This window comes from Pseudonocardia endophytica (genome assembly GCF_004339565.1).
GTDB lineage: Bacteria > Actinomycetota > Actinomycetes > Mycobacteriales > Pseudonocardiaceae > Pseudonocardia > Pseudonocardia endophytica.
In genome coordinates this window covers 2291267-2404554 of record NZ_SMFZ01000002.1, presented here as the reverse complement: position 1 = coordinate 2404554, position 113288 = coordinate 2291267, and the positions used below count along the sequence as shown (strand labels likewise).

Here is a 113288-nt window from a genome sequence, read left to right as displayed (position 1 = left end):
GCCGGGCGGCGCACCGGGAGCGGCGCAGGACGGCGCGCACCCGGGCGGCCAGCTCGACACCGCACCAGTGGCCCGCCACGTGGTCGTCGAGCCCGGCCTGCAGGCTGCGGATGCCGCCACAGGCACCGGTGCGCCGGCTCAGACCGATGATCGGGACGGTGCTCCTGCGGCGGATCCGGCGACAGCTCGCGAGCCCGCCGAGGGCGCGCGAGTCCAGATCGAACAGGACGGCGTCGGGCGTCGCGCGGAGCTCGTCGTGCAGCTCGTGGGCGACACGTACGTCGACGTCGTGACGTCGCAGGTCGCCGGCCAGCGGCGCCCATCTCCGTCCACGGGCGACGACCAGGTCCACGGTCACGCGGACGTCGACGGGTGTCCGCGGATCGGGCACCAGGGGACGGGCGGGCGCCGTGTTCGCGGCGTGTGGGCCGATCGGGAGAGGATCGGGCATCGGACGGCTCCTGGGCCGGGGACCGGTGGCGGACGACTGCGCCGCGCGGATCCGCCCCCGGGGTGACGTGCGGTCGGGTCAGGAGCGGACGCTGCGGCCGTGGCGACACTGGCTCGCCCAGCTACGGCAGAAGTCGACGTAGCGCCGGCGCCGGTGCAGAACGAGGGGCAGGGCGGGCACGGCGCCGTCGCACAGGACGCTCCGCAACGCTCTCCACCCCCTCGGCGCACGTCTCCCGGAACATCATGCCCGTCACCAGGGGATACGCACTCTCCGTTACACGAGGAAACCAGCCGGGTGCGCGCAGTGTCAACGATGTCACGCCCACCTCGGGCGTGGGTCACAGCAGCCCGGGGCAGGCGGGTCAGATCGGCGCGGGCAACCGGCCCAACGCGTCGTGCAGGGCCTCCTCCTCGTGGGCCAGGTGGGCGCGCAACAGCACGGTCAGCTCGTCGACGATCCCGATCAGCTCGGCGACCAGGCTCCTGGTGCCGTCCGGTGCGGACCGCGACAGCCGCACCAGCACGTCGTCGAGACGCCGGGCGACGGCGGCGACGGCTCGATGTTCGGCGTCCAACCGGTCGACCACGGGCCCGAGGTCGGGCTGGACGCCGAGCACGGCGGGGAACATCTCGACGTCCTCGCGGACGTGGTGGCGGGCGAGCACACCGCAGTAGGCCTCACAGAACGCGCCCAGGTCCCAGCGGTGCCCGGTGACGGCGAGCGCGTTGATCGTCGCGCGCGCCTCGCGCACGCCGACCTCTCCTGCCCCGACCTGCGCGGCCAGGGCGCGCAGCTGGTCCAGCTCCGTGCGCAGCCAGTCGTGGGCGCGGTGCAGGGACGCCCGGTACCGGAGCCCGAACTCGGTCTCCGGCCCGTCGGACGTCACCGGGCACGCCCCCTCTCCTGATCGGACATCGACTCCGGCGCCTCCGCACTCCAGCCCGTTGCAGTTTGCCGTGCACGGTGTAATGTACCCAATCGTGGCCAGCGCACTCCTCCGTGGCGTCGACGGGATCCCGACCGTCGTCGCGGTGTCGCCATCGCTGCTGACCGTGCGCCGCCACGTGGACCTCTGCCTCACCGACAGCGGGCTCTGTCACCGGCGGTGACACCTCGGCGCCCGAGCGGCGTCGCACAGTTCGCCACTGCGGCGACAACTCACGAGTCCGGCTCCATGTCCGGCTCGGCCTGCCACCGGGCCGTCGGCCCCTGTTCCCACCAGGAGCACCCCGTGACACCAGTTCGACGTCGCCACCTGCGTCGACGCCTCTTCCGACAGGCCGCCGCGACCGCGGTCCTCGGACTGCTCGTGGCCGGTTGCTCGTCGGAGGCATCCGTCGGGTCCGGCGATGCGGGCGGACCCCCGGAGCCGGGCGGGACGCTGACGATCGCGCTGCCGTCCGACCCGACCTGCCTGGACCCGCAGCAGACCGGTCAGCTCGCCTCCACCGAGATCTCCCGGTCACTGGTGGACACGCTCACCGACCAGGACCCGCGCACCGGCAAGATCGTCCCGTGGCTCGCGGAGTCGTTCACGGCCAGCCCGGACACGAAGTCGTTCTCGTTCGTACTGCGTGAGGGCGTCACCTTCAGCGACGGCACACCCGTCGACTCGGCCGCCGTGAAGGCAACGTTCGACAAGCTCGTCGGGCTCCCCAGCACCGGCGCACCCGCCTACCTCAAGGGCTACACCGGGACCACCGTCACCGACGCCCGGCACTTCACCGTCGGCTTCGGCAGCCCGAACGCGCAGTTCCTGCAGGCCACCTCGATCCCGGGTTTCGGCATCCTGTCACCGGCCACGGCGAACACGCCGCTGGCCGACCGGTGCCGCGGCCAGTACGTCGGCTCCGGCCCGTTCGTGCTCGACCACTACACACCCGACCAGGAGGTCGTGCTGCGCAAGCGGCCCGACTACAAGTGGCCGTCGCAGCTGTCGCCGAACACCGGCGCGGCGTACGTCGACGAGGCGAAGTTCCTGTTCGTGCCCGAGGCGGGCGCGCGGTCGGGGGCGCTGAGCTCGGGCCAGGTGCAGGTTGCCGAGCAGGTGCAGCCCACCGACCAGGACCAGTTCCGGCAGCCCGGTTTCCGCCTGCTCGACATCCCGACGCCCGGCGTCGTCCCTCCGCTCTCGCTCAACCACGTCGGGCCGCTGGCCGACGAGAAGGTGCGCAAGGCGCTCCTGATCGGGATCGACCGGCAGGAGCTCGTGAACACGGTCTTCGGCTCCACCGGGAAGCCCGCGACGAGCGTGCTGGCCGCCAGTACCCCGTACTACACCGACCAGAGCACGTACCTGCGCTATGACCCCGCGCAGGCCGGCGCGCTGCTCGATGCCGCGGGCTGGGTGCAGGGGCCGGACGGGATCCGGATCAAGGACGGCAAGCGGCTCACCCTGAACTGGCTGATCCCGGCGCCGACTCCCCCGGCGAACGAGCCGGTGCAGCAGCAGCTGCGCAAGATCGGCGTCGAGGTCCGGCTCAACCCGGTCGCCCCGCCCAAGTACGTCGAGCAGCAACAGAAGGGCCAGTTCGACCTGACCGCCGTCGCGGTCACCCGGGCCGATCCGGACATCCTGCGGAACCTGTTCTTCACGGGCGGTGCGAACCTGTGGCACCTCCCGCCGAGCCAGCTCGACGGCTTCCTGACCCAGCAGGCCGGCGCGAACAACGAGCAGGCTCGCCAGGAGGCGGTCACGAAGGCCGTGCAGTGGATCCTGGAGCACGCGGACACGGTGCCGCTCTACGAGACCACCCTGATCCACGCCGTGTCCGACGACGCCCACGACCTGCGGGCCGACGGGTCCACCCGGCTGGCGTTGCAGAGCGCCTGGGTGTCCGGATGAGTGTGGGGTTCGCGCTGGCGCGGGCGGGCCGGGCGTTGTTCGTCGTGTGGGCCGCGTTCACGCTGACCTTCGTCCTGCTGCGGCTACTCCCGGGCGATCCCGTCGCGCTGATGCTCAGCGGCCGCAACGGCTTCGACGCCGTACCGGCCGAGGAGGTGGCCCGGGTCAAGGCCGAGCTGGGCTTCGACCGCCCGCTTCCGGTGCAGTACCTCGAATCGTTGCTCAACGCCCTGCACGGCGACTTCGGGGTGTCCATCCAGACCGGCCGCCCGGTCTCGGAGATGATCGTCGCAGCCCTCCCGCCGACGCTGCAGATCGGGATCGCCGGCCTGCTGCTCGCGTTGCTCGGTGGCGCGGCGCTCGGGGTGGCGGCGAACCTCGTCCGCTCTCCCGCGCTCGGTCAGCTGCTGCGGTCGCTGCCGTCGTTGTCGATCTCCGTGCCGTCGTTCTGGCTCGGTCTGGTGCTGATCCAGGTCTTCGCGCTGCACTGGCGCCTGTTCCCGTCGCTCGGCGGGTCCGGGGTGGCCGGCGCGGTACTGCCGGCGATCACCCTCGCCGTCCCGGGCGCTGCGATGGTCGGCCAGGTCCTCGCGAAGAGCCTGCACGACACGTTGACCGAGGCACACACCGACACGGCCCGGGCGACCGGCGCCGGTCCGGTCCGGATCGTGCTCACCCGCGGCCTGCGCAACGCCGCGATCTCCTCGCTGACCGTCGCCGGTCTGCTGGTCGGCGGCATGATCGGCGGCGCCGTCGTCGTCGAGACCGTGTTCTCCCGACCCGGGATGGGCCGGATCACGCAGGCCGCCGTCGGGGCCCAGGACCTGCCGGTCGTGCAGGGCGTCGTGGTCGTGGCATCCGTGGCGTTCGTGCTGGTCAACCTGGCCGTCGATCTGCTCTACCCGGTGCTCGACCCGCGGATCCGGTCGACCGGCGTCCTGGTGGCGGCATGACGGCCCCCGACGTGCTCGAGCCGGTCCAGCGGGCGGAACGACGCCCGGTCCGGGTGCGGCCCGGCGTGGTGGTGTCGGTGCTGGTCCTGCTGGTCGTCGCGGGGTGGGCGGTGCTGCCGGACCTGTTCACCGGCGTGAGCCCGATCGACGGCAGCTCGACGACGAAGTTCCGGCCGCCGAGCTGGGCGCACCCGTTCGGCACCGACCAGATCGGCCGGGACCTGTTCGCCCGCGTCGTGCACGGGGCGGGGCCGTCACTGCAGGCCGCGCTGATCGCGATCACGCTCGCGCTCGGCCTGGGTGTCCTGTTCGGACTGCTGGCCGGCTTCCTCGGCGGCTGGGTGGAAGCCGTGATCATGCGGGTGGTCGAGGTCCTGCTGTCGATCCCGCCCGTGCTGCTGTCGCTGACGATCATCAGCGCGATCGGGTTCGGGACCGTCGAGGTCGCCGTCGCGGTCGGGCTGACCAGCGTCGCCGCGTTCACCCGGCTGATGCGCGGTGAGGTGCTCCGGATCCGGACGGCCGCCTACGTCGAAGCCGCGATCATGTGCGGGACCCGGTGGTGGTCGATCCTGCCCCGCTACGTGCTGCCGGCGTCGGTGGGCCCGGTGCTGGCGCTCGCCGCGCTCGACTTCGGCCTGGTGGTGCTCGCCGTGTCCTCGCTGAGCTTCCTCGGCTTCGGCCAGCCGCCGCCCGCACCGGAGTGGGGGTCGCTGGTGGCCGACGGGCGCAACTACCTCGCGACGGCGTGGTGGCTGACGGTCGTGCCCGGCGCCGTCGTGGCCGCCGTCGTTCTCGCGGCCAACCGGCTGTCCCGGCTGCTGGACGCGGACCGCAGGAGGGGCGCATGAGCACCGCCGACGCACTCGATCCCGCGGAGGCGGCATGAGCACCGCATCCGTGCTCCTGCGCATTCGTGACCTGCAGGTCGGCTACCGAACAGCCCGTGAGCGCGTGCGCGCGGTGACCGATGTGGACCTCGACGTCCCGGCGGGGCGGATCACCGCCGTCGTCGGGGAGTCCGGCTCGGGGAAGTCCACATTGGCCCAGTCGGTGATCGGGCTGCTGCCGGGCAGCGGGCGGGTCGAGTCCGGGCGGATCCTGCTCGACGGCGAGGACCTCACCACCCTCGATGACCGTGGTTGGCGCTCGGTTCGGGGCCGCCGCATCGGGCTGGTCCCGCAGGATCCGACGATCGCGCTCGACCCGGTCACGCCGGTCGGGCGCCAGGTCGCCGCCGTACTGCAGGTGCACGGTCTGGCCCGCGGCCGCGAGGCCCGCGAGCGCGCGGTCGAGCTGCTCGACGCCATCGGGCTACCGGAGCCGGCCCGGCGGGCCCGTCAGTACCCGCACCAGCTCTCCGGCGGCATGCGCCAGCGGGTGCTGATCACGATGGCCACCGCGGCCCGGCCCGGCCTGCTGGTCGCCGACGAACCCACGTCCGCACTGGACGCGACGGTCGCCCGGCGCATCCTCGACCTGCTCGACCACGTCGTCGCCGACACCGGCGCCGGGATCCTGCTGGTCACCCACGACCTCGGGGTCGTCGCGGACCGCGCCACGCACGTCGCGGTCATGAACGGCGGCCGCATCGTCGAGCAGGGGCCCACCGCCCGGGTGCTCGGCGACCCCGAGCACGCCTACACCCGCAGGCTCATCGCCGACGTCCCGACCGCGACCCGCAGGCGTCGCAGTCCGGAACCCCGGACGGAGGCGGGCGAACCCGCACGGCTGCGGGTGCGCGACCTGACCCGGACGTTCCCGGTCGGCGGCACGCTGCGCAGGCGACACCGCACCGTCGTCGACGGCGTCGCGTTCGACATCGCGGCCGGGCACACGCTCGGGCTGGTCGGCGAGTCCGGATCGGGGAAGACGACCACCGCCCGGATCGTGGTCGGCCTGGAGCGGGCGACGTCCGGGAGCGTGCACCTCGGCGACCGGGAGATCACCGGGGCCGACCGGACGACGCTGCGCGGGCTGCACCGCCGGATCCAGATGATCTACCAGAACCCGTACTCGTCGCTGAACCCGCGCTTCACCGTCTCCGAGCTGCTCACCGAGCCGATGCGCAACTTCGGCGTCGGCGACCGCGACTCGCGCCCGCGCGCGGTCCGCGACCTCCTCGACGCGGTCGCCCTGCCCGCGGGAACCGACCGGCGCCGGGCAGGTGAGCTCTCCGGCGGCCAACGCCAGCGCGTCGCGATCGCCCGCTCGCTGAGCGTGGAGCCCGAGGTCCTGGTCTGCGACGAGCCGGTCTCGGCGCTCGACGTCTCCGTGCAGACCCAGATCCTGGAGCTGCTGGTGGACCTGCAACGACAGCGCGGGCTGACCTACCTGTTCATCTCCCACGACCTGGCCGTCGTGCGGCAGGTCAGCGACCGGATCGCGGTCATGCGGGACGGCCGGATCGTGGAGGCCGACGACACCGAACAGATCTTCCTCGCCCCGCGGACGGACTACACGACGGAACTGCTCGCCGCCGTCCCGGGCCACGGCGCCCCGACCGTCACGGACCCGGACCACAGGGTCGCGCCGCCCACCGACACCGACAAGGAGCTCTCGTGGATCTCGGACTGATCACCTTCGGCAGCCTGCTCCCCGACGCGTACACCGGCGTCGCGGTCAGCCAGCACGCCCGTATCCGGGAGGTGGTCGAGGGGGCGCGGACCGCCGAGGAGCTCGGCTACTCCTGGTACACGATCGGTGAGCACCACTTCGGCGAGCGCGACACGATCCCGGCGCCAGCCCTCGTCCTCGCGGCCGCGGCCGAACACACGTCGACGATCCGGCTGGCGACGGGAACCACGCTCGTCGCGAACCGGGACGCCGTGCTGGTCGCCGAGGAGTACGCGCTGCTCGACCAGCTCAGCGGCGGGCGCCTGGAGCTGGTCGCGGGGGGCTCGTTCTTCCCCGAGCCGTACGCCGTGTTCGGCCAGGACCCGGACAGCCGGTCCGCCCGTAAGCGCGAGGGCGTGGACCTGCTGCTGCGGCTGTGGAACGAGGACCGGGTCGACTGGTCCGGCGAGTACCGCCCGCCCCTGGACGGGGTCCGGGTCGAGCCGCGGATCCACCAGGACCGGCCGCCGGTGTGGGTCAGCGGCGGGTCACGGCCCGACTCGATCCAGCTCGCCGTCGAGCACGGCTTGCCGATCGTGTTCGGGACGACCGCGGGCAACCCGCACGACTGGGCGGCGGCCACACGGTCCTACCGGGATCTGTGGGCCGAGCACCGCTCCGGTCCGGTGCCGCGGATCGGCGCCGCGAGCCACGCGTTCGTCGCCCGCACCTCGCAGGAGGCGCGGGAGCGGTGGGCGGAGTACTTCGGCAGCTACCTGTCCGCGCGCATCCCGCGCCACGAGCAGGACTTCGAGGGCCGGATCGGTCCGGACGGTCCGTCGCTGTGCGGCAGCCCGGCCGAGGTCCTCGACAAGCTCGGCCGCCTGCACGAGCTGTGGGGCCACGACCTGCACCTGCTCGCCGTCGACATCGGCGGCATCCCGCAGGCCGAGGTCACGGCCGCCGCCGAGCTGATAGCCGCCGAGGTCCTCCCGCACCTGCCGGCGTCGGCCCCGGTCGCGGCGGGCGCCCGTGCTTGACGACGACGTCCGCAAGCTGGCGCGTGCGGTCACGCTCGGCTCGCTGACCACGCTGATGCGCGACGGGACGCCGCAGGTCAGCCTCGTCTGGCCGCACGCCGACGACGAGCACGTCCTGATCGGGACCAGCACGACCCGCCAGAAGTACCGCAACGTGGTGGCCGACCCGCGCGCGACGATCCTGTTGATGGACCAGGTGAACCGGCGTCGCTACATCGAGGTCCGCGGCGAGGTCGTCGACGTCGAGCGGGGCGAGGCCGCGCTGTCGCTGGCCCACACCACGTTCTCCAAATGGACCGGCGACCCGACCCCGCGCCCGTCGGACGGCGAGCGGGTGCTGCTGCGCCTGCTCCCCCGGCACATCCACCGCAAGGAGTGACCGTGACCGAGCCCGACCAACGGCCGGACGTCGACCCGCGCGAACGACCCCGGCACACCGACGCCGAGGAGTGACCGTGACCGAACAGATCGAGCCGATCGTCGACCAGGCCTGGCTCGCCGAACGGCGCGACGACGTCCTCCTGGCCGACGTCCGGTGGTACCTGGACGGCCGCAGCGGGTACGACGCCTATCTCGCGGGCCACCTCCCCGGCGCCGTCTGGGTCGATCTCGACAGCGACCTGTCCGGTCCGCCGGCACCCGGGGAGGGCAACCATCCGCTGCTCGACCCCGCCACGTTCGCCGAGCGGCTCGGAGGTCTCGGAATCGGCGACGACACCACCGTCGTCGCCTACGACGACTCCGGCGGAGGCTACGCCGCCCGCCTGGTGTGGTTGCTGCGCAGGCTCGGCGGTCCGGCCGCGCTGCTCGACGGCGGGACCACCGCGTGGACCGGCCCGCTGGAGACCGGACCGGTCACGCCGACGCCCCGGCCCCGGACGGCCGTCGACTGGCCGGCCGAGCTGATCCGGTCGGCGGACGAGGTCGGTGCGGGCTCCGAGGTCCTGCTCGACGCCCGCGACCACGACCGGTTCACCGGTGCCGCCGCACCGGCTCCCGGGACGCGGCCCGGCCACGTCCCCGGTGCCCGCAGCGCGCCGTGGCGCGGCAACCTCGCCGACGACGGCCGGTTCGCCGACGACGCGACCCTGCGCGCCCGCTACGCCGCCCTCGGTGTCACCGAGGACACCGACGTCGTCGTGTACTGCGGCAGCGGCGTCACGGCCTGTCACGACCTGCTCGCCCTCGAACGGATCGGCGTCCGGGCGGCCGCGCTGTACCCGGGCTCGTGGTCCGCGTGGGGAGCCGATCCCGCGCGCGAGGCCGAACTCGGCGACGTCACTCCCACCGACACGAAGGGTGCACCGCGATGAGCACGATCCTCGGCCGCCGCCTCGGCTTCGGCTCCGGCGGCATCGTCGGACACCTCGGCACGCCGGAGGTCGTCGACCTCGCCCAGAGCGCCGACGAGCTGGGCTTCGACCTGTTCACCCTCAGCGACCACCTGCACTCCGAGCGGGAGTCGCTGGAACCGTGGACGGCGCTGAGCTGGATCGCCTCGCGGACACGGCGGATCGAGGTCGGTACGAACGTGCTGGGCCTGCCCTACCGCGACCCGCCGGTGCTCGCGAAGATGGCCGAGACCCTCGACCAGCTGTCCGGCGGACGACTCGTACTGGGGCTCGGAGCGGGAGGCTACGACCACGAGTTCTCCGCGTTCGGCCTCACCGTGCGCACCGCCGCCGAGAAGATCACCGCCCAGCACGAGGCCATCGACATCCTCCGTAGCCTCTGGACCCGCGAGACCACCACCTACGAGGGCGAGCAGTTCCGGACCAGCGAGGCACGGATCTCCCCGCGCGCGGCGCACCCGATCCCGATCTGGCTCGGCTCCTACGGTCCGCGTGCCCTGCGGCTGACCGGGGAACGCGCCGACGGGTGGCTGCCCTCGTTCGGACGGATCACGCTCGAGCAGGCCGTGCAGATGCGCGAGCAGGTCGTCGCGGCCGCCCGGAACGCCGGTCGCGACCCCGACGCGATCACGTGTGCCTGCAACATCGCGGTGCGGGTCGATCCGGAGGGCGAGCCCCGCCCGGGGTTGGTCACCGGGACGGTCGACTCGGTCGTCGAGCAGGTCCTCGAGGTGGTCGGTGCCGGGTTCACGTTCCTGCTGATCCACTCGTTGACCGTCGACGAGCAGGAGGTGCTGGCCCGTGACGTGTTCCCGCAGGTTCGGGCGCTCGCCGAGGAGCGGGGACTGGTCGGGGCCGGGTCCGGAGGGACCGGCTGATGGCCGGCCGGCTGGAGGGGAAGGTCGCGCTGGTCACCGGCATCGCCGGCGGTCAGGGACGCGCCGCCGCGCTGCTGTTCGCCGCCGAGGGCGCCACGGTGGTCGGCGCCGACCTCGACCCGGAGGGCGCCGGGGAGACCGTCCGGCTGGGCGCCGACGCCGGCGGTGGCCTGACCGGGGTGGCCCCGGTCGACCTGGCCGACCCGGACCGGTCGGCACGCTGGGTGGCCGACGCCGCGGAAGCGCACGGCCAGATCGACGTCCTGCTCAACAACGCGTCGGCGGCGCGGTTCGCGCCGATCACGGACCTGACGCTCGACGACTGGCACTTCACGCTGCGCAACGAGCTGGATCTCGTCTTTCTCGTCACCCGCGCCGCGTGGCCGCATCTCGTCGCGTCCGGCGGAGTCGTGATCAACACCGCGTCGGTGGCCGCCCACCGCGGCAACCGCACCGTCTCGATGCTGGCCCACGCCACCACCAAGGGCGGGCTGCTGGCGATGACCCGGCAGCTGGCCGTCGAAGGCGGGCCGCACGGCGTCCGTGCGGTCAGCATCAGTCCGGGCGTCGTCGAGACCCCGGCGACCGCCGATCTCCTCTCCCGTCCGGGTGTGCGCGACGCCCTCGTCGCGGAGCACCTCGTCCCGCGGATCGGGACCGCGCAGGACGTCGCGGAGCTGGCGCTGTTCGTCGCCTCGGACGCGGCGCGCCACCTGACCGGGACCGACATCGTCCTGGACGGCGGCGCGTCCAGTTACTGAGCGGCCGAGCCGGGACGGTGGGGGCCCGGTGCGGCAGAGGTCCACGTGGCGGCGCCGGGACCAGACGGCCCGCGACCGGGCGGCCGCACTCACCGGGACCACCCGGGACGTCGCGGGGGTCGGCGCGGTGGACACGCCAGAACTCGACCCGCCGCTCGATCCGGTCGTCGAGGCGACGGCCGATCCGCTGTCGGTGGCACCACGGCGCGGCCGGCGTACCGGTGCACGACCAGCACGCCGAGGCTGCAGACGAGGACGAGCCCGATCCCGGCGAGCGTCGACACGGCCGCGGTGGCGCCCGCGACCAGCAGCAGCCCCGTCGAGAGCATCGGCGTGGCGAAGCCCAGCGGCGCGAGCCGTGCCGCGCCGCCGCCGGACATCGCGCGGGTCCACAGCCCGTAGCCCGCCGCCATCGGACCGAGTCCGATGTAGACCGCGGCGGCGAGCCCGACGGGGCCGGGAGCGGGCGGGCCGGTGACCGCGACCACCGTCCCGGCGACGACGGCGCCCACCGTCGTCGCCGGTGCCAGCAGGTCCGCCGGCCGGATCGCGGAGCGAGCCGAGCCGAGCGTGTAGAAGGTCATGCACAGCGCGGACCCGAGCGCGGCGGCGTACCCGGCGACCGCGTCGTCGCCGACGACGCCTGCGTCGTGGCCGGGGCCGGCGAAGATCAGTGCGACGCCGGCGAAGCCGAGCACGGCCAGCCCGGCGCCGGCCAGCGACGGGGCGTCCCGGCGGGTCGCGGCGACCCACACGGCGGCCAGCAGCGGCCACCCGTAGGCGAGCACGTTCGCGGCCACGATCGGCGCGAGGGCGAACGCCACGTACTGCAGCACGATCGTCCCGGTGAGGCCGACCAGGCCCACGGCCACGACGCCGGGCCCCCGTCGCCCCGGCGCCGCCTGCGCGGTGCGCGCCCGCACACGGAGGACGCCGAACACGACGGCTGCGGTGCCGAACTGGACCAGCAGCAGCCACCCCACACTCATCCGCTCCAGGGCGTACCCCGCCGCGTACGCGTTGGTCGACCAGAGGACGACCGCGCCCAGGGCGGCCGTCACGCCGTGATCACATCTCATTCCGGTTCATGCTAGTTAGCTAAATAGCTAAATGACAAGATGGAGAGGTGGATGTCGTCGAGGTGGCCAAGGCACTGGCGTCGCGGACCCGGGTGGAGATCCTGGACTGGCTCAAGGACCCGGACACGCACTTCGTCTCCCGCCGGGACGGTGACCTCGGCCCGGCAGGCGTGTGCGCGTCGCTGATCGCCGAGAAGGCGGGCATCGCGGCACCGACGGCGTCGCGCCACCTCGAGGTCCTGCGTCGTGCCGGTCTGGTCGAGTCCGAGCGGATCACCGGCTGGAACTACCACCGGCGCAGCGCGGACGGTCTGCGCCGGGCCCACGAGCTGCTCGAACGGATCTGAGGCGGTCCGAGCGCCACACGCTGCGGGGCGCGAACCGCGGTCGTGCGGGCCCGACCGGGTGGGGTCACCATCGATCGCCGCGGGTCCACGCCGGTCGCCAGCCGATCCAGCGCGGCATCACCGCGACGGCCACCACACTGATCACCGCGGTCAGCGCGAGGTAGCCCGCGGCCCACCAGGGAGCGCCGCCACCGAACGCGAGCAGCGCGGTCAGGAACACCGGCGTCAGACCGGACGCCCAGATCCCGGAGCCCTGGAAGACCAGGGACATGCCGGTGTAGCGGACGTCGGTGTCGAACAGCTCGGCGAACAGCGTGGACTCCGCGCCGGTCATCAGCGAGTACCAGACGCCGAGCTGCAGCAGGATCACCGTGACGACCAGCCACGGGACGCCGGTCTGCACGGCCAGGAACGACGGCACCACGGTCAGCCCGAACCCGGCCGCCCCGACGCCGAACACCCGGCGCCGGCCGTGGCGGTCGGCCAGCACGCCCGCGACCGGGACGAGCACCGCCATCAGCAGCGCTCCCGCCGTGACGGCCAGCAGCACGACGACCTTGTCCACCTTCACCGTCGCGGTGGCGTAGGTGACCAGGAACACGCCCCAGGTGTTGAACGCCGCGCCCTCGGCCCAGCGGGCCAGCATCCCGGCGCCGACGCCGCGCCGGTGCGCGCGGGTGCGGAACACCTGCACGGCCGGCACCGCCGCCGTCGCACCGCTGTCGCGCAGCCGCCGGAACTCCGGGGTCTCCAGCACCCGCAGCCGCACCAGGAGCCCGACGGCGACGAGCACCACGCTGAGCACGAACGCGACCCGCCAGCCGACCGACAGGAACGTCTGCTCGTCGAGCACCTCGCCGAGCAGCGCGAACACCCCGGTACCGAGCGCCAGACCGAGCCCGAGCCCGATCTGCGGGACGCTGCCGTACGTCGCGCGACGGCCGGGTGGCGCGTTCTCCACGGCCAGCAGCACCGCGCCACCCCACTCCCCGCCGACGGCGATGCCCTGCAGGATTCGCAGCACCACCAGCAGGACCGGTGCGGCGATACCGATCGACGCGTAGGACGGGAGCAGGCCGATCAGCGCCGTCGCGACGCCCATCAGCACCATCGTCGCGACGAGGGTCCGCTTGCGCCCCAGCCGATCACCGATGTGCCCGAAGATCAGGCCACCGAGCGGCCGGGCGACGAACCCGACCGCGAACGTGCCGAAGGCCAGCAGCGAGCCGACCGTCTCGTTGCCGACCGGGAAGAAGAGCTTCGGGAACACCAGGCTCGCAGCCGTGGCGTAGAGGAAGAAGTCGTACCACTCGACCGTCGTGCCGACGAGGCTGGCGGCCAGGACCGTGCGCGGTCCGGCGCCCTGCTCACGACGGTCGGATACGGCCGCGGTCACCGGCCCGGCCGGACGGCCGCGAACGGGACCGAGCGCGGAGCGTCCTCGGCGAGACCACCTCCGGCCGGTGGTTCCCACAGCCCGCGCCGGCGCAGGATCGGCATCACGCCCTCGCCCATCCACCACGCCTCCTCGAGGTGCGGGTAGCCGGACAGGACGAACTCGTCGATGCCGATCTCGTGGTACTCGGCGATCCGGTCGGCGACCTCGGCGTGGCTGCCGACGAGCGCGGTGCCGGCCCCGCCGCGGACCAGCCCGACCCCGGCCCACAGGTTGGGCGCGATCTCCAGGCTCCGCGCGTCGCCGCCGTGGCGCCCGCCGTGCAGCTCCCGCATCCGCCGCTGCCCGACCGACTCGCTCTGCGCGAGCCCGGCCTGCACCTCGGCGATCGTGTCCTCGTCGAGCGCGGACAGCAGCGACTGCGCCTGCGCCCACGCCTCCTCGGCCGTGTCACGGGTGATCACGTGCAGCCGGATCCCGAACCGCACCGTGCGGCCCCGCTCGGCCGCCAACCTCCGGACCCAGGCGATCTTGTCCGCGACCTGCTCCGGTGGTTCGCCCCAGGTCAGGTACACGTCGGAGTGCTCGGCGGCGACCTCGCCCGCGATCGGTGACGACCCCCCGAAGTACACCGGCGGCACCGGGTCCGGCAGCCGGTCCAGGAACGCGCCCTCGACGTGCACGTGCTTGCCGTCCAGGTCGATCGTCTCGCCGCGCCACAACGCGCGGACCACCCGGAGGAACTCATCGGTGCGCTCGTAGCGACCGTCCTTGTCCAGGAAGTCGCCGTACGCGCGCTGCTCGAACGACTCGCCACCGGTGACGATGTTGAGCAGCAGCCGGCCGCCGGAGTGACGCTGGTAGGTCGCGGCCTGCTGGGCGGCCAGCGTCGGGGACAGCGCGCCGGGCCGGAACGCGACCAGGAACTTCAGCCGCTCGGTCCGTGCGATCAGCATGGCGGTGGTCAGCCAGGCGTCCTCGCACCACAGACCGGTCGGGGTCAGCACGGCCTCGAAGCCGACCTGCTCGGCGGCACGGGCGACCTGGGTCAGGTACTCGATCGACGCCGGGCGGATCGCCCCGGCCGAGCCGGTACCGACGCCGTGGCCTCCCCCGACGAGCTGACGGCCGTCGCCGTTGGTGGGCAGGAACCAGTGCAGGGTGAGCGCGGGCATGACGGGTCCTTCGGAGCGAGGGTGGGCAGTGGCGGCGTCAGGCCGGACAGCACGCCGAGCGCAGGCGGCCGAGGTCGACCCACCGGCGCCGGGTCAGCTCACTCGTTCCCATCGGTGTCGACACCAGCATCTACCGGTGCCGATGGCAACCCGGACCGCACGGCTGTGATCGAGGAGACCGGGACGGCTCCGCCGACCTCCCGAACGGCGGCGGTGGGCCGCCGTCGGCGACCTCACCACCCGGCCGTCGGAACCGGCGTCCCGACGTCGCGGGGGCGCAGCAGCCCGCGGTGGCGCAGAACCGGCACGACGCCGTCGACGAAGTCCTCTGCGCCGCCGGGGTTGTGCGAGAACTTGACCACGAACCCGTCGGCGGCGCCCGCGGCGTGCCACTCGCCCATGATCGTGGCGATCTCCTCGGGCGTCCCGGCGTGCTGGAGGTGTCCGCGGCTGCCCGCGACGTGCCGGGCGAGCGTGCGCAGCGACGTCGACGGGCCGAGCCGGGCGGCGATCGCCGCGAGCACCGGTGCGCGGCTGCGGATCCCGCCGAACGAGGGGTCGGCGAGGTCCGCGGGCAGCGGTGCGTCCAGTCCGGCCGCAGGAGGCTCGATCCCGAAGCCGCGCAGCAGGCCCGCCAGGTTCGGGTCGGTGAGCAGATCGTCCAGCCGCGTGCGCAGCCGACGTGCCTCGTCCACCGTGGACCCGAGGGTGACGAGGAACCCGGGCAGCAGCAGCGGCGGGGGACGTCCGTACGTCGCGGCTCTGCGGTGCAGGTCGTCGCGGAACGCCCGCCCGTCGGCGAGCGTCGGGGTCGCGGCGAACACGACGTCGGCGTGCCGGGCCGCGAACTCCCGGCCGCGGTCGGAGGCGCCCGCCTGCACGAGCAGCGGCCTCGGCACGTCGGGGTCCCAGCGTTCGCGGAAGTCCGCGACGACGGCGTCGGCGGCGTCGTAGCGCTCGTCGTGCGGCGGCAGCGCGTCGATCCCGAGTGCCCGCGCGGCCGTCGGGGACCCCGCGGTGACGACGTTCCATCCGGCCCGCCCACCGCTGACGCGCTGCAGTGCGGCGAACGTGTCGACGAGACGGTCGGCCGTCGAGAACACCGTCGACGCCGTCGCGACGAGCCGGACGTCCGGTACCGCCGCGGCGACGGCCCCGAGCAGCACGGTCGGCTCGAACGGCCAGCGGATGTGATGGCGCACAGCGGGATCGAAGCCCGGGAAGTCGGCGAAGAACACAGCGTCGAACCCGCCGCGTGCGGCGAGCCGGGCGCGCTCCACGTAGTAGCCGGCGTCGGCGATCCGCTCCGGCTGCGCGGTCGGCAGCCGCCACGCCGCCTCGTGGTCGCCGCTGTGGTGGAACTCTGCGAACAGGCGCAGCGTCACGCCGGCTCCACGACCGCCACGTCGACCACCGGCACGATGCCCTGCGGCCCGGCTGGCACGTCGAGCGCGGAGTCCGTCGCCCAGAACGCCCCGGCGATCCGGACCGGCAGCACCCGGCTGGTATCCACGTGCACACCGGCCGCCGTGTCGTTCACGACCGCGCCCGGCTGCCACGACCCGAGCAGCGCGCGGACGATCCGGACCGACTCGGCCCGCCGGCGCGGATCGGTGTCGTGCGGCGCCCACGACACCCGGCCGTCGCTGATCTTGTCCAGGGCGGCGAGCCTGCGCGCCACCGTGTACGGGTGCACGTCGGCCGTGTCCACCGGCACCACGAGCCGGATCCGCGTGGTGCGCATCGCGAGCGCCGCTGCGACGACGAACGGGTCCGGACGCGCGTCGAGCACGTGCGTGTCCGCGCCGCCGCATTCGAGGCCCGCGACGCGCTCGGCCAGCTCGTCGAACTCGCTCACGGGCGGTACTCCCCCACGTAGCGTCCGCCGTCGACGACGAACTCGGATCCGGTGGAGAACCGCGACGCCGGGCTCAGCAGGAACACGACGAGCTCGCTCACGTCGTGCGGCAGACCTGGTTCGCGCACGATCTGGTTCGGCAGCACCGGGGAGCCCAGCCCCTCGATGAACGACGTCGAGATCCGTCCGGGGTGGACGGAGTTGACCCGGATGCCGTGCGGGCCGAGGTCCAGCGCGGCCGCCTTCGTCAGCCCGCGGACGGCGAACTTGCTGCTCACGTACGCCGCATGGTCTCCGATCCCGATCAGGCCGGCGACCGACGAGATCGTCACGATGCTCCCGCCGCCTGCCGCCACCAGGCTCGGCGTGACGGCCTGGATGCCGAGCAACGTGCCCTCGACGTTCACGCGGTGCACCTGCCGGAACGCCTCCAGCCCGACGTCCGCCGTGCCGCCGTCGCCGAAGATCCCGGCGTTCGTGACCAGACCGGTGAACGGCCCGAACGCCTCCTCACCGGCCCGGACGGCGGCGGACCAGTCGTCCGGTTCGGTCACGTCGAGGTCGACCGCGAGCGCGGACGTACCGAGCTCCTTGGCGACGGCACGCACCCCCTCGCCGTCGACGTCGCCGACGACGACCCGGCCGCCCGCCGCGACGACGGCCGCGGCGTGCTCGGCACCCATCCCCCGCGCGGCGCCGGAGACGAGCACGATGCGTGCGGCCAGCGCGTCGTCGGCGAACACGCTCACGGGAACAGGCCCAGCACGGTCCTGCCGATCACGTCGCGGACGAAGTCGGAGTTCGGCGGGTGGAACGTGCCGGCCCGGACGTCGCGGTAGAGCCGCTCCAGCTCGCTGCGCTTGGCGATCGACCCCGCGCCGCCGATCTCCAGCGCGAGGTCGACGGCCTTCTGCGCCGCCCGGGTTCCGTTCTCCTTGGCCGCGAACAGCTTCACCAGCAGGCGGTCGCCGTGGTCGACGCCGTCGGTGAGCTCGCGGGTGAGCGTGTCCAGCTGCGCGACGACGCCCTCGAGCAGCAGCTCCGCCTCGGCGGCGTGGTACTGGACGAACGGCTTCTCCGCGACCGGCGCGCCTCCGCGGCTCACCGCCGTGCGCTTCCCCGCCGTCTCCAGCGCGACGTCCACCGCGCGGCGCGCGATGCCGTAGTAGACGTTGCCCAGCAGCGGCAGCACCCAGGCGAAGATCCCGGCCACGGCGGGCGACGGCGGCGTGCCGAGGTCCTGGACCTCGATCACCCGCTCGGCCGGGAGGAACACGTCGCGCAGCACGGTGTCGTGGCTCGCCGTGGCGCGCACACCCAGCGTGTCCCAGGTCTCGACGGTCTCGATGCCCTCGTCGGACCGGGCCAGGAAGCCGTGCACGAGCCGCGGGTGGTCCGGGTCGGAGTCGTCGCGGGCGTGGATGCCGATCCAGTCCCAGGCCGGGGCGAGCGAGGTGAAGATCTTGTGCCCGGTGATCCGGTAACCGCCATCGACCGGGACGGCGGCCGTGGTGGAGTCGTCGATCGCGGTGTCGTTGCCCGGCTCGCCGTGCCCGGCCGCGATCACCTTGCCCGCCGCGGCCTCCCGCAGCAGCCACTCCTGGCGGTGGTCGCCGGAGCGGTACCGGTCGGCGGCGTTCCCGACCCAGTAGAGGTGCATCGTCGTGGCCAGCGCCGTCGAGGGTGCCCAGTACGCGAGCGTGCGCTGGACGTGGGCGGTCTCGTCGAGCGTGAGGCCGAGCCCGCCGAGTTCCTCGGGCACCGGCCCGCGCAGGTGCCCGGCCTCGCGCAGCGCGTCGAGGTCCTCGGTGAAGAACAGGTTCTCGCGGTCGTAGTGCGGGGCGCGTGTGTGGACGGCCGCCAGCAGCGCGTCGTCCAGCGGGGTACGACGGGTGGCCGTGTCCGGCCCGGTCGTGAGTGTCATCGGATCCTGCTCAGTCGTTCGTGGACGGTGCACCGAACAGCTCGGCGTCCGGGAGGACCCCGAGCGCGATCGCGATCCGGTTGGTGGCGTTGATGATCGAGATGATCTGCACGGCCTCGTAGACGTCCTCGTCCGACAGTCCGGCGGCGCGCAGTTCGTCGATCCGGGCGTCGGAGACCTCACCGGGCGTGTGCGTGATCGTGACCGCCAGATCGGCGAGCAGCCGCTCCCGGTCGGAGAGCTCCTCGACCTCGCGGTGGTCGAGGCCGATCCGGTGGGCGAGGCGGTGGTCGCCGAGCACCTTTCCGAGACCGTCGACGTGCAGGGCGTGGCAGTAGCTGCACCGGTTCGCGACCGAGACGACGGTCGCGAGGATCTCCCGCTCGCGCAGCGTGAGCTGGGCCTTGCTGTCCGGCGAGCCCAGCAGCAGCGGGAACAGGTAGTCGTTGAGGCGGGTGAAGCCCGCGCCGCCGAGAGCGAACGCGGACAGCCAGTTCGGGACGTGCCCCTCGGCGGCCTCGGTCCGGTCGAAGAAGGTCGCGATCGCCGGGGACAGCTCCTCGCGGGCGGGGACGCGCAGGCGGGAGATGCGAGCGCCGGGCTTCGTCTCGAGTGTCGTCATGATCGTCTCCTGGTATGGGGGGTTGCTCAGCCGAAGAACTGGTCGTCCGGTGTGACCTGCAGGACGATCGAGAAGCGGTTGGCCGCGACGAACGCGGCCACGACCTGGATCGCCTCGTAGATCTGCTCGTCGTCGAGGCCGAGCTCGCGCAGGCCCTCGATGTCGGCGTCCGTCACGTCGGTCGGGTGCAGGGCCAGCCTGCTCGCGAACCCGGCGAGCGTGCGGTGCCGGGCGGAGAGCTCACGGACCTCGCGGTAGTCGATCGCGACGCGGGTGCCGATCCTCTTGTCGCCCAGCGCTTCACCGAGACTCCCGGCGTGGTTGAGACGGCAGTAGCTGCAGCCGTTCTCGGCGGACGTGACGGTCGCGAGGATCTCCCGGTCCACATAGGGCAGGAGGCCGCCGTTCGGGTCGAGCAGCGCGAGCAGGTAGGCGTTGAACCGGGCCGCGTGGGCGCCGCCGAGCGCGAACGCGCGGACCCAGTTCGGGGTGTAGCCCAGCTGCGCGGTCAGCGACGAGATCTGGTCGCGCAGGGCGGCCGGGAGCTCGTCGATCTCGGGGACGCGCAGGCGGGAGATGGTCGTCGAAGAAAGCACCTCGGCGGTCATCGGATTCCTTTCCGGCAGGGCGGAATCGACCGTCGTCGTACAGAGACGACAGCCATTTCACGGAAACAGGAAGAAGCGTTCGGTCACGCGTGGAGGACGCGCTCAGCCGCAGCTGAGAGCGCGTTTCAGGAGAGCAGGGATCGCAAGATCAACAACCTGCGGAAAAGATGCGGCAGAAATCGATGTGCAGGCGCGATGTGAGCACCGGTCGATTCGCCACGACGCCGACAGTAACCGAGTCGCGCGGCCGTAATCAAGGGACCGACGGTTCCCGGGACGGCGGGAGCAGTGCGCGCAGCCCGTCGGCCTCGATCACGGCCCGGGAGCGGGAGGGCTACCGGCCTTGTCGGTTTCGCCGCGATCACGTACTACTTCTGTTCGTGACGCACACCAGGCTGGTCCGACGGCTCACCGTCGACCTCTGCCGCCTGACCACCGTCACCTGTCCGGCGGCCTGATCGGCCCCGTCGGCGGGTCCGCGACGACGCCGCCCCGCCGGATCTCCTTCCCCCACCTCACCCGGGACGTTCCCGGGCGTCCGCGTGCGGTCGCCCGGCGACGCCCCCTGCTCCGCGCGCCCGCGCGCGTTCCCGAGAGGCCTCTCCATGACCGCACCCACCGACACGCCGCAGGCGGACGACGCGGCCCCCGCGGCGCCCGCGGACCGCCGTGTCCGCGGACCCGCACCACGATTCGATCTCCGCGCGACCGTCCTGCCGCTGGTCTCGTTGCTCGTGTTCCTGGTCGTCTGGCAGCTCGCCGCGGCCAGCGGGCTCTGGAACGAGACGTTCGTCCCCTACCCGTCCACGGTGTGGCGGGCGTTCCTCGAGGTGTCGACGACCCACGACGGCACCCGCGGCTACCAGGGTTTCCTGCTCTGGGAGCACCTCTACATGACGCTGCGGCGCGTCCTGGCCGGTGTGGTCGCCGGTGTGGTGGTCGGCGTCGTGATCGGCCTGCTGATGGGCACCGTCGGCTGGGTCCGCCGCGTGCTCGAGCCGTGGTTGACGTTCCTGCGGGCGCTGCCGCCGCTGGCCTACTTCTTCCTGCTGGTGATCTGGCTGGGCATCGACGAGGCCCCGAAGATCACGCTTCTGGCGCTGGCCGCGTTCCCGCCCGCCGCCGTCGCGACCACGGCCGCCGTCGCCGCCGCGCCGCTCGGTCTCGTCGAGGCGGCACGTGCGCTCGGCGCGTCGCGCGCCGAGGTGGTCCGGGACGTGATCGTCCCGTCCGCTCTGCCCGAGACGTTCACCGGCATCCGGCTGGCCGTCGGCATCGCGTACTCGTCCGTGGTCGCGGCCGAGCTGTTCAACGGCATCCCGGGTATCGGCGGGATGGTCAAGGACGCCAGCAACTACAACAACACGCCCGTCGTGCTGGTCGGCATCTTCGCCATCGGCATCTCCGGCCTGGTCATCGACGCCCTGTTGCGGGCCGTCGAACGTCGCACCGTCCCGTGGAGGGGAAGAGCATGAGGATCCGATCCAGACTCGCCGCCGCGCTGGGCGCGGGCGTCGCCGCGCTGGGTCTGCTGTCCGGCTGCGCGATCGGCCCGGCCGGTCAGGACGCCGACAAGCCGACCATCCGGCTCGCCTACCAGTCGTTCCCCAGCGGCGACCTCGTGGTCAAGCACAACCGCTGGCTCGAGGACGCGCTGCCGAACTACAACATCCAGTGGACGAAGTTCGACTCCGGCGCGGACATCAACACCGCATTCGTCGCCAACCAGATCGACTTCGGAGCGATCGGCTCCAGCCCGGTCGCCCGGGGACTGTCCGCGCCGCTGAACATCCCCTACCAGGTCGCGTTCGTGCTCGACGTCGCCGGCGACAACGAGGCACTCGTCGCCCGCAACGCCACCGGCGTCAAGGACGTCGCGGGGCTGCGCGGCAAGCGGATCGCGACCGCGTTCGCGTCCACGTCGCACTACAGTCTGCTGGCCGCGCTGAGCCAGGCCGGGCTGACGGCGAAGGACGTCCAGCTCGTCGACCTGCAGCCGCAGGCCTCGCTCGCCGCGTGGGAACGCGGCGACGTCGACGCCGTCTACACCTGGCTGCCCACGCTCGACCAGCTCCGCAAGTCCGGCACCCAGCTGATCGCCAGCCGCCAGCTGGCCACGGCCGGCAAGCCCACCCTCGATCTGGGCGTGGTGTCCCGCTCGTTCGCCGAGCAGCACCCGGACGTCGTCGACACCTGGCGCAAGGTCCAGGCCCGTGGGCTGGAGACGATCCGCACCGATCCGGCGGGCGCCGCGGACGCGGTGTCGAAGGAGATCGGTGCGACGCCGGAGGACGCCGCGAACCAGCTGAAGCAGGGCGTGTTCCTGACGCCCCAGCAGCTCGGCTCCGCGGAGTGGCTGGGCAGTGACGGCAAGCCCGGCAACCTCGCGAAGAACCTGGAGAGCGCCGCGCAGTTCCTCGCCGAGCAGAAGCAGATCCCCTCGGCTCCGCCGCTCTCCACGTTCCAGGACGCCATCTACACGAAGGGGCTCCCGAATGTCCTCCAAGGCTGATGTGTCCTCCGCGGACGCGCGGACCGCGGCGGACGGCACGCCGGCGATCGCGGTGTCCGGCGTCACGCACTCCTACCCCGGCCGCAGGGAGCGGGTGCAGGCGCTCGGACCGATCGACCTGACCGTCGCGCCGGGCGAGTTCCTCGTGCTGGTCGGCGCGTCCGGCTGCGGCAAGAGCACGCTGCTGCGTCTCGTCGCCGGCTTCGAGAGCCCGACGGAGGGCACGGTGACCGTCGCCGGCGCGGCACCGGTGCCGGGGAAGAGTGCCGGCGTGGTGTTCCAGCAGCCACGCCTGTTCCCGTGGCGGTCGGTCGGCGGCAACATCGACCTCGCGCTCAAGTACGCGGACGTGGACGGTGCGGACCGCGACACGGCCCGCGACGGCCTGCTCGACCGGGTCGGGCTGGGCGGCACGGCGGACCGGAAGATCTGGGAGATCTCCGGCGGCCAGCAGCAGCGCGTCGCGATCGCCAGGGCTCTGGCCGCGCACCGGTCGCTGCTGCTGCTCGACGAGCCGTTCGGGGCGCTCGACGCGCTGACCCGCGAGCGGCTGCAGGACGACGTGCGCCGGGTCAGCCACGAGACCGGCCAGACCAGCGTGTTCGTCACGCACAGCGCCGACGAGGCGGTGTTCCTCGGCTCGAGGATCGTCGTGCTCTCGGCGCGGCCGGGGCGGATCGCGCTGGACCTGGCCGTACCGCTGCCCCGGTCCGGGGTCGACCCGGACGAGCTGCGCGGCTCCCCGGAGTATGCGGAGCTGCGGGCTCGGGTCGGGTCGGCCGTCAAGGAGGCCGCAGCCGCCGGCGGCTGAGCCGCGGGTCGCGCGGCCGGGCACTCCCCCGGCCGCGCGACCCGCTCACCCGCGCAGCACCCGGCGCGCCGCGGTGTCGAGCAGGTACCCGAGCAGCCCGATCACCAGGATCACGGCCATGACCTTGTCGTAGGCGAGCTGGTCGCGGGAGTTGAGGATCTCGTAGCCCAGTCCGGACGTCACGCCGAGCATCTCCGCAGGCACGAGCACCACCCACCCGATGCCGAGCGCCAGCCGCAGCCCGGTGAGCACGTGCGGACGGATCGTCGGCAGCACGACGCTGGTCAGCGTCTCGAACGGCGTCGCGCCGAGCGAGCGCGCGGCCAGCACGTGACCGGGGTCGACGGACCGGACACCGGCCACCGTGTTCATCACGACCGGCCAGACCGCGGCGGCCGCGACCAGGAAGAACACCGGCCGGTGCCCGATGCCGAACACGCCGATGGCCACCGGCGCCCAGGACAACGGCGAGATCATCCGCAGGAACTGGAACACCGGACGGGTGGCGTCGTCGAGCCGCCCGAACGAGCCGACCGCGAGGCCGATACCGACACCGAGCACCGATGCGACGAGCAGCCCGACGAGCAGGCGCCACAGGCTGGTCGCGACGTCGTCGAGCAGCACCCCGCTCGCCGCCAGGTCGACGACGGCGGGCAGCGCGTTCTGCGGCGCGAACGCCGCGAGCAGCGACGGCGGCGACACGAGCACCGTCGTCGCGAACCACCACAGCGCGACGGCCACCGCCACGCCGGCGGCCGGGACGAGCAGGGGCCGCGACCGCGGGACGGGTCGATCGACAGGGCGTGCGGGACGGGTCACCGTGGTCATGTGCGGGCCAGCTCCTCGGTGCGGGTCAGGTCGGCGGGCAGCCCGAACGCACCGGGCCCGCCGAGGGCGGTGATGCTGCTGCGCACGAACCGGTCGTCGACCAGGTCCGCGTGGACGTGTGCGCCGTCGAGTCCCTGCAGGAACGTCGTGTCGCCGTCGACGACGGTGTCGCGCATGGCGTCCACCAGCGCCGCGGTGTAGGTCGGGAACGGGAACGGGGCGAACCCGATCCGCTGGCCACCCCAGTCCGGGTTCTGCAGCGTGGCGGCGTAGTGGGACGGGTCGTAGGTCAGCGCCCTCGTGATCGCCGGCTGCGGCTGGGGCAGGTACTTCCCACCGGACAGCAGACCGGCCGTCTCCGGCCGGTGGCCGTCGACCCACTGCTGCGCCCCGGTCAGCGCGTCGGTCACGCCCTGCACGACCTCCGGTGCCGAGTCGATCAGGTCCTGGCGTGCGACGACCACGCAGCACGCGTGCTGGCGCCACGCGTCGCCGACGAAGCGCGCGATCCGCCCGACCTTGCGGATCTCGGCTGCGGCGTTGAACGGGTCGGCGACGATGTAGCCGGAGATCGTGCCGGTGTGCAGCGCGGGCAGCATGTCGGCGGGGCTCAGCACGACCAGGCGCACCGTCCGGTCCACTGCGGACGGTGCGTCGCGGACGACGGCCCGCAGGCCGGCCTCGCGCAGCATGCGCTGCAGCATCACGTTGTGGATCGACCACCAGAACGGGATCGCGACCGTCGTCCCGGCCAGGTCGCTCAGGTCGCGCACCCGTGGGCCGACGGTGAGCGCCGAGCCGTTGGTGTGGTTCCAGGCCAGCACCCGGACCTGCGCACCGAGCGCGTAGCGCAGCTGCACGGCGAACGGCATCAGCAGGTGTACGACGTCGAGCTCGCCCGCCACGAACGCCTGCGCGAGCGACTCCCATCCTCGGAACAGCACGGGCCGGACCGCCCGCACCCCGGCCCGGTCGAACCGGCCCTGCGCGTGGGCCACGAGCAACGGCGAGGCGTCGGTGATCGGGAGGTACCCGATCCGCAGCACGCCGCCGCCCGCCGCGGACGGACCGGACCGCGCGGTCGGGCGGTCGCCGGTGACGAGGTCGGCCAGACCCGCCAGTCCACCGGCGGCGCCGAGCGCGACGGCACCGCCGAGCAGCGTGCGTCGGCTGATCGCGGCCATCAGCCGGCCGCGGGAAGTGTGTCCACCTGGGACCGGTAGCTGGCGAGCAGCTCCGGTCGCAGCGGGTGCGACGCCAGGTCGTCGTGGTCCGGAACCGGATCGGGAGACCAGGTTCCGGCGGTCGCGCCCGCCCCGTCCAGCGCCGTGATCGTCGTGCCGAGGTAGAGCGCCTCGTCGACGTCGTGGGTGACGAGCACGAGCGTGACGCCGAGCCGGACGACGGTGTCGCGCAACCACTCCTGCAGGTGCGTGCGGGTGGCCGGGTCGAGTGCGCCGAACGGCTCGTCGAGCAGCAGGATGTCCGGTCCGATCGCCATCGCGCGGGCGATCGCGACGCGCTGGGCCTGCCCGCCGGACAGCTGGTCGGGCCGGGACGCGGTCAGCTCCGCGATGCCGAACACATCGAGCAGGTCGCGCGCGCGAGCGTCGTCGTAGCGGCCGCGGTTGGCCCGGTACCGGCCACCGAGCGCGACGTTGCCGGCGACGTCGAGCCACGGCAGCAGCAACGGCTGCTGGAACACGGTCGCGGTGACGGCGCCCTGCCCGTCCGGGCGGGTCAGCTCGCCGCCGTCGAGCGTCTCGAGCCCGGCGAGCAGGCGCAGCAACGTCGACTTGCCGCTGCCGCTCGGGCCGAGCACGACCAGTCGGCCGCCGCGGGCGACGTCGAGATCGAGGGCGTCCAGGACGGTCCGGTCGCCGTAGTGCTTGGCCGCGTCGGTCAGGCGGAGCGCGACAGTTCCCACCGCAGGTGTCCTTCCGTCGGAGACTGGATCGGCAGGAACGCGCCCTCGCGCAGCCGCCGGGCGACATCGCTGCCCGCCACGTAGCCGGCACCACCGCGGACCGTGGACTCCAGCCGGGTCGCGTCGGTCGCGACGCCCGCCGCGTCGAGGCGGATCCGGAGCAGATCGGCCGGCGTGTGCGACGACGGGTCGGCGGCTGCCGCGTGCAGCCTCCGGTGCACGTCCGCGGCCCTCCCGGACACCGCGGCCGCGTCCGGGGCCAGCTCGACGTTGGCGCCGGTGGCGCGCCGCTCCGCCTCGGCCGCGGACCGCCGTGCGAGCCCCGAGCAGAACGCGCTCTGCACCAGCAGGAACGCGGGCCGGACACCGCCGACGAAGGCGCTCAGGTCATCGGACAGGATCGCGTCGGCACCGACCTCGACGCCGTCGAGGCGCATCGAGGACGACGCGGTGCCGTTGAGCGCCATCAGCGTCGGGCCCGGGTCGACGGTCACGCCGGGGTCGCCCGTCCGGATCCGCACCACCGCGCGGCCGTCCCCCTCGGACCCGAGGCGCACCGGCAGAACGACGACGGCACCGTCGAACAGGTTCGAGGCCCACCGGATCGGCCCGTCGAGCCGCAGCCCGGACGCGGTTCGCGTGGCGACGACCGGGACGGGCTCGAGTCCGGCGAGATCGCGCAGCGCCGGAGCCATGGCCGTCGAGCCGATCTCGCGCCCGGCACGCAGGTCGGCCCCGAGCCGGCTCTCGCCCGATCCTCCCCTGGTCAGGTACTCGATCACCATCCGGTGCGCCCACAACGAGAACGCCGAGCTCATGCACTCGCCGGCGACCCGTTCGACGAGCGCAACCGCGTGCGGCAGGCCGCTGCCCTCCGGTGCGAGCAGGTCCGCCTCGCCGAGGCGGCGCAGGCCCGGCCGGACGTCCCCGCCCGGACCGTCGACCGTGGCGGCGTCGTCCCGGAACCGGTCCGCGATGCCGTCCAACGTGGACAAGGCCGCGGTCATCGCTGCTCCAGCGCGTACAGGCGGTCGATCGGGGTGTCGACGGCCGCGCGTCCGCGACGCACGGTGTCCTCGTCGTCGGCGTCGTAGAAGCACAGACACTTGGCCATGTCCTCACGGACGTAGGTGCGCAGGAAGCTCACCTCCGGCACGTCGGCGTAGCGCGGAGCCTTGGACTTCTTGCGCGCCAGGTAGGTGTCCATGTCCAGCCCGTCCGGCAGGTCCCACTCGACGAGCCAGCCCGCGGTGGGCCGGGCCGCCTTCAGCTCGGCCAGGTCGGCCCCGACCAGCCGCACCTCGTCCGGACCGGTCACGCTCGCCGCGGACGGCACCTGCGCGAGTGCTCCGTCCGGAGCGTCCGCCTCGACGACCGCATAGACGGTCGAGTAGCTGCCCGTGACCTGGGACTCGATCAGTTCGCCGGAGGCGTTCGCGGCGGCCTTGTCGATGTCCGCGAGCAGCGCGGTCACGCCGTCGACGTCGCCACGGGACGGGACGAACTCGTACAGGAACAGCGACATGGGACGACCTCCAGCGCATGAGAGGACCCGGCCACGCACGACAGGGCGCGGCGACGGGAGGAAGTCGGGCGTCGGCGGTCTCAGCGCGCCCGGAGAGGTGAGCCCGGACATGCCGCGGCGGCGACCCGCAGCAGGTCGACATGGCGACGCTGCACGAGACGGACGGGGCTCACGGCCCCAACGGTAATAGATAGATCGGTCGGTCTGTCAATGGTCTAGGCTGATCGTCATGCCCACCCGCGGGAAACAGGACGGCGCTCCCCCGGCCGACCGTCTGCTCGACTCCGCGGCCGAGTTGTTCGACAGCGAGGGGATCCGGGCGGTCGGCATCGACCGGCTGATCAGCGAGGCCGACGTCGCCCGCGCCAGCCTCTACCAGCACTTCGGCTCCAAGGACGCACTCGTCGTCGCGTACCTGGAACGCACCGACCGACGCGACCGGGCCGCGTACGCGCACGCCGTCCGCGAGCTCGGCGGGCGCCCTCTCGGCCGGATCCGTGCCGTGTTCACGTCGGCGGCCACCTCGGCCGAGCGCCGGAACTATCGGGGCTGTCTCTACGTCAACGCCCTGACCGAGTTTCCCGATGACGACCATCCGGTTCGTCGGGTCGTGCTCGACCACCGGCAGTGGCTCGTCGACGAGCTCGTCGCCGCCCTCGAACAGATCGGAGTACCCGACCCGCGGGCACTCGCCGCCAGGATTCAGTTGATCTACGACGGCGCGCTGGTCGGGAGCAAGGCGGTCCGGGACGCGTCGCCGATCACCAACGCCGCCGCTCTCGTCGACGAGATGGTCCTCTCGGCATCACCCGCACCCTGAGGACGCGCTCCCCCGCCCGTCTGGTCCGACCGCCCCGTCCGGGAGGTCGTCCAGGCGCAGGGTCAGGACGTGCTCCGGGTCTCGGCGATGGCGAAGTGCAGCTCGATGCGGTTGAGGTGGTCGACCTGGATGACCTTCTCGGTGAACCGCCATGAACCGTCCACTTTGGCGAATCGGTCGTGGTACCGACCGCCGACCACGATCTGGTAGTCGTGGCCCGTCGCCCGCTGGAGCACCGTGAAGTAGCAGCGCGAGCGGGCGGTGTCGCCGTCGAGCTCGATGAGCTGGTTGGTGATCAGGTGCCTGGTGCGGGGATCGCCGTTCTTGTAGGTCACCACCTGCTCGGTGCGGCCTCGGCGAGCGTCGCGCCACGAAGGCCGCTCGACGTGAGTGCCGTGAACCGGTGTTCGGCGATGCGCCAGCTCCCGTCCCCGTCGCGGACGAACCGGTCGTCGTAGATCCCGAGGGTGACGAGCAGGACCGAGGTGTCCCCGATCTGCACGGCCTGTACGTAGGCACGGCCCGACGCGGTGGCCCCGTCCGCTGCCGTCTCCACGGCGACGCTGGAGACCAGGTGGCGCACCCCGGGCAGCGCGTCTCGCCCGCGGCGGGCCGCCCGAGCGATGGCGGCTCGGCCGCGGACCGGCTCGCGCCCGGCGACGGCGAACACGCCGTCGTCGGTGAACAGGTCCGCGAACTGCTCGGCGTGTCCGTCGTCGTAGAGGTGGGCGTACCGGCCGTACAGGTCAGCCGGTGCCCTCACTTCGGTAGCGCGCCTGCGTCGACGGGCAGCGTCGCGGCGGCGACGAAGGCGACGTTGTTCTCGAGTCGTCCGGCCATCGTCAGGAGCTCCTTCGTTCGGTAGGGGTCGGTGATGTCGCGCCGATGGCGTGGTTCTCCGTGCCTGTCGGTGGGTGACGGGACCGAGGGGAGGCTCGGCCCGCGGGTCATCCGCGGAAGTGGGCGATGGCCTGCTTGAGGCCGATCTCCTTGACGAGCTCCTGCATCTCGGCGACGTCCGGGGTGGTGTGGATGAGCGCGTCGGTGTCGGCACCCATGCCGGCGACGGTCAGGAAGCCGTTCATCTCCTGCACCCGGTTGATGGCCAGCTTCTTCATGCGCAGGATCGAGGCGGGGGTCTTCGCGATGGACAGCGCCAGATCCCGGGCGTGCTGCTCGAGGTCGGCGGCGGGGACGGCCGAGTTCGCGAACCCCCACTCGACGGCGGTCCGCCCGTCGATGCGTCGACCGGCGACGAACGACATCTCCTTGGCTCGCTGCGGGCCGACCTGGAACGACCACAGTGGCGAGATGAACCCGCCGCCCAACGGAACCGCGGGCGAGGCGGCGATCTGGGTGTCCTCGGCGACGACGGTGATGTCGCAGAACAACGCGAGCTGGGTCGCACCGGCCATGCAGTAGCCGTGCACGGCGGCGATGACCGGCTGGGGGTGGCGCCAGATCCGGGTGAACCGGTCGATGTAGGTCGCCTGGCGGTCGCGATCGGCGACAGAGCTGCGGGTGTGCGCGTCGCCGACCTCTTCGGAGTCGCTGGAGACGTCGTACCCGGCGGAGAACGCCTTGCCGGCGCCGCGCAGGATCACGACGCGGGCGTCGGAGCGTTCCAGATCGGCCAGGTGGTCGGCCAGCTCGTCGAGCATCGCCATCGACAGGGCGTTGAGTCGTTCCGGCCGGTCGAACGTCAGCCACGCGATCGGTCCCTCGCGCTCCAGGCGCACCTCGGCTCGATCCTGCGGGTCTGTCTCCGGCACCGGCTCCTCCTCGACGTCGAGCGTGAACGAGATACAACCTACCGTCTGGTTGGATCGTGGTCCAGGCCTCAGTTTCACATCATTTCAGCAGGCTGTGAGCATGGCATCGTTGACTGACTCTCGGTTGATTCGTAATCTCCCTGTCGGTTGTTCGACACGAGATGCCGAGGTGGCGATGACGCTGTCCAGACAGACGGACCTGGCTCAGTTCCGGGCCGATGCCGAGCAGTGGCTGCGCGCGTCGGTCCCGGAGCGATGGAAGGCCGAGCGGGGCGCGTTGTCCGAACAGGACACCACCGAGGTGAAGCGCGAGTGGGATCGTCAGCTGTTCGCCGGTGGGTTCGCGGGCCTGTCGCTGCCGGCAGAGCACGGAGGCCAGGGGCTGGGACTGGCCGAAGAGGTGGCCTTCCACGAGCTCGCGGCCCGCGCGCACGCGCCCGAAGGCTTCGGCCGGATCGGAAAGATCCTCACGGCACCGACCCTGATCGTGCACGGCACCGAGGAGCAGCGAGGTCGGTTCCTGCCCGGCATCCTGTCCGGGGAGCAGGTGTGGTGTCAGGGTTTCTCCGAGCCGGGTGCGGGCTCCGATCTGGCCGGGGTCTCGACGGTCGCGCGCCGGGACGGCAACGGGTACCGGGTGACCGGTCAGAAGGTGTGGACGAGTTTCGCCGACGTCGCCGACCGGAGCTTGTTGCTTGCGCGGTCCAGCCCGGACGCGCCTCGCTACCGGAACCTGTCCATGCTGCTGCTGGACATGCGTCAGCCCGGCGTCGTCGTCCGGCCGATCAAGCAGATCTCGGGTGCGACGCACTTCGCCGAGGTCTTCTTCGAGGACGTCTGGGTCGCCGACGAGGACCGGCTCGGCGATGACGGCCAGGGCTGGAAGGTCGCCATGACCGTGCTGCAGAACGAGCGCGGCATCGTCGAAGGCATCACCCGCTACGTCGAGATGCGCGGTGACATGGACCTGCTGATCGCGCACTGCGCCGGCACCGAGTACGAGCGGGCCGCCGCGGACCTCGATGTCCGGCTGGAGCTGGTGCGCTGGCAGGTGGCCAAGTCCGTCGAACTGGAGGACGACCCGGTCGCGTTCGTCCGCGCCTCGTCGGTGCTGAAGGTGACCTGGAGCGAGCTCTGGCAGGAGATGACCCAGCTAGGACTGCGGGTGGCTCCGGCAGAGCATCTGGCGCACTGGCGCCACCAGTACCTGGAGACCCGGGCGTCGTCGATCTACTCCGGCTCCTCGGAGATCCAGCGCAACATCATCGCCGAGCGGGTGCTCGGCCTTCCGAAGTGAGGCGGACCGACGTGGCGACACGGATGCGCGCGAACGAGATCGGGCTGCTCGCGGCCGACGGTGTGCGGGACGTGCTCGCCGGGACACTCGGTGACACCCCGGTCGCCGACTACGCGGAGACCGATCCGCTCGGGTGGGCCGTCCTGCGGGACGGCGGCTGGGACGAGCTCGGCGTGCCCGAGGATGCCGGAGGCGCCGGGGCGACGCTGCGCGATCTCGCCGAGGTCGCGATGGTGTGCGGCGAGTTCTGCCTCCCCTCCCCCCTGACCGTCACGATCGCAGCCAAGCGCTGGTCGGCCACCGCCCGCGACCAGGACGCCCCGGTCACCGTCGCGGTTCGGACCCGCGCCGGGAACATCGCACCGTTCGGCAGGCAGGCTCGGCCGCTGTGCGGCCTCGGTGACGGCCCTGACGGCTTCCTCGACGCGTCGGCCGCGGCCGCGGACACGTTCGCGATGACGTTACGGCCGGTCGCGATCGAGCGGCCCACGGTGTTCTCGCCGCAGGCCGCCCGCGAGCTCGCCGTGCTGTGGGCGGCCGAGGGCGTGGGAGCGGCGCGGCGGTGCCTCGCCGACTCGGTGGAGTACGCCTCGGGCCGCAAGCAGTTCGGAGTGCCGATCGGCAGCTTCCAGGCGGTCAAGCACCGGGCCGCGCACACCTTGGAGCTGACCGAGCGGGCCGAGACGGCGGTGCTCTGGGCCGCGGCGGACTCCTACCGGGAGGGCCACGAGTCGATCGAGAGCAGACGACTGCTGCTGCACTCGCTGACCACCGCGCAGGAGGTCGTCGAGAGCGCCGTCCAGATTCACGGTGGGATGGGCTTCACCTGGGAGATGGGCCTGCACGTGTTCCTGCGCCACGTCGTGACGCTGCGCGAGCTGGTCGACGGACTGCTCCCGGACTGACGCAGCTCGCCCTCACGGAATCGGCCCCCCGGCAGGAACGCCGGGGGGCCGATCCGCGAGTGCTCGGTCCGCGATGCCCGAGCACGCGGCTCTCAGCCGTAGTCGTGGTACTCCACGAGCAGTCCGTCGCGGAACGTCAGGAACGTGGCCAGCTCCAGCGATATGGCCTCGCCCTTCGCGGCGAAACCGGGCATGTCTCCGAGCGCCGTGGCGGTGAAGGTGTGGCGCACCACCACGCTGTCCGACCCGATCACGTCGAGGGCGGTCCGGTCACCGAACCGCTTGTCCGGGATGACCTGCCCCGCGCCGGCGAACAGCTCGCTCGCGGTCTGCTTGCCCCGCACGTCCACGCCGCGGTTGTGGTGGACGATGTGCACGTCGTCGCTCAGGAACGACGTGATCCTCTCGAGATCGCCGCTGTTGTAGGCGTCCAGGTACGCCTCGGCCAGCTCGGTCAGGCCGACGGTCGTGGAACTGCTCATCGGTACTCCTCGTGGTCGACGCCGGCGTCGGCGTCGTTGTCCGTCCGCCCGGTGACTCCGCGCGGGTCGCGATCGCCGCCACGGAAGCTCGAGAACCCCGCCGCTGCCCGACCGAGTCGGAAGCTAGCAAACCATCCGACTGGTTGCCAGCTCCGAATGGAGTCATACTCGCAGTTCAGAGCGGATTGACTAGGTATCAGACACGTCGCTAGTCTGACCCTGCCAGTCGGTTGGTTGGGTTCTCCACCGCCGACTCCAGTGCCGGGCCCTCCGGGCCTGATCACTACGCGACACGTCACGAAGTCCGGCGAAGGAGCTGCTTGTGCGCGCTGCTGTGTTCCACACCCCGTTCATGCCGCCGACGAGGTCGGCCAAGGAGGTCTTCACGTGGGCGGTGGACCGCGCGACGGTCGCCGACCAGGCCGGGTGCTCCGAGTTCTGGATCGGTGAGCACGCGACCCAGTCATGGGAGTCGATCCCGAACCCGGAGCTGGTGATCGCCGCGGCCGCGCTGAACACCGAGAACATCACCCTCGCGCCGGGCGCGCACCTGCTGCCATACCACAACCCGGCCTCGCTGGCGATCCAGATCGCGTGGCTGACCCAGATCCTCGAGGGCCGCTACATCCTCGGCGTCGGCGCCGGCGCCTACCCGGCCGACGGCGCCCTTCGGGGCCTCGACGACCTCTCGGCGAACCACAAGATGGTCGTCGAGTCGATCGAGATCATGCAGAAGATCTGGGCCGGTGAACCCTTCAAGCACGAGGGCACCTACTTCACGGCCGGGTTCCCGCAGGAGGACCCGAGCCACCCGTTCCGCAACATGCTCCCGCACGACGGCAAGGTCCGGATGGGCCTCACCGGGCTGTCGCAGAACTCGCCGTCGATCCGCTTCGCCGGCGCCCACGGGTACCTGCCGCTGTCGGTGTACGCCGGCAACACGTTCCTCAAGACCCACTGGTCGGTCTACTCCGAGGCCGCCGAGCAGAACGGCCACAAGGCCGACCGCGACGACCACCACGTCGTGCGCGACGTGTTCGTCGCCGATACCGACGCCGAGGCCAAGAAGCTCGCCAAGGAAGGCGGCATGGGCAAGGCGTGGGCGGAGTACCTGCTGCCGGTGTACAAGCAGTTCGGGATCGCCGACGGCCTGGCCGAGGGCACCGGCGTGGACGCCGCGGACATCGACCTCGACTTCCTCGCCGAGCACGTGTGGATCTGCGGCAGCCCCGACACCGTCGTGGAGAAGTTCCAGGCGTTCCAGGAGGCGAGCGGCGGCTTCGGGACGATCATGACCTACGACTACGACTACCTCGACGACCCGGCGCCGTTCAACGAGTCGACCCGCCTGCTCGCCCAGGAGGTCGCGCCGCGCGTCAAGCTGCCGGCCGCGGTGGGCTGAGGCCGTCCGACCCGTAGGACACGGGTGAGGGGCGCTCCCGACCGGGAGCGCCCCTCACCTGTCTGCTGCCGCGGGCCGGTCGTCCACGGTGCAGCGACCGGACGCGGGCTCCGGAGTGCGCCGGTGCGAGGACCAGTGGATCAGTCCGACGACGGAAGGGAGGCCGCCAGCGCACCCCGGACGATCTTCCCGGACGCGTTGCGGGGCAGCGCGTCGCGGACCTCGATCCGGGTCGGCAGCTTGTAGCCGGCCAGACTGCGACGGCAGTGCGCCAGTAGCTCGGGCACGGTTCGGCCCGGAGCGACGACGAAAGCCACCGGCGTGTGGCCCCACCGCTCGTGCGGCGCGCCGACGACCGCGCACTCGACGACACCGTCGATACCGGCGAGGACGCGCTCGATCTCGCTGGGGTAGACGTTCATACCGCCGCTGACGATCAGATCCGTGCGGCGGTCCACGACGGACACGTAGCCGTCCGGGGAGACCGTGCCCAGGTCCCCGGTGCGGTACCGACCGCCGCCGAAGGTCGCGTCACTCGCCTCGGGCCGGCGCCAGTAGCCGCGCGCCGCCGAGCCCGTGGTGGCGACCAGCTGACCGACGGTGGAACCGTCGTGCGGCAGCGGCTCACCCGCCTCGTCGACCACGGTGACGGCGGTGCCCGGCACCGCGCGGCCGACACTGGAGAAGATGCCCGGCACGGCGTCGACGTAGTCGCGTTCGGTGGTGGCGGTCAGGAGTCCGCCGGAGTTCTCGGTCATCCCCCACCCCTCCACCAGGCGCGGGCCGATGACCTCCACCAGGCGCTCGAGATGTTCGGGCGGCGCCTTCGACGCCGAGTGCAGGGCCGAGCGCAGCGACCGCACCGAGGCCGGGTCCGCCTCGACCACGTCGGCGAACTCGGGAATCGCCGGCCCCGGCACGATCACGAAGTCGGCACGGTGAGCGGCGATCTGCGAGACGACGCGCTCGGTGTCCCACTGCTCCATCAGCACCGTCGTGCCACCGACCGCGAGATGGGGTAGCACGTGGGCCGGGACGGTCGCGGTGAACGACAGCGACAAGCCGAAGACCTGGACGCTCCCGAGCCCGTACCGGCACGACAACGCATTGGTCAACCCGAGGTGGGTGATCGAGCGGTGGGTGAGCTCGGCCCCCTTCGGGAAGCCGGTGGTGCCACTGGTGTAACCGATGACCAGAAGGTCGTCAGGATCGGGCTCCGGAGGGGTGACCGAAGCTCCGGCCTCGAGAAACCTGGCGAACGGCTCCCCCGCCCCGTCGACATCGACACACAGCGGGAGGTCCACGCCGAGCTCGTCGACCCGCGGCGCCACCGAGCCCTCGTGCACCAGAGCCCTGGCCCCGGAGTCCTCCAGGAGGAACCGCGCCTCCTCGGCGGTGAACCGGATGTTGACCGGGACCACGACCAGCCCGGCCTTGGCACACGCCAGGTAGGTCTCCAGGTACTCGACGCGGTTACCCAGCCAGACGGCGATCCGGTCCCCCGGGCGGATGCCATGGGCCAGCAGTGCGTTCGCCAGCCGGTCGGTACGGACGTCGAGCTCGGCGTAGGTACGCCGGCGCCCTCCCTGTTCGGCGAGGGCTGTCCGGTCCGGCGTGGCTCGGGCCCAGTCCGCCACCGCGTGGGAGACCAACGAGCCACGCGGAGCACGAGGACCGGTCGCCACCACCGGATCGCGCATCAATCGTCGCCGTCGGGCGCGGTCACGCGGGAGAGAACCGGCGGTACCTCGCCGCTGATGGAGGCCAGCGACATGTCGGTGAACGCGGACGCGATCTCCTCCGGTGAGTACAACCCGTCCGGGCGGTACCAGGTCGACACGCTGTTCAGCGAACCTAGGATCAGCTGCGCCGCGACGCGCGGATCGATGTCGTCGCGGACGCGGTCGCTGCTGCGGGCCTTGTCGACCAGGGTCCGGACGAAGGAGTGGAACTCACGGCCCTGCGTGCGCACCTCGCTGAGGCGCTCACCGGTGAGCCACTTGCCCTCGTTGAAGTAGATGCTGACCCGCTCGATGTTGTTGACGTACCAGAGCGCGATCCGGTGCAGGTAGACGCGCAGCTGGTCCAACGGGTCGTCGGCGGACTCCAACGACTCGGCCATGATCACCGATGCCTGGGCGTGCGACTCGACGCAGATCCGGGCGAGCAGGTCCTCCTTGGAGGAGATGTAGTGGTAGAGGCTGCCCTTGAGGACGCCGACGATCTCCGCCACGTCCTGCAGTGATGCGGCGGCGTAGCCCTTCTCGTAGAACACCGTGATCGCCGCGGCGATCAGTTCCGAGTCACGGTTCCGGCGGTCGCTGACCCCGCTCTTGCGTTTCGTCGCCACCGCTGTCCCTCTCGTCGGTCCCCGCCCCGGTGATGGGCGTCGTCGCAGTCTGTCAGGTGATCGACCCGCCCACTCCGTCACAGTACAACCAACCGATTGGTACTTCTACTGCACAAACCCTTGTTCGCTGTGGCTTGTACGGCGCATCACCAGTTGAAAGACCATTTCAAGCAGCTCACAGCTCGAGCGTGCCACCGTGCCCGTTGTGGTTGAACCAAATACTCGGTAGGTTCGCGGTCGGCAGGCTTGGGCTTCGACGAGGAGGTTGGCCATGGGACGTCTCGAGGGCAAGGTCGCGTTCGTGACCGGTGCGGCCCGCGGGCAGGGCCGGTCACACGCGCTGCGGCTGGCCGAGGAGGGCGCGGACATCATCGCCGTGGATCTCTGCGAACAGATCGCCAGTGTCCCGTACGCGATGTCGACCCCTGGCGACCTGGAGGAGACCGCGAAGCAGGTCGAGCAGCTCGACCGCCGGATCGTGGCCCGTCAGGCCGACGTCCGCGACGGCGACGCCGTCGCGGCCGCGCTCGCCGCCGGCGAGTCCGAGGTGGGGCCGGTCGACGTCCTGGTCGCCAACGCCGGCATCTTCAGCACCGAGGCGAGCGAGACGATGGCCCGCCAGACCTGGCAGGACATGATCGACACCAACCTGACCGGCGTCTGGAACGCGTGCCAGGCCGTGCTGCCCGGGATGAAGGAGCGCAACGGCGGCTCGATGATCCTGACCAGCTCGACCGCCGGGATCAAAGGCTTTCCCACGCTGGCGCACTACACCGCGGCCAAGCACGGTGTCGTCGGTGTCATGAAGGCGCTGGCCGCCGAGTTCGGGCAGTACAACATCCGGGTCAACACCGTGCACCCGACGTCGGTGGACACCGACATGATCCAGAACTCCGCGATGTACAACCTGTTCCGGCCCGACATCGACAACCCGGGCCGCAACGACTTCGGTGAGCTGTTCCAGTCCATGCACGAGCTGCCGGTCATGTGGACCGAGCCGCGTGACATCTCCAACGCGGTGCTGTTCCTGGCGTCGGACGAATCGCGGTACATCACTGCGCAGCAGCTCAAGGTCGACCTCGGTTACTGCGAGAAGTGAGTTCCACGCCCAAGGAGCGTCATGCCACTCAGCTCTGACGACATCAGGATCGTCATCGACGCCCTCGACCGGTCCACCTGGGACCAGGCCGAGATCGTCGTCGACGACGTGCGGATCGCGGTCGGCCGCAAGGACATGCCGGCGCCGGGTTCCGCCGCGGCGGCGCCGGCCGGCCCACCCCCTGCGGTGGCGGCTCCCGCGCCGGCCCACGCGGCCCCGGCACCGGAACCGGCCGTCACCGGGTCCGCGCCTGCGGTCGCGAGCGCCGCGGCCACGGCCGAACCGCAACCGTACGACGCGTCCACGGCCGACGACCACGTCCTCGCCGCGCCGAGCGTCGGCGTGTTCTGGCGGTCTCCGTCGCCGGGCGCGCCGCCGTTCGTCGAGGTCGGCTCCCACGTCGCGGTGGGCGACACGGTCGGCATCGTCGAGGTGATGAAGCTGATGAACAACGTCGGCGCCGACGTGGCCGGGACGGTGACGGCGGTGTTCCCCGCCAACGCCGAGCACGTCGAGTTCGGCACGCCGCTGGTGGCGATCCGGCCCGATGCCTGAGCCGTCCGAACCCGGTGGGAGCTCCGCACCAGTGCCGGGGCCGGGACTGCGCCGGGTCCTCGTCGCCAACCGCGGCGAGATCGCTCTGCGGATCCTGCGGGCCTGCTTCGACGAGGACATCGAGACGGTCCTCGCGGTGTCGGCGGCCGACCAGGACTCGCCGGCCGCACAGCTCGCCGACCGCGCGGTCCTGATCGGCCCGGCCTCCGCGGGACAGAGCTACCTCGCGATCGACCGGATCGTGCAGGCGGCCCTGTCCGCAGGGTGCGACGCCGTACACCCCGGATACGGGTTCCTGTCCGAACGTCCCGAACTCGCCGATGCGTGCGCGGAGAACGGGCTCCGGTTCGTCGGGCCCGACGGCGACACCATGCGTCGGGCCGGCGACAAGATGACCGCCCGCGAGGTCGCCGAGAAGGCCGGTATCCCGATCGGGGGGCGAAGCCGACCACTCGAGACCCGCGACGAGGCCGTCGAGGCCCTCGACGACGCGCTCGACGCCGGTGCGTCCCTGCCGATGATGCTCAAGGCCAGCGCCGGTGGCGGCGGACGCGGGATGTCCATCATCCGCGATCGCGCCGAGATCGGGGGACGCTTCGACATGGCGCACCGTGAGGCCGAGCAGGCCTTCGGTGACGGCCGGCTCTACCTCGAGCGCTACGTCACGCGCGCCCGCCACGTCGAGGTCCAGGTCCTCGCCGACGGCTTCGGCACCGTCTGCCACCTCGGTGATCGAGACTGCTCCACCCAGCGCCGCCACCAGAAGCTGATCGAGGAGGGCCCGGCCCCCGATCTACCGGCCGACCTCGCCGACCAGATCCGCGGAGCGGCCGTCCGCCTCGCCACCGAGCTCGGCTACGTCGGCGCAGGCACCGTGGAGTTCCTCGTCGACCTCGACCGCGGAGACTTCGTCTTCCTGGAGGTCAACGCCCGGGTACAGGTCGAGCACCCGGTCTCGGAGATGGTGTCGGGCATCGACATCGTCCGCGAGCAGCTCCGCATCGCCGCCGGCCGGCCGCTGTCGTTCGCACAGGACGACGTCACGATCACCGGCCACGCGGTCGAGGTCCGGATCAACGCCGAGGATCCCGAACGTGGATTCCTCCCGACCCCCGGCACCATCACCCGGTGGGCGGTCCCCGCCGGGCACGGCGTCCGCGTCGACACGTTCGCCTACCCGGGTGCGGTCGTCACTCCCTACTACGACTCGTTGGTCGCCAAGGTGATCACCCACGCGGCGACCCGGCTCGAGGCGATCGACCTCATGCAGCGCGTGCTGCGCGGCAGCCGGATCGACGGGATCGCCACGACGATCCCCCTGCAACTGGCGGTACTCGACTCGCCGGAGTTCCGGGCGTCCCCGGTCACCACCCGGTGGCTCGAGGAGCAGTACCTGCCCGCCCGGGAGAAGGAGACCTCCGATGCCTGACGTCGAGTTCGTCGACCAGACGCTGCGGGACGGCCAGCAGAGCCTCTGGGGCCTGCGCATGCGCGCCTACCAGGCCGCCGACGCGCTGCCCCACCTCGACAGGACCGGGTTCCGCGTCGTCGACCTGACCGGACCCGGCATGTTCACCGTGCTGCTGCGCGAGTTCGCCGACGACCCATGGGCATCGACCGACTTCCTGGTCCGCAACCTGCCCAACAACACCGTGCGCGCGGGCATGCGAACCACCGCCGTGATCGGCTTCGCGCAAGCACCTGACGCGATCATCGACCTGTGGGTCCGGACGCTGATCAGGCACGGCGTCACCAGCTTCTGGATCTACGACTGCCTCTACGACATGCCGACCATGCGCCGCCTCGCCGACGTGATCAACCAGTCGGGCGGACAGGCCGTCCCGTCGATCATGTATGGGCTGACCGGCGTGCACGACGACGCGTTCTTCGCCGACCGGGCCAAGGAGATCGCCGGCTGGGACGGCGTCGAATCGATCTACGTCGAGGACGCCCCCGGCGTGTTGACCCCGGAACGGGCCCGCACGCTGCTGCCGGCCATCCGGGCCGCGACCGGCTCGATCCCCCTCGAGCTGCACTGCCACGCCACCACCGGGCTGGCCCAGCACAACTACATCGAAGGGCTCGAGGCCGGGTTCACGATCCTGCACACGGCGTCGCGGCCGATGGCCAACGGGCCGTCGCTGCCCTCCACAGAGGGGATGCTGCCGATCCTCGACCACCTGGGCCTGTCCCACGGTCTCGACGTCGACCGGCTCGCGCCGGTGGAGGAGAACTTCGTCTGGGCCGCCCGCGACGCCGGGTTCGAGCCCGGAGCGCCCGCCGAGTACGACCCCCGCATCTACCAGCACCAGGTCCCCGGTGGGATGACCGGGACCCTGCGGAACCAGCTCGCCACACACGGCATGGCCCACCGACTCGACGAGGTGCTGGCCGAGATCCCGAGGGTCCGCGAGGAGCTCGGTCACCCGATCATGGCGACACCGTTCTCCCAGTTCGTCGGGATCCAGGCCGTGCTCAACATCGTCGCAGGCGACCGCTACGAGCTGGTGCCCGACGAGGTCGTGCACTACGCCCTCGAGCACTACGGACCGCTGGCCTCCCCACTGGACCCGGACGTCGCGGACAAGATCCTCTCCGGGGAACGGGCCCGAACACTCGCGAAGTGGGAGCGCCCGCAGCCGACCATCGAGGAGATCCGCAGGTCCTACCCGCTCGGCATCTCCGACGAGGACCTGTTGCTGCGCTACATGACCTCCGACGAGGAAGTCGAGACGATGAAGGCCGCTGGGCCGATCCGCACCGACCCCCGGCGCTCGGCGAACGCGATCGTCAACGAGGTGGTCGACCTGATCGCCGAGACCCGGTCGGTCACGTCTCTGCACGTGTCGCGTCCCGGCCTCGAGGTACGGCTGGCCCGGAGCGGCTCATGACCGGGATCATGCTGCCCGCCGACTCGGTCCCGGCGCTGATCGAGGCTCGCGCCGCCGAGCACCCCGACCGCGTGTTCGTGACCTTCGAGGGAACCACCTGCAGCTACGCCGAGCTGCGTGACCGAGCCGGTCACGTCGCGGCCTGGCTGCAGCGCACCGGCGTCCGGCCCGGGGACCGGGTGGCGATGCTGATGACGAACTCGCTGGAGTTCCTCTACGTGTTCTTCGGCATCGCCCGCGCCGGCGCGGTCTCGGTGCCGGTGAACGCCTCCTCGGTCGGCGAGGGGCTGCACTACACGCTGGAGCACTCCGGCGCCGTCGGCATCGTCGTCGACGCCGCTCTGACGGCCGGTCTCGACCGGATCGACCCGCTACCCGACCTCGTCTGGCGTGTCGTGGCCGGCGACTCCGACGACCCCGACGACTCCGGCGACTCCGGTGCGGTCCCGGTGGCCGACCTGCTGCAGCCGGGGGTGGCCGACCCGGTCGAACCCGGACCGCTGGACGCGATGTCGATCATCTACACGTCGGGGACGACAGGGCCACCGAAGGGTGTCGTGCTCTCGCACACCAGCTACCTCAACACCGGCCGCTACTTCGTCGGCCACTACGGCCTCGGCGCCGACGACGTGCTGCACACCTGCCTGCCGCTGTTCCACTGCAACGCCCAGCAGTGCACCGTGATGCCCGCCCTGGTGGCGGGTGCCTCGGTCGCGCTCAACGGACGGTTCTCGCTGTCGCGGTTCTGGACCTGGATCGACGAGTCCGGCGCCACGATCACCAACCTGCTCGGGTCGATGCTCGCGCTGATGGACAAGCGGCCCGCCGACGACGTGGAGCGGCGCAACCGGCTGCGGTTCATGGCCGCGGCCCCGGTGCCGGAAGCGCTGCACCGCCCCCTGGAGCGCCGGTTCGGCCTGCAGATCGTGGAGGGGTACGGGCTGACCGAGACCGGGACGATGGCGTGCAAGAACCCGGTCGCCGACACCCGGTCGGGGACGATCGGGATCGCGCTGGACCACAACGAGGTCCGGATCGTCGACCCGGAGGGCCGGGAGTGCCCGGCCGGGGTGGTCGGCGAGATCATCACCCGCTCGCACGTCCCCGGCGCGTACATGACCGGGTACTTCCGGGAGCCGGACAAGACCGCCGAGGCGATGCGCGGCGGATGGTTCCACACCGGCGACGCCGGTTACCGGCGCGAGGACGGCTACCACGTGTTCGTCGACCGGATCAAGGACACGATCCGCCGGCGCGGGGAGAACGTGTCCTCGTTCCTGGTGGAGAAGGCGATCACCGCGCACCCCGACGTGCTCGAGGCCGCCGCGGTCGCGGTGGCCTCCGAGCTCGGCGAGGACGACGTCAAGATCCTGGTCGTGGCGCGACCGGGAACCGAGCCTTCACCGGCGGACATCGTCGGCTGGGCCCGGGAACGTCTCGCCGAGCACGAGGTGCCCCGCTACGTCGAGTTCCGCGCGGAGTTCCCCCGCACCGAGACCGGCCGGATCCAGAAGTACGTGCTGCGCCAGGAGGGCGTCGGAGCGGCATGGGACCGCGAGACCCGCCGGGAGACCGTGCGATGACCGAACCCCGCTACGACGAGCTGCCACAGCTCGCGGAACTCGGTGTGCGCCACGCCTGGGACGTCCTGCCGGCCGAGCTCGGAACGCTGTCGCGGCTGGCCCCCGAGCACGTGATCCGGGCGGCCGGGCTGGTGCGGACCGGTCAGGTGTTCCCGCTCAACCTGCCCCTCGACACGTTCGACCCACCGCTGTTCGGGCGAGCCGCCACGGCCCACGACGTCGTCGCCCACGACCGGAACACCTTCGAGGACACCCTGGACGCCTTCAACCCGCAGGCGTCCTCGCAGTGGGACGGGCTCGGACACGTCCGCGCCCGGGAACACGGCTGGTTCAGCGGTGTCACCGACCAGGCCGCGGCCTCGGAGCGGCTCGGGATGCACCACTGGGCCGCCCGGGGGATCGTCGGTCGCGGGGTTCTCCTCGACATCCCCGCGCACCGCGAGCGCACCGGCACGCCCTACGACCCGTTCGCCGGCGACCCGGTCACCCCCGACGAGCTCGGTGCGGCCGCCCGCGAGGCAGGCGTGGAGATCCGCCGCGGAGACATCCTGTGCCTGCGGTTCGGTTGGATCGCCGAGTACCGGCGCCGGGCGGCCGCCGGCGACGACATGACGGCCGCGGTGACGTCATGGACCGGTCTCTCCGGGGCCGAGTCGACGGCCCGGTTCCTGTGGGACACCGGAGTCGCCGCGGTGGCGGCGGACAACCCCGCCGTCGAGCGCGGTCCCGGCACGCGTGAGGACGGCTCGCTTCATCGCCGGCTGATCCCCTCGCTCGGCTTCGCCCTCGCCGAACTACTCGACCTCGACGCGCTCGCCGCCGCCTGCCGGGCGCAGGCGCGCGCCGAGTTCCTGTTCGTCGCCTCCCCGCTGCCGATCCCCGGCGGGGTCAGCTCACCGGCCAACGCCATCGCCCTGCTCTGACCCCGGGCACCGCCGACCATCACGCCCGAGGCTTCCGACGAAGGAGAGCCGTCATGACCGTGACCGACACGAACCCGCCCGGCACCTGGGGCGGCGGCGTCTGGGAAGGCCCGACGAGCTGGCCCTCGGCCGGGTCGGGAACCTCCCGCGCCTATGACCTCGCGGTGCGCATGGAACACGGTATGACCCACCACGCCGCGCATCCTCCGTTCTCCTATGCCCTGGTCAAGAAGCACGGCGAGCACAACTATCCGGGCGGCATCTCCTCGGCGATGGAGCTGTTGACCATGCCGGGCCATTGCGGGACCCACGTCGACGCGCTCGGCCACATCTCCCTGGACGGCTGCATCGCCGGCCAGCGCGACATCATGGACAACCAGTCCTGGACCGAGGGGGTCGCCGAGGGCTCGGTCGAGGAGCTGCCCCCGCTGGTGGGGCCCGGCCATCTCGTCGACGGTGAGGAGCTGTTCGGACGCGAGCTCACCCACGCCGACGGGATCGGTGCCACGGAACTCGAACGCTGGTTCGCCGACCGCGAGGCGCCCCGGCCGGGATCGATCGTGTTGCTGCGCACCGGCTACATGAAGTACTGGACCGAGCCGGAGCGCTATCTCGGTGTGGGCGTCGGGCTCCCCGGCCTCGACGTGTCCGGTGCTCGGTGGCTCGCCGACCGGGGTGTGCGCGCCGTCGGCGGCGACACCGCGAGCTTCGAGCACAAGCCGCACTGGACGGTCCCCGCACTCGACGTGCACGTCCAGCTGCTGGTCCACTCCGCGATCCCGATCATGGAGTCGGTCGACCTCGAGAACCTCGCCGCCGACCGCGTGCACGACGGGTTCTTCTTCGTCGCCTCGGCACTGCGGATCAAGGGCGGAACCGGGTCTCCGATACGGCCGCTCGCCTTCACGGCCTGACCGACCGCGAACGCCCTGGCCGGAAGCGGTGACGTCCGTGGAACGTCGGCCGGGACAGTGCTCCTACGGCGTGTCCGCGCCGGTCGACGCCCGCCGAAGACGCACCGACAGGCCGGGACGGCTGATGTCGACCGACGTCAACGACGGGCGTTCGGCGATCAGGTCCTCGACCTCGGACACGATCGTCGAGGCCGCCCACCGCGGGTCGGTGCGGATCGGTCCGGCCGCCAGCATCCGGTCGACCTCCTCGTCGGACGTCATGAACCGCAGCAGCAGCTCCTCGTCACTCATCCCGGGCGCGTATCGGGCCCGCACCTCGGCCAACGACGGCCGGGGCCGTTCCCACGCACCGATCTTCGCGGCCTGCGGGCCGGAGAGCACACGGTCGCGAACCTCGTCGTCGACCGGCGCGGCCACTGGCCCGTAATGGCCGAGGACGTAGTGCACGACCTCGTCGGGCACCATCGAGTAGCGGTCGCCGGTCACGACGTTCAGCACCGCCTGGATCCCCACGAACTGGGAGAAGGGGGTCGCCATGATCGGCTCGCCGAGCTCGCGCCGCACCCGCGGAATCTCGTCGAGCACCTGCGGCAGCCGCTCCGTCATCCCGTGCGTCGCCAGCTGGTTGCGCAAGGTCCCCATCATCCCGCCCGGGACCTGGTGGTCGTAGACCCGCGGGTCGTACTCCGCGACCTGCCCGAGCGGGCGCCCTTCCGCGCGTGCGGCCCGCGCGAAGTTCTCCGCGACCGGCGCGAACTGCGAGGCGTCCAGCGAATGGGTGTGTCCCAAGGCCTGGACGATGGTCGCCATGCTCTCCGTCGAGGGCAGTGACACCCCGTTGGCCATCGGCCGCGACGCCGTGTGCAGCCAGGTGAAACCGGCGTTGAGACCCTCGATGTAGTTGTGCTCGGCGAGGCCCGTCGTGGCGTGGCAGTGCAGTTCGAGCGGGATCGAGCCGGTCGCGGTCCGGATGGCCGGTAGCAGGGTCCTGGCCCGTTCCGGGGTGAGCACCCCGGCCGCGTCCTCGACGTAGAGCGTCCGCGTGCCCGGCCACGACGCCATCTCCGCTGCCTTGTCGGCGAAGAACGCGTCGTCGTGCACGCCGGTCAGCCCGTACATCACCGCCGGGACCGCGGTGCCGCCGGCCGCGGTGATCACGTCGGAGAGCCTGCGCATGGTCGGCAGGTCGAACAGGCAGTCGTAGAGCCAGAAGCTGGTGACGCCGTGCTTGATCAGCGTCTGCGCCCACAGGTCGATGATGCACTCCGGTGTGTGGGCGAACCCGATCACGCTGATCGTGCGCAGGCCCGAGCGGAGCTCGTTGCCGCGCAGCCCGTCCACGAGAAAGTCGGTCGTGGCCCACGGGTCGTCGGCGTACTCGCGGAGCAGCACCGTGAACATGCCGGCTCCGGTCAGGTCGACCACGCGGAAGCCGGTGCGCGCGATGTGCGGCAGCGCTCGGGCGGCCTCGTAGGCGCGCATGCGCATGCCCCAGTGGCTCTGCTGGCCGTCTCGCAACGTCTGATCGACGAACTCGATGTGCACCGTTGAACTCCTCGCCACGGCCGCGCGGCGTCTCTACCGACCGGTCGACTCAACACTAGATACGCCTCGCATCGTGGTCAATGAAATGCAGTTCTAGCGCCCATACTGGGTGTCGGCTAGGTTCCCAACCGACCGATAGGTTGAGCCGGTAGTACGACGTGAGGAGTCGGCGATGGGACGGGTCGAGGGCAAGGTTGCGCTGGTGACCGGTGCGGCACGCGGACAAGGCAGGGCGCACGCGCTGCGCCTGGCCGACGAAGGCGCCGACGTGATCGCCATCGACCTCTGCGCCGACGTCGAGACCGTCCACTATCCGATGCCCACCCGGGCCGACCTCGACGAGACGGTCGCCGAGGTCGAGAAGCGTGACCGCCGCGCCGTCGCGAAGCAGGTCGACGTCCGCGACCTGGGCGCGCTGACGTCGGCCGTGCAGGATGCGGTCACCGATCTCGGGCGTCTCGACATCGTCGTGGCCAACGCGGGGATCCTGTCCATCACGCTGGACGAGCCGACCGATCCGGCGGAGCGCCGCCGGGTCTGGGAGACGACGCTCGCCACGAACCTGACCGGTGTCTGGAACACCGTCGAGGCGGTCGCACCGATCCTGGTCGCGGCCGGCAACGGTGGCGCCGTCGTGCTGACCTCGTCCACCCAGGGACTGAAGTACGCGGCGAACAACGACATCGCGCTCACCGCCTACACCGCCAGCAAGCACGGCGTCGTCGGACTGATGCGCTGCACGGCCGCCGACCTCGCCCCGCACGGGATCCGCGTGAACAGCGTCCACCCCACGGGCGTGAACACACCGATGGTCGCCAACCAGGTCATGGGCGACTACGGCGTCAAGCACCCGCGGCTCGGCGACCTCATGGGCAACCTGCTTCCCGTTCCGGTCGTCGAACCCGAGGACGTCTCCGAGGCCGTCCTCTACCTGGTGTCCGACTCCGGCCGCCACGTCACCGGCGTGACGATGCCGGTCGATGCCGGCCATCTGCTGACCTGACCGACTCGACAGCGTCTCCCCGCCCCGGCCGTGATCACCTCGAGAGGCGCTGGTCGCCCGGGTCGCCCCGCACGCTCAGGTTCGGGGCCGCGGGCCACCTGCGCGCGGAGCCTTACCCCGGGGCCCGGACCGCGCTCGGCATCGACGACCGCGGCCTACCTCGCGTGCCGCTGATCCACCACGTCGTCGTCCTGCCCGCCGTCCCGCCCGGCGAGCGCCTCGCTGCACGCGCGGGGCGTCATGCCGTAGCGGTCGCGGAACTCGTTGATGAAGTGGGAGGTGCTGCGGTAGCCGACCGACTTCGAGATCGACGTGATGCTGGACTCGTTCTCGATCAGCAGCTCGCGAGCCTTCGTCAGCCGCATCTCCTTGATGAACTGGTACGGCGAGCGGCCGGCCACGTCCCGGAACAGGTGCGAGAACGCCGACGGACTCATGAACGCGCGCTCGGCGAGGTCGCTCACCGACAGCGGCTCGGCGAGGTGCTCGTTCACGTAGGCGATGATCGCGCTGACCGGGTTGCTCTTGCTCTCGCTCGCTGCCCGTGCGATCAGCCGCTCGTACTGCTCGGCCTGCAGCGCCCGGTACACGATCTCCTTGAGGTAGACCGGCGCCAGCACCCGCCGGTCGGCGCCGTTGGAGATCGCGCGCAGGAAGCGCAGGATCGCGTCCATCATGTCGCGGTCCAGTGCCGAGACGAACGAGTGCTTCGCCTGCCCCTGCGCCGAGACCCGCGGCGCGGTGGTGAAAGCCGTGGTCCGGCGCTCCAGGATGATGTCCGACGACACCTGGCGCACCAGCTCGTGGTCGAGCTGCAGGCCGAACGACAGGAAGGGCTTGGCCCGGCTGGCCTCGACGATCTCGGTCCGGAACGGCACGCTGTCCTGGATCGCGAAGTACGTCAGCGGGTCGTAGTAGGTCTTGACGCCGTCCGTGGTGACGCACTTGCGGCCCTGCGCGATCACGCACAGGTGCAGCTCGCGGACCTCCTCCCACATCGGCGCGGCGGGCCCGTCGAACCGGTACATCGTGAGACCGGGCCAGAGGCCGTCGTTCGTCCCGATCTTCGGGCACTTCGACTTGATCTCGGCGACCAGATCTCCCGGGGAGATCCGGAACTCGAGTGGGTTGAAGGCGGTCACCGCTGCCGGCTCCTTCGTGGTGGGGTCTGAATGGTCGCCTATGCCTCGACGATTTTCCAGTAGCTGTCCTTGCGCGCGATCTTCTCGCCGCGGAACTCCCAGAGGTCGCAGCCGCGCGCCGCGATCGTCACGCCACCGGTCGTCGTGCCGTGCACGAGCCACTCCGAGACGGCCCGGTCCCCGTCGGCCGAGAACCAGTGGCGGTCGGCGTCGTACTGCACGTCCGGGATGGCCTCGAACCGCGCGGCCAGGCCGTCGCGCACCGCCTGCTTGCCGACGAGCCGCTGGCCGTGCGGCTCGGGGCCCTTCGACGTCTCGAACGTGCAGTCGTCGTCGAAGAACTCCATGATCGCGTCCAGGTCGTGCGTGTTGAACGCCTTCATGATCGCGTTCAGCGTCTCGGTCGACGCACCCTGACCATTCGCCATCTCTGATGGACTCCTGTTTCTAGAAAGAGTTGAAACCGATCGCCCGCAACTGTTCGCGACCGTCATCGGTGATGTCCGCGGGACGCCAGGTGGGCAGCCACTCCCATTCCACGGTGAACTGCCGGCCCACGGCGGACAGTTCGTGTCCGATCTGGACCTCCATCACCTCGGTCAGCGGGCAGGCCGCGGACGTCAGCGTCATGGTGATGGTGGCGACGCCGTCGCCGTCGAGCCGGACCCGACGCACGAAACCCAGGTCCACGATGTTCACGCCGAGGTCGGGGTCGATCACGTCGTAGAGCGCCTCGCGGACCTCGACCTCCGCCGCGGTCTCCGGCCGGTCGTCCCGTGGCCGCGGGACGGCAGGCGGCGCGGCCGGCTCCGGGATGGTGGCCGATTCGGCGGCCACCACGCCCTTGGGGCGCAGCACGATCGTCACATCGCTCGTCGCGGTGTGGATCCAGTCCGCGACGCCGTGCGCCTTGCGCCGCACCCGCACGATGTCCTCGGCGGCCACGGCTCGGCCTGCGCCGATCACGAGCACGTCCGGGTCCAGGCCGGACTCACTCGCCCGGACGATCGCCTCGTCCAGCAGGCGGGCCAGCTGCTCGCAGGTCCTCCCCGGGCCGAAGCGCAGCGTGGCGCGGGCCGCGACGGCAGGCTTCCCCATCACCCTCGCGAACGCGGCCATCGCCTCGGCCTCGGCGATCCGGACCTGTTCCTTCCGGACGACGATGTCGGTCATCTCCGCCAGTGCTGTCACCCGGCCACCTCCGATCGACGTGCTGATGCCTTGCTCGGCAACAGGCTCTTGAGCGGGAACTCCTCGTCGGCGAGCTGGTCCGCGGTGACCTCGTGCGGAACGGCCATGACCTTGCGGGCCTGCAGCAGGTCGCGAGGCCGGTTCAGCGCGACCATGGCCCCGATCCGCCCGTCCACGAGCGAGAAGACCGTGAACGACCGCTCCTCGAGCGAGCCGCGGACCACCCGGGTGCCCTCCGCGGTGAACCGGCCCAGCGACTGCAGGTTGTGGTCGTACTGGTGGGACCAGAAGAAGTGCCGGTCGGTGAACGGCTCGGCCTCGCCCAGGAGGTTGCGGGCCGTGTTCGCACCGTGCTTGACCGCCGTGTCGTGGTGCTCGACCCGGATCCGGCGGCCGTGCGGCGGGTAGAACCGTTCGGCGACGTCCCCGATCGCGTACACGTCCGGCGCGCTGGTGCGGCCGAACTCGTCGGTGAGGATGCCCCCACCCGCGGCACCGCCGACCTCGAGTCCGGCCGCGACGGCGAGCTCGACGTTCGGCACGGAGCCGACGCCGACCAGCAGCTCGTCGCACTCGACGACCTCGCCGTCCCGCGTGGTGAGCTCGAGCCCTGAACCGGTCTCGGTCATCGACCTGATGACCTGACCGGTCCGGATCTCGACGCCGTTCTCGGCGTGGATGCCGGTGATCGCACGACCGACCTCCGGCCCGAGCGCGCGCCCCAGCGGGAGCGGCTCCGGCTCGAACACCGTCACCCGCACCCCGCGTGCGGCAGCCACCGCGGCCACCTCGCAGCCGACGAACCCGGCCCCGAGGACGGCCAGCCGGCTGCCGGCCACGAGACGCGACCCGAGCCGCTCCGAGTCGGCGAGCGTGCGCAGCGCGTGCACACGGTCGCCGTCGAAGCCCGGAAGCGTCCTGGCCCGCACGCCGGTGGCGAGCACCAGCGCGTCGTAGCCGAGCGGGCGACCGTCCGAGAGGGACACCCGACGCTCCCCCGGCGACACCGCGAGAACGCGGGTGCCGAGCACGAGCTCGACGGCGTTGTCGGAGTACCAGCTCTCGTCGTTGGCCTGGAAGTCCGTCACCGCGAACGTGCCGGCGAGGTACTCCTTGGACAGCGGTGGGCGCTCGTACGGCAGGTGCGACTCTCCGGCGACGATGACGATCTCGCCGTCGAACCCTCCCTCCCGCAGCCCGGTGGCGGTGGCCGCCGTGGCGACCCCGCCACCGACCAGGACGAACCGTGTCATCCGAGACTCACATGGATCATGCCGTCGTCGTCGACCTTGCACCGGTAGCCGATCAGCGCGCAGTTGGCCGGGTTGACGCCCTTGCCCGTGGTCACGTCGAAGACCCACAGGTGGTTGGCGCAGGTGAGCTCGCATCCGTCGAGATCACCGTCGTTCAGCGGCCACTCCTGGTGCGGGCACCGGTTCTTGTAGGCGTACACGTCGCCCTCGTGGTTCACGAGGAGGACGGAGCGCCCCTCCACCTCGACGGCCTCCATCTCGCCTTCCCAGAGGTCGTCGAGGTTCATCACCTCGTGCCACTGCTGTGTCACCGTGTCACCCACCACCGATCACCCGACCGTCGCAGCGCCGGCACTCGCGAAGACTCCACTGTGGAGCTTCTCGCGTGCGGCGCGGGCCTCGGCCACGACCTCGGACCCCGACTTCCCGAGCAGCGGGGCGAGCCCCTCCGCCGCCGCGTCGGCGAGCGGAGCCCAGCGGTCGATCCACTTGTGCAGGGGCCTCTCGTTCTCCGCCCGCTGCTCCACGCAGAACCTGGCGAGCCCGCCGCACCAGCGGTCGCGCCGCCTGGCGTCCTTGGTCAGCTGGGCGGCCAGCAGCCACTCCAGCTCGTCCCCTGCTCCCCTGCTGACCTCGCCGAACTGCCGCAGCAGCACGTCGTCCAGCGTCGGCGCGAGGACCAGGTTGAGCGCGGTGAACGCCTCGCCGAAGTCGTAGGCGACCAGCAGGCGCTCGACGGCCTCGCGGGCCGGCTGCCACGCCGCGTCCTGCTCCCAGCGCTTCCGCTCCTCGGTGCCGATCCCGGAGTCCGGGTGCGCGAGCTGCAGCTCCCGGGTGCGGTAGCCGACGATCGTCACCCGCCGCAGGAGGTCCGCGTTGGCGTAGCCGGCCGCGCTCGTGATGTACGAGCTGTGGCCGAGGTAGCCGACGTAGGCCTGGACCTGCTGGAAGCCGTGCACCAGATAGCGCGACGGCGTGTGCAGCGCGCCGAGACGGGACACCTGCTCCGCGGACAGCGACGCGTCGGACCCCGCCTCGTTGTAGCTGTCCAGGATGCCGTCGAGCTTGAGCTGCTCGTCGGCCTGCAGGTTCACGTAGGACCGGTAGGCGACCTTGTCCGGGTCCTTCCAGCCGTCCCAGTCGTCGACCTGCAGCGGCGAGTTCTCCCGGTAGGTGAGGAACCACAGGTTGATCGGCGACGACGGGTTCTGCTCGAACGTCGACGCGCGGCCGTCGCGGGTGTTCCAGTTCTGCGCGTGCGTGACGATCTCGTACTCGCTCGGCATCTTGCGGACGTCGCCGAACGCCGAGAACGTGCGCTGCTTGCGCGGCTTGCGTGCGGGCGTGCTCATGCCGGCGTTCCTTCCTTGGGGGCGCCCTTGCGCTCCCAGGTGATCTTGTCGCTGGCGGTGATGGCGCGGCCGGTGAACGAGGACATCAGGTTCTCCAGCGACCGGATGCGGTAGTCCGAGCCGAGGTACTCCTGCAGCGTCGCCTCGGTCAGCACGAGCCGGTCCTCGCCCTGGATCCGCACGTACGAGCCGCGGTCGATGACCTCGATCTCGGTGTGCGGGTTGTCGTCCTCGATCGCCGCGATGATCTGGTCGGTCTCGTCGCCCAACGACAGGATCGGCCCGACGGGGTTCTTCATGACGGGGCTCCCGACGTGTCGTACTCGACGGTGACGTGGTCCAGCGGGGCGAAGCCCGCCTCGGCGACCGTCATGTCACCGGGGACCTTGCGTCCCTTGTGGATGACGACCTTGGGGTACGGCTGGGCGCGCACGCGCTTGCCCTCGACGTGCTCGGCGACCGCACCCGCGACCTCGTTCATCGTGTTCGCCGTGGTCACCGGCACCAGGATCTCGACGAAGTCGGTGGAGAAGATCGCGTTGAGCGGCACCAGCTGCGGGGCCGCGTCCATCGTCTCGCTACTCATGCCTGCGCTCCCGCCGGAACCGCGAGACCGGTGGCCGGACGACCGACGTAGTCCTTCGTCCAGGCGCTGTAGTCCGCGTCGTCGCCCATCACGTCCGGCGTCATGGACATGTAGTTCATCAGCCCGCCGAGGTCCGCGGGCTGTACCTGCCCGGCGAGGAACCGGTCGACCAGCGTCTCGTGGTTGACGTTGTCCCGGTCCTTCCACCAGATCTGCCGGCAGCCGTTCGAGCAGAAGTGGTACGTGCGGCCGTCGTAGGTCAGCGGCTTGTTGCGCACGCGCCAGCTGCCGTCGCGCGACTGCGTCGGGTTGCAGCACGGGAGGTGGCAGAGGCTGCACAGGTACGGCAGCGTCGCCGGGAGCGTGGCCTCGACGTTGTTCGCGTTGACGTTGTCGATGATCACGTCCCACTTGTCGCCGTAGGTCTGCTCCCAGTTCGGGTACTTCTCGCGGAGCCACTCGCGCTCGTCCTTGCTGACGCCGGCCTTCGGGCGCCACCAGATCGTCGGGCGCCAGAACCACAGGCCCATGTGCAGGCTGTGGTGCCAGGTGTCCAGACCGCGCATGAACTCGTCCCAGAACCACGGCTTCTTCAGACCGTAGTCCTCGATCGTGCGGACGAACTGGTCGACGATCCACTCCTCCATGAACTCCCGGTAGGACTGCTTCCGGTGCTCGAGGGGCGTGTAGTAGTCCATCGCCGGACCGGTCAGGGCCGAGAAGGCGCGGGCGGAGCCCCAGAACGCCTTGTCGATCACCCACTGCGCGCGGGTCGGGTCGTGCTCGACGAGGATCTGCAGCGTCGCGACGCCCTGCTGGGAGTGCCGCGCCTCGTCGGTCTGGATCGACGAGATCATGGTCGCGAAGTTGATGTCACCGGACTGCAGCGCGTCGGCGGACAGCGCGACGAACTGCAGGTTCGTGAAGCCGGTCTCGAACGCCAGCGGCACCTGCAGCGCGCAGTCGACCACGTTGGACGTGGTCATGATGCCGTCGAACAGGGTGCGCAGCGAGATCGGCACCCAGTCGTTCGTGGTGTAGGTCTTCTGCGTCCAGTCGTACTGCGGGTCCTTCACCACGAGCTCGTGGCCGAAGTACGTGGTGAGCGCGTTGTGCCGCAGCTCGTCCAGCTGGCCGAACGTGGCCATGTTGCGCCACGCGCCGTTCAGGCCGAAGCGGGCCATCTTCAGCTCGGCGAGCGTGGCCGTGTACTCGACCTGCGCGACGCCGCCGAAGTGCATCTTCGTCGCGGACTTCCAGCCCTCGTCGAGGTGGTCGAACGTGTCCGAACGCGACAGTGCGGCCTTGACCGCGTACGTCGACGCCTCCTTCTCCTTCTGCGTGTAGACGTACTCCTGGTAGGAGACCTTGTAGTCCTCCTCCCAGGCCAGCCACGCCTCGCGGGGCACCTTGCCGGTGCCGGAGAACCACTCCGGGTAGACCGCCTCGTCGTCGACGTAGGACAGAGTCCAGTCGACGTCGCGGACGAAGTCCTGCCATTCCTCACGCTTGAGCAGCGCCATAGCGGTGATTCCTCCTAGTCGACTTCGAGGTGGCCGAGGTCCCGGCAGACCTGGGCGTTGTCCCAGTAGGCACGGATGCTGTCGATCAAGCCGTCCGCATCGACGTGCAGGATGAACAGGTGCGGCGCGACGATCGATCCGCCGGCCGGCTTGATGAACGCCCACGCGATCTGCTGCGTGCCCGTGATGTCGCAGGCCACGACGACGTCGCCGTCGTCGTTGCCGTCGATGTGGTGGATCACGTTGCCCAGGTTCGGGAACGAGTTGATCAGCCCGCTCCAGATCACCTTGCCGACGGTGCGGACCTTGCCGTCACCGCGGAACACGCGCTGCTTGGCCCACACCTCGAACGGGATGTAGGAGAAGTCCGCGTTGTCCGTGCAGAGGTCCGTCATCCCCTCGACGTCCTGGCTGCGGTAACGGTCGAAGAACTCGGTGACGACGGCGATCGCACGGTCTGCGGTCATGGTGGTCGGCGCGGAGGCCAGTTCGGTCATGGTGTCCCTCTCCTTCTCAGACGATCGCGATCTGGTCGGTGCGCTTGACACCCAGGCGGCGCAGCAGCTGGTTCTGGCACCAGTAGACGTCGATGCCGGTGATCTCCTCAGCCGTCACCGTGAAGCGCCACGCGGTGTCCCAGTCGAGGTGCTTCTCCTGGTTGACCACGCCCAGGAAGTCGGCGGCCTGGGTGCCCTCGATCTTGACCTCGGCGACGACGACCGGGCCGAGCTCCAGCACGCTCCGGACGGTGAGCAGCAGGTCCGGGAGCGCCCGGGAGATCTCCTGCAGCAGGTTCGACAGGTCGTCGCGCCCGCCGCCGATCTTCTGCAGCGGGTAGAGGTTCACCTGCGCGTCGGCGGACACTGTGGACAGTGCCGCGTCGGTGTCCAGGTGACGGAATCCCGTCAGGAACGCCTCGACGGTCTGGCGTGGGCTGGTGGACACGGCAGGCTCCTCGTGCTGATCGGTGGTGGGTGTCCGGCGCAGGCGGCCGAACACGCGGGACAGGACGCTCGCGAGCGCTCCGCCGTTCACAGGCGCAGGGCCGTTCACAGGCGCAGGGCCGTTCACAGGTGCAGGGCCTTGAGCACGGCGTCGGCGGTCGCCTCGGTGGAGTTCGGGTTCTGACCGGTGATCAGGTTCCGGTCCACGACGACGTGCGACGCCCAGGCGAACGGCGCGTCGTCGAACACGGCACCGGCGTTCTTCAGCGCGGCGTCGAGATACCACTGCATGCCGAGCATGCCGATCTTGTTCTGGTCCTCCTCCTCGTCGGTGTAGGAGGTGAGCCGGTAGTCCGCGAACAGCCACTGGCCGTCCCAGCGCTCCGGCGCGGCCAGCAGGACCGCCGGGCCGTGACAGAGCGAGGCGACGATCGCGCCCTTGGAGTGCAGGATCTCCAGCAGTCGGCCGGCGTTCTCGTCGAACGCCAGGTCCACCATCGGGCCGTGACCGCCCGGCGCGAACACGGCGTCGAACTCGCCCATCTGCTCGTCGCTCATGCCGGACAGGTCGACCGGGTCGTTGAAGCCGGGGATGGCCTCCAGCCGTGCCTGGCGCTCCTCGGACAGGGCCTGGGCGTCCGCCTCGAGGTCCGCGACGGCCTCGCGCAGCGTCTGCTCGGACAGCCCGCCGCTCTTGCCGTTCTCCAGCATGACGTCGACGAGCAGCCGGTCCTGCTGCCAGGCGATCTTGGCTGCCCTGCTGACGATCCCGTGCGCCTCCGCGGGCGTCTTCCCGGCGTCGACCAGCCGGTAGACGATCCGGCGGGCGGCGACCAGCTGCTGCTCGGTGGAGTGGTGCAGGGTGATCCGGATGTCGTCCGGGTCCTGGTGGAACGTCCGGTACACCGAGGCGAAGTAGTCCCGGTCCTGGTCGGGGTAGTGGAACTGCGGCTCCAGGCTGTAGGGGTCCGCGACCGGCGCCTTCCCGTCGGGCGTGATCACCACGACGTCGGCCCCCGCGGCGACGAGACGCTCGTAGGACTTCAGCGCCTCCTCGGCCCAGTAGCCGGTCGGATGGTTGCTGCTCTGGCGGAGGTCGATCTCCCGTGCGCTCGACACGAGGTAGGCGATGCGTGGCATGGATTGACTCCCGGTTACGGGCTGGTTGAGTGGCTACGAACGTAGCCAGGGAGAGATCGGGAGCACATCGCAGAAACCTGCTCAGGAGTTGCGCATTCCTGCGCGGCGCGGTAGCCGCGACACGAATCCGCAACAGGGCCGTCACCCGCCCTGACACCTGCAGGCCGTGCAGGGTCGCAACGTCGGCATCCGTGGCCCGGATCAGGCGAGCTCGTCGACCAGTCCCCAGCCGAGGGCGGTCCGGGCGTCGACCGCGAAGCCGGACAGCGCCAGGTACAGCGCTCGCCACCGACCGATCCGCCGCGGGAGGGAGACGGTGCCGCCCGCACCGGGGATCAGGCCCATTCCGACCTCCGGCAGCCGCACCGTCGTCCCGGGGTCCGCGACGACGTGCCCGGCGAACGCGGCCAGCTCGATGCCGGCACCCACGCACGCGCCGTGCAGGTGGACCGTCGTGCGCCCGGCGAGTACGTCCAACCGGCGAGCGGCGCCCGCCCGGGTCCGGACGAGATGGGCGGTCACCGGGTCGGGGGTGGTGCCGAACTCGTCGAGGTCACCGCCGGAGCAGAATCCCGGACCGGCACCGTCGAGGACCACGTGCTCGACGGACGGATCCGACACGGCCACGTCGAGCGCGTCGACCAGTGCGTCGCGCACCTGCCTGCCGTAGGCGTTGCGGCGCTCCGGACGGTGCAGCGTGACCCGCAGGACGCCGTCGTCCCGCACGACGAGCACCGGGTCGGGTGCCTCCGGCGGGGCCGGGCGGGGACCACGGCTCTCGAGCCAGCGAGCGAACTCCGGGCCGCCGAGCAGCGTGGAGTACGCGAACGACTCGGCGTCCAGAGCGGCCTCGACGGGGAGATCTCCGCTCCAGCGCAGCAGCCCGGCCAGGATCGTGGCCGCCCGCGGCACGCGGTACGCCACGTCGGCAAGCCCGGCCAGTGCGCTCTCCGGGTCCCCGACACCGATCTCGAAGCGCCGCGCCGCCGCTCCGTCGACGAGCGTGAGGTCGAGCGCCCGGGCGAGCCCCGCGCGGTCCGGATGCACCGGCCCGATCCCCACCAGGACCCGATCACCGTGCCGGACAGCGACATCCCGCCCTGGACCGCTCAGGTCGACACCGACGACAGGGGGCACGTCCGGGTCGCCGGTGAACGCGGCCAGCCGATCCGGCGCGACGACGGGAACGCTGCCCATGAGGCGCCTAGTATGGCGGCGTGAGCGATCCGGCTGGCGACTGGGCCGCTTCCGGCGCCGTCGCGCTCACCGGCCATCGGGCCGGCCCCCCGCTCGTCCCGCCGGGCCGGGCCGCGTCCTACGCGCAGGAGCTCGGTGCACTGTTCGACGTGGACGGCGCCGCGCTGCTCGCCGAACGGGCCGCGTTCACCGGCCACAGCCGTCGTGGACGCATCTCGGCCGGCGGGGGCTGCCGCCTCCTCCGCGTCGCCGACGGCTGGGCGGCGGTGTCCTGCACGCGACCGGACGACCCGGCACTGCTCGGTGCGCTGGTCGAAGGCCCGATCCCCGACGACGCACCGTGGCCCGCACTGACATCCGCACTCGCCACGATCCCGTCATCCACACTGGATGATCGGGCCGCTCTGCTCGGTGTGGCGGCCCACTCCGTCGCGTCCGGGGCGCCCGCCGGGACCCCCGTCACCGTCACGGGCCCGCCGCGGTCCGTGCAGGACGCCGTGGTGGTGTCGTTCGGGGCGCTGTGGGCCGGGCCGCTGTGCGCCCAGCTGCTGGCCTGCCGGGGCGCGCGCGTGGTGACCGTCGAGACGCCACGACGCCCGGACCCTTCGCGGGAGCGCACGCCCGGCTTCCACGCCCTGCTTCACGCCCGCGACCGCTCGGTCGTACTCGACCCCGCCGACCCGACCGGCCGTGCGGCGCTGCGCGCGCTCGTCGCCGCCGCGGACGTCGTCATCGAGGCGTCCCGCCCGCGTGCGCTGCGCGGGTTCGGCCTCGACGCCGAGGCGGAGGTCGCCCGCGGCGCGACGTGGATCTCGATCACCGCGGCGGGTCGCGGATCGGAGCGCGTCGGATTCGGCGACGACGTCGCCGCGTCGGCCGGGCTGGTCGCGCGGGACGGGGACGGGCTGCCGGTGTTCGTCGGCGACGCGATCGCCGACCCGCTCACCGGACTGGCCGCTGCCGCGCTCGCGATCACCGCACCGGGTGTGCTGCACGACGTGTCGATGACGCGGGTGGTCGCCACGACGCTGGACGGGACGCCGGGCGGCGACGCGGTCGGTCTCCGGGTCGCCTCGCCGCGGGCCCGTCCGGTGCCCGGCCCGGCGCCTGCGGTCGGGGCCGACACGGCCGCTGTGCTCGCCGAGCTGGGTGTGCTCCGGTGACGCTGCTGGTTCGCGACGCCGAGGTCGACGGCCGCCCCGCCGACGTGCTCGTCCAGCACGGTCGGATCGTCTCGGTGACGCCGCCCGGCCCGCTCCCCGCCGGCGTCGACGACGTCCTCGACGCCGCCGGCGGGGCGCTGCTGCCCGGGCTGGCCGACCACCACATCCACCTGCACGCACTGGCGGCCGCGCGGTGCTCGGTCCCGGCCGGCCGCACCCGCGACGACCTCGCCCGCGCACTCGCCGCGGCGGAGCCGGACGAGCACGGGTGGGTCCGCGTCGTCGGCAGCTCCGACGACGCACTCGACGCGTCGACGCTGGACGTCCTGGCCCCGGGGTTGCGGGTGCGGGTGCAACACCGCAGCGGAGCACTGTGGACGTTGAGTTCGGCGGCGCTCGAGGCGGTCGGCGCCGCGGACCACGCCGGCGCCGAACGCGCCGCCGACGGGGCACTCACCGGCCGGATGTTCCGCGCCGACGACTGGCTGCGCGACCGGATGCCGGAGCGGGCACCGCCGAACCTCGACGGGGTCGGCGCGGACCTCGCCGGCTACGGGATCACCGCCGTCACCGACGCGACACCGGATCTCGACCGGTTCGCCGCGACGGCGCTCACCGCCCTACCGCAGCGGCTCACGCTGCTCGGTGTGCCGCTCGGCGAGCTCCCACCGCCCGGGGCGGACGCCGGCCCCTACAAGATCGTGCTGGCCGACTCCGATCTGCCCGACCCCGACGTGCTGACCGACCGGATCCGCGCGGCTCACGCGGCCGGTCGCGGCGTCGCCGTGCACACGGTCACGCGCGAGTCACTCGTGCTGCTCCTCGTCGCGCTCGACGCGGCCGGACGGCACCCCGGCGACCGCCTGGAGCACGCGGCGCTCGTCCCGTCCGAGCTGCTCTCCGAGCTCCGCGGGCTGACCGTCGTCACGCAGCCGGGGTTCCTCACCGACCGCGGCGACGACTACCGCCGCGACGTGCCCGCCGACGAGCACGCCGACCTGTACCGCTGCCGCAGCCTGATCGACGCCGGCGTCGGGCTGGCGCTGTCCTCGGACGCTCCGTACGGACCGGTCGACCCGTGGGCGGTCGTCCGCGCCGCGACGACACGGCTCACCGCGGACGGGGCACCACTCGGGCCCGGCGAGACGCTCACCGCGACCGCGGCCCTGGACGCGTTCCTCACCGCTCCGGACGACCCGGGCGGCCGCTCCCGGCGCGTGGTGACCGGCGCACCCGCCGACCTCGTGCTGCTGGCCGTCCCGCTCGCCGAGGCACTGCGGGCGCCGAGCTGCGAGCACGTCGCCACCACCGTCGTCGGCGGCGAGCGCGTGCACGGACGACGGCCTCACCGTCGTCGCGGCACCGCGCGGGGCCCGCGGGCGGCGCGGAGCGCGGACAGCCCGTGACGGCGGCGCCCCGTCGGGGTCGCGGCGTCGCCGGGAACTGCCGCTGCGGGCAGGTAGCGCCACCGGTCCGGTCGCCGGGGTTCGCTCCTCCCGGTGCCGGGTCACCGCATGGACGTCGGCTGCGCGTCCGGCACGATCTCCGCCCGTAGCTGGGTGGCGCACCCGGGACAACGGTAGCTGCGGAATACGACACCGTCGTCGACGTAGGTCGCGGCGTCGGCCCTCGTGCCGGGCACCGCGTCGAGCACCGGCTCGTCCGTGACGACGGTCGCTTCCGCGAGGTCCCGTCCCCACGGGCCGAGCTGTGTGGCGCAGTGCCGGCAGCCGACGGTGGCGGTGTCGCCCGCGGAGTGCAGGCTCAGGTTCGCGTCGAGCGGAGTGCCGGAGTCGCGGCCTGCGGAGCCCCGTTCGACGGGGTGGCCACCGATCCGTTCCGAGCGGATCTCGTCACGTCGCTTCCCGGTCGCCGTACCGTCGACCTGCCCGTCGGTGCCCAGCACCACGCCGTAGACGGCGTGCGCGGCGGTGGCCGACACCTTGCCGTCGCGGACGTCGACGGCGACGAGCTCGGGGTCGCGCAGCAGCGGGTCCCCGTAGCCGCCTCCTCCGGAGGGGTGCACGAACACGGCGTCCCCCAGCCCGATCAGCGTCTCGCTGCGGTTCTGCACGACCTCCAGTGCGCCGCCGAGCTCGTCGAGATCGGCCGGGATGGTGCCCGACCGGAGCAGGTCGGCCACGTCGGCACCGCGGACCACGGCGTCGAATCCGGAGCCGCCGGGCATGCCGCCCGCGAGGCCGGTCGCCTCGCCCCGTGCCTTCCCGTTGGTGGAGAACGCGGCCCCCATCGGCGCGGGCGTGCCGTGCGGGACCAGGCACGACGAGATGGACAGGCCGCCGCGGAACTGCCCTGCGCCGCCGGAGTCGACCTCCTCGCGTCGCCAGAGGACGAGGTAGGGGGCGAGGAACTCCTGCATCTCGACGTCCGGGGCGCGCCCCATCGGGATCGGCAGGATCCCGGCGGTGTCGGCGCCGTCCTGCACCGGCTGCGCGCCGTAACCGCCGGCCATCGTGTCGAACAGGATCGTCACGCCGGGCACCCCGCGCTGGTCGACGCCGGCGAGGGTGACGATGTCGTAGGAGCCGGTGCACACCGACTGCACGCGCGGCCGGAGCTCGACGGCCGTGTCGAGCATGCGCCCGAGACATTCGGCGACCAGGTTCGACGTGGCCCAGGCCGAGGAGATCGGCGCCCATCCGACGGCGGCCGGGAAGCTCGCGTTGTTGATGGTGCCCTCGTCGCTGACGAGGTCGAAGCAGCGCATCAGCCCGCCCGCGGACCACGGTATGTCCCCGGCCAGGATCGGCAGCAGCGCGAACATGACGCCGGCCCGCATGCCCGAGTACGGACAGTTGATCATGCCGACCTGCGGATCGGTGCCGGTGAAGTCGAACGTCATCCGGTCACCGGTCTTGGTGAGGGTCAGCGCGATCCTGTGCAGTCCGCGGTCGCCGATGACGGCCTGCTCCATGTGCCCGACGCTGCTCCACGAGCCGTCCGGGACGGTGGACAGGCGGGTCCGCAGACGACGCTCGGCGTCGTCCATCATCCGCTTCATCACGGCCTTGACGGTCGCCGCGCCGTAGCGCTCGACGAGGGCGAGCAGCCTGCGCCGGCCGACCTGGTTCGCGCTGATCTTGGCCTGCACGTCGAGCTGGACGTGGTGCGGCATCCGGGACTTGCGCAGGAACGTGTCCAGGACGTCCGCCTGGACCTCGCCGCCACGGACGAGCTTGACCGGCGGGGTCGGGGCGGCCTCGGTGAACACGTCGGTCGCGGCGAGGTCGGCGGAGCCGGGCTTGGCGCCGCCGATGTCGATGAGGTGGCAGATCGCGCTCGTCCAGGCGAACAGCTCCCCGTCGACGAAGATCGGGGCGATGATCGCGGCGTCGTTCTGGTGCAGTCCCCCGCCGACCCAGGGGTCGTTGGTCAGGAACATGTCGCCGGCCTCGATGCCGGGGTTCGCGCTGCGGTTCTGCAGGATCCAGTAGATCGCCAGGTCCATGGAGGCGACGAGTCCGGTGTTGTAGAGCCCGACCTGCACCTCCTGGCCGAGCTCGTCGCAGATGGCGAAGTCGAAGTCGTTGGCCTCGGTGACGCCGGGCGAGCCGGACATCTTCTTGAGTGTCTCCCCCATCTCGTCGGTGATCGACCAGATGCGGTGGCGGATGACCTCGTAGGTCAGCGGATCGATGTCGGTGACGGCCTCGGCCGGGACGTCGTGCAGCTCCAGCGTCGGGGCGATCCGCTCCCGGAGCTGGTCGGGCGGGACGGGACGGCCGTTGAAGCGCTCGGATCCCGGGACGGGCATGGTCATCGGTGGCTCCCTCGGTCCAGGTTCACGCGGATGTTGCCGAGCTCGTCCACGCGCGCCTCGCGGCCCGACGGGATGGTCACGGTCGTCGTCGGTACCTCGATCACGGCGGGCCCGGGCACGACGTGCCCGGCCCGCAGCAGCTCGTAGTCGTAGATGGCCGTGTCCTCGAAGCCGCGTCCGACCTCCAGGAACACCGGACGGCGGCGCTTGATCGCCGCGTCGGCGTCGCCGCCGTCGGCCCGGGCGTGCTCCGGCAGGCTCGGGCGGAACGAGAGCCTCCCGACGCCACGGACCCGATAGGTGATCATCTGGAGCCCGGCGGCGGGGAAGCCGGAGCCCTCGCCGTACAGCTCGGCGTACCGCTGCTCGAACGACTTCGCCATGAGCGCGACGGTCTCGGCGTCGACGGCGCCGTCCGGGGCGGCGGCGCTGACCTCGAACATCTGCGCGGTGTAGCGGGCGTCGAAGACCCGGCGCAGCTCGACCGAGGCGTAGTCGACGCCCTGCCGGTCCAGCGCGTCGCGCACCTGCTGCTCGAGCCGGTCGAAGTTGGCCTGCACGACGGCCGGATCGAGCGGGAACGGTGCCGGGTCGGACAGCTCGGCGGTCACGACGACGTCGGAGGCGGCGAGCCCGTAGGCGGAGAACCCGGACGCCGCGGCTCCCAGTGGCACGACCAGCTCGCCCGCCCCGAGCTCGGTGGCGAACGCCGAGGCGTGGATCGGGCCGGCGCCGCCGAACGCGTAGACCGCGAACTCGCGCGGGTCGTGGCCGGACTCGACGACGACCTTGCGGGCCAGGTCCGCGGTCTGCGCGTTCTGCACCTCGTAGACGGCCGCGGCGGCCTGCTCCGCCGTGAGCCCCAGCGGGCGGCCGACGTGCTCGAGCAGGGCCTCGGCGGCCAGGTCGGCACGCAGCGTCCGCCGTCCGCCCAGGAAGTAGTCCGGGTCGATGATGCCGAGCACGACGTCGGCGTCGGTGACCGTGGGCCGGGTACCGCCCGCGCCGTAGGCGGCCGGGCCGGGCACCGCGGCCGCGCTGTGCGGGCCGACCCGCAGGTTGCCGCCGTCGTCGATCCAGGCGATCGCGCCGCCGCCCGAGCCGATCACGCTGACCTTGATCGTGGGGACGTTGACCGGGTGCTGGTTGATGATCGTGCTCGACGAACGGACCGGCTCCCCGCCCACGATCATCCCGACGAGGAACGTCGTGCCACCGACGTCCGCCGTGATGACGTTGCGGTGCCCGAGCTGCTGGGCCAGCCGCGTCGCGCCGACGACGCCGCCGCTGAGCACGGAGCCGACGGTCGTGATCGCCGAGCCGGGCGCCTCCTCGGCGGCGATCGTGCCGCCGGAGCTCTGCATGATCAGCAGCGGTCCCGCGAGGCCACGGTCGGCGAGCTCGCGTTCGAGGGGCTCCAGGTAGCGGCGCAGCGGCGGGCCGAGCTGCGTGCTCATGATCGTGGTCGCGTTGCGGGCGAACTCGCGGATGCGCGGGGAGACGTCGCTGGACAGCGCGACGAACACCTCCGGCGCCGTCTCGTTCACGATCTCGCGGACCCGGTGCTCGTGCACCGGGTTCTGGAACGACCACAGCAGCGACACGGCGATCGCCCGCACGCCGGTCGCGACGAGGCGCTCGACCGCGGCACGGACCTCGTCGGAGTTCAGGTCGACGACGACGGCGCCTGCCTGGTCGATGCGCTCGGTGACCTCGGCGACGCGACTCTTGGGCACCAGCGGCGCCGGTTTACGGGTGTGCAGGATGTCCTGGGCCTCGTGCGCGGACAGCCCGAGGTAGCGACCCTCCACGTTCATGATCGCGATCGAGTCGCCGTGGCCCTTGGTGGTGATGAAGCCCGCCGGCTCGACGTCGCCCGTGACCAGGGCGTTGATGCTGGCGGTCGTGCCGTGGGCGACGTAGGCGGTCGAGCCGAGCAGCTCTCGCTCACCGATGCCGAGCTGGGCGGCCAGCGCGGCGATCGCGTCCAGCACCCCCCGCGAGTAGTCGTCCGGTGTGGACGGCGTCTTGGCCCCGGCGATCCGACCGTTCTCGTCGGCCGCGACGGCGTCGGTGAACGTGCCTCCGACGTCGACCCCGATGACGTACCTCATGACGACCTCCCTGTCTCGTTGGTGCACGCACCGGCACGGGTTCGAGGGACTGCAGGAGCGAGTGGGTGCCGGGCCCCGAGCCACTCCCCGATCAGCTGCCCGGCGAGTGCGTTGCCGGTCGGCTCGCCGGGAGCGACCGGTCCGCCGAAGTGGGTGCCGCGCACGCGCACCACGGTCCGGTCGGCCGAGCCGAGAGCCGCGCTCATCCGCCGCGAGTCGTCGGGGAACGCGGCCTGGTCCCCGGTGAGCTCGACGAACAGCGACGGGACGGTGACCGCGGGCGCGCACCGGACGAAGTCGGCCCGCGAGCTCAGGCCGGACCAGGTGGACAGCCAGGCCTCGGGCGTGGTGAGCCGTCCGAACCCGACCAGACCGGAGTTGGTGAGGTCGGGCCGTCGCCCGAACACCGAGCCGTAGGGCCGGTCGTTCGGGTCGAGGGACAGGTCGACCGTGCGGGGGTCGGCGTCGGTGCGGAACACGGTCAGGATCCGCGGCGCGAGCGACCGGCGACGGTCGGCCGCGTCGTGGCCCGCCTCGTACCGGGCCCGGGCCGCGGCGGCCTCGGTGACGTACTCCCTGGCCATGGCGTCGATCCGGGCGACGCGGTCGACCTGCGCCCGCCGGTAGCGGGCGAGGAACTCCCCGTCGAACGCGGAGCTCGCGGGCGGGTCGGCGAAGCCGTTGCGGGCGTCGAACGCGTCGAGCTCGGGATCGACCGACAGCGGGTCGGACTCGTCGGTGACCGAGGGGTCGATGCAGCCCAGCAGCAGGCGGCCCTGGCCGGGATGGGGCGCCAGGAAGATCGCTCCGTCGGCCTGCGGCATCACCGCGTCCGCGAAACCCGTCGGCCGCCCGGCCGGGCCCGTCGCCGCCCGGGCGGCGGGGTCGAGCCCGGCCTGCTCGGCGTAGTAGGCGTAGAGCGTTCCGCCGCCGGAGTGGCCGAGCGTCACGATCGAGGAGTACCCGCGCTCACGCAGGTGGGTCAGCCCGGCGGCGACGTCGAGCAGGGCCTGCTCGTGTACGAGCGTGAGGTCGTTGTTCACCGAGCGGGTGCCCTGGGTCCACACCGCCGCGCCGTGGTGCAGCAGCACCGGGACGAGCGGATGGTGGGTGAGGTCGGCGCGCGGGTGCATCAGGCAGACGACCGTGCGGGCGCCGGGCACGGTCGCGAGCACGCCGCTGACCCGGGCGCCGTCGGCGGTCGTCAGCTCGTGCACGGTCGTCGTCGTGGTGTCCGGCCGCGGGTCCGCCCGCACCGTCCGCCCGGCACCGAGCCGGCTGTCCGCGGGGGCGCTCACCGGGGCTCGATCCGCAGCGCGATCTTGTCGTGTTGCACGATCTCCCCGTCCCCGACGCCGGCGACGGCGCTGTACCAGACGGCGTGCCGGCAGCCGCTGGCCTCGCGGTCGATCACGATCGTTGCGTCCGAGGTGATCGCGAAGTACGGGCCGATCCGGCCGACCGTGACCGTCGTGTCCCGCGAGGCCAGCTTGGCGATGCCGGTGTTCTCCGGGACGTCGAGGACGTACAGCGCGGTCATCGTCGCGCCGCTTCCCAGTCGGCGGCGCGCTCGACGATCAGCTCGGCCTTGCGCGCGAGGAGCTTGCCCATGCTCGGTTCGGCCTCGTCGACGACGTCCAGGAGCGCCTCGATCGTCAGGTTCGCGTCCAGGTCCTCCTGCGGGGTGACCGGCCGCATCGCGCGGGTGATCTCGAACATGTAGCCGTTCGGGTCGTGCGTGTAGATCGACTCGATCGTCTCGTGCCGGATCTGCATCTCCACCGGCCACTCGCTCGCGTCCAGCCGCCGCCGGTACTCGAGCAGGTCCTCCTCGCTGTCGACGTGCAACGCGAGGTGACGAGAGCGCACGAAGAACTCGGGGACGTCCGGGCCGAATCCGGCGTAGGCGTCGCCGCGGGCCTCGTCGTGCATCGGGGCGACGCCGAAGTAGTAGAAGAACGCGAGCCGGTCGTCGTTGCCGATGTCGAAGAAGAAGTGGATGAAGTCCGGGTGGTCGTCCGGGCCCCAGCCCGCAGCGCAGATCGAGTGCACGACCGGGAAGCCGAGCACGTCGCGGTAGAAGCGCACCGTCGCAGCGGGATCGAACGTCGGGAACGCGGCGTGGTCCACGCCACGGACGAGGTGCCTGTCCTCTTCGGTCATTCCTGCCTCCTGTCCAGGGCGCTCTCGAGCGTCCGGAGGTTGTCCTTGATCGTGGCGATCGCCGCGTGCGGGTCGCCGGGCGTGCCCTGCTGCTGCGGGCCGAGCAGTCCGCGCAGCGCGGTGTCGGCGACCTGCTCCGCGGTCTCGTAGGCGCTCGCCGAGTCGCCGTGGAACCACCAGGCGATCCAGTTGCACATCCCGAGGACCGTGAGCGCCGCCGCGCGCGGGTCGACCGGGCGGAACACTCCGGTGCGCTGGCCCTCCTCGATCACGGCGATCACGTCGCGCGTGAACCGCCGGCGCTGGGCCGTGTGCACTTCTGCCAGCTCACCGGTCAGGACGGACTCGCTCTGCGCGATCAGCCGGTGCCGGTGGGGACGTTCGGCGACCTCGAGCGCGAGCCCGCGCAGCAGCGCGCGCAACCGGTCCGCGGGGGGCACGCTCGCGTCGGCGACGAACCGTTCGCTGAGCGAGCGGGTGATGTCGATCATCTCCTGGACGAGCTTCTCGATCAGGTCGTCCTTGTTCTTGACGTAGTAGTAGAGCGCCTGGCGGCTGACCCCCATCGCTGCGGCGATGTCGGAGAAGCTGGTGCCCGCGAACCCCTTCTGCGCGAACAGTCGGGCCGCCTGCTCGTAGAGCTCGCTCTCGACCAGCTCGCGACGGGCCGTGCTCGCGCCCGCGTCCTGGCGGTCGGCGGCCTTCCCGCGCGTCATCGGGTGCCCGCCGGGGTCCCGGAGCCGACACCGACCCGCTCGACGAGAGCCCGCTTGTCGATCTTCCCCACCCGGGTCCGCGGTATCGCGTCGAGGATCTCGAGCCGTTCCGGCCACTTGAACTTGGCGACCTCGCGCGCGTCGAGGTGGGCGATGACGTCGGTCAGTTCCGGGGCGGGCACGCCCGGCAGCATCTCGAGGAACAGGCAGCCGCGTTCGCCCAGGCGCGGGTCGGGCACCGGGACGAGGGCCGCCCGGGCGACGCCGGGCATCTGCACCACCAGGGCCTCGATCTCGGCCGCGTTCACCTTCTCCCCGCCGCGCACGACCTGGTCCTTGGCGCGCCCCTCGAACGTGAGGCAGCGGACGCCGGCGATGGTGCGTGCGGCGACCAGGTCGCCGCTGCGATAGAGCCCGTCGGAGGTGAAGGCCTCCGCGTTGCGCTCGGGACTGCGCAGGTAGCCGCGCAGCGTGTACGGGCCGCCGAAGCACAGCTCGCCGGGGGTGTCGTCCGGTGCGGTCTCCTCGGTGCCCGGCACGAGCACCCGGACGTCGTCGAGATCCGACAGCGGCGTACCGAGGGCGTGCTGGCGGACCTCCGCCGGGTCGTCCGGCGGCGTGACCATGACCAGTCCCTCCCCCGCCCCGTACAGGCCGAGCACGCGGATGCCGCGCCGCTCGAACAGGGCGAAGCTCGGGTCGGTGACCTTCGTGCCGGTCAGGACGATGCGTCGCAGCGACGCGGCGGCGGCCTCGAACGTCGGGTGCTCGCCCCACTCCAGCGCCAGCGCCGGGTAGGCCATCGTGTCGGTCGTGCCGCTCGCGGCCATCGTCGGCAGCAGCACGTCCGGGTCGGGGCTGCTCAGCACGACCGCCGCACCGACGGAGTGCGCCGAGTGCAGGCAGCAGACGATCCCGGCGTTGTGGATCATCGGGAGGACGTGCGCGACCCGGGTCGAGCGGTCCCAGCCGAGCCGGCGCGCGTAGGCCGACGCGTTGTACCAGTACTCGTCGTGCAGGCGCGGGATCACCTTCGGCGTGGCCGTGGTCCCGCCGGAGAGCTGGAAGACGGCGACGTCCTCGCCGTCGATCTCCGCGGCGACGCGCTCGACGACCGCGCGCGCGTCGGCCGGGTCGATCGCCGCGCCGAGGTCCTCGATCCGCACCACCCCGTCGGCGACGCCGTCCGCGGCTCCGTCGTCGCCGCCGACCGTGAGGACCGTGCGGGGCACGGGACTCGCCGCCGCCATCCGCCGCGCGAGCTCGACGAGGTCGGCCTTCGGGTGGTCGGCCTGGACGAGGTGCCCGGTGGCCTCGGTGATCGTCCCGATCTCGTGGAGCTCGTGCCCGCGGTGCGCGGCGAGCGTCGCGACGGGGACGGTCCCGGCCTTGATCAGGCCGTACCAGGCCAGCACGGCCTCGACCGAGTTCTCGATCTGCAGCAGCACCGCGTCGCCGGGGAGGAACCCGAGCTGGACCAGGCCTGCCGCGATCCGGTCGGTGCGCTCGTCGATCTCGGAGTAGGTGTACGAGGCCGCCGACGTGACGACGGCGAGGTCGTGCGGGTGCGCGGACGCGACGCGATGGAACTGCTCGCCGATCGTGCGCCCCGTCCAGTACCCGGCCGCGCGGTAGGCGGCGGCCTCGTCCGTGGGGAACGGGACGACGTCGTCCCGCCACCGGTCGACTCGCATCACCAAGCTCCTCGCTCTCCGGAAGGGGTGGTCGTGGCCGGCACCGCACCGAGGCACGCGACGTCGATCCGGCCGGCGACGAGCGCCCCGGCGACGTCCTGCACGTCGGACTCCCCGACCGTCACCCCGACCGGGACGTCGAGGTCGAGCCGGATCCGTTCGGCGACCTGGACGCGGTCGAGGACGGCCTGCCGGTCCTCGGCGCCGCGGAGCAGCACGACCCGGTCGGGACCGTCTCGGACGATCTCCCGCGCGGCGTCGACCAGCCGGTCCGACTCGGGCCCCCACGGATCGCCAGAGGTCACCGTCACCGGGCCGCCGAACCGCAGACCGTCCTCCGGCCGGCGCCGTGCCAGGTCGATCAGGCGGCTCGGGGCCTGCCGGTCGCCCACCCGCAACGGCCGTCCGACGACCCAGTCGGCGATCCGCCGGTGGGGCACGCCGTCGATCCCGACGCCGGCCCACGCGGCGACGGCGGCCCGCACGACGTCGGCGTTGGACTCCAGGGTCTCGTCCAGTGCGACGGCGCCGGCCCTGGTCAGGAACGCGACGGCCACCTGGGCCGGGGCGAGACGGTTCATCCGGCGCGGGAACGAGTCCCACCACCGCTGGCTGCGCAGCGCCCAGCCCTGCAGCCGCTCGACCGGCGGCCGTCGCGCGCTCTCGTAGGCGCTCAGGGCCTCGTCGAGCGGTGCATCGGTGTCCAGCGCGTCCGCCAGCGCGATCGCGGACTCGACGGCGAGCTTGGTTCCCGATCCCAGCGACGGGTCGGCCGTGGCCGCCGCGTCACCGAGCAGGACGGCGTTCCCGTGCACCCACGACCGGCACTGCACCGTCCGGAACCGGAACCAGCGAGATCGGTTCCCGAGCAGCTTGTGCCCGCGCAGCATCGGTGCGAACGCCTCGGTGAGGACGTCCAGTGACTCCTCGTCGGACTCCGCGGGGTCCGCACCGCGGGCCTCGAACCCGTCGAGCCCGGCGCGCTCGAGCGTCGCCGCGTCGGTCTCGACGACGATCGTGGAGCGGTCCGGCGCGTACGGGTAGGCGTGCGCGGTGAAGTACCCGGCAGGCGTCCGGACGGGCGTGAACACGGTCCCGTCGAGGGGCGCCTCCGTGCCACACCAGATGTAGCGGCCACGGCCTTCGACGACCGTGGGCTCGAATGCGTCCTGGTAGCGCTGTCGTGTCGAGCTGGACACCCCGTCGGCGGCCACGACGAGATCGAAGTCCCGCCGCACGTCGTCCACGTCGACGTCGTGGCCGACGTGCACCCGGACGCCGACCTGCCTTGCCAGGTCCACCAGCGTCGTCAGCAGCTGCGACCGGGCGATCGCCACGCCCCGGTGGAACCCGGGTATCCCGACGGTGCCGCCGGGCAGCCGGAACTCGGCCGTCGCGAAGCGGAACGCCACGGCGGCGATGGCCTCCCGGGCCTCCGGGTCGACGGACTCGACGGCAGCCAGCGCCGCTCCGGTGAGGCCGATCCCGAAACCGAACGTCCCGCGCGACTCGAGCCGCTCGAAGACCTCGATCTGCCAGGTGGGGTGCCGCAGCGCCAGCAACCGAGCGGTGAACAACCCGCCGGCGCCACCGCCGATCACACCCACTCGTCGCGACCTCATGGAGCACTGTCTAGTCACTCTCGTCGATATCGTCAAGATATTCGTCGCAAGTGACGAAGCGCGTAAGGGCCGAGCATCCGGCTCCGCCGAGGACGGCGCCGGCCGGCTCGGGCCCTTCCCGCGACCGGACCGCACGCGGGCCGTCCGGGATCCGGCTCGTGACCGGCGACCCCGACGGCGTCCTGGTCGCCTACCCGAGCGCGCGGCGGAGGGCGTCGACGCGTCCGGCCCAGATCCGCTTCGAGAGTGCGGCGTCCGGGGCGAACGTCTCGCTGGCGTGATAGGCGCCGGGGTGCACGTGCAGCTCGCACGGCACACCCGCGGCCATCAGCCGTTGCGCGAAGGCGATGTCCTCGTCGCGGAACAGGTCGACGGTGCCGACGTCGATGTACGCGGGCGGCAGCCCGGAGAGGTCGGCGGCACGGGTGGGAGCGGCGTAGCCGTCCGCCTCGGCGTCACCGAGATACCAGCCCCATGCCTCCTCGTTCCCGGCCCGATCCCAGATCCCGACGTCGAGGATCTCGTGCGACGACGTCGTCGTGTTCCGGTCGTCGATCATGGGATAGATCGGCATCATGAAGCGCAGCGGCGGCCCGCCGCGGTCCCGCGCCAGCATCGCCGTGGCGATGGCCAGCCCGCCCCCCGCGCTGCCGCCGTAGACGACCAGCCGGTCGGGGTCGACGCCGAGCTCGTCGGCGCTCTTCGCCATCCACGTGAGGACGGCGTAGCAGTCCTCCATCGGCGCCGGGTGCGGGTACTCCGGCGCGAGCCGGTACTCCACCGACACGACGACGGCGCCGAGCGCGTCGCACAGCATCGTCGCCGTCGGGTCCTCGCCGGCCACCGACCCGAGCACCATCCCGCCACCGTGGATGAAGAGCATCCCGGGCGCCGCGCCGGAGGCGTTGGCCGGTCGGTAGATCCGCACCGCGACGTCCGGTGCGCCGTCCGGGCCGGGGACCGTCCGGTCGGATTTCACGACACCGGGGTTGTCCGGCACCTCCACCGACGCCAGCATCTCGGCGACGGCCGCTCGCCGGGCGACGATGTCGGGGATCGCGTTGAACCCGCCGGGCATCGCCTCCAGCAGCGCGGTCAGGGGGACCTGGGACTCCGGGTCGAGCGTGGAATGTGACACGGGACCTCCGTGGATCGGGGTGGGTCGGGCGGGGGCGGCGCGCTCAGCCGGCGTCGGCTGTCGCGCCGGTCAGCTGCGCGTCGATCGCCCCGACGACGTAGTCCATGCCGGCGTCGGCCCCCGGCAGCGCGCCGATCATGGTGAAGAAGCCGTGCATCTGGCCGGGGAAGCGCCGGTGCCGCACCGGCACCCTGGCCTTGAGCAGCCGGGTGGCGTACAGCTCTCCCTCGTCGCGCAGCACGTCGTGCTCCGCGGTCAGGATCACCGCGGGCGGAAGCTTCAGGAAGTCGCCGCGGATCGGCGACGCGTCGGGGTGCAGCCGGGTGGCCGGTTCCGGGGCGTAGTGGTCCCAGAACCAGACCATGCTGTCCCGACTGAGCAGCAGCTGGTTCTCCGGGTCCTGATAGGACGTGGTGGCCAGGTCGCAGTCGGTCACCGGGTAGACGAGCACCTGCAACGACGGCGACGGTCCGCCCCGTCGGGCGGCCCGCTGGGCCACCACGGCGGCGAGGTTCCCGCCCGCGCTGTCTCCCCCGACGATCACCGGCGCCAGTCCACCCACGAGGTCGTCGAGGTGGGAGAACGTCCACTGCAGCGCGGCCCACGCGTCGTCGACGGCCGTCGGGTACCGGAACTCCGGCGCCTTCCGGTAGCCGACCAGCACCACGACGCAGTCGGTGCGGGCGGCCATCGTCCATCCGACGGTCTCGGCCTCGTCGATCCCGCCGATCACCCAGCCGCCGCCGTGGAACCAGACGACGACCCCGCGCGGGTGATCGGTCGGGGTCAGGATGCGCACCGGCACCGTCCCGCCGCTGACGTGGACGCGGGTGTCGCGCACCCCGTGCATCTCCGGTCCCGGGGCCGTCTGCTCGTTCAGCGACGCCGTGAACTCGCGTGCCTGTGCGGGCGTCATCTCGTGCAGCTGCTGCGGAGCCATCTCGGCCAGCTGCGCGAGCAGGCCCTGGGTCGCCTCGTCGATCGCCATCGTCGTCCTCCGTCTCAGACCAGCGCGCCGGACGCGGCGAGCTCGAAACCGGTGTAGCCGTCGGCGGCGACCTGGTCGCACTTCTCGCGGTACACACCGACACCGCCGACGTAGGGCAGGAACAGCCGCGGCTTGCCGGGGATGTTGGCGCCCATGTACCAGGAGGCGGCCCGCGGGTAGAGCGTTCCGGCCGCGACCTCCTGGACGTGCTCCGTCCAGGCCTCGGTGGCGTCCGCGGTCGCCTCGATCCGATCGATGCCGTTGTCCCGCAGATGGATCAGACAGTCCCCGATCCATTCGGCGTGCTGCTCGGTCGACACCGGCATGTTGCTGAGCACCGACGGGCTGCCGGGGCCGGTGATCGTCAGCAGGTTCGGGAAGCCGGGGACGGCCAGCCCGAGGTAGGTCCGCGGGCCCTCGGCCCACGCGTCGTCGAGCGACCGGCCGCCGCGACCGGTGATGTTCAACGCGGACAGCGGCCCGGTCAGCGCGTCGAACCCCGTCGCGAAGATGATCACGTCGAGCTCGTGCAGCCCGTCCGCGGTGCGGATGCCCTCCGGCGTGATCTCCTCGATCGGGCTGCGGCGCAGGTCGACCAGGGAGACGTTGGGCCGGTTGAACGTGTCGTAGTAGTCGGTGTCCAGCGGCAGGCGCTTCGTCGCGATCGGGTAGCCGGAGGGCTTCAGCTTCTCCGCCACGTCGGGGTCCCGGACGATCTCGTCGATCTTCGACCGGACGAAGTCCGCCGCGGTGTCGTTGGCCTGCTCGTTCGTCAGGAGGTCGTTGAACGTGCCGAGGGAGAACAGGAAGCCGCCGTCCCGCCAGGTCTCCTCGTAGCGGGCGCGCCGTTCCTCCGGCGTGACCTCGAGCGCCGACACGTCGGTCGCCGTGTACGGCACGCCCGCCATGGAGTGCCGCGCCCGCCGGCGCCACTCGGGGTAGTTCTGCTTCCACATCTCGACGAACTGCGGGTCGAGCGGCCCGTTCGCCGCGGGGATCGTGAACTGCGCCGTCCGCTGGAACACCGTGAGGTGGCCCGCCTGCTTGGCGATCACGGGGATCGCCTGGATCGCGGAGGCCCCGGTGCCGATGATCCCGACCCGCTGCCCGGAGAGGTCCACCGGCTCGTGCGGCCACGCACCGGTGTGCAGCGACCGGCCGGCGAACGTGTCGGCACCGGGGATGTCCGGGGTGTTGGCCGCGGACAGGCACCCGACGGCCGTCACGACGAAGCGGGCCCGCCACTCGCCGCCGTCCTCGGTGCGCGCGGTCCAGAGGTTCTCGGACTCGTCGTAGGACACGCCGGTCACCCGGGTGTCGAACGTGAAGTCCTTGCGCAGGTCGAGCACGTCGGTGACGCGCTCCAGGTAGCGGAGGATCACCGGCTGCTCGGGGTAGCGCTCGAGCAGCGGCCACTCCTGCTCCAGCTCGGGCAGGAACGAGAACGAGTAGTACATGATCTCCGAGTCGCAACGGGCCCCCGGATACCGGTTCCAGTACCAGGTGCCGCCCGGTCCGGAGCCCTTCTCCAGGCCGTGCACCGCGAAGCCCTGCTCGCGCAGCTTGTGGACCATGTGCAGGCCGGCGAACCCGGCACCGATCACCAGGACGTCCAGTGGCCCCTGGCCGGAACTGCTGTCGCTCACGAAGATCCTCCTCGTCGGGGATGGGGTCGTGCGGGTCTCGTACTGTCGGTCAGTCGTGCAGTAACCGCCGGATCGCGGTGACGCCGTCGGCCGCCATCCGCCGGGAGACGGCGGCGTCGGTGACCAGCGACGATCCGTGGAACGTGCCGGGATACATGTGCAGCTCGACGGACACGCCCGCCTGGGTCAGGCGCTGCGCGTAGGCGATCCCCTCGTCGCGCAGCGGGTCGAACTCGCAGACGTCGACGTACGCGGCGGGCAGTCCACGGAGATCGGTCGCCCTGGCGGGCGCCGCGTACGGCGTCGCCGGCTCCCCGCCGAGGTAGTAGCGCCACGACAGCTCGGCATTCGGCCGGTTCCAGATCGGCGTGTCCGTGTAGAGCCGCATCGAGTGCGTGTCGAGCCGGTCGTCGAGCTCCGGGATGTTCAGGTACTGCATCCGCAGTGCCGGCCCGCCGCGGTCGCGGGCGAGCAGCGCGACGGCGGCGGACAGGCCCGCGCCCGCGCTGCCGCCGCCGACCCCGATGCGCGCGCGGTCAACGCCCCACTCGGCCGCGTGCTCGGTGAGCCAGCACAGCGCGAGGTAGCTGTCGTCCACGCCGGCCGGGAACGGGTGCTCCGGGGCGAGGCGGTAGTCGACGGCCACGACGACGACGTCGGCGTCCGCCGCGATCTCCTGGGCCCGCGCGTCCTCGCCGTCCACGCTCCCGACGACGAACCCGCCGCCGTGCAGGAACACCAGTGCCGGCAGTGGCGCGGTCCGGTGTGCCGGGCGGTAGATCCGCAGCGGCACACCGGGCCCGCCGTCCGAGTGGTGCGCCGTACGGTCCTCGACGGTCAGCGGCCGGGACGGCGTGTACGGCGGCATCTGGCGTACCAGCTCGGCGAGCTCGGCACGCGCGGCGGCGGGGTCGCTGATGTCGAACGTCGGCATCAGCGGCACCCACGGCGCGAGCTCGGGATCGAAGCGGTACGTCAACGGGCGCTCCTCGGTTCCGGGACGGCGACTCGCGTCGGCCCGCCTTCCTCAGGATTACCGGAGACGAAGATCCGTGTCGTGGGTCACATGGCGCCGATTTGTCCGCTCCACGCGCCACTTGGCGAGCGCGCGGCCGTCGGGCTCAGGCCGGCTCGGCCGAGTCGCGGAGCCTGCGCAGCACCAGGGCGAGCATCAGCCGGGACCGCGAGTAGGGCTCGGCGAGCGAGAAGCCGAGCACCTTCTCGGCGCGGGCCACCCGGTGGGCGACGGTGTTGTGGTGCAGGTGGAGGATCGTCGCGGCGCGCCGGATCGACTCGGTGGAGGCGACGACCTCGAGCGTGTGCAGGAGCTCCTCCCCCGCCGGGTCGTCGGCCAGCCCGTCCAGCGCCCGGACGTCGGCCACCTCGCCGATCGCCTCAGGGGACATGCGTTCGGCGAGCAGGCCGAACCCGCCGAGCGCCGCGTAGCGCACCGCGACCGCCTCGTCGAGCGAGTACGGCGGGTGGTCGTGCCGGCTCGGCAACGCGTAGCGGAGCGCGATACCCGCCTCGCGCCATGCGTCCGGCAGCGAGACGGCCGGATGGGGCGCGGCGATCCCGGCCCGGACGCCCGTGGGCACGCCCGACGTCGTGCTGACGGGTCCGCCGAACACCAGGGCGTGCACCGTGTCCACCGACGCTCGAGCCAGCAGATGGCCCGCCTGCCGGGCCAGTACGTCGACGGCATCCGGTGCGCCGTCGGCCGCGACCACGTGGACCACGCCGTTCGGGGTGAGACCCATCCGGTTCAGCGCGCTCCTGCGGCGCGTCTCGTCCGCCGTGCTGTCGATCGCGAGGCGCAGGAGCGCGGGGCCGTCCATGACCTCGACGTCACGCTGCCGCCTGCTCAGGGCGACGGAGCTCGCCAGCGCGAAACGCTCGAGCAGGAGGTCGTCCAACGGCAGCTCCGCGCCGAGACGCTCGACCCACACCTCGTGTTCCTCGGGCACCGCGCGGATCCGGGCCCAGATCGGGGGCGTTCCGTCGTGGACGGGCGTGTTCACATCGGCCCGGCGCCCGTGCGGGGTGTCCGCCCGCCGCAGTCCGACAGCACATCCCGCGAGTGCCGCCGTGCGTTGCAGGATCACGTCGACAGACGCGCTCTGTTCGACCAGGACGTCGTAGAAGCCGATGACCCGCAGTGCACTGGCGGCGTCGGCGTCGAGTGCCGACAGTCGCAGGAGCAGGCCGTACACGGCACCGAGGTTATGCGCATCACATTGTGAGCGGAAGGCCGCTGACCTCGACGACCTGGACCAGGTCCCGAGCACCTGCTGGATGACGCCCGACTCGCGCCAGCCTCCCTTGACCTAAAAAGCTTTATAAACTTTTATGGGTCCTCGGCTGGCGGCAACAAGCGCCGCACGCGTCGACGAAGGTGACGATGGCGAACGAGAGAGACGAGGTCCACCCGTTCTCCGAGCGGGTCGACTTCCCGTACTGGGACGGCCTCGAAGCGGGTGAGCTGCGGATCCAGCGCTGTGCAGGGTGTGACCGCTGGTGCTGGCCCGCCGACTGGCGCTGCCCGACGTGCGGCGGCTACGAGTTCCGATGGGAACAGGTCGAACCGACCGGGCGCGTCTACTCCTGGATTCGCTCGCACCTGCCGTTCGTACCGGCGTTCGCCGACCTCGTGCCGTACGTGAACGTGCTGGTCGAACTGCCGCAGGCGGGCAACGCACGGATCATGGGGCGGCTCGTCGGCCGCGAGGACGGCATCCGCGTCGGAGCATCGGTCGACGGCTCGTTCGAGCCCGCATCGGAGCGCACCGCCGACCTGCCGGTCCTCGTCTGGTCGCTGGCTCCGGAGGCGGACGCATGAGGGCGACGTCCGTGGCGGCCGTCGGGTTCGGGTCGACGCCGTACTACAGGCGCGGCCGATCGCCGCACGCCGAGCGCAAGCTGCTGCTGATGGCGATCGACGAGGCCGCGGCGATGGCCGGCATCGACCCGGCCGACATCGACGGCTTCGTGAGCTACGGCGCGGACCTCCAGGACGGGCCCCGGCTGACCGGCCCGCTCGGCACGAAGGAGCTGCGCTGGAGCAGCCTGGTCTGGGGCGGCGGGGGCGGCGGCAGCGCCGGCGCCATCGCCCAGGCCGAGGCCGCGATTCTCTCCGGGCAGGCCGACACGGTCGTCGTGTACCGGGCGACCGCCGAGTCGACGAGCGGCCGGCTCAGCTCGGCCGTCAGCCAGGGCGTGTTCGGCGTCCAGTACCGCGCGCACGGGATCGACGCCCCCGCACAGGCGCTGGGTCTGCGTACGCAGCGACTCCTGGAGGCCGAGGGAGTCCCGGCGAGCGCGCTCAAGGCCGTCGCGCAGGCCAGCTACTTCCACGCGAACCGGACCCCGCACGCCGTCGGCCGGGACCGGGTACTCACCGACGAGGTCTACGACTCCGCCCGCCTGATCGCCGAGCCGATCCGCCTGTTCGACTCCTCGCGCGAGAACGACGCCGCCGCGGCGATCATCTTCACCTCGGCGGAGCGGGCGCGCGACCTCACCGACAAGCCGGTCCACCTGCTCGGCGCGGCCTACGGTGCGCTCGGACCCCGCTGGGGCGAGCTGGACGAGAACCACGAGCCGTACACCGCGTCGTCGCAGGCCGGACCCGTGCGTCGTCTCTGGGAACGGACCGGACTCACTCCGTCCGATGTGGATGTCGTCCAGCTGTACGTCAACTTCACCGGCCCGCCGGTTGCGGCGCTGATCGACCTCGGCTTCTGCACGCCGGAGACCGCGGGCGAGGTGCTGACGTTCGACAACCTCGTCGCACCGGCCGGGACGCTGCCGATCAACACCAGTGGCGGCGATCTCGCCGAGGGCTTCCTGCACGGCATGGGCAACGCCGTCGAAGCCGTCCGGCAGCTGCGCGGCGAGTCCTGGAACCCGGTCCCCGACGCCCGCGTCTGCCTGGTCGCAGGCGGCCCCATCTCCGAGCTCAGCAGCGTCGCGCTGTTCTCCACCGACCCGCCCGCGTAGCACCCGGAACAGGAGCTCATCCATGACCACCACGACGGACCGAGCCTCGGTCCTCCCGACCCGCCTGCTGGTCGGCGACGCGCACCTGGACTCGGCGTCCGGCGGCACCTACGAGCACGTCAACCCGGCAACGGGAGAGGTACAGGCGACCGTCCCGATGGCCGGTCCGGAGGAGATCGACCGCGCCGTCGCGGCGGCCCGGGCCGCGCTTCCCGGCTGGCGCCGGTGGAGCCCGGTCGACCGGCGGCGCGTGCTGGTCCGGTTCGCCGAGCTGATCCGGGAGCACGTCGACGAGCTGGCCACGATCGCGTCGTTGGAAATGGGCGGTCCACGGGCGTACACGCCGTACGCGGTGCAGTGGGGCGCGGACTGGGTCGAGGAGGCGGCCGGCTGGGCCGACCGTCTGACCGGGGAGACCTCTCCGCTGTCCCGGCGAGGTGTGCTGGAGTACACGGCCGTGGAACCGGTCGGCGTCGTCGCGGCGCTCGCCACGTGGAACGGTTCGACCGGCGCGTACGGGATGACCATCGGGGCGCCGCTCGCGGCCGGCTGCACGGTGGTGGCCAAGCCGTCCGAGCTGGCGCCGTTCGGGGCGATCCGCGCCACCGAGCTCGCGCTCGAGGCCGGTCTGCCGCCCGGCGTGCTCAACGTCGTCACGGCAGGAGTCGATGCGTCGCAGGCCCTGATCACCCACCCGGACATCTCCAAGATCACGTTCACCGGAAGCCCGGCGACCGGTCGTCGCATCGCGGCCGCAGCCGCCCAGCGGCTCACACCGTGCGTGCTGGAGCTGGGCGGGAAATCGGCGAGCATCGTGTTCGACGACGCCGACCTCGACCGCGCCGTCACGGCCGCGCTCGGGCTCACCGCCAACGCGGGGCAGGTGTGCACGCTCGGCTCACGGCTCCTCGTGCACACCTCGATCCGCGACCGGTTCGTCGAACGCCTGACGTCCGCACTCGGGACCGTCCGCGTCGGTGACCCCTTCGGCGACGGCGTCACGATGGGGCCGGTGATCGACCGCACCTCGCTCGACCGGGTCCTGGGGATGGTGCACCGCGCGCAGACGTACGGAGGCACCGTGCTCGCGGGCGGCGGCCGGGGCACCGGCGAGCTGGAGGGCGGATGGTTCGTCGAGCCGACCGTCGTGGCGCTGCCCGACAACACCGGCGAGCTCGCCCGCGACGAGGTGTTCGGCCCGGTCGTCGGCATCCAGACGTTCGACGACGAGGACGAGGCCGTCGCGATCGCCAACGACACCGACTACGGGCTGGCCGGCTACGTGTTCACCTCCGATCTCGCGCGCGCCCACCGCGTCGCGGCCGCGCTGGACACCGGCAACGTCGGCGTGAACGGCGGCGCCGCTCCGGCCGGTCCGCACATCGGGTTCGGCGGGCGTCGGCAGAGCGGCTACGGCAAGCAGGGCGGGCTCGGCGGTGTGCTGGAGTTCGTCGACCACAAGACGGTGCAGATCCTGCTGTGACGCAGGAGGAACGGGAGAGGCGATGAAGCCGTCCACGGGGACGAGGCTGGGCAGCACCGCGTGCGCGACCGAGGTGATCGTGGTGCGTGCGCCGTCCGACGACGTCGACCTGACGTGCGGGCACGCACCGATGGCGCCGCTACCGGCCGAGACGACGACCGCGATCGGCGAGGACGGCCCGGGATCCGAGGTCGGCAAGCGCTACGTGCACCCGGACTCCGGTATGGAGCTGTTGTGCACCAAGGCCGGCGCGGGCCGGCTGCGGATCGGTGAGGCGGAGCTGGATCTCAAGGCGGCGAAGCGGCTCCCCTCCTCGGACTGAGCGGGATCGACCGAGGGCCACCGAGGCGATCCCGATGTATGTAATCCTTGCAAGGATATAGTTGATATGTGAGACTGCCGGAGTGTGACCGCAGGCACGTCCGCGGTCCCCGGGTCGGGGCGCAACCAGCTGCACAGGAGGAGCGAGGCATGCGTTTGGCAGGCAAGGTCGCGGTCGTCACCGGCGCCGGTTCCGGTCTCGGCCGGGTGTCGTCCCGACTGTTCGCCCGTGAGGGCGCGAAGGTCGTCGTCACCGACATCTCGGAGGGCCGGGCGAAGGAGACCGTCGAGCAGATCCTCGCCGACGGCAACGAGGCGGTCGCCGTGAAGACGGACGTCACCGTCGAGGCCGAGGTCGAGAACGCGGTCCGCACCGCGGTCGACACCTACGGGCGGCTCGACGTCATGTTCGCCAATGCCGGCATCCCGGCGAAGGACTTCGGGCTCACCCCGTTCGAGGACATCTCCGAGGCCGAGTGGGACGAGACGAACGACGTCGTCCTCAAGGGCGTGTTCTTCGCGGTCAAGCACGCGGTGCGGGCCATGAAGCAGAACCCGGACGGCCCGGCAGGCGGCTCGATCATCTGCACGTCGTCGGCCGCGTCGATGGTCGGCTACCCCGGCTTCCCGCAGTACGGCGCCGCCAAGGGCGGCATCAACGCGATGGTCCGGATCTGCGCGGCCTGGGAGATCGGCCGCTACGGGATCCGGATCAACGCGATCTGCCCGACCCACGGCGGGTCCGCGAACTTCATCCTCCCCGCCGACGCGCCGGTGCTCGAGAAGTCGCACGAGGAGATGGGCGGCACCTGGGTACCGGAGCACTCCCCGATCCCGCTCAAGCTCCCGCGCGCGCCCCGGATCCTGGACAACGCCTACCCGGCCCTGTTCCTCGCCTCCGACGAGTCGATGTACATGTCCGGCGTCAGCCTGCCCACGACCGACGGCGGCACGCTCGCGACGGTCGCGATCCCGTTCGGCGACAACTGGCGGGAGAACCTCAACGACAACGCCCGCCAGGGCGACTTCAACGGCTGAGCGCCGTCCACCCCACCACCGCCCGAGAAGGACGCCTGCCATGACCGACAAGACTCTCGACGAGATCAAGGCCGAACGGCGCTGGAACTACGCGGTCTACCCGAGCGGAACGATCCAGGAGCAGCTCGACGAGCTCGCCGAGCGCCGCTCGACGTGCCCGCTCTCGTTCTCCGAGGAGGGTGGCTTCTGGCTCGCGACGACGTACGACGACATCTCGAGCGTGCTGCGGCGCAACAACCGCGGGTTCGTCAGCTTCCCGAACATCCCGGACGGCAAGGTCGCGTTCGGGCAGAAGGCCCAGATCCCGATCGAGCTCGACGGCCCGGTCCACGGTCAGTACCGCAAGATCCTCGACCCGCTGTTCTCCCCGGAGCGGGTGCGCGCGATGGAGGACCAGGTCCGCGAGGTCTCCAGCGGACTGATCGACACGTTCGTCGGCACCGGGAAGTGCGACGTCGTGCCGCAGTTCGCGTTCCCGTTGCCGGGCACCATCTTCCTGTCGGTGATGGGCTGGCCGGTCGAGGACGCCGAGACGATGAACGAGTGGGTCGAGACGTTCCTGCACGGCGTCCCGGGCGGCACCGAGGAGGAGACCCTCGCCGCCCGGATGAAGGCCAGCGAGGAGTCTCGCGCCTACATCCAGGCGATCGTCGAGGACCGCCGCGCGAATCCCCGCGACGACATCACGACGTCGATCGTGAACGCCGAGATCGACGGGAAGCCGATCCCGGACAGCGACCTCTCCGACCTGTTCGTGCTGCTGCTGATGGCCGGCCTGGACACGGTGCAGAGCGTGATCGGGCAGAGCATGGCCTACCTGGCGACCCACCAGGACAAGTGGGACGCCATGTTCGCGACGCCCGAGGCGCTGGAGCCGGCGATCGAGGAGCTGGTCCGCTGGACCTCGCCCGCCATGCCGACGCGCAACGTCGCCCGCGCGACGGCGACGGTCGGCGACCTCGAGCTGCCCGAGGGCGAGCGGGTGTTCTGCCCGCTGGCCGCGGCGAACCGGGATCCGAAGTACTTCCCGGAACCGGACGACGTCCGCTTCGACCGCGAGGCCAAGCCGCACCTGAGCTTCAGCCTCGGCGCGCACCGCTGCGTCGGCATACACCTCGCCCGCCTGGAGCTGCGCGTGGCGTTCGAGGAGCTGCGCAAGCGGATCCCGTCGTTCCGGCTGCAGGACGGCTGCACCCCGCACGACGTCATCGGGCTGACCTGGGCGATCCAGGACGTGCGGATCGAGTTCGAGCCGCAGCCCGCGAACTGACCCCGATCCCCCGCGCGGAGAGGAACCGATGACCCCGTCCACCGAGGACAGACCGTTCGGGCTGCTGCAGCTCTGGGACGCCGTCGCCGACGCCGTCGCCGAGCGAGAGTGCATCGTCCAGGGCAGTCGCAGGCTCACCTGGGCGCAGGTCCGGGACCGGACGACCCGGCTGGGCTGGTTCCTCACCGCACAGGGGTTCGGGGCGCGGCCCGGTGTCACCGAGGAGTGGCGGTCACCGAACGACCTGGTGGGCCTTCTCCTGCGCAACAGCCCCGAGTACCTCGAGGGCAGCATCGGCAGCTACCGCGCCCGGTGCGCACCGTTCAACGTCAACCACCGCTACCGGGCCGAGGAGCTGGCGCACCTGCTCGGCGACGCCCGGCCGTCGGCGATGATCCACCACCGCGGGTTCGGGCCGGTGCTCGCGGAGGCGCTCGCACTCGTACCCGATCTCGACCCGGTGCTGGTCGAGGTGGACGACGGATCCGGTGTGGACCCGATCGTCGGATCGCTGTCCTATGAGGACGCTCTCGCCGGCGCGACGCCGCCCGACGAGCCCGTCGCGCCGTCCCCGGACGACGTGCACGTGCTCTACACCGGCGGCACGACCGGCATGCCGAAGGGCGTGATCTGGCGGCTGCGCGAGCTCGCCGGGAGACCGACCGGGATCACGGTGTCCTCGTTGGACGAAGCGCGGGACGCGGCGCCGCGCCGCGCCTGGCTGCGGGCGTTCCCGGCACCACCTCTCATGCACGGCGCCGCCGCCTGGTTCTCCTACGGCGCGTGGTCACGCGGCGGAACGCTCGTGCTCGGCGAGGACGCGACGTTCGACGCCGACCGCGCGCTCGCTCTGGCCCGCGACGAGCAGGTGGCCTGGATGGCGATCGTGGGTGACCCGTTCGCCCAGCCGCTGCTACGGGCGCTGCGCGCGGGGGCCGAGCCGCCGTCGTCGCTGACGTACGTGTTCTCCAGCGGGGCGGCCCTGTCCCCGGACGCCTGGACCGAGCTGGAGCAGTACTTCCCGACGCTGAAGCTCGTCAACGCGCTCGGTTCCTCGGAGACCGGTCCGCAGGCCGTGCAGACCAGCAGCAGCCAGACCCAGTTCCGCGCCGGGCCCACCACGTACGTGGTCAGCGACGACCACGCGTCGCTGCTGTCCGCGGACAACCCGGGTGTCGGTTGGCTGTCCAACTCCGGTGACCTCCCGCGCGGCTACCTGAACGACCGGGAGCGCACGGAGGCGACGTTCCGCGTCGTCGAGGGCAGGCGGGTCTCGGTGTCCGGCGACCGCGCGGCCGTCGATCCGGACGGCGAGATCCGCTTCCTCGGCCGGGAGGCGACCGTCATCAACTCCGGCGGCGAGAAGATCTACGGCGAGGAGGTCGAGAACGTGCTGCGCGGCCTGCCCGAGATCGACGACGCGCTCGTGTTCGGCCGGCCGAGCGAGCGGTGGGGGTCCGAGGTGGTCGCGCTGCTCGTCGCGACCGGCGCCGAGCTGGACCGCGACCAGATCCGGGAACGCTGCGACGACCGGCTGGCCGGCTACAAGCTGCCGAAGGCGGTCGCCTACGTCCCGGCGATCCGCAGGCACGACAACGGCAAGGTCGACTACGAATGGGCCCGGAACACGATGGCCCCGCTCGCCGGACGGTCCTCGTGACGGCTCCCGTGGACGGCGTGCGCGTCGTCGACCTGACGACCGGCCTCGCCGGCCCGTTCGCGACCCGCCTGCTCGTCGACGCGGGCGCGGACGTCGTGAAGGTCGAGCCGCCGGCCGGTGACCCGGCCCGGACGCGCTGTGCCGCCGGGTTCGCGACGTGGAACCGCGGCAAGCGCTCGATCGCGCTCGCCCCGGGGTCGTCGGATGTGCACCGCCTTCTGGAACGCGCCGACGTGCTCGTGCACGACCTCCCCGCCGCCCGTGCCCGCTCGCTGGGACTGGACGCGGACACCCTCGCCACGACGGCGCCCGGGGTGGTCGTCGCGACCGTGCCGAGCTACCCGGCCGGGCACCCGCTGGCCGACGTCGCCGCGTCCGACGCCATGGTCCAGGCCGCCCAGGGCTTCATGGACGAACAACAGGGCCTGCGCGACGGCCCGGTCCACGTCCGCCTGCCGTTCCCCAGCTGGTGCGCCGCCTACCTGCTCGCGGCCGGCGTCGTCGCACGGCTCGTCCAGCGGGCCCGCCACGGCGTGGTGCTCCCCGTGTCCACCAGCGTGTTCCAGGGCGGGCTGGCCCCCGCAGCGTTGTACTGGCAACGCTGGGAGCGCCTGCCGACCGGTCTGACCGGCCACACGCTGCCGAAGATCTGGCCGGACGCGGCGCTGTCCATCTTCGGCTGCGCGGACGGCCGGTTCGTCCAGCTCGCCGGCGCCGTCGGCGGATGGATCGAGTCGCCGCCGGTGCTGGAGTCGCTCGCACTGTCCGACCTCGTCGAGCTGTCCGAGGTCGGCGTGACACCGGAGAACTGGTCCACATGGGACACCGTGTTCCGGTCGCGCACCAGCGACGAGTGGCTCGCTGTGCTCAGCGACGCGGACGTGCCGTGCATCGTCGTGCGCGAGCTCGGCGAGTGCTTCACCGACGAGCAGACGCTCGCGAACGACTACGTCGTCGAGGTCGACGACCCAGCCGTCGGGCCCGCGCTGCAGGCAGGACCGCCGGTGGCGACCACGCCGCCCGGCCCACCGGCCGTCGCGGCCCCGGTGCTCGGATCGACCACCGTGGACGCGGTGTGCGACGGGTGGCCGGCGCGCGCCACCGGCGCCGTGACGACCGACGGCGACGCCCTGCCTCTGGCCGGGATGCGGGTGTTGGACTTCGGGTCCGTCGTGGCCGGGCCGTTCGGCGCGCAGTGCCTCGGCGACCTCGGCGCGGACGTCGTGAAGGTCGAGCCGATCGGCGGCGACCGCGGGCGCGGGCTCACCCAGTTCGCCGGGTGTCACCGCGGGAAGCGGTCGCTGTCCATGGACCTCAAGGCACCCCAGGCGCGGGAGGCGTTGCAGCGGCTCGTCCGGTCCGCGGACGCCGTGCTGCACAACATGCGGCTCTCCGCCGCTGCCCGGCTCGGCCTGGACGGGCCCGGTCTGCGGGCGGTCAACCCCGACATCGTGTTCAGCCACGTCAGCGCGTACGGGCCGCGCGGGCCGATGGCCGGCTTCCCCGGCTACGACCCGACCGCACAGGCCATGACCGGCTGGGAGCACGCGAACGCCGGTGAGGGCAGGACGCCGGTCTGGCTGCGCAACTCCGTGTTCGACGTCCAGGCCGGTCTCGCCGGGTGCCTCGGCGCGCTGCTGGGCCTGTACCTGCGGGAGACGACCGGCGAGGCGGGCGAGGCCGGGACGTCGCTGCTCGCCGTCGGGATCAGCGCCGCGTCCGAAGTGACCGTCACGCTGCCCGACCACGCGATCACACCGCACGCGGTCCTGTCCGCGGACCAGACCGGCGTCGACGACGCGCACCGGCTCTACCGGCTCACCGACGGCTGGGTGCTGGTCGACGCCGCGGACGACGCGGAGGCCGCGGCGTTCCGCGCGCGGTTCGGTGACCGGCCCGCCGAGGCACTTCGCGACCGGACGCTCCTGACCACACTGGACGATCTGAGCACCGCGGGCGTCACCGCCACCGCCGTCGCGCTCGACCAGCTGGACGCGTTCATGGACTCCCCCATGCACCGCGAGCTCGGCCTCAGCAGGCGCCTGCGCACCCGCGGCTACGGCGCCATCGACCTGGTCGGCGGCTTCTGGAACCTCGGACGGGTTCCCGACGAGACCGTGCCCGACCTCGGAGAGCACAGCCACGAGGTGCTCACCGGGCTGGGGTACGGCGCGGCGGCCGTGGACGCGCTCGTCGACGGCGGCGTCGTCCGCGTCAGCGTTCCCGAGATGTCGGCCTGAGCGGCCGGAAAGGACTCCTCCCGTGCCGAGCCAGGACCGTCCCCGCATCGCGTTCGACCACCACACACCGGAGTTCGGTCAGGACACGGCCGCGACGACGGCGCGGTTACGCGGTTCCTGCCCGATGGGCTTCACCGACGCCCACGACGGCTACTGGGTCGCGTCCACCTACGAGCACGCCCGGCGCGTGCTGTCCGACACGGACAACTTCACGGTGGAGAAGAGCGCCGACGGGCAGCGCGGCGGCAAGCTCATACCCACCGCGCCGCACGCCCCGGCGATCCTGCCCGGCGCGCTGGACGGACCCGCGCACGACCGGCTCCGCAAGCCGCTCCGCTCGGTGTTCGCCAAGCGCAGCATCGAGCAGAACGTCGCGCCGATCGCCCGGCGGGTGGCCGACGAGCTGCTCGGGGGTCTCGTCGGCCGTGACGAGTTCGACGTCGCGCACGCGTTCAGCTTCCGGCTCACCGTCGCGACGATCTCCGAGTTCGTCGGGCTGGACGAACTCGCAGAGCCGGAGAAGTTCATCCTGATGCTCGAGGACGCGTTCGCGATCGACCCCGAGGCGGGCGGCGACCGGGACGCGCTCGCGGCGTCCACGTCGCGCCAGTTCGCCGAGGCGTCCGACCTGGTCCGCGACGTGGTGCGGCGCCGTGCCGCCGACCCGCGCGACGACCTCGTCTCGCACATGGTCGACCCGTCGTCCGGGCTGACCGAGGACGAGGTGGTGAACCTGTCGCTGTCCATGCTGCTCGGCGGCGTGCGCACGACGGCGGCGTCGATGGACAACATCGTGCTGCACCTCGGCACCCACCCCGACCTGCGCCGCAGCCTCGTCGAGGACCCGAGCCTGATCCCGGCAGCGGTCGAGGAGATGACCCGGCTGGCGTCGGTCACCCCGCTGGTCGCGCGCACCGCGGTGACCGACCAGGACTTCGGCGACGTGCACGTCGAGGCCGGGGACCGGGTGGCCGCGCTGATCTGCTCGGCCAACCGCGACGAGGACCGCTTCCCGGACGCCGAGCAGGTGCGGCTGGACCGCCGCGGCGGCCTGCACCTCGCGTTCGGTGTGGGGACCCACTACTGCCTGGGGATCTGGTTGGCGCACATGGAGCTCCGGGTCGCCGTCGAGGCGATCCTGCGCCGCATGCCGGACTACGAGGTCGTGCTCGACCGCGTCCGCCGCTACTCGCTCGTCGGCGTGAACAACGGGTTCGCCGCGCTCCCGGTCCGACCGAATGTCTGAGGCGTCCGCGCAGGTCGACCCGGCCGTCCGGAGGCGAGCCGCCCGCGCCGCATTCGTCGGCACCGTGCTGGAGTACTACGACTTCTCGCTCTACGGGTCCGCGGCCGCGACGGTCTTCGCGCAGGTGTTCTTCCCCGGCGCGTCGCCGTTCCTCGGCACGCTGCAGTCGGTCGCCACGTTCGCGGTCGCCTTCCTCGTGCGCCCGTTCGGCGGCGCCATCCTGGGCAGCATCGGTGACCGGATCGGGCGCCAACGGGTGCTGATCGGGACGATGCTGGTGATGGGGCTGGCCACGATGGCGATCGGCCTCGTCCCCGGCTACGCGACGATCGGCTGGGCGGCCCCCGTCCTGCTGGTCCTGTGCCGACTACTCCAGGGCATCGGGGCGAGCGCGGAGTTCGGCGGCGCCACGCTCGTCGCCGTCGAGTTCGCCCGGCCGGGACGACGCGGGCTGTTCGGGTCGCTCCCCGGCACCGGCGCCGGCCTCGGCGGGGTGCTCGGGACGTTGATGCTCCTGGCGGCGTCGGCAGTGTCCGGTCCGGCCTTCCTCGAATGGGGATGGCGGATCCCGTTCCTGCTCAGCGGGGTCCTGGTCGGCTACGGGATCTGGTTGCGTCTGCGGCTACCGGAGACGCCCGCGTTCCGCCGGGTCGAGGGCGCGGGCGAGACGACGCGCACGCCGCTGCGCGACCTCGTCCGGAAGCATCCCCGCGAGGTGGTGGCGATCATCGCGATCGTCACCGCCCAGACCGGCTTCGGATACTTCTACCTGGTGTTCGTCGTCTCCTACGCGAGCGGCCAGGTCGGGATGAGCCAGTCGCAGACCTTCGCGGGACTCCTCGCCGCACAGCTGTCCGGGACGCTGCTGACTCCGGTGTTCGGCGCGCTGTCCGACCGGTTCGGGCGGCCGGCCCTGATCCTGTTCGGACTGGTCGCGTCCGCCGCGATGGCGTTCCCGTTATTCGCCCTCATTCGCGCGGACTTCCCGCCGGGCCTGTGGATCGCGATGATCCTCGCCAACGGGGTGGCCGCGTCCGCGATCGTCGCCACGGCCGGCACGTTGGTCACCGAGCTCTTCGGTCCCGGCATCCGGTTCAGCGGCATGGGGCTGGCCCGCGAGACCGGCAACATGATCGGCGCCGCCGCGGTGCCGCTGCTCGCGGTCCAGCTCGCCTATCTCGACGCCGGGACCTGGCCGATGAGCGTCCTGCTGCTGGCGCTGTCGGCCGTCGGCCTGCTGGGTCTGCTCGCCGTCCGGACACGCGTACGCCGCACCGACGACGTCCCGGAGGCGGCCCGGGTCTGACCGGCGCAGCGACCTCAGGAGTCGCCGAGCGTGAACAGCCTGCGATCGTCCTGGGCGACAACGGTCCCCGCGTGTCCCACGGGATCGACGCCCGGGTCGACCAGTGTGGACAGTGTGGCCCGATCCGACTTCGAGACCCGCACCCCGGTCCGCGCGCCGTCAGGGGACCGGCCGATCACGAAGCCGCGGGCCGGGTTCCCCTCGCGGTCGAACTCGACGGTGTACGTCTCGATCTCCAGAGGACCGACGTAGCCGTCGTCGACCCGGACCGCCGGATGGTCCGACGCGTGCGCCTCCGACCAGCGGAACCCGTCCGGGTCATCGGTGTCCAGCACGACGGCAGCGTGCTTGGTCAGGTACTCGCCGTTGGCGTAGACGAGCCCGCGCCCGCCCGAGGACCGCAGCCGGCGCACGACCGCGACGAGCGCGTGCGCGGAGTAGTTGTTGTGCGCGCCGCCGAACGACGTCAGGCCACCGGTCGCGGAGAGCTCCGTGTCGCGGTCCAGCCCGAGGTGCAACGCGCCGAGCTTCGGGACGATCGGAAAACAGCTGTAGAGGTCGACGACGTCGAGCGCGCCTGCCGTCGAGCCGGACTGGGCCAGCGCGGCATCCAGGCTGCGCCCCAGGCCGGGCGAGCCACCGTAGGTGTCGCGCTCCAGGACGTCCTCGCAGTCCGCGTCCAGCGCGGCCGCGCTCAGGTACACCCACTGCTCGCGCGGAACACCCAACCGGTCGGCCGCGGCGGGGCTGGCCAGGATCACGGCGGCGGCCTGGTCGACGCGGTTGAGCGCGTTCATCCGCAGCGGGTACGGATAGCAGATCATCCGGTTGTCCGGCCCGATGTCCGAGACCTGCTCGGCCGTGACCGGGTCCCGGTTCCATGCGGCCTCGTTGCCGGCGGCCACCTCGCTGAAACCGGCGTACATCGACGCCGACCAGGACTGCGACTCGTCGAACGACTGACCGAGATCGTGGCGGAGCCGGTTCTCCCAGAGGGGGTAGACCCGGATCGGGCCGACCAGCCCGAGGTCCCACATCCGCTCGGTCCCACCGGTCGCGCGGGAGAACGTACCCGCGCCGCCGGGCGACCGGCTCCAGCCCTCGGCGCGGTCGGGCTCCTTCGCCGCGCCGAGCAACTCCAACGAGGACTGGGCCTCGCCACCGCACACCACCGCGAGCTCGGAGTCGCCGGCGGCGATCGCGGCCGCCAGCTCGGTGAGCACCGCGACCGGCTGGTGACCGCCCGCGCCGGACTCGACGGTCCGGGCCCCGGAGGCGCCGATCGCGGACGCCACCGAGCCGGACAGGTCGTCGTAGCTCCAGGAGACGACCTGGACCAGCCCGACGGTGTCCACTCCGGACAGTGCATCGGCGCCGATCCCGGCGTCCTCGGCGGCGCGCCCGACCGCGCTGCGGATCAGTTCCAGGGGCTCCCGTGCCCGGGCCGGGTCCTTCTCGCGGTTGTTGCGCAGCTGGCCGACGCCGACGACGACCACCTGGCCGCCGGAGCGCACGTCCTCGCGGTCCGTCACCGCATCTCCTCACATGTCGAGCACGAGCTTCGGGCAGGCCGCACGGGAGACGCAGACCATCATCGTCTCGTTCGCCTCCTGCTCGGCCGGTGTCAGCAGCGAGTCACGGTGCTCCGCGACGCCCTCGACGATCTCCGTCTCGCACGTTCCGCACGTGCCCTCCTCGCAGGACGACGGCAGGTCCACGCCGGCCTCGCGGGCGACGTCGAGGATCGAGCGGTCCGGCGGCACGGTCACGGTGATCCCGGACTGCACGAACTCCACGTCGAACGAGGACTCGGGATCGGGCAGGTCGAGCGTCTTCGGGGTGAACCGCTCGACGTGCAGCGCACCGTCCGGCCAGGACGCGGCCAGCTCGGTCACGGCGTCGAGCAGGGGCTCCGGACCGCACGCGTAGACGAGCGTGTCCTCGCGCGGCTCGGCGAGGATGGCGGGCAGGTCCAGCAGGCCGTGCGTGTCCTGCGGAGTGAGGGTGACCCGGTCCCCGCCGAGCACCCGGACCTCGTCGCGGAACGCCATCGACGTGACGCTGCGGCCCCCGTAGTGCAACTCCCACCGGGCGCCCGCCCGCTCCGCCCGGCCGATCATCGGAACGATCGGCGTGATGCCGATCCCGCCCGCGACGAACACGTAGCGCGCGGCGGGCTCCAGTGCGAAGTGGTTGCGCGGGCCGCGGGCGAGCACCTCCGTACCGGGGTGCAGCTTGTCGTGCACGAACCGCGACCCGCCCCGGCCGTCGGCCTCGAGCAGCACGCCCACACGCCAGGTCGACGAGTCGTCGGGATCCCCGCACAGCGAGTACTGGCGGACGAGGTCCGGGGTCAGCGCGAGGTCGACGTGCGCCCCGGGTTCCCAGCGCGGCAACGGTGAGCCGTCGGTCGCCTGAAGGTCGAGTACGGTCACGCCGTCCGCGCCGTCGGTACGCCGGGTCACCACGACCGTGACCTCGTGCTCGTCGTGCGTGCTGCGCACCACTCCACCTCCCGCACCCCGGAACCCTCGTTGACCGGCGCCGAGCGACGATCCTAACATCTACACAATCTTTGTAAACATAGCGAGGAGTAAGCATGGCCGATGCCGGTGACCTGCAGGATCGCGTCGCGTTCATCACCGGGGCCGGTCGAGGACAGGGCCGCTCGCACGCGGTCACGCTCGCGCGGGCCGGGGCGACGATCGTGGCGGTCGACGTGTGCGCGCCGATCGACACCGTCCCCTACCCGCTCGCCACCAGGGACGACCTGGCCGAGACGGCCCGCCTGGTCGAGGCCGAGGGCACGCGCTGCCTGACCCGCGTCGCCGACGTCCGGGACCGTCCGGCACTGGCGGGCGTCGTCGACGAGGCACTCGTGGAGTTCGGGCGACTCGACGTCGTCGTCGCCAACGCCGGCGTCGCACAGGGGTTTCCGGAGCAGGAGACGGCGACGATCGACCGGATCTGGGCCGACTACATCGCCATCAACCTCACCGGCGCGTGGAACACCGTCCAGGCGACGCGCGACGCGCTCGTCGACGGCGCCCGCGGCGGCTCGGTGATCATCGTCAGCTCGACGTCGGGCCTGAAGGGCATGTCGAGGGGCGACCCGCGCTCGGACGCCTACACGGCCGCGAAGCACGGGCTGGTCGGCATCATGCGTGCTTACGCCAACGAGCTCGGCCCGTACGGCGTGCGGGTCAACTCCATCCATCCGACCGCCGTTGCCACGCCGATGATCGAGAACCCGGCGATGAAGCGGTGGGTCGAGGTCAACGTCGGGCGCGTGTCGGGCGGCTTCGGCGACGCGATGCACCGCGGGCGGATCACGGTCGAGGAGGTGTCGGACACCGTGCTGTGGCTGGCCTCCGACCGGTCGCGGGCGGTCACCGGCGTCACGGTCCCGGTCGACGCAGGTTTCGCGGTCACCTGACCTCAAGTCAGTAATACTTGTAAAGATTAAAGCTGTGTGCGAGTCTGCATCGGCCGGCCCGAGCGGGCGGCGCCGGAGACGGAGGTGTGCGGGTGGACTTCACCGACTCGGAGCGCAGCGCCACGCTGCGCGAGGAGCTGCGGGCGCTGGTGCGGGAGCACGTGCCGTCGACGTTCCTGGGTGCGTTCACCCGTGACCCCCGGGACCTGGAGCTGTCGCAGGCGTTCTGCCGGGTCCTGGCCGAGAACGGCCGGCTGACCCCGGCCTGGCCGGTCGAGTACGGCGGGTCGGCGTCCACGCCGTGGGAGCAGACCGTGGTCCGCGAGGAGATGTGGGCGCACTTCGAACCCCGTGGCGCGCAGTACATGGGTGTGAACTGGGTCGGCCCGGCGATCATGAGGTTCGGCACGGACCGCCAGAAGGACGAGCACCTGAGCCGTATCGCGGCGGGCACCGTCATCTGGTGCCAGGGCTTCTCCGAGCCGGAGGCCGGATCCGACCTCGCGTCCCTGCGGACCGCCGCGGTACCCGACGGCGACGGCGGCTGGCGGATCGAGGGGCAGAAGGTGTGGACGTCGTACGCGACGATGGCCGACTGGTGCTTCCTGCTCGCCCGCACCGACCGCGACGCGCCGAAGCACAAGGGCATCACCGTGTTCCTCGTGCCGATGGACCGCCCGGGCATCAAGGTGGTGCCGATCGACGCGATGGTCGGGCCGCACCACCTCAACGAGGTGTTCTTCGAGAACGTCCCGGTCACAGCGGACGACGTGCTCGGCGAGGTCGACGCCGGCTGGTCGATCGTGCGCGAGGCGCTGGCGTTCGAGCGCGTGGGCATCGCCCGCTACGCCCGGTGCGACCGCCTGCTCAACGCCGCGCCGGCCACGCTGGGGGAGCGGTGGGGCACCCTGCCCGCCGAGCTGCGCCAACGCTGGGCCTCCGCGTTGATCCACACACGACAGGCACGCCTGCTGGCCTACCGCGTGATCGACAAGGTCGAGACCGGCGAGGTCGACCCGGCCGACACGGCGTCCTACCGGATCGCCGCGACGCAGACCGACCAGGAGGTCGCCGAGGTCCTGATGGACATCATCGAGGAGAAGGCGGTCGGCGCGTCCGGACCGGAGGAGCTGTTCGTGCGCGCGGTCGACGACCACTGGCGCTACGCCCAGGCGGCCACCGTCGCCTCCGGCAGCATCGAGGTGCAGAGGATGCTGCTCTCCCGTGCCCTGCTGAAGCCGAGGACCCTCTGATGCACACGCAGCTCAGCGACGACGCACGCGAGATGGAGCGGGTCGTCGACACCGCGCTCCGGCGGGCGGGCGGGGTCGACCTCGCTCGCGCCGCGGAGGCCACGACGGCCGTCCCGGCCGAGGTGACCGGCGCGCTCGACCAGATGGGGCTGTGGGACCTGCGCCCTCGGGAGTCCGTCGACGACGGCGAGGCGGCGGCCGCGGCCTGCCGTGCCGCCGGTCGCGTCGCGCTCCCCTACCCGGTGGCCGAACGCCTGGCCGCCGACCCGGACGCCGGTGTCGACGCCATTGCGGTGGGCTCCGGGCCCGCCACCCGGGTCAACCTCGCCGCGCTGACGCCCGAGCTGCGGTGGGCCGTGTCCGACGGCGCCGGATGGCGCCGTCCCGTCCTGTCGGCCGGTCGGCCGCTGGGCACCAAGCTGGGCCCGCTGGTCAGCGACGTCGAGCTCGGCACCGGGGAGGCCGACGACTCGACCCAGCTCGCGCTCGTGCTCCCGTGCTGGACGCTGCTGGGCATGCTGGAGACCGCGCTCGCGGCGACCCGGCAGCACATGCTCGACCGGCACCAGTTCGACCAGCCGATCGCGTCGTTCCAGGCGCTGCAGTTCCGGTTCGCCGACACCACGACCGCGTTCCAGGCGTTCGAGGAGCTGACCCGGTACACGTTGTGGGCGGTGTTGACCGGGCAGCCCGGCTCCGCCGTCGACGCGCTCGCGTGCCGGGTGTCGGCGCTGGAGACCGCGGAGGCGGTGTTCCGCACGGCTCACCAGATGCACGGTGCCATGGGCTTCTGCGACGAGGTGGACCTGAGCTGGCTGTCCCGGTTCAGCCAGCCGCTGCGCCGCCTGCCGTGGGGCCTGTCCCGGACCAGGGAGCGCCTGCTGGACACGATGGCCGACGTGCCGTTCACCGGCCTGTACGGCGACGGGCTGGTCGGGTCCGCGTCCCGCACGCTGGTCTGACCACCACATCCGTCCACATGGGAGCGCGTCACCCGTGAACCTGACCCTGCTGCTCGACATGGCCGCCGACACCGCGGGCGACCGGGTCGCCGTCGGACCGGCCGACACGGGCGCGACCTACGCCGACGTCCGCGACGCCGCCGCCGGAGTCGCCGGCGCGCTCACCCGCCGCGGAGCGCAGCGGCTCGTACTGGCCTCGCAGAACACCGACGCCATCCCCGGCCTGCTGTTCGGCGCGGCCCTGGCGGGCGTCCCGTTCACCTCGGTCAACTACCGGCTGGCCGACGACCGGCTCGTCCAGGCGATGGAGCGCTGCAGCCCCGCCGTCGTCGTCGCCGACGAGCGCACGGCCCCGCGGATCGACGGCGTGGCGGGTCTCGAGCTGCGCACGGCAACCGAGCTCGCCGCGGAGCCACCGGCGGGGGGCGCTCCGGCCGACGACGCCGACGCGGTGGCCGTCTCGCTGTTCACCAGCGGCACCAGCGGCGCGCCGAAGTCGGTCGTGCTACGCCACCGCAACCTGACCTCCTACATCCTGTCGACCACCGAGTTCCTCGACGCGGGTGAGGACGAGGCCGCCCTGGTCAGCGTCCCGCCGTACCACATCGCGGGCATCGCCTCGGTGCTGTCCAACGTGTACTCGGGCCGCCGGCTCGTCTACCTGCCGCAGTTCGACCCGCACCGGTGGGTCGAGCTCGCGCGCACCGAGGCCGTCACCCACGCCATGATCGTGCCGACCATGCTCGGCCGGATCCTGGACGTGCTGGAGGAGACCGGCACGCCCCTGCCCGCGCTGCGCCACCTGTCCTACGGCGGCGGGCGGATGCCGCTGCCGGTCGTGCGCCGGGCACTGACGCTGCTGCCGGACGTCGGGTTCGTCAACGCGTACGGTCTGACCGAGACCAGCTCCACGATCGCGCTGCTCGGGCCGGACGACCACCGCGACGCGTTCGTCAGCGACGATCCCGCTGTCGCCGCGCGGCTCGGATCGGTCGGCCGCGCCGTGCCGGGCGTCGAGCTCGAGATCCACGGCACGGACGGCCGCCCGGTCGAGTGCGGGCGGATCGGCGAGATCGTGGTGCGCGGGGACCAGATCGCCGGTGAGTACCAGGGTTCGGACGCGAAGGACGCCGACGGCTGGTTCCGCACCAACGACCGCGGATGGCTCGACGACGCCGGCTACCTGTTCGTCGACGGCCGCGCCGACGACGTGATCGTGCGCGGCGGCGAGAACCTCTCCCCTGGCGAGATCGAGGACGTGCTGGTGCAGCATCCCGACGTCGCCGAGGCCGCCGTCGTCGGCGTCCCCGACGAGGAATGGGGCGAGACCGTCGCCGCCGTCGTGGTCGCCCGGGACGGCCGCGCGGTCGACGCCGACGCCCTGCGGGCGTTCGTGAGCCGCAGCCTGCGCTCCTCGCGCGCACCGACCGTCGTCGCCGTGCGGGACGCGTTGCCCTACAACGACACCGGCAAGCTGCTGCGCCGCGAGCTGCGCGACGCGTTCGCCGTGGACGACCCGAGGACGGTGACCCGATGAGTGCGGCGACCCTGCTGCCGACGACCGCACCCGAGTCCGACGAGGAGGCGGCGGTCCGGGAGACCGTGCGCGACATCGCCGTCCGGTGCCGGGACACCCGGTCCGGGGCGGCCGACGACCACCTCGCCTGCTGGCAGGCCCTGTTCGACTCCGGCTTCACCGCGCTGCGCGACCCCGAGGACGACGGGTCGCCCGCCGCGAGCACGACGCTCACCGCCGTCGTCGTGGAGGAGCTGGCCGGCGCTGTCTGCGGCGCGCCGCTGGTCGGTGCGTTGCTCGCCGCCGAGCTGCGGCGCCTGTCCGGTGGCACCGCGCCGGACGGCCCCGCCACCGTGCTGCTGTCCCCGGACCTGTCCGGCCTCGCGGGCGGCACGGACGGCGTGGCCTGGGACGCGGCGGCACCGGTCCGGCACGCACTGGGCGTCGACGACGGCCGAGTCGTCGCGGCCGGTCTCGGACCGGTGGCCGGCACCCAGGATCTGTCCCGCCCGATCGCGCACCCGGACGGCGCCCCGCGACCGACCGGCGCCGTCCTCGACGACGACGCGCGCGGGCGGTTCGAGGATTTCGCCCGCCTGATGGTGGCGGCCGATCTGCTCGGCGCCGCGGGCTCCGTGCTCGCCGGCGCGGTCGACTACGCCGGGCAGCGCGTCCAGTTCGGCGTGCCGATCGGGTCCTTCCAGGCCGTCCAGCATCTGTGTGCGGGTGCGTACGCCCAGGTGGAGGCGCTGCGCAGTGCGGTGCTGTACGGGGCGTGGGCACTCGACACCGCCGACCAGGAGGCCACGGCCGCGGCGCTGGTGGCCAAGGCCTACGCGGCGCGTGCCGGCGTCGCCGTCGCCGAGACCGCCGTCCAGGTGTACGGCGGCGTGGCCGTGACCTGGGAGTTCACCGCGCACCGGCACCTGCGCCGGACGCTGCTCGACGCGGCCGTGTTCGGCGGTGCGGACCTGTCCGGTGAGGAGCTGCTGTCCCTCGTCGAGCGCAGCGCACAGGAGGAGCACCGTGGACTTCAGTGACAGCGACGAGCTCGCACAGTTCCGGTCGGGTCTGCGCAAGTGGCTGCGCGACAACGTCATCACCCCCGAGCCCGACGAACCGCACGCACAGTTCCTGCAGCGCTGGCACCGGGTCCTCTATGCGGGCGGCTGGGTCGGGCTGTCCTGGCCCGCCGAGTACGGCGGCCGGGGACTGAGCAACACCTACGACGTCGTCCTGAACGAGGAGATCGGCGCGCTGGGCGCCCCCGACGCGCCCCGCATCGGGTACATGGGCCGCGCGTTCCTGCAGTGGGGCACCGAGGAGCAGCGCCGCCGGTACCTCCCCGGACTGCTCAGCGGCGACGACTTCTGGTGCCAGGGCTTCAGCGAGCCCGACGCCGGGTCGGATCTGGCCAACCTGTCCACCCGGGCCGAACCGACCGGGTCCGGATACCGGATCAGCGGCCAGAAGGTCTGGACGAGCTACGCCGAGTACGCGGATCTCGCCATCCTGCTCGCCCGCACCGGGGAACCGGGCGGTCGGCACAAGGGCGTCTCCGCGTTCGTCGTGCCGATGTCCGCCGACGGGGTGTCGGTGCGGCCGATCATGGCCGCCACCGGCGAGTCCGAGTTCTGCGAGATGTTCTTCGACGACGTCGAGGTGCCGGAGGAGAACCGGATCGGCGCCGAGGGCGACGGCTGGCCGATCGCCATGATGACCGTCGCCTACGAACGCGGGGCCGCCGACGTCGGCTACCTGTCCAAGTTCGGCGCCGCGCTCGGTGAGCTCCGGACCCTGCTCGGCGACCGCCTGCACAGCGACGCGGCCGTCCGCCGCACGGTCGCCGACCTCGAGGTCCGCTACCGGGTCCTGTCCCAGCACGTCCGGCGCAGGCTGACCGAACGCGACCTCGCAGACACCGTGCCGGGGCCGGAGATGTCGGTGGACAAGCTGCTCATGACCGATGTGGACCAGGCGCTGCATCGGGCGGCCGTCGACCTCCTCGGCGCTGACGTCCTGCTGACGCCGGCCCGACCCGGCGAGGAGCCGGACGACCGCTCGGCCTGGCTGCGGCGTTACGTCTACGCGCGGGCAGCGTCGATCTACGGCGGTTCCGAGCAGATCCAGCTGGGCATCATCGCCCAGCGGGTGCTGGGTCTGCCCCGCTGACGCGGCGCGCGGCCGGGTCCCGCAGGCCGCGCACCGCCCGCTCCGAGGAGGCGTCGACGATGCGGTCGCCGAACTGCGCCAGCACGGCCCGCTGGGTCGCGCCCAGGTGCTCGCGCGCGATCCGTTCGGCGGCGCCCGCGTCACCGTCGAGGATCCCGTCCGCGATCCGCCGGTGCGCGCCGAGCGCCTTGCGCTGCAACGCCGTCGTCGGATACCGGCCCCGATCCGACGCCTCGTGGGCCCAGATCTCCTCCTGCGCGGACCAGATCGTGACCATGCTGCGCACCATGATCCGTGTCGACGCGACCGGAGTGTGCGCGACGACCAGGTCGTGGAACCGGCGGGCCCTGCGGGTGAACGCCGGGCCGTCGCCGACGGCCTCCGCCGTGCGCTCCAGGTTCGACTCGATCAGCGGTCGCAGCGCGGACCGCACCGCCTCGTCGGAGGCGCACAGCGACGAGCAGAGCGGCTCGACGAGCACGACGGACGCGGCGAGATCCGCCAGGCGGACCTGCCCGCCCTGCAACGCCATCCCCATCGCGTGCGCGATCGACCCGCCGTCGGGCATGTGGACCGCGGCGCCGCCGGCCTTGCCGCGGCGCACCGTGATCAGGCCCTCGCCCTCCAGGATGCGCAGGGCCTCGCGCAGCGGCGGGGCGCTCACCCCGAAGCGGGCGACCAGGTCCTCCTGCTTGGGCAGCTCGCCGCCGTCATGCACACCGTTCAGGATCTGCTCGCGCAGCTCGGCGGCGATCAGCTCGGCCAGGCGCGGCTGGACACGCCTCCGCCGGGGGAACACGGGTTCTGCCGCCATGACCGTAGATTCTATCGCAATCCTTGATAATTTATAGCGTTTCCGACAGTCAGCCACGGAGGCACCATGAGCGTCGTCCGCTACGAGCCCGACCCCGACCGGCACATCGCCGTCGTCACGATCGACCGCCCGGAGGCCCGCAACGCCGTGAACCAGGAGGTGGCCGAGCAGATCGAGGCCGCGCTCGACGACGTCGAGGCCCGCGACGACCTGTGGGTCACGATCCTGACCGGCACCCCGCCGGTGTTCTGCTCCGGCGCCGACCTCAAGGTGGTCGCCGCCGGCGGGGTGAAGACACTGTGGACGAAGAAGGGCGGCTTCGCCGGGCTGATCCGCCGCGAGCGCACCAAACCGCTGATCGCCGCCGTCGACGGGCCTGCGCTGGCGGGCGGGACGGAGATCACGCTGGTGTGCGACCTCGTCGTCGCTTCGCGGACCGCGACGTTCGGCATCCCGGAGGTGCAGCGCTCCCTCGTGGCCGCGGGCGGCGGTCTGTTCCGGCTCGGCCGCCGGATCCCGTACGTGGTCGCGATGGAGTGGGCGCTGACCGGGGACGCCTACCCCGCCGCGCGGGCCGCCGAGCTGGGCCTGGTGAACGAGGTGACGGCGGAAGGCAAGGCGCTCGACGGCGCGATCGCGCTCGCCGAGCGGATCACGAAGAACGCCCCGCGCGCGGTCCAGCTGTCCCGCTGGGTGATGCACGAGGGTACGACGGCCGACGACGCGCGCGGCTGGGAGCTGTCGCGCGAGGCAGGGAAGATCGTGTCCGGCACCGAGGACTTCCGCGAGGGGCTCACCGCGTTCGCCGAGAAGCGGCCTCCGAGGTGGACCGGGCGCTGACCCGCTAGTGGGCGGTCCACCCGCCGTCGACGACGAGCGTCTGCCCGGTCACGTACGTGCTGGCGTCGCTCGCGAGGTAGAGCAGCGCGCCGTCGAAGTCGCCGACCTGGCCGTGGCGCTGGATCAGCGTGTTGTTCAGGATCCAGGACTGCACCTTCTCGTGGTGGATGACCTCGCTGGTCATCTCGCTCTCGAAGAAGCCGGGGACGAGGCAGTTGATCCGGATGCCGTGCCGCGACCACTGGGCGGCCCACTCCCGACTGATCGACTCCAGCCCGCCCTTCGACGCGGCGTAGGTGGCCTGCGGGAACCGGGCGATCCCCGCCCTGGCGACGATCGAGGTCACGTTGACCACCACACCCGACCCCCGCTCCCGCCACGCGCCGAACAGCTCCTGGGTGAGCCGGATCGGCGAGACCAGGTTGACGTTGAGCGTGGTCGAGATCTGTTCCGGCGTCTCGTCCTCGGCCCGGACCCCGCCCGCGATGTAGGCCGCGTTGTTGACCAGCACGTCGATCCCGCCGAGCTCGGCCGTCGCCCGGGCCACGACGTCCGCGGTCACGGCGGGGTCGGCCAGGTCGGCCGGGACCGGCACGCAGCCGGGAACATCGACGCAGAGCTCGTCGAGCATCTCCTTGCGCCTGCCGACGACCGCGACGCGCGCCCCGGCACCGGCGAGCACCTCGGCGAACCGGCGGCCGAGACCCGCCGTCGCACCGGTCAGCAGGACCCTGCGGCCGTCGAGGGAGAACAGGTCGGTCGGGCTGGGCATCGGCGCCACCTCTCGATCGGGAGCTCTTATGCTAGTAAAGATAATTAGCCTAAGATAGTGTCTCCGCGGTGAGCACCGATGCCGCCTCCCCGTCGTACGACACGATCCTCGTCGAGCACACCGGTGACGGCGTCCTGACCGTCACCCTGAACCGCCCGGACGTGCTCAACGCGTTCAACGAGGCCATGCGCGCCGACTTCGGCCGGCTCTGGGCCACGGTGCGCGACGACGCGTCGGTCCGTTCCGTAGTCCTGCAGGCGGCCGGTGACCGCGCGTTCTCCACGGGTCTCGACGTCACCGAGCGGATGGCCGACGCGGACAGCCCCTGGCTGGACCGGGCCGCGCCGTTCGCCGAGCACGAGGACCCCGGCCACCAGCTGAGCCCGAAGCGCAACGCCGTGTGGAAGCCCGTCGTGGCCGCCGTGCACGGAATGTGCGCCGGTGGCGCGTTCTACTGGGTCGCCGACTGCGACATCGTGATCTGTGAGCCCGGGGCCACGTTCTTCGACCCGCACGTGTCGTACGGGATGGTCGCCGCGCTGGAGCCGATCGCGCTGTCCTACCGGATGACCTTCTCCGACGTCGCGCGGATGGCACTGCTGGGGCTCTCCGAGCGGATGTCGGCCGACCGCGCACTGGCCTGCGGGCTGGTCACCGAGGTCGTGCCGGCCGACGACCTGCGCGCACGGGCCGCCCAGCTCGCGGCCGCGATGGCGCGCTCCCCCGCCGCGGCGATCGAGGGCACCGTCAAGGCGTTGTGGCAGTCCCGCGACAGCGGCCGCTCCCAGGCCATCGCGACGGCGCTGATGTACACCCAGGTCGGCAACCCGGTCGGCGCCGACGGGCTCGACCGGGCGTCGGCCCGGCCGCCGGAGTGGTGGGTCCGGTAACGGGTCAGACCGCCCGGTCGCGGCGGTCCCGGAACGCCGCGAGATCGGCGATCAGGTCGTTGCCGTCGGACCGCCGCGCGATGTCGTCGCGCAGACCGCGCACCGCTCGGGCCGACGACGCGTCGACGGACCGGTCGCCGAACGCTCCGAGGATGAGCTCCTGGGACGCGACCAGGTGGGACCGCGCTCCGCGCTCGGCGGCGGCGACGTCGCCCGCGATGATCCGCTCCCCGATCCGGCGGTGGGCGTCGAGCACCGTGCGCTGCTCGGCGGCCGTCGGGTAGTGGCCGGACTCGCTCGCCTCACGGGCCCATGTCTGCTCCTGGGCCGACCACAGCGCGACCATGCTGCGCACGATCAGGCGGGTCGTGCTGTTCGGCGTGCGCGCCACGATCAGGTCGTGGAACTGACGGGAGCGGTAGGTGAACATCGGGCCGTCGCCGATGGCCGCCTCGGTCAACTCCAGGTTCGCTTCGACGAACGGGGCGAGCTCGTCGAGGTGGTCGGTGTCGCCCGCGCAGGCCGCGGCGCAGGCCGGTTCCCATTCGCGCAGCGACTCGGCGAGGTCGCGCAGCGCGACCTGCTCGGCCTGCAGCGCCATGCCGATGGCCTGCGAGACCATCGCCCCGTCCGGCTTGTGGACCACGGCACCGCCGACCTTGCCCCGGCGCACCGTGATCAGGCCCTCGACCTCCAGGATGCGCAGCGCCTCGCGCAGCGGCGGGGCGCTGACCCCGAACCGGGAGATCAGGTCCTCCTGCCGCGGCAACATGCCGGACCTGGTGTGGACGCCGTTGAGGATCTCCTCGCGCAGCTCGGCGGCGATCATCTCGGCGAGCCGCGGCTGCATGCGGGCAGCCGGTCGCTGGTCTCTGTCCGACACGGACGTGCTCCCCCTGGTAGCCGGGTGCGGTCGTCCCAGGATGGCGGGTAGCCGGACGACGACGGAACGTTGGTGCGTCAACGTTACATAACTTTGCGTCGATTCGGTTCGACCCTCACCGGCCGGTCCACCGCGGATCCGGCTTCTCGGCGAACGCGGTCGCCCCCTCGCGGGCGTCCTGCGAGTCGAAGACCGGGTCGATGATCTCGCGCTGGGCCCGCCAGCCCTCCTCCAGGGACCAGTCCGTGCTCGCGCGAGCGACCCGCTTGCTCGCCGCGACGGCCAGCGGCCCGTTGGCCGCGACGCCGCCGGCGAGCACCAGGGCCTCCTCGAGAGCAGCGCCGTCATCGGTCAGCCGGTTCACCAGACCGACGGCGTGGGCACGAGCCGCGTCGATCGGGTCGCCGGTCAGGAGCATCTCGAGCGCGATGGCCTGCGGCACCCGTCGCGGCAGGAGGAACGCGCCACCGCCTCCCGCCACCAGTGCACGCTTGACCTCCGGAACGCCGAACCGGGCCGACCGGGACGCCACGACGAGGTCGCAGGCCAGCATCAGCTCGAAGCCACCGGCGAGCGCCCAGCCCTCCACGGCGGCCACGAGCGGCTTGCGCGGCGGGGTCTCGGTGATGCCGCACAGGCCCCGGCCCTCGATCTCCGGGGTCTCCCCGCGCAGGTAGGCCTTCAGGTCCATCCCGGACGAGAACGTCCCGCCGGCACCGGTGAGCACACCGGCGCGAAGCTCGTCGGACTCGTCGAGCTCGTCGACGGCCGCCGCGACCGCGTGGGCGACCGACGCGTCGAGCGCGTTGCGGGCGTGCGGCCTGTTGATGACGATCACCTGGACCGCATCGCGTCGCTCGACAAGCACATCGTCGGACACGGGCTCCTCCTTCTCCTCGTGCGAGCGGGGCGGCCCCGGGTCCGAACCCGGAGCCGCCCCGCGGTCCTGCCGTGGCCCGGCTCAGCCGTGCAGCGGGTAGGTGTTGCCGACGTCGGTGGTGTTCGGGATGTCGAAGTACGCGATCCGGTTGCTCCGGAAGCTTGCGAAGATCATCTTTCCGGGGACCGTGTTGTTCAGGTCGCACGGCATGGACACCGGGCTCGGCGTCTCCAGCTCGTGGTACTCGCTCGTGTCGACGTCGAGCTGGCCGATCCGACTGCCACCGGTGAACGTGCCCTGGACGATGTAGAGCTTCCCGTCGCTGCCGAAGCGCATCTGGCCCGGGTTGGGCAGCGGGTTGCCGCCGGGCAACGCCCCGCCGAGCAGGTCCTTGCGCAGCGCGACCAGGTCGTACTCCTTGATCTCGCCGGTCGCCGGGTCGAGCCGGCCGACCTTGTTGGCCAGCGTCTCACCGAAGTACAGGTACTTGTCGTCCGGCGACACGGTCAGCCCGGCCGGGAAGGTGACACCGGGCGTCGGGATCGGGAACTCCTGCCACCGGTGCGACTCCGGGTCGAACAGGGCGACCTTGTTCGACAGCCCCTCCGTGATGGCGACGGTCCCTCCGGGACCCTCCTCCATCGCGACCGGTCCGGCCACGGGCGTGGGGATCGGGAACAGCTCCCACTTCTCCGTCGCCGGGTCGAAGCTACCGATCGAGTTCAGGCCGATCGCGGTGACGTAGAGCTTCCCGTCCTTCGCCCACGTGTTGTCGAACGGGATGCCGGGGCCGTTGTTGATCTCGGCCGGCAGGGGGAGGCCGGTCGTGACGTTGACGTTGGCCCACGGGAACGGGTGAGTGGTGATCGTGTCGGTCTCCGGGTCGAGCTCACCGACCGCGTTGCCGCCGACCTCCATGAACCAGATGTGGCCATCCGGACCACGGTTCTGTCCGCCGGGCAGACCGCCGGGGTTCGGGAGCGGGATCTCGTCGACCTCTCCGGTGTGTGGATCGACGCGCCCCATGGTGTTGCCCAGGAACTCGTCGGAGATCAGGTCCCCGTTGTTCGCGATCGCGACCTCGCAGGAGAACCCGCCCGGCGTCGGGAACGCGGGGAACTCCTTGATCGGGCCGGCGCCGTTCGGGAACGACGTCGTTCCGATGTTCATGCCTGGCACGTCGGTGGCGAACGGCTCCGCGGCCGCCGCGGCGGCGCCCTCGGATCCCGGCTGCGATCCGTTGCCGCCGGGATCGGCGACGGCCGGCCCTGCGGCGGCGAGCACCACGCCGACGACCAGGGCGGTGCCCGCTGCCGTCGCGACGCCCAGCCTGCGCCTCGTCCTCGAAGCTCCCATCAGCTCTTCCCTCTACTCGGTCGGCGTTGACGACCGGCCCGACCCCGACCCACGTCCCGGGTCGATCTCAAGCCAGCAAACATTGCAACGATTAAGCGTGATCGTGGTTACGCAGACCGCCGAAATCCGACACCGCGCGTCGCCGCCGGGCCGGGCGGCGAGGTGAAGATCAGCCGAGCTCGTCGACCAGTCCGCAGCCGAGCGCGGGCCGGGCGTCGACCGCGAAGACCGAGGGCTGTGTTCCCCAACACCGTTGGCAAGCCGCTGCGACGCACGCTGTTCCGGTCCCGGATCCGGCGGCCGTCCCTCGTGCGGGCCGGCCTCCTCGGCTCGGCCCCAAGACCGGACAGCGGTACAGATCGATGATCACTTCGGCCGCGACGCGCGTGGGTCCCGACGAACGCCGCAAGAGGGCATACCGTTTCTTCCCCCTCGGCTCTGCGTTATCCCCTCGCAGCGGAACGCTTCACCATACTGGGAGTAATATCGAACTGTTGCCGGAACGCCTTTGTGAACGCCGACTGGTCGACGAATCCCCATCGTCTTGCGATCGTCGCGACTGAGTCGTCACGACGGCTGTCGAGTAGCTCCTCACGGGCGCGGGCGAGACGCCGACGCTTTATATAAGCGCGTACCGTAGTCCCGTTGTCGGCGAACACCTGGTAGACGGTCCGCACCGAAACCGATAGTTCGACAGCGAGCTCTTCCGCCGTCGGGGCAAGGGGGAGCCGTGTCTCGATGGTACGGGTCAGCGCGTTCCAGAATCGGCCACCACGATTAGCGGCAACTGGTTCGAGCCCGCTCAAGGCGAGGAAGGCGGTCTCCCTCAATGCTGAGGCCAGGATTTCGGCGTTCTGGCGCTCCAACTCGGCGCTCGGAGTCTCGGCTACACCCCGCAGGAGCCCACGGAGAGCCGTGGTGCAGGCCGCTGGTACCGGCCCTCGGACCATGAGCCGATCCAAGCTCGGTACCCAGGACTCGACCACCGCCCGAGGCAGAAATATCGTGCTCTTGTCGACACTGTCGTCGACGGCGAATCGGCCGCTCATCCGAGTGTCCCAGATGATGGCGTCGCCTGCGGAGAGCAGCACCTGGCGGCTGCCTTCCTCGACGATTTCGCGCCCGGAGTGCAACACGAGCACCGCTACATCCGCCCGGCCTTTGTCGGTCCCGTCGCGATCGGCGACCCGGCTTCCGGCGCAGGCCCCGGTACGGCAGCCGACGACAGTGACCTCGCCGAGGCAGTAGGAAGCGACGTGGGGCGAGTTCCACGATCCGCCCGGCTGGACTCGCCACCCGTCGTGCCATCGACTGACGATGTCGGCCCACTCCTCGGATGACGACATACCGGTCGTCGGAACCTCTTCGATCCTCCGTGTCATCACACGCCTCCTGTGGCGTCCGAGCCAGGGGCCGCCGCCGTCTCGTAGTTCCGCAAAGTACGTCGCCCGCCGCCCCGGAGGAAGCAGGACTCTCGGTGCCGTGCCGTGCCGTGCCGTGCCGTGCCCGGCCACGGGCACGGCCCGCCCGCTTCGTGCCGGCGAGAGCTGTCGCCCACATAGCGACGAACGTGCGGCTGGCCTGCTCGACGATCTCGGCGTGAACCGACACCCAACTCTGGGTCAGTCGACGTCATCGGGCCTGTACCGGTTGCTGGACTCTGCACTCACGGACCAAAGCTGTGCAGTCGACGACCTATCTCGGCAACCCACTCGTCGACACGATGGCGTCTGTCGCCTGGCGGCACGAAGCCCGGCTACCCGCTCAACGACGAACAGGGAGCAAGCGTGCGTAAGGACATCGAGTTCCGTACCGAGGACGGAATCGTTCTGCGGGGATGGTGGTACGAGGGGAACGGTCCCGGTCCTCGTCCCGGAATCGTCATGGCCCACGGCTTCTCAGCCACCAAGGAGATGTACCTCGACGACTTCGCCGGCCTGTTTCACAGCCGCGGGTTCGACGTCCTGGTCTACGACAACCGGAACCTGGGCGAGTCCGATGCCCCCGTGCCCGGAGAGATCGACCCGTGGCAGCAGGTCCGCGACTACCGCGATGCGATCACCTGGTTCTCCCAGCAGGACGATATCGACGCCGATCGCATCGGAGTCTGGGGATCCAGCTATTCCGGTGCGCACGTCCTCGTCGTCGCCGCGCTCGACCGCCGAGTGCGCTGCGTCGTGTCTCAGGTTCCGCTGGTCACCGGTCTTGAGAACGGCCGTCGACTCGTCCGCTCCGACTACTGGGACGGGCTCCGGGCCAGCTTCGACGCCGACCGTCAGGCCCGCCTGGCGGGTGAGGCGCCGGCGATGATCCCCGTAGCATTCGACAAGGCGTCCGACGAGCCGTGCGCGCTGCCGACGCAGGACACCCATGACTTCTTCTTCGGGCCCATTCAGGAGCGCGCCACCACGTGGCGCAACGAGGTGACGCTTCGTTCGGTGGAGCTGTTCACCGAGTACGAGCCCCATGTCTACATCCCTCGCATCAGCCCCACACCGCTGCTGATGGTCGTCGCCACCGAGGACGTGCTGACGCCCTGTGACCTCGCTATCGCCAGCTACGAGAACGCTCTGGAGCCCAAGCGGCTCCTGCTGCTCCGCGGCGGCCACTTCGACGCCTACGTGGACGAGGCGTTCCAGATCAGTGGCCCCGCCCAGACCCAGTGGTTCACCGACCACCTGATGAAGTAGAGGACGAACTGGTGATCGACATGAAGGACAAGGTCAGCATCGTCACCGGCGCCTCGGGGGGCATCGGATCCGCGACGGCCAACGCTCTGGCCGAAGCCGGCGGCGCGGTGCTGATGGTCGACCTCGACCGCGACGCGCTCGATGTGGCCCGCTCGAAGATCCCACACGCTCGCGTGGAGACCTTCGCCGCTGACGTCACGGACAAGGACCAGGTCGAGGCGTACACGACGAAGGCTGTGGAACTGTTCGGGGGCCTGGACGCGGTCATCCTGAACGCCGGTCTGTTCGGTTCGGGTTACTCGGTGGGCGACTACCCCGAAGAGCTCTTCGACAAGGTCCTCGCCGTAAATCTGAAAGGGCCGTGGTACGGACTGCGCGCGGCTCTGCCGCACCTTCGTCGTCGTGGCCGCGGCAGCATCGTCATCACGTCGTCGACGCAGGGCCTGAGTGGTTACTACGGTTCCAGCCCGTACACGACGTCGAAGCATGGCGTGGTCGGCATGGCCCGTAACGCCGCCGTCGAGCTGGCGACGGAGGCGATCCGGGTCAACACGGTTCACCCAGGCATGACCGACACGTCGATGATGGGCGGCCTGCACCAGGAGGCCAACCCGGACGACCCGCAGTCGGTCATGGACGCCTTCGCCGCGGCGCCGCCAATCAAGCGCTACGCCCAGCCGGACGAGATCGCCCAGGTCATGCTGTTCCTGGCCAGCGACGCCTCCAGCTACTGCACCGGCTCCACATTCGTCGTGGACGGTGGGCTGCTGGCCTACCACGGTGGTCCCTCGCCCGAGTGAGTCGGTGAGCAGGGACGACTCGAGCCGTCAGACGCGGATCGGAGAACGCTGACATACGGCACCGCCTTCAGCCGGGCACGCACGTCAACCGGTTCCCGACGGTTGCGGGAGAGCTGTCGGGCGCAGCCCTCGCAGTGCCCTGTCTCCGTCGCGCGCGTTCCTGATCGACCACGCGCGGGCCCACCTCGCTAGTCCTGCCGAACCGTCCGGTCGGAGGCGGGCGGCAGTCCGAGTTCGGTGAAGCCGTCGGGTGTGAGGTGCGGGCCCCAGAGGCTGACCCATTTGTGCCCCTCCGGGCTCCACACGCCGGGCACGTGCAGGGCGTCGTCGTAGATCTGCTGCATGTCGCAGTAGAACTCCTGCACGAACCCGCTGGGCTCGAGCACGTAGGTGGCGATGTTGCGGCCCATCCCGTGGCGCAGCGGGCCCCAGAGAACCGAGCCGCCGCGGGCGTCGACCAGGTCGGCGATCGCGGCGATCTCGATCATCGACGGGTACTCCCACGCGGCGTGGTGGATGCGTCCCGGGCCGGGGAAGACGCCGATCCCGTGGTGGTCGACGTTGCAGCGCAGGAACACCCCGTCGGCCATGCGGTCGGACACCCGGAAGTCGAGCACCTCGGTCAGCATCCGCTCGGTCCGACGCGGGTCGGCGACGAAGAAGTTGACGTGACCCAGCCTGCGCGGTCGCAGCACCGCCGAGGTCGGCGCGGACAGCCCCGACGGTCGCATCCGGGTGTAGATCGCGAAGACGAACCCGTCGGGGTCGGAGAAGGTGAACCCGTCGTCGACACCACGCCCGACCGGCTCGTCGGAGACGATCCGCAGGCCCGCGCTCTCGACGCGCTTGCGGACCTCCTCGAGCGACTCGGTGTCGGCGGCGACGAGCCCGACATGGTCGAGCGCGTCCTCGCCGCCTGCGACGTAGCGCAGGCTGTGGTGCGGGTCGCCGTGGCTGAGCCACAGCGTGTCGTCGGTGCGCTCGGTGACCTGCAGGCCGAGCACGTTCGTCGCGAACTCCTCGGCCGCGGGGAGGTCGCGGACCCGCAGGGCGACGTGCCCGACGTCGGCGATGACGGGGGCCCTCATCGGACGGCCTCGAGCGCGGGCGCGGTGCAGCGGGTGGTCTGGCTGCCGAGGCCCTCGATCGTGCAGGTCATGACGTTGCCCTCTCCGAGATAGGTCGGCGGCTCCGCGAGGTGCCCGACACCGCTGGAGGTGCCGGTGGCGATCAGGTCACCGGGCATCAGCGTGATGACCGTGCTGATGTAGGACACGACCTCGGCGACCGAGAAGATCATCTGGTTGGTGGAGGTCCGCTGCTTGATCTCGCCGTCGACGGACAGCTCCATCGACAGCGACCGCGCGTGGTCGATCTCGTCGGGTGTGACGAGATACGGGCCGACCGGTGTGGACGCCTCGAACGTCTTGCCGGCCAGGAACTGCGACGTGCGCAGCTGCCAGTCGCGCATCGACACGTCGTTGACGATCGTGTAGCCGGCGACGTGGTCGAGGGCGTCCTGTTCGGACACGTGGCGGGCGGGTCGTCCGATCACGACGCCCAGTTCGACCTCCCAGTCGACCTTGTCGGACGCGGTCGGGATGGCGAGGTCGTCGTTCGCGCCGATCAGGCTGCGTCCGTACTTGGCGAACAGCGTCGGATACTCCGGGACGGCGAGGCTCGCCTCGTCGGCGTGGTCGCGGTAGTTCAGCCCGACGCAGAACACCTTCTCCGGCGCGGGCGTGAGGGGTGCGAAGTCGGCCGCCGACACCGCGATCCGGGTGCCGTCGGCGGCCGCCGCCCGCTGCGCCCAGTCGTCTCCGGACGCGAGCAGCCGCCCGACGTCGCCGAACGGCAGGACGACGAGCTCGTCGTCGTCCAGGCGGGCCGCGCGCGTCCCCTCGTCGGTCCTGATGGTCGCCAGCCGCATCGTTGTCTCCACTCTCGTTCGGCTCACCAGCGCGTCCACGCCGCGCGGAGAGCCTTCTTGTCGATCTTGCCGAAGGGTGTGGTCGGGAGGGTCTCGACGAGCTCGTAGGCCTTCGGTCGCTTGTAGGCCGCGAGCTCGGCTCGGCAGCGTCCGTCGGTGGCGGCGGCGTCGAACGTGTCGCCCGCGACGACGAACGCGACGACGGCCTCGCCCCAGTCCGGGTGCGGCACACCGACGACCGCGACCCGGTCCACGCCGGCGCAGGTGCTCAGCACGTTCTCGACCTCGCCGGTGTAGACGTTCATGCCGCCGCTGATGACCATGTCGTGGCGACGGTCGAGCAGGCGCAGGTAGCCGTCGTCGTCGAGGACGCCGATGTCGCCCGTGTGCAGCCACCCGTCCCGCACGGTGGCGGCGGTCTTGTCGGGCAGGCCGTGGTAGCCGGTCATGACGTAGGGCGCGCGGGCGCAGACCTCGCCGATCCCACCGGGCGCGAGGACGGCGCCGTCGTCGTCGAGGATCGCGAGGTCGACCATCGACGCGGCCCGGCCGCAGCTCTGCAGCCGGTCGGGCCGGTCCGGGTCGTGATCCTCGCGGGTCAGCCGGGTCAGGAAGTTCGGGGCCTCGGACTGGCCGTAGAGCTGCATGAACACCGGTCCGAACCGGTCGAGCCCCGCGGTCAGGCGTTCCGGTGTGATGGGCGCGGCGCCGTAGAGGATCGTGCGCAGCGAGGTGACGTCGACGTCCGTGCCGTCGGCGGCGTCGAGGAGCCGGTAGATCATCGTGGGGACGAGGAACAGGAACGTGACCGCGTCGCGCTCGATCAGCTCCAGCATGCGGTCGGCGTCGAAGCGTGGCTCGATCCCGACCCGGGCGCCCTTGAGGAGCCCTGCCTGGGCGAGGAAGCCTGCCGAGTGCGGGAGCGGGGAGCTGAGCAGTATCCGCTCGTCGTCCTGCAGCCCGATCTCGATCACGTGGGCGAGCAGGTTCAGCGAGAGCCCGGCCTGGTCGTGGACCACGCCCTTCTGCCGGCCGGTCGTCCCTCCGGTGTAGAGGATCAGCGCTCTGTCCGATCCGGAGACGACGACGTCGGGCGGGCCGGCGGCGGGCTCGCCCTGCCATCCCTCGTCGCCGGGCACCAGGACGGACTCGACGCCGAAGGCGCGGGCGATCGAGGCCAGGGGCTCATCGGCGAGAGCGACGCGGGCACCGCAGTCGTCGAGGATGAACGCCACCTCCGGCTCGGAGAGCATCGTGTTCACCGGCACCTTCGCCGCTCCGGCCCGGATGATCGCCTGGTCGGCGACGATCCACTCGATGCGGTTGGACATCATCAGCGCCACCGGGTCCCCTGGCGCGACGCCGAGGGCGATCAGCTTGCGCGCGAGACGGTTCGCTGCCGCGACGAGCTCGGCGTAGGTCACCTCGGCGTCGCCGACGCGGACGGCGGGCCGGCCGCCGAAGCGGTCGAGCGCGGTCCGGAACAGCGAGTGCAGCGTCGTCTCCACGTCAGTACCCGCTGCTGAGCCGCTCGGCCGGGACGCCGGTGACGATCCGGTGCCGGATCTCGCCGAGCGCCTCGACGGCGAGCCGCACCTCGTCGCCGGGCTGGAGCCAGCCCCGGAACCGGTCGGGGTCCGTGCAGTAGTGCTCGAACAGGCACCCGGTCTCGACGGTGCCGGAACCGATGACGTCGCCTGCGCGCAGCGCGGTGCCCCGCGACGCGTAGGTGATCATATCGGGGAAGCCCCAGTCGATCGTGCTCCAGTTCCCCCTGCTGACGAGCTCGTCGCCGACGTGTCCGGTCATCTCGAGGTCGAACGCGTTGCCGGAGCGGTACGGCTCGAGCTCGTCGGGTGTGACGAGCATCGGTCCGAGAGTGTTCGCGGTGTCCTTGCCCTTTGCCGGCCCGAGGCGCAGCGGCATCTCGGCCATCTGCAGGTCGCGGGCGCTCCAGTCGCAGAACAGCGTGTAGCCGGCGATGTGGTTCTCGGCGCCGGCGAGCGGGATCGTCGCCCCGGGTGTGCCGATCACGGCGGCGATCTCGAGCTCGTAGTCGAACATCGCGCTGTCCGGCGCGATCGGGACGTCGTCGTGCGGTCCGACGACCGCGGCCGGGTTCGTGAAGTAGAACGGTGGGAAGCGGGTGTGGCGCTCGTCGACCGGCATGTCCGCGCTCGCCGACACGTTGCGCAGGTGCTGCAGGAACCCGGCGCAGTCCCGGATGGACCGCGGCCGCAGGGGCGCGCGCAGCACCGTGCCGGCCAGCGGGAGCACCTCTGTGGGCGAGGCGAGCGCCCGCTCGCCCCGCGGGCGGAGGTCTCCGCCGTCGAGGAGGTCGAGCAGGGTCGGTCCCGGCTCCACGCCGTGGATCCGGTCGTCGTCGACGACGCCGACGCGGTCCCCGCCGCCGGGCGAGGCATAGGTGACGAACCGCATCAGCCGACCCCGGCCGGCTGGTGGTCGACCGTGCCGACCGCGTCGGCGAGCCGGGCGGTGAGGGCGTCGAGCTCGGCGGCCGACGCGGCGAGGCCGAACACGTAGCGGTCCGGGCGGATGATCACGGCGTGGGCGCGGTGCTCGTTGAGCCAGCGGCGCAACGGCAACGGCGTCTCGCCGACGACGGTGGCGCCCACCCGCTGCCAGGTCGCGGCGGTCGCCACATCGACCCCGGCGAGCAGCGTCGGGTTGCCGACGACGGCGAACGCGTAGCCGACCACGTCGTCGAGACGGTCGCCGCCGAGCAGCCGTGGCTGGATGCTGAGCGCACCGACGGGCCATTCGGTGTCGCCGTGGACGCCGGATCCGAGCTGCGGGACGGGCATCTGCGCCTCGAGTGCCTCGGGCGGCTCGCCCAGCTCGCCGGGGTTCTCGGACATGAACTCGATGCCGTTCGCGGCGCCGACCGCGGCGTGGACGTATACGCGGACGTGCGGTTCGCGCTCCGTCTGGTACGTGTCGAGCAGTGTCTCGTCCGCGCCGTCGAGAACGGCGGCGAGCTTCCAGGACAGGTTGATCGCGTCTCGCAGGCCGGAGCCCATGCCCTGCCCGAGATGCGGCGGCATCTGGTGGGCGGCGTCCCCCGCGAGGAACACGTTGCCGTCGCGCCACCGCGTGGCCAGCAACGACTCCCAGCGGTACACGTCGGCGCGGGCGATGCGGTAGTCGCCGGGTGCGTAGTAGGGG

The 113288-nt window shown here is 71.9% G+C and carries 111 protein-coding genes (2 of these 111 running past the window's edge); 48 read left to right on the top strand and 63 right to left on the bottom strand.

What is annotated here, in order from left to right:
* Together EV378_RS30115 and EV378_RS30110 are read right to left on the bottom strand one after the other, a co-directional pair.
* Positions 1-451, bottom strand: the 5' portion of a protein-coding gene (locus tag EV378_RS30115) for a response regulator transcription factor (RefSeq protein WP_132430745.1). It extends 320 nt beyond the left edge of the window; the window shows 451 of its 771 coding nt (coding positions 1-451); the start codon lies at positions 449-451; the stop codon falls past the left edge of the window.
* 364 nt (positions 452-815) lie between these two features.
* Positions 816-1340, bottom strand: coding sequence for a hemerythrin domain-containing protein (locus tag EV378_RS30110; protein WP_165922554.1), 525 nt, complete (start codon positions 1338-1340; stop codon positions 816-818).
* Between the two features lie 94 nt (positions 1341-1434).
* Here EV378_RS30110 and EV378_RS36830 point away from each other — a divergent pair, with 94 nt between their 5' ends.
* From EV378_RS36830 to EV378_RS30065, 10 genes are all read left to right on the top strand, one after another.
* The gene (locus EV378_RS36830; protein ID WP_279389670.1) at positions 1435-1563 is read left to right on the top strand and encodes a hypothetical protein; all 129 of its coding nucleotides are present in this window, start codon (positions 1435-1437) and stop codon (positions 1561-1563) included.
* A gap of 122 nt (positions 1564-1685) precedes the next feature.
* Positions 1686-3299 carry an ABC transporter substrate-binding protein gene (locus tag EV378_RS30105; protein WP_165922553.1) on the top strand — a complete coding sequence of 538 codons (1614 nt, stop codon included), beginning with the start codon at positions 1686-1688 and terminating at the stop codon, positions 3297-3299.
* Entirely contained in the window at positions 3296-4252 is a 957-nt protein-coding gene (locus EV378_RS30100; protein WP_132430742.1) for an ABC transporter permease, read from the top strand. Before EV378_RS30105 ends, EV378_RS30100 begins: the two co-directional genes overlap by 4 nt.
* Entirely contained in the window at positions 4249-5103 is an 855-nt protein-coding gene (locus EV378_RS30095) for an ABC transporter permease (RefSeq protein WP_132430741.1), read from the top strand. Before EV378_RS30100 ends, EV378_RS30095 begins: the two co-directional genes overlap by 4 nt.
* Before the next feature lie 34 nt (positions 5104-5137).
* Positions 5138-6829: a dipeptide ABC transporter ATP-binding protein gene (locus EV378_RS30090; protein WP_132430740.1), complete on the top strand. Its 1692-nt coding sequence runs from the start codon at positions 5138-5140 to the stop codon at positions 6827-6829.
* Positions 6814-7848, top strand: a complete 1035-nt coding sequence (locus EV378_RS30085; protein ID WP_132430739.1) for an LLM class flavin-dependent oxidoreductase — start codon at positions 6814-6816, stop codon at positions 7846-7848. Before EV378_RS30090 ends, EV378_RS30085 begins: the two co-directional genes overlap by 16 nt.
* Positions 7841-8227 carry a TIGR03618 family F420-dependent PPOX class oxidoreductase gene (locus EV378_RS30080; RefSeq protein WP_132430738.1) on the top strand — a complete coding sequence of 129 codons (387 nt, stop codon included), beginning with the start codon at positions 7841-7843 and terminating at the stop codon, positions 8225-8227. Before EV378_RS30085 ends, EV378_RS30080 begins: the two co-directional genes overlap by 8 nt.
* A gap of 76 nt (positions 8228-8303) precedes the next feature.
* Entirely contained in the window at positions 8304-9161 is an 858-nt protein-coding gene (locus tag EV378_RS30075; protein WP_207908899.1) for a sulfurtransferase, read from the top strand.
* Positions 9158-10078, top strand: coding sequence for an LLM class flavin-dependent oxidoreductase (locus EV378_RS30070; protein ID WP_132430736.1), 921 nt, complete (start codon positions 9158-9160; stop codon positions 10076-10078). The genes EV378_RS30075 and EV378_RS30070 overlap by 4 nt, the downstream gene beginning before the upstream one ends.
* Entirely contained in the window at positions 10078-10839 is a 762-nt protein-coding gene (locus EV378_RS30065) for an SDR family NAD(P)-dependent oxidoreductase (protein WP_132430735.1), read from the top strand. The genes EV378_RS30070 and EV378_RS30065 overlap by 1 nt, the downstream gene beginning before the upstream one ends.
* A gap of 89 nt (positions 10840-10928) precedes the next feature.
* On the opposite strand, the gene EV378_RS30060 is transcribed toward EV378_RS30065, so the two are convergent.
* A complete protein-coding gene (locus EV378_RS30060; RefSeq protein WP_165922552.1) occupies positions 10929-11900 on the bottom strand; it encodes a DMT family transporter in 972 nt (323 codons plus the stop codon).
* Positions 11901-11965: 65 nt separating this feature from the next.
* Here EV378_RS30060 and EV378_RS30055 point away from each other — a divergent pair, with 65 nt between their 5' ends.
* Positions 11966-12265: an ArsR/SmtB family transcription factor gene (locus EV378_RS30055; RefSeq protein ID WP_132430733.1), complete on the top strand. Its 300-nt coding sequence runs from the start codon at positions 11966-11968 to the stop codon at positions 12263-12265.
* Positions 12266-12329: 64 nt separating this feature from the next.
* On the opposite strand, the gene EV378_RS30050 is transcribed toward EV378_RS30055, so the two are convergent.
* The 8 genes from EV378_RS30050 to EV378_RS30015 all read right to left on the bottom strand — a co-directional run bounded on the left by EV378_RS30050 (position 12330) and on the right by EV378_RS30015 (position 19848).
* Positions 12330-13661 carry an MFS transporter gene (locus EV378_RS30050; protein WP_132430732.1) on the bottom strand — a complete coding sequence of 444 codons (1332 nt, stop codon included), beginning with the start codon at positions 13659-13661 and terminating at the stop codon, positions 12330-12332.
* Entirely contained in the window at positions 13658-14836 is a 1179-nt protein-coding gene (locus EV378_RS30045) for an LLM class flavin-dependent oxidoreductase (RefSeq protein ID WP_132430731.1), read from the bottom strand. The genes EV378_RS30050 and EV378_RS30045 overlap by 4 nt, the downstream gene beginning before the upstream one ends.
* A gap of 233 nt (positions 14837-15069) precedes the next feature.
* Positions 15070-16221 (bottom strand): LLM class flavin-dependent oxidoreductase, encoded by a 1152-nt coding sequence (locus EV378_RS30040; RefSeq protein WP_165922551.1) that lies wholly within the window; start codon positions 16219-16221, stop codon positions 15070-15072.
* Positions 16218-16694 (bottom strand): LLM class flavin-dependent oxidoreductase, encoded by a 477-nt coding sequence (locus EV378_RS30035; RefSeq protein ID WP_165922550.1) that lies wholly within the window; start codon positions 16692-16694, stop codon positions 16218-16220. Before EV378_RS30035 ends, EV378_RS30040 begins: the two co-directional genes overlap by 4 nt.
* Positions 16691-17443 (bottom strand): SDR family oxidoreductase, encoded by a 753-nt coding sequence (locus tag EV378_RS30030; protein WP_207908898.1) that lies wholly within the window; start codon positions 17441-17443, stop codon positions 16691-16693. Before EV378_RS30030 ends, EV378_RS30035 begins: the two co-directional genes overlap by 4 nt.
* The gene (locus EV378_RS30025) at positions 17440-18618 is read right to left on the bottom strand and encodes an acyl-CoA dehydrogenase family protein (protein WP_132430728.1); all 1179 of its coding nucleotides are present in this window, start codon (positions 18616-18618) and stop codon (positions 17440-17442) included. The genes EV378_RS30030 and EV378_RS30025 overlap by 4 nt, the downstream gene beginning before the upstream one ends.
* A 10-nt stretch (positions 18619-18628) precedes the next feature.
* Positions 18629-19240 carry a peroxidase-related enzyme gene (locus tag EV378_RS30020; protein WP_132430727.1) on the bottom strand — a complete coding sequence of 204 codons (612 nt, stop codon included), beginning with the start codon at positions 19238-19240 and terminating at the stop codon, positions 18629-18631.
* A gap of 26 nt (positions 19241-19266) precedes the next feature.
* On the bottom strand, positions 19267-19848 hold the full coding sequence (locus EV378_RS30015; protein WP_132430726.1) for a peroxidase-related enzyme: 582 nt from the start codon (positions 19846-19848) through the stop codon (positions 19267-19269).
* A 605-nt stretch (positions 19849-20453) separates the two neighbouring features.
* On the opposite strand from EV378_RS30015, the gene EV378_RS30010 reads away from it, so the two are divergent.
* Genes EV378_RS30010 through EV378_RS30000 form a run of 3 tightly spaced genes read left to right on the top strand, consistent with a single transcriptional unit; the run spans position 20454 to position 23171 of the window.
* Positions 20454-21323: an ABC transporter permease gene (locus EV378_RS30010; RefSeq protein ID WP_132430725.1), complete on the top strand. Its 870-nt coding sequence runs from the start codon at positions 20454-20456 to the stop codon at positions 21321-21323.
* Complete coding sequence (locus tag EV378_RS30005) at positions 21320-22360, top strand: taurine ABC transporter substrate-binding protein (RefSeq protein WP_132430724.1); 1041 nt, start codon at positions 21320-21322, stop codon at positions 22358-22360. The genes EV378_RS30010 and EV378_RS30005 overlap by 4 nt, the downstream gene beginning before the upstream one ends.
* A complete protein-coding gene (locus EV378_RS30000) occupies positions 22344-23171 on the top strand; it encodes an ABC transporter ATP-binding protein (protein ID WP_132430723.1) in 828 nt (275 codons plus the stop codon). The genes EV378_RS30005 and EV378_RS30000 overlap by 17 nt, the downstream gene beginning before the upstream one ends.
* Positions 23172-23216: 45 nt before the next feature.
* On the opposite strand, the gene EV378_RS29995 is transcribed toward EV378_RS30000, so the two are convergent.
* The 6 genes from EV378_RS29995 to EV378_RS37165 all read right to left on the bottom strand — a co-directional run bounded on the left by EV378_RS29995 (position 23217) and on the right by EV378_RS37165 (position 27624).
* Positions 23217-23999 carry an ABC transporter permease gene (locus EV378_RS29995; RefSeq protein WP_132430722.1) on the bottom strand — a complete coding sequence of 261 codons (783 nt, stop codon included), beginning with the start codon at positions 23997-23999 and terminating at the stop codon, positions 23217-23219.
* Complete coding sequence (locus EV378_RS29990; protein ID WP_132430721.1) at positions 23996-25183, bottom strand: ABC transporter substrate-binding protein; 1188 nt, start codon at positions 25181-25183, stop codon at positions 23996-23998. Before EV378_RS29990 ends, EV378_RS29995 begins: the two co-directional genes overlap by 4 nt.
* Entirely contained in the window at positions 25183-25926 is a 744-nt protein-coding gene (locus tag EV378_RS29985; protein WP_132430720.1) for an ABC transporter ATP-binding protein, read from the bottom strand. The genes EV378_RS29990 and EV378_RS29985 overlap by 1 nt, the downstream gene beginning before the upstream one ends.
* Positions 25902-26933, bottom strand: coding sequence for an acyl-CoA dehydrogenase family protein (locus tag EV378_RS29980; protein WP_132430719.1), 1032 nt, complete (start codon positions 26931-26933; stop codon positions 25902-25904). Before EV378_RS29980 ends, EV378_RS29985 begins: the two co-directional genes overlap by 25 nt.
* Positions 26930-27451 (bottom strand): DUF4242 domain-containing protein, encoded by a 522-nt coding sequence (locus EV378_RS29975; protein ID WP_132430718.1) that lies wholly within the window; start codon positions 27449-27451, stop codon positions 26930-26932. The genes EV378_RS29980 and EV378_RS29975 overlap by 4 nt, the downstream gene beginning before the upstream one ends.
* Positions 27452-27531: 80 nt before the next feature.
* Positions 27532-27624 (bottom strand): putative leader peptide, encoded by a 93-nt coding sequence (locus EV378_RS37165; RefSeq protein ID WP_424511260.1) that lies wholly within the window; start codon positions 27622-27624, stop codon positions 27532-27534.
* A gap of 56 nt (positions 27625-27680) precedes the next feature.
* Between EV378_RS37165 and EV378_RS29970 the strand changes: the two genes are divergently transcribed.
* Positions 27681-28271, top strand: a complete 591-nt coding sequence (locus tag EV378_RS29970; protein ID WP_132430717.1) for a TetR/AcrR family transcriptional regulator — start codon at positions 27681-27683, stop codon at positions 28269-28271.
* Between the two features lie 62 nt (positions 28272-28333).
* On the opposite strand, the gene EV378_RS29965 is transcribed toward EV378_RS29970, so the two are convergent.
* From EV378_RS29965 to EV378_RS29955, 3 genes are all read right to left on the bottom strand, one after another.
* A complete protein-coding gene (locus EV378_RS29965) occupies positions 28334-28606 on the bottom strand; it encodes a nuclear transport factor 2 family protein (protein ID WP_243653834.1) in 273 nt (90 codons plus the stop codon).
* Positions 28603-29034, bottom strand: a complete 432-nt coding sequence (locus EV378_RS35630) for a nuclear transport factor 2 family protein (RefSeq protein WP_165922549.1) — start codon at positions 29032-29034, stop codon at positions 28603-28605. Before EV378_RS35630 ends, EV378_RS29965 begins: the two co-directional genes overlap by 4 nt.
* 184 nt (positions 29035-29218) lie before the next feature.
* Positions 29219-30043: an enoyl-CoA hydratase/isomerase family protein gene (locus EV378_RS29955; RefSeq protein ID WP_132430714.1), complete on the bottom strand. Its 825-nt coding sequence runs from the start codon at positions 30041-30043 to the stop codon at positions 29219-29221.
* A 175-nt stretch (positions 30044-30218) separates the two neighbouring features.
* Here EV378_RS29955 and EV378_RS29950 point away from each other — a divergent pair, with 175 nt between their 5' ends.
* On the top strand, positions 30219-31340 hold the full coding sequence (locus EV378_RS29950) for an acyl-CoA dehydrogenase family protein (protein WP_132430713.1): 1122 nt from the start codon (positions 30219-30221) through the stop codon (positions 31338-31340).
* Positions 31341-31363: 23 nt separating this feature from the next.
* Complete coding sequence (locus EV378_RS29945) at positions 31364-32245, top strand: acyl-CoA dehydrogenase family protein (protein WP_132430712.1); 882 nt, start codon at positions 31364-31366, stop codon at positions 32243-32245.
* 92 nt (positions 32246-32337) lie between these two features.
* On the opposite strand, the gene EV378_RS29940 is transcribed toward EV378_RS29945, so the two are convergent.
* Positions 32338-32727, bottom strand: coding sequence for a nuclear transport factor 2 family protein (locus EV378_RS29940; RefSeq protein ID WP_132430711.1), 390 nt, complete (start codon positions 32725-32727; stop codon positions 32338-32340).
* A gap of 322 nt (positions 32728-33049) precedes the next feature.
* Between EV378_RS29940 and EV378_RS29935 the strand changes: the two genes are divergently transcribed.
* On the top strand, positions 33050-34129 hold the full coding sequence (locus tag EV378_RS29935) for an LLM class flavin-dependent oxidoreductase (protein WP_132430710.1): 1080 nt from the start codon (positions 33050-33052) through the stop codon (positions 34127-34129).
* A 140-nt stretch (positions 34130-34269) separates the two neighbouring features.
* On the opposite strand, the gene EV378_RS29930 is transcribed toward EV378_RS29935, so the two are convergent.
* Complete coding sequence (locus tag EV378_RS29930; RefSeq protein ID WP_165922548.1) at positions 34270-35766, bottom strand: class I adenylate-forming enzyme family protein; 1497 nt, start codon at positions 35764-35766, stop codon at positions 34270-34272.
* 62 nt (positions 35767-35828) lie between these two features.
* On the bottom strand, positions 35829-36479 hold the full coding sequence (locus tag EV378_RS29925; protein ID WP_132430708.1) for a TetR/AcrR family transcriptional regulator: 651 nt from the start codon (positions 36477-36479) through the stop codon (positions 35829-35831).
* A 271-nt stretch (positions 36480-36750) separates the two neighbouring features.
* Here EV378_RS29925 and EV378_RS29920 point away from each other — a divergent pair, with 271 nt between their 5' ends.
* The 7 genes from EV378_RS29920 to EV378_RS29890 are packed head-to-tail and all read left to right on the top strand — an operon-like array spanning position 36751 to position 44444.
* Positions 36751-37578, top strand: coding sequence for a mycofactocin-coupled SDR family oxidoreductase (locus EV378_RS29920; protein ID WP_132430707.1), 828 nt, complete (start codon positions 36751-36753; stop codon positions 37576-37578).
* Positions 37579-37599: 21 nt separating this feature from the next.
* The gene (locus EV378_RS29915) at positions 37600-38133 is read left to right on the top strand and encodes an acetyl-CoA carboxylase biotin carboxyl carrier protein (RefSeq protein WP_132430706.1); all 534 of its coding nucleotides are present in this window, start codon (positions 37600-37602) and stop codon (positions 38131-38133) included.
* Positions 38126-39562: an acetyl-CoA carboxylase biotin carboxylase subunit gene (locus EV378_RS29910; protein WP_132430705.1), complete on the top strand. Its 1437-nt coding sequence runs from the start codon at positions 38126-38128 to the stop codon at positions 39560-39562. The genes EV378_RS29915 and EV378_RS29910 overlap by 8 nt, the downstream gene beginning before the upstream one ends.
* Positions 39555-41024: a carboxyltransferase gene (locus EV378_RS29905; RefSeq protein WP_132430704.1), complete on the top strand. Its 1470-nt coding sequence runs from the start codon at positions 39555-39557 to the stop codon at positions 41022-41024. Before EV378_RS29910 ends, EV378_RS29905 begins: the two co-directional genes overlap by 8 nt.
* A complete protein-coding gene (locus tag EV378_RS29900) occupies positions 41021-42607 on the top strand; it encodes an AMP-binding protein (RefSeq protein ID WP_132430703.1) in 1587 nt (528 codons plus the stop codon). Before EV378_RS29905 ends, EV378_RS29900 begins: the two co-directional genes overlap by 4 nt.
* A complete protein-coding gene (locus EV378_RS29895; RefSeq protein WP_132430702.1) occupies positions 42604-43530 on the top strand; it encodes a cyclase family protein in 927 nt (308 codons plus the stop codon). The genes EV378_RS29900 and EV378_RS29895 overlap by 4 nt, the downstream gene beginning before the upstream one ends.
* A gap of 53 nt (positions 43531-43583) precedes the next feature.
* Positions 43584-44444, top strand: coding sequence for a cyclase family protein (locus tag EV378_RS29890; RefSeq protein WP_132430701.1), 861 nt, complete (start codon positions 43584-43586; stop codon positions 44442-44444).
* Positions 44445-44507: 63 nt separating this feature from the next.
* On the opposite strand, the gene EV378_RS29885 is transcribed toward EV378_RS29890, so the two are convergent.
* Positions 44508-45989, bottom strand: coding sequence for a carboxyltransferase (locus tag EV378_RS29885; RefSeq protein ID WP_243653833.1), 1482 nt, complete (start codon positions 45987-45989; stop codon positions 44508-44510).
* A 172-nt stretch (positions 45990-46161) separates the two neighbouring features.
* Here EV378_RS29885 and EV378_RS29880 point away from each other — a divergent pair, with 172 nt between their 5' ends.
* Positions 46162-46992 (top strand): mycofactocin-coupled SDR family oxidoreductase, encoded by an 831-nt coding sequence (locus EV378_RS29880; protein ID WP_132430700.1) that lies wholly within the window; start codon positions 46162-46164, stop codon positions 46990-46992.
* A gap of 155 nt (positions 46993-47147) precedes the next feature.
* Here EV378_RS29880 and EV378_RS29875 read toward each other — a convergent pair whose 3' ends face one another.
* From EV378_RS29875 to EV378_RS29815, 13 genes are all read right to left on the bottom strand, one after another.
* Complete coding sequence (locus EV378_RS29875) at positions 47148-48134, bottom strand: AraC family transcriptional regulator (protein ID WP_243653832.1); 987 nt, start codon at positions 48132-48134, stop codon at positions 47148-47150.
* Positions 48135-48172: 38 nt separating this feature from the next.
* Positions 48173-48562: a nuclear transport factor 2 family protein gene (locus tag EV378_RS29870; RefSeq protein ID WP_132430699.1), complete on the bottom strand. Its 390-nt coding sequence runs from the start codon at positions 48560-48562 to the stop codon at positions 48173-48175.
* Between the two features lie 19 nt (positions 48563-48581).
* Positions 48582-49325 (bottom strand): iron-sulfur cluster assembly protein, encoded by a 744-nt coding sequence (locus tag EV378_RS29865; protein ID WP_243653831.1) that lies wholly within the window; start codon positions 49323-49325, stop codon positions 48582-48584.
* On the bottom strand, positions 49322-50578 hold the full coding sequence (locus EV378_RS29860) for an NAD(P)/FAD-dependent oxidoreductase (RefSeq protein ID WP_132430698.1): 1257 nt from the start codon (positions 50576-50578) through the stop codon (positions 49322-49324). Before EV378_RS29860 ends, EV378_RS29865 begins: the two co-directional genes overlap by 4 nt.
* A complete protein-coding gene (locus EV378_RS29855) occupies positions 50575-50889 on the bottom strand; it encodes a Rieske (2Fe-2S) protein (protein WP_243653830.1) in 315 nt (104 codons plus the stop codon). The genes EV378_RS29860 and EV378_RS29855 overlap by 4 nt, the downstream gene beginning before the upstream one ends.
* Positions 50890-50907: 18 nt before the next feature.
* Positions 50908-51930 (bottom strand): ferritin family protein, encoded by a 1023-nt coding sequence (locus EV378_RS29850; RefSeq protein WP_132430696.1) that lies wholly within the window; start codon positions 51928-51930, stop codon positions 50908-50910.
* On the bottom strand, positions 51927-52229 hold the full coding sequence (locus EV378_RS29845) for an MmoB/DmpM family protein (protein WP_132430695.1): 303 nt from the start codon (positions 52227-52229) through the stop codon (positions 51927-51929). Before EV378_RS29845 ends, EV378_RS29850 begins: the two co-directional genes overlap by 4 nt.
* On the bottom strand, positions 52226-52516 hold the full coding sequence (locus tag EV378_RS29840) for a toluene-4-monooxygenase system B family protein (protein ID WP_207908897.1): 291 nt from the start codon (positions 52514-52516) through the stop codon (positions 52226-52228). The genes EV378_RS29845 and EV378_RS29840 overlap by 4 nt, the downstream gene beginning before the upstream one ends.
* A complete protein-coding gene (locus EV378_RS29835; protein ID WP_132430694.1) occupies positions 52513-54039 on the bottom strand; it encodes a ferritin family protein in 1527 nt (508 codons plus the stop codon). The genes EV378_RS29840 and EV378_RS29835 overlap by 4 nt, the downstream gene beginning before the upstream one ends.
* 14 nt (positions 54040-54053) lie before the next feature.
* Positions 54054-54536 (bottom strand): nuclear transport factor 2 family protein, encoded by a 483-nt coding sequence (locus tag EV378_RS29830; RefSeq protein WP_243653829.1) that lies wholly within the window; start codon positions 54534-54536, stop codon positions 54054-54056.
* 16 nt (positions 54537-54552) lie between these two features.
* Positions 54553-54984: a nuclear transport factor 2 family protein gene (locus tag EV378_RS29825; protein ID WP_132430693.1), complete on the bottom strand. Its 432-nt coding sequence runs from the start codon at positions 54982-54984 to the stop codon at positions 54553-54555.
* A 122-nt stretch (positions 54985-55106) separates the two neighbouring features.
* Positions 55107-56123: a DJ-1/PfpI family protein gene (locus EV378_RS29820; protein ID WP_132430692.1), complete on the bottom strand. Its 1017-nt coding sequence runs from the start codon at positions 56121-56123 to the stop codon at positions 55107-55109.
* 201 nt (positions 56124-56324) lie between these two features.
* The gene (locus EV378_RS29815; protein WP_132430691.1) at positions 56325-57320 is read right to left on the bottom strand and encodes an enoyl-CoA hydratase/isomerase family protein; all 996 of its coding nucleotides are present in this window, start codon (positions 57318-57320) and stop codon (positions 56325-56327) included.
* Positions 57321-57340: 20 nt separating this feature from the next.
* Between EV378_RS29815 and EV378_RS29810 the strand changes: the two genes are divergently transcribed.
* Positions 57341-58483, top strand: a complete 1143-nt coding sequence (locus EV378_RS29810; RefSeq protein WP_132430690.1) for a CoA transferase — start codon at positions 57341-57343, stop codon at positions 58481-58483.
* Positions 58480-59889, top strand: coding sequence for an amidohydrolase family protein (locus tag EV378_RS29805; protein WP_132430689.1), 1410 nt, complete (start codon positions 58480-58482; stop codon positions 59887-59889). Before EV378_RS29810 ends, EV378_RS29805 begins: the two co-directional genes overlap by 4 nt.
* A 101-nt stretch (positions 59890-59990) precedes the next feature.
* Here the strand turns inward: EV378_RS29805 and EV378_RS29800 are convergent, their stop codons facing one another.
* The 13 genes from EV378_RS29800 to EV378_RS29740 form a co-directional block, all read right to left on the bottom strand.
* Positions 59991-62264 (bottom strand): hydantoinase B/oxoprolinase family protein, encoded by a 2274-nt coding sequence (locus EV378_RS29800; protein ID WP_132430688.1) that lies wholly within the window; start codon positions 62262-62264, stop codon positions 59991-59993.
* Positions 62261-64378: a hydantoinase/oxoprolinase family protein gene (locus tag EV378_RS29795; protein ID WP_132430687.1), complete on the bottom strand. Its 2118-nt coding sequence runs from the start codon at positions 64376-64378 to the stop codon at positions 62261-62263. Before EV378_RS29795 ends, EV378_RS29800 begins: the two co-directional genes overlap by 4 nt.
* On the bottom strand, positions 64375-65676 hold the full coding sequence (locus EV378_RS29790) for an alpha/beta fold hydrolase (RefSeq protein ID WP_132430686.1): 1302 nt from the start codon (positions 65674-65676) through the stop codon (positions 64375-64377). The genes EV378_RS29795 and EV378_RS29790 overlap by 4 nt, the downstream gene beginning before the upstream one ends.
* The gene (locus EV378_RS29785; protein WP_132430685.1) at positions 65673-65918 is read right to left on the bottom strand and encodes a hypothetical protein; all 246 of its coding nucleotides are present in this window, start codon (positions 65916-65918) and stop codon (positions 65673-65675) included. The genes EV378_RS29790 and EV378_RS29785 overlap by 4 nt, the downstream gene beginning before the upstream one ends.
* Entirely contained in the window at positions 65915-66541 is a 627-nt protein-coding gene (locus EV378_RS29780; RefSeq protein ID WP_132430684.1) for a VOC family protein, read from the bottom strand. Before EV378_RS29780 ends, EV378_RS29785 begins: the two co-directional genes overlap by 4 nt.
* Entirely contained in the window at positions 66538-67257 is a 720-nt protein-coding gene (locus tag EV378_RS29775) for a TetR/AcrR family transcriptional regulator (RefSeq protein ID WP_132430683.1), read from the bottom strand. Before EV378_RS29775 ends, EV378_RS29780 begins: the two co-directional genes overlap by 4 nt.
* Complete coding sequence (locus EV378_RS29770) at positions 67254-68951, bottom strand: AMP-binding protein (RefSeq protein WP_132430682.1); 1698 nt, start codon at positions 68949-68951, stop codon at positions 67254-67256. Before EV378_RS29770 ends, EV378_RS29775 begins: the two co-directional genes overlap by 4 nt.
* The gene (locus EV378_RS29765) at positions 68951-70573 is read right to left on the bottom strand and encodes an FAD-dependent monooxygenase (protein ID WP_132430681.1); all 1623 of its coding nucleotides are present in this window, start codon (positions 70571-70573) and stop codon (positions 68951-68953) included. Before EV378_RS29765 ends, EV378_RS29770 begins: the two co-directional genes overlap by 1 nt.
* Positions 70574-70763: 190 nt before the next feature.
* Positions 70764-71711, bottom strand: coding sequence for an alpha/beta hydrolase (locus EV378_RS29760; protein WP_132430680.1), 948 nt, complete (start codon positions 71709-71711; stop codon positions 70764-70766).
* Positions 71712-71754: 43 nt separating this feature from the next.
* The gene (locus EV378_RS29755; RefSeq protein WP_132430679.1) at positions 71755-72699 is read right to left on the bottom strand and encodes an alpha/beta hydrolase; all 945 of its coding nucleotides are present in this window, start codon (positions 72697-72699) and stop codon (positions 71755-71757) included.
* Between the two features lie 14 nt (positions 72700-72713).
* Positions 72714-74345 carry a flavin-containing monooxygenase gene (locus EV378_RS29750; protein ID WP_165922547.1) on the bottom strand — a complete coding sequence of 544 codons (1632 nt, stop codon included), beginning with the start codon at positions 74343-74345 and terminating at the stop codon, positions 72714-72716.
* A gap of 49 nt (positions 74346-74394) precedes the next feature.
* Positions 74395-75324 (bottom strand): alpha/beta hydrolase, encoded by a 930-nt coding sequence (locus tag EV378_RS29745; protein WP_132430678.1) that lies wholly within the window; start codon positions 75322-75324, stop codon positions 74395-74397.
* Between the two features lie 142 nt (positions 75325-75466).
* On the bottom strand, positions 75467-76558 hold the full coding sequence (locus EV378_RS29740; RefSeq protein ID WP_132430677.1) for a PucR family transcriptional regulator: 1092 nt from the start codon (positions 76556-76558) through the stop codon (positions 75467-75469).
* A 188-nt stretch (positions 76559-76746) separates the two neighbouring features.
* Between EV378_RS29740 and EV378_RS29735 the strand changes: the two genes are divergently transcribed.
* The 10 genes from EV378_RS29735 to EV378_RS29690 all read left to right on the top strand — a co-directional run bounded on the left by EV378_RS29735 (position 76747) and on the right by EV378_RS29690 (position 88908).
* Positions 76747-77184 carry a Zn-ribbon domain-containing OB-fold protein gene (locus EV378_RS29735; RefSeq protein ID WP_132430676.1) on the top strand — a complete coding sequence of 146 codons (438 nt, stop codon included), beginning with the start codon at positions 76747-76749 and terminating at the stop codon, positions 77182-77184.
* Positions 77181-78344: a thiolase C-terminal domain-containing protein gene (locus tag EV378_RS29730; protein WP_132430675.1), complete on the top strand. Its 1164-nt coding sequence runs from the start codon at positions 77181-77183 to the stop codon at positions 78342-78344. Before EV378_RS29735 ends, EV378_RS29730 begins: the two co-directional genes overlap by 4 nt.
* A 22-nt stretch (positions 78345-78366) precedes the next feature.
* A complete protein-coding gene (locus EV378_RS29725; RefSeq protein ID WP_132430674.1) occupies positions 78367-79827 on the top strand; it encodes an aldehyde dehydrogenase family protein in 1461 nt (486 codons plus the stop codon).
* A 22-nt stretch (positions 79828-79849) separates the two neighbouring features.
* Positions 79850-80149 (top strand): hypothetical protein, encoded by a 300-nt coding sequence (locus EV378_RS29720; RefSeq protein WP_132430673.1) that lies wholly within the window; start codon positions 79850-79852, stop codon positions 80147-80149.
* A 149-nt stretch (positions 80150-80298) separates the two neighbouring features.
* Entirely contained in the window at positions 80299-81186 is an 888-nt protein-coding gene (locus EV378_RS29715) for an SDR family NAD(P)-dependent oxidoreductase (RefSeq protein ID WP_132430672.1), read from the top strand.
* A gap of 40 nt (positions 81187-81226) precedes the next feature.
* Positions 81227-82456 carry a cytochrome P450 gene (locus tag EV378_RS29710; protein ID WP_132430671.1) on the top strand — a complete coding sequence of 410 codons (1230 nt, stop codon included), beginning with the start codon at positions 81227-81229 and terminating at the stop codon, positions 82454-82456.
* A gap of 28 nt (positions 82457-82484) precedes the next feature.
* Positions 82485-84116, top strand: coding sequence for an AMP-binding protein (locus EV378_RS29705; RefSeq protein ID WP_132430670.1), 1632 nt, complete (start codon positions 82485-82487; stop codon positions 84114-84116).
* Positions 84113-86356, top strand: coding sequence for a CoA transferase (locus EV378_RS29700; protein WP_165922546.1), 2244 nt, complete (start codon positions 84113-84115; stop codon positions 86354-86356). The genes EV378_RS29705 and EV378_RS29700 overlap by 4 nt, the downstream gene beginning before the upstream one ends.
* 22 nt (positions 86357-86378) lie before the next feature.
* Complete coding sequence (locus EV378_RS29695) at positions 86379-87602, top strand: cytochrome P450 (protein ID WP_132430668.1); 1224 nt, start codon at positions 86379-86381, stop codon at positions 87600-87602.
* On the top strand, positions 87595-88908 hold the full coding sequence (locus EV378_RS29690) for an MFS transporter (protein WP_132430667.1): 1314 nt from the start codon (positions 87595-87597) through the stop codon (positions 88906-88908). Before EV378_RS29695 ends, EV378_RS29690 begins: the two co-directional genes overlap by 8 nt.
* A gap of 14 nt (positions 88909-88922) precedes the next feature.
* Here EV378_RS29690 and EV378_RS29685 read toward each other — a convergent pair whose 3' ends face one another.
* Complete coding sequence (locus EV378_RS29685) at positions 88923-90440, bottom strand: hypothetical protein (protein ID WP_132430666.1); 1518 nt, start codon at positions 90438-90440, stop codon at positions 88923-88925.
* A 9-nt stretch (positions 90441-90449) separates the two neighbouring features.
* Positions 90450-91412: a PDR/VanB family oxidoreductase gene (locus EV378_RS29680; protein WP_243653828.1), complete on the bottom strand. Its 963-nt coding sequence runs from the start codon at positions 91410-91412 to the stop codon at positions 90450-90452.
* 95 nt (positions 91413-91507) lie between these two features.
* Between EV378_RS29680 and EV378_RS29675 the strand changes: the two genes are divergently transcribed.
* From EV378_RS29675 to EV378_RS29650, 6 genes are all read left to right on the top strand, one after another.
* Positions 91508-92344: a mycofactocin-coupled SDR family oxidoreductase gene (locus EV378_RS29675; protein ID WP_132430664.1), complete on the top strand. Its 837-nt coding sequence runs from the start codon at positions 91508-91510 to the stop codon at positions 92342-92344.
* 92 nt (positions 92345-92436) lie between these two features.
* Entirely contained in the window at positions 92437-93597 is a 1161-nt protein-coding gene (locus EV378_RS29670) for an acyl-CoA dehydrogenase family protein (protein WP_132430663.1), read from the top strand.
* A complete protein-coding gene (locus EV378_RS29665) occupies positions 93597-94559 on the top strand; it encodes an acyl-CoA dehydrogenase family protein (protein WP_132430662.1) in 963 nt (320 codons plus the stop codon). Before EV378_RS29670 ends, EV378_RS29665 begins: the two co-directional genes overlap by 1 nt.
* Before the next feature lie 34 nt (positions 94560-94593).
* Positions 94594-96096, top strand: coding sequence for a class I adenylate-forming enzyme family protein (locus EV378_RS29660; RefSeq protein WP_132430661.1), 1503 nt, complete (start codon positions 94594-94596; stop codon positions 96094-96096).
* A complete protein-coding gene (locus EV378_RS29655; protein ID WP_132430660.1) occupies positions 96093-97115 on the top strand; it encodes an acyl-CoA dehydrogenase family protein in 1023 nt (340 codons plus the stop codon). Before EV378_RS29660 ends, EV378_RS29655 begins: the two co-directional genes overlap by 4 nt.
* Positions 97102-98247 carry an acyl-CoA dehydrogenase family protein gene (locus EV378_RS29650; protein WP_132430659.1) on the top strand — a complete coding sequence of 382 codons (1146 nt, stop codon included), beginning with the start codon at positions 97102-97104 and terminating at the stop codon, positions 98245-98247. The genes EV378_RS29655 and EV378_RS29650 overlap by 14 nt, the downstream gene beginning before the upstream one ends.
* Here EV378_RS29650 and EV378_RS29645 read toward each other — a convergent pair.
* Entirely contained in the window at positions 98213-99061 is an 849-nt protein-coding gene (locus EV378_RS29645) for a FadR/GntR family transcriptional regulator (RefSeq protein WP_132430658.1), read from the bottom strand. The two genes, EV378_RS29650 and EV378_RS29645, sit on opposite strands and share 35 nt — an antisense overlap.
* 66 nt (positions 99062-99127) lie before the next feature.
* On the opposite strand from EV378_RS29645, the gene EV378_RS29640 reads away from it, so the two are divergent.
* Positions 99128-99901: a crotonase/enoyl-CoA hydratase family protein gene (locus EV378_RS29640; protein ID WP_132430657.1), complete on the top strand. Its 774-nt coding sequence runs from the start codon at positions 99128-99130 to the stop codon at positions 99899-99901.
* A 4-nt stretch (positions 99902-99905) separates the two neighbouring features.
* On the opposite strand, the gene EV378_RS29635 is transcribed toward EV378_RS29640, so the two are convergent.
* The gene (locus EV378_RS29635) at positions 99906-100673 is read right to left on the bottom strand and encodes an SDR family NAD(P)-dependent oxidoreductase (protein WP_132430656.1); all 768 of its coding nucleotides are present in this window, start codon (positions 100671-100673) and stop codon (positions 99906-99908) included.
* A gap of 68 nt (positions 100674-100741) precedes the next feature.
* On the opposite strand from EV378_RS29635, the gene EV378_RS29630 reads away from it, so the two are divergent.
* Positions 100742-101563 (top strand): enoyl-CoA hydratase/isomerase family protein, encoded by an 822-nt coding sequence (locus tag EV378_RS29630; protein WP_132430655.1) that lies wholly within the window; start codon positions 100742-100744, stop codon positions 101561-101563.
* A 4-nt stretch (positions 101564-101567) separates the two neighbouring features.
* On the opposite strand, the gene EV378_RS29625 is transcribed toward EV378_RS29630, so the two are convergent.
* From EV378_RS29625 to EV378_RS29610, 4 genes are all read right to left on the bottom strand, one after another.
* Complete coding sequence (locus EV378_RS29625; RefSeq protein WP_207908896.1) at positions 101568-102446, bottom strand: FadR/GntR family transcriptional regulator; 879 nt, start codon at positions 102444-102446, stop codon at positions 101568-101570.
* Between the two features lie 115 nt (positions 102447-102561).
* Positions 102562-103326 carry a crotonase/enoyl-CoA hydratase family protein gene (locus tag EV378_RS29620; protein WP_132430654.1) on the bottom strand — a complete coding sequence of 255 codons (765 nt, stop codon included), beginning with the start codon at positions 103324-103326 and terminating at the stop codon, positions 102562-102564.
* A gap of 81 nt (positions 103327-103407) precedes the next feature.
* Positions 103408-104682, bottom strand: coding sequence for a Vgb family protein (locus tag EV378_RS29615; protein WP_132430653.1), 1275 nt, complete (start codon positions 104680-104682; stop codon positions 103408-103410).
* A gap of 443 nt (positions 104683-105125) precedes the next feature.
* Entirely contained in the window at positions 105126-106064 is a 939-nt protein-coding gene (locus tag EV378_RS29610) for a helix-turn-helix domain-containing protein (protein WP_132430652.1), read from the bottom strand.
* A gap of 405 nt (positions 106065-106469) precedes the next feature.
* Between EV378_RS29610 and EV378_RS29605 the strand changes: the two genes are divergently transcribed.
* Both EV378_RS29605 and EV378_RS29600 read left to right on the top strand, forming a co-directional pair.
* The gene (locus EV378_RS29605) at positions 106470-107372 is read left to right on the top strand and encodes an alpha/beta hydrolase (RefSeq protein ID WP_132430651.1); all 903 of its coding nucleotides are present in this window, start codon (positions 106470-106472) and stop codon (positions 107370-107372) included.
* A gap of 20 nt (positions 107373-107392) precedes the next feature.
* Entirely contained in the window at positions 107393-108172 is a 780-nt protein-coding gene (locus tag EV378_RS29600; RefSeq protein WP_243653976.1) for an SDR family NAD(P)-dependent oxidoreductase, read from the top strand.
* 188 nt (positions 108173-108360) lie between these two features.
* Here the strand turns inward: EV378_RS29600 and EV378_RS29595 are convergent, their stop codons facing one another.
* The 5 genes in view from EV378_RS29595 to EV378_RS29575 are tightly spaced (at most 23 nt apart) and all read right to left on the bottom strand, a layout consistent with a single transcriptional unit that may run on beyond the window.
* On the bottom strand, positions 108361-109260 hold the full coding sequence (locus tag EV378_RS29595) for a VOC family protein (protein WP_132430649.1): 900 nt from the start codon (positions 109258-109260) through the stop codon (positions 108361-108363).
* Positions 109257-110102, bottom strand: a complete 846-nt coding sequence (locus EV378_RS29590) for a fumarylacetoacetate hydrolase family protein (RefSeq protein WP_132430648.1) — start codon at positions 110100-110102, stop codon at positions 109257-109259. Before EV378_RS29590 ends, EV378_RS29595 begins: the two co-directional genes overlap by 4 nt.
* A 23-nt stretch (positions 110103-110125) precedes the next feature.
* Entirely contained in the window at positions 110126-111610 is a 1485-nt protein-coding gene (locus EV378_RS29585; protein ID WP_132430647.1) for a class I adenylate-forming enzyme family protein, read from the bottom strand.
* Position 111611: 1 nt separating this feature from the next.
* Entirely contained in the window at positions 111612-112541 is a 930-nt protein-coding gene (locus EV378_RS29580) for a fumarylacetoacetate hydrolase family protein (protein ID WP_132430646.1), read from the bottom strand.
* Positions 112541-113288: the final stretch of a bifunctional 3-(3-hydroxy-phenyl)propionate/3-hydroxycinnamic acid hydroxylase gene (locus EV378_RS29575; RefSeq protein WP_165922545.1), read on the bottom strand. Its footprint extends 764 nt past the window's final position; 748 of the gene's 1512 nt are visible here — the last part of the coding sequence; its start codon lies beyond the right edge, outside the window; it ends in the stop codon at positions 112541-112543. The genes EV378_RS29580 and EV378_RS29575 overlap by 1 nt, the downstream gene beginning before the upstream one ends.

Coding starts and splice junctions, on each gene's coding strand:
- EV378_RS29830 (WP_243653829.1), bottom strand. CDS start 54,536: ATGACCGAACTGGCCTCCGCGCCGACCACCATGACCGCAGACCGTGCG.
- EV378_RS30025 (WP_132430728.1), bottom strand. CDS start 18,618: ATGACACTCACGACCGGGCCGGACACGGCCACCCGTCGTACCCCGCTG.
- EV378_RS29950 (WP_132430713.1), top strand. CDS start 30,219: ATGACGCTGTCCAGACAGACGGACCTGGCTCAGTTCCGGGCCGATGCC.
- EV378_RS29820 (WP_132430692.1), bottom strand. CDS start 56,123: ATGCCACGCATCGCCTACCTCGTGTCGAGCGCACGGGAGATCGACCTC.
- EV378_RS29635 (WP_132430656.1), bottom strand. CDS start 100,673: ATGCCCAGCCCGACCGACCTGTTCTCCCTCGACGGCCGCAGGGTCCTG.
- EV378_RS30020 (WP_132430727.1), bottom strand. CDS start 19,240: ATGACGACACTCGAGACGAAGCCCGGCGCTCGCATCTCCCGCCTGCGC.
- EV378_RS29800 (WP_132430688.1), bottom strand. CDS start 62,264: ATGACCATGCCCGTCCCGGGATCCGAGCGCTTCAACGGCCGTCCCGTC.
- EV378_RS29945 (WP_132430712.1), top strand. CDS start 31,364: ATGCGCGCGAACGAGATCGGGCTGCTCGCGGCCGACGGTGTGCGGGAC.
- EV378_RS29665 (WP_132430662.1), top strand. CDS start 93,597: ATGCACACGCAGCTCAGCGACGACGCACGCGAGATGGAGCGGGTCGTC.
- EV378_RS29735 (WP_132430676.1), top strand. CDS start 76,747: ATGGCGAACGAGAGAGACGAGGTCCACCCGTTCTCCGAGCGGGTCGAC.
- EV378_RS29600 (WP_243653976.1), top strand. CDS start 107,393: ATGAAGGACAAGGTCAGCATCGTCACCGGCGCCTCGGGGGGCATCGGA.
- EV378_RS29850 (WP_132430696.1), bottom strand. CDS start 51,930: ATGAGCACGCCCGCACGCAAGCCGCGCAAGCAGCGCACGTTCTCGGCG.
- EV378_RS29675 (WP_132430664.1), top strand. CDS start 91,508: ATGGCCGATGCCGGTGACCTGCAGGATCGCGTCGCGTTCATCACCGGG.
- EV378_RS29940 (WP_132430711.1), bottom strand. CDS start 32,727: ATGAGCAGTTCCACGACCGTCGGCCTGACCGAGCTGGCCGAGGCGTAC.
- EV378_RS29580 (WP_132430646.1), bottom strand. CDS start 112,541: ATGCGGTTCGTCACCTATGCCTCGCCCGGCGGCGGGGACCGCGTCGGC.
- EV378_RS29730 (WP_132430675.1), top strand. CDS start 77,181: ATGAGGGCGACGTCCGTGGCGGCCGTCGGGTTCGGGTCGACGCCGTAC.
- EV378_RS29870 (WP_132430699.1), bottom strand. CDS start 48,562: ATGGCGAATGGTCAGGGTGCGTCGACCGAGACGCTGAACGCGATCATG.
- EV378_RS29640 (WP_132430657.1), top strand. CDS start 99,128: ATGAGCGTCGTCCGCTACGAGCCCGACCCCGACCGGCACATCGCCGTC.
- EV378_RS30005 (WP_132430724.1), top strand. CDS start 21,320: ATGAGGATCCGATCCAGACTCGCCGCCGCGCTGGGCGCGGGCGTCGCC.
- EV378_RS29690 (WP_132430667.1), top strand. CDS start 87,595: ATGTCTGAGGCGTCCGCGCAGGTCGACCCGGCCGTCCGGAGGCGAGCC.
- EV378_RS29995 (WP_132430722.1), bottom strand. CDS start 23,999: ATGACCACGGTGACCCGTCCCGCACGCCCTGTCGATCGACCCGTCCCG.
- EV378_RS30100 (WP_132430742.1), top strand. CDS start 3,296: ATGAGTGTGGGGTTCGCGCTGGCGCGGGCGGGCCGGGCGTTGTTCGTC.
- EV378_RS29895 (WP_132430702.1), top strand. CDS start 42,604: ATGACCGAACCCCGCTACGACGAGCTGCCACAGCTCGCGGAACTCGGT.
- EV378_RS29720 (WP_132430673.1), top strand. CDS start 79,850: ATGAAGCCGTCCACGGGGACGAGGCTGGGCAGCACCGCGTGCGCGACC.
- EV378_RS29905 (WP_132430704.1), top strand. CDS start 39,555: ATGCCTGACGTCGAGTTCGTCGACCAGACGCTGCGGGACGGCCAGCAG.
- EV378_RS29780 (WP_132430684.1), bottom strand. CDS start 66,541: ATGACCGAAGAGGACAGGCACCTCGTCCGTGGCGTGGACCACGCCGCG.
- EV378_RS30010 (WP_132430725.1), top strand. CDS start 20,454: ATGACCGCACCCACCGACACGCCGCAGGCGGACGACGCGGCCCCCGCG.
- EV378_RS29645 (WP_132430658.1), bottom strand. CDS start 99,061: ATGGCGGCAGAACCCGTGTTCCCCCGGCGGAGGCGTGTCCAGCCGCGC.
- EV378_RS30045 (WP_132430731.1), bottom strand. CDS start 14,836: ATGCCCGCGCTCACCCTGCACTGGTTCCTGCCCACCAACGGCGACGGC.
- EV378_RS29755 (WP_132430679.1), bottom strand. CDS start 72,699: ATGGCGATCGACGAGGCGACCCAGGGCCTGCTCGCGCAGCTGGCCGAG.
- EV378_RS29880 (WP_132430700.1), top strand. CDS start 46,162: ATGGGACGGGTCGAGGGCAAGGTTGCGCTGGTGACCGGTGCGGCACGC.
- EV378_RS29910 (WP_132430705.1), top strand. CDS start 38,126: ATGCCTGAGCCGTCCGAACCCGGTGGGAGCTCCGCACCAGTGCCGGGG.
- EV378_RS29655 (WP_132430660.1), top strand. CDS start 96,093: ATGAGTGCGGCGACCCTGCTGCCGACGACCGCACCCGAGTCCGACGAG.
- EV378_RS29840 (WP_207908897.1), bottom strand. CDS start 52,516: ATGAGTAGCGAGACGATGGACGCGGCCCCGCAGCTGGTGCCGCTCAAC.
- EV378_RS29795 (WP_132430687.1), bottom strand. CDS start 64,378: ATGAGGTACGTCATCGGGGTCGACGTCGGAGGCACGTTCACCGACGCC.
- EV378_RS29845 (WP_132430695.1), bottom strand. CDS start 52,229: ATGAAGAACCCCGTCGGGCCGATCCTGTCGTTGGGCGACGAGACCGAC.
- EV378_RS29770 (WP_132430682.1), bottom strand. CDS start 68,951: ATGCGAGTCGACCGGTGGCGGGACGACGTCGTCCCGTTCCCCACGGAC.
- EV378_RS29890 (WP_132430701.1), top strand. CDS start 43,584: ATGACCGTGACCGACACGAACCCGCCCGGCACCTGGGGCGGCGGCGTC.
- EV378_RS30095 (WP_132430741.1), top strand. CDS start 4,249: ATGACGGCCCCCGACGTGCTCGAGCCGGTCCAGCGGGCGGAACGACGC.
- EV378_RS30015 (WP_132430726.1), bottom strand. CDS start 19,848: ATGACCGCCGAGGTGCTTTCTTCGACGACCATCTCCCGCCTGCGCGTC.
- EV378_RS29765 (WP_132430681.1), bottom strand. CDS start 70,573: ATGAGGTCGCGACGAGTGGGTGTGATCGGCGGTGGCGCCGGCGGGTTG.
- EV378_RS29900 (WP_132430703.1), top strand. CDS start 41,021: ATGACCGGGATCATGCTGCCCGCCGACTCGGTCCCGGCGCTGATCGAG.
- EV378_RS29835 (WP_132430694.1), bottom strand. CDS start 54,039: ATGGCGCTGCTCAAGCGTGAGGAATGGCAGGACTTCGTCCGCGACGTC.
- EV378_RS30065 (WP_132430735.1), top strand. CDS start 10,078: ATGGCCGGCCGGCTGGAGGGGAAGGTCGCGCTGGTCACCGGCATCGCC.
- EV378_RS29710 (WP_132430671.1), top strand. CDS start 81,227: ATGACCGACAAGACTCTCGACGAGATCAAGGCCGAACGGCGCTGGAAC.
- EV378_RS29705 (WP_132430670.1), top strand. CDS start 82,485: ATGACCCCGTCCACCGAGGACAGACCGTTCGGGCTGCTGCAGCTCTGG.
- EV378_RS29590 (WP_132430648.1), bottom strand. CDS start 110,102: ATGCGGCTGGCGACCATCAGGACCGACGAGGGGACGCGCGCGGCCCGC.
- EV378_RS29970 (WP_132430717.1), top strand. CDS start 27,681: ATGCCCACCCGCGGGAAACAGGACGGCGCTCCCCCGGCCGACCGTCTG.
- EV378_RS29595 (WP_132430649.1), bottom strand. CDS start 109,260: ATGAGGGCCCCCGTCATCGCCGACGTCGGGCACGTCGCCCTGCGGGTC.
- EV378_RS29815 (WP_132430691.1), bottom strand. CDS start 57,320: ATGGGCAGCGTTCCCGTCGTCGCGCCGGATCGGCTGGCCGCGTTCACC.
- EV378_RS29775 (WP_132430683.1), bottom strand. CDS start 67,257: ATGACGCGCGGGAAGGCCGCCGACCGCCAGGACGCGGGCGCGAGCACG.
- EV378_RS29915 (WP_132430706.1), top strand. CDS start 37,600: ATGCCACTCAGCTCTGACGACATCAGGATCGTCATCGACGCCCTCGAC.
- EV378_RS30070 (WP_132430736.1), top strand. CDS start 9,158: ATGAGCACGATCCTCGGCCGCCGCCTCGGCTTCGGCTCCGGCGGCATC.
- EV378_RS29990 (WP_132430721.1), bottom strand. CDS start 25,183: ATGGCCGCGATCAGCCGACGCACGCTGCTCGGCGGTGCCGTCGCGCTC.
- EV378_RS30000 (WP_132430723.1), top strand. CDS start 22,344: ATGTCCTCCAAGGCTGATGTGTCCTCCGCGGACGCGCGGACCGCGGCG.
- EV378_RS29980 (WP_132430719.1), bottom strand. CDS start 26,933: ATGACCGCGGCCTTGTCCACGTTGGACGGCATCGCGGACCGGTTCCGG.
- EV378_RS29615 (WP_132430653.1), bottom strand. CDS start 104,682: ATGGGAGCTTCGAGGACGAGGCGCAGGCTGGGCGTCGCGACGGCAGCG.
- EV378_RS29725 (WP_132430674.1), top strand. CDS start 78,367: ATGACCACCACGACGGACCGAGCCTCGGTCCTCCCGACCCGCCTGCTG.
- EV378_RS29975 (WP_132430718.1), bottom strand. CDS start 27,451: ATGTCGCTGTTCCTGTACGAGTTCGTCCCGTCCCGTGGCGACGTCGAC.
- EV378_RS29610 (WP_132430652.1), bottom strand. CDS start 106,064: ATGACACGGAGGATCGAAGAGGTTCCGACGACCGGTATGTCGTCATCC.
- EV378_RS29920 (WP_132430707.1), top strand. CDS start 36,751: ATGGGACGTCTCGAGGGCAAGGTCGCGTTCGTGACCGGTGCGGCCCGC.
- EV378_RS29860 (WP_132430698.1), bottom strand. CDS start 50,578: ATGACACGGTTCGTCCTGGTCGGTGGCGGGGTCGCCACGGCGGCCACC.
- EV378_RS30090 (WP_132430740.1), top strand. CDS start 5,138: ATGAGCACCGCATCCGTGCTCCTGCGCATTCGTGACCTGCAGGTCGGC.
- EV378_RS29785 (WP_132430685.1), bottom strand. CDS start 65,918: ATGACCGCGCTGTACGTCCTCGACGTCCCGGAGAACACCGGCATCGCC.
- EV378_RS29715 (WP_132430672.1), top strand. CDS start 80,299: ATGCGTTTGGCAGGCAAGGTCGCGGTCGTCACCGGCGCCGGTTCCGGT.